109 protein-coding genes are annotated in these 101,056 nt (G+C 68.7%); 55 read left to right on the top strand and 54 right to left on the bottom strand.

Annotated elements, in window-relative coordinates:
- Nucleotides 1–70: 70 nt before the first annotated feature.
- Nucleotides 71–781: an MBL fold metallo-hydrolase gene (locus C0481_RS18085; protein ID WP_293406397.1), complete on the top strand. Its 711-nt coding sequence runs from the start codon at nucleotides 71–73 to the stop codon at nucleotides 779–781.
- Between the two features lie 31 nt (nucleotides 782–812).
- Here C0481_RS18085 and C0481_RS18080 read toward each other — a convergent pair whose 3' ends face one another.
- The 4 genes from C0481_RS18080 to C0481_RS18065 form a co-directional block, all read right to left on the bottom strand.
- Complete coding sequence (locus C0481_RS18080; RefSeq protein WP_293406395.1) at nucleotides 813–1,751, bottom strand: LysR family transcriptional regulator; 939 nt, start codon at nucleotides 1,749–1,751, stop codon at nucleotides 813–815.
- Between the two features lie 107 nt (nucleotides 1,752–1,858).
- Complete coding sequence (locus C0481_RS18075; RefSeq protein WP_293406393.1) at nucleotides 1,859–2,743, bottom strand: MBL fold metallo-hydrolase; 885 nt, start codon at nucleotides 2,741–2,743, stop codon at nucleotides 1,859–1,861.
- Nucleotides 2,744–2,862: 119 nt separating this feature from the next.
- Entirely contained in the window at nucleotides 2,863–4,506 is a 1,644-nt protein-coding gene (locus C0481_RS18070; protein WP_293406391.1) for an FAD-dependent monooxygenase, read from the bottom strand.
- A gap of 99 nt (nucleotides 4,507–4,605) precedes the next feature.
- On the bottom strand, nucleotides 4,606–5,589 hold the full coding sequence (locus C0481_RS18065; RefSeq protein ID WP_293406389.1) for a LysR family transcriptional regulator: 984 nt from the start codon (nucleotides 5,587–5,589) through the stop codon (nucleotides 4,606–4,608).
- Nucleotides 5,590–5,670: 81 nt separating this feature from the next.
- Here C0481_RS18065 and C0481_RS18060 point away from each other — a divergent pair, with 81 nt between their 5' ends.
- From C0481_RS18060 to bphC, 12 genes are all read left to right on the top strand, one after another.
- Nucleotides 5,671–6,864 (top strand): acyl-CoA dehydrogenase family protein, encoded by a 1,194-nt coding sequence (locus C0481_RS18060; protein WP_293406387.1) that lies wholly within the window; start codon nucleotides 5,671–5,673, stop codon nucleotides 6,862–6,864.
- A gap of 1 nt (nucleotide 6,865) precedes the next feature.
- On the top strand, nucleotides 6,866–7,363 hold the full coding sequence (locus C0481_RS18055; protein WP_293406385.1) for a flavin reductase family protein: 498 nt from the start codon (nucleotides 6,866–6,868) through the stop codon (nucleotides 7,361–7,363).
- A gap of 147 nt (nucleotides 7,364–7,510) precedes the next feature.
- A complete protein-coding gene (locus C0481_RS18050; RefSeq protein WP_293406383.1) occupies nucleotides 7,511–8,869 on the top strand; it encodes a Rieske 2Fe-2S domain-containing protein in 1,359 nt (452 codons plus the stop codon).
- Nucleotides 8,869–9,420, top strand: a complete 552-nt coding sequence (locus C0481_RS18045) for a 3-phenylpropionate/cinnamic acid dioxygenase subunit beta (RefSeq protein ID WP_293406381.1) — start codon at nucleotides 8,869–8,871, stop codon at nucleotides 9,418–9,420. Before C0481_RS18050 ends, C0481_RS18045 begins: the two co-directional genes overlap by 1 nt.
- 10 nt (nucleotides 9,421–9,430) lie before the next feature.
- On the top strand, nucleotides 9,431–10,267 hold the full coding sequence (hcaB, locus tag C0481_RS18040; protein ID WP_293406379.1) for a 3-(cis-5,6-dihydroxycyclohexa-1,3-dien-1-yl)propanoate dehydrogenase: 837 nt from the start codon (nucleotides 9,431–9,433) through the stop codon (nucleotides 10,265–10,267).
- Complete coding sequence (locus C0481_RS18035; protein WP_293406377.1) at nucleotides 10,264–11,190, top strand: AraC family transcriptional regulator; 927 nt, start codon at nucleotides 10,264–10,266, stop codon at nucleotides 11,188–11,190. Before hcaB ends, C0481_RS18035 begins: the two co-directional genes overlap by 4 nt.
- Nucleotides 11,180–12,019, top strand: coding sequence for an SDR family NAD(P)-dependent oxidoreductase (locus tag C0481_RS18030; protein WP_293406375.1), 840 nt, complete (start codon nucleotides 11,180–11,182; stop codon nucleotides 12,017–12,019). Before C0481_RS18035 ends, C0481_RS18030 begins: the two co-directional genes overlap by 11 nt.
- 71 nt (nucleotides 12,020–12,090) lie before the next feature.
- A complete protein-coding gene (locus C0481_RS18025) occupies nucleotides 12,091–12,876 on the top strand; it encodes a fumarylacetoacetate hydrolase family protein (RefSeq protein ID WP_293406373.1) in 786 nt (261 codons plus the stop codon).
- A complete protein-coding gene (locus tag C0481_RS18020) occupies nucleotides 12,873–13,805 on the top strand; it encodes an acetaldehyde dehydrogenase (acetylating) (protein ID WP_293406371.1) in 933 nt (310 codons plus the stop codon). The genes C0481_RS18025 and C0481_RS18020 overlap by 4 nt, the downstream gene beginning before the upstream one ends.
- Nucleotides 13,802–14,818 carry a 4-hydroxy-2-oxovalerate aldolase gene (gene dmpG, locus C0481_RS18015; protein ID WP_293406369.1) on the top strand — a complete coding sequence of 339 codons (1,017 nt, stop codon included), beginning with the start codon at nucleotides 13,802–13,804 and terminating at the stop codon, nucleotides 14,816–14,818. The genes C0481_RS18020 and dmpG overlap by 4 nt, the downstream gene beginning before the upstream one ends.
- A gap of 42 nt (nucleotides 14,819–14,860) precedes the next feature.
- Nucleotides 14,861–15,775, top strand: a complete 915-nt coding sequence (locus C0481_RS18010; protein ID WP_293406367.1) for an alpha/beta hydrolase — start codon at nucleotides 14,861–14,863, stop codon at nucleotides 15,773–15,775.
- Nucleotides 15,776–15,792: 17 nt separating this feature from the next.
- Nucleotides 15,793–16,665, top strand: coding sequence for a biphenyl-2,3-diol 1,2-dioxygenase (bphC, locus tag C0481_RS18005; protein ID WP_293406365.1), 873 nt, complete (start codon nucleotides 15,793–15,795; stop codon nucleotides 16,663–16,665).
- Between the two features lie 63 nt (nucleotides 16,666–16,728).
- Here bphC and C0481_RS18000 read toward each other — a convergent pair whose 3' ends face one another.
- The 3 genes from C0481_RS18000 to C0481_RS17990 all read right to left on the bottom strand — a co-directional run bounded on the left by C0481_RS18000 (nucleotide 16,729) and on the right by C0481_RS17990 (nucleotide 19,244).
- Nucleotides 16,729–18,039, bottom strand: a complete 1,311-nt coding sequence (locus C0481_RS18000; protein WP_293406363.1) for a lanthionine synthetase LanC family protein — start codon at nucleotides 18,037–18,039, stop codon at nucleotides 16,729–16,731.
- Nucleotides 18,040–18,082: 43 nt separating this feature from the next.
- A complete protein-coding gene (locus C0481_RS17995) occupies nucleotides 18,083–18,823 on the bottom strand; it encodes a TylF/MycF/NovP-related O-methyltransferase (protein ID WP_293406361.1) in 741 nt (246 codons plus the stop codon).
- 64 nt (nucleotides 18,824–18,887) lie between these two features.
- Entirely contained in the window at nucleotides 18,888–19,244 is a 357-nt protein-coding gene (locus C0481_RS17990) for a hypothetical protein (RefSeq protein ID WP_293406359.1), read from the bottom strand.
- Between the two features lie 242 nt (nucleotides 19,245–19,486).
- Here C0481_RS17990 and C0481_RS17985 point away from each other — a divergent pair, with 242 nt between their 5' ends.
- The gene (locus C0481_RS17985; protein ID WP_293406357.1) at nucleotides 19,487–20,164 is read left to right on the top strand and encodes a cell cycle transcriptional regulator TrcR; all 678 of its coding nucleotides are present in this window, start codon (nucleotides 19,487–19,489) and stop codon (nucleotides 20,162–20,164) included.
- Between the two features lie 175 nt (nucleotides 20,165–20,339).
- On the opposite strand, the gene C0481_RS17980 is transcribed toward C0481_RS17985, so the two are convergent.
- Complete coding sequence (locus C0481_RS17980; RefSeq protein ID WP_293406355.1) at nucleotides 20,340–20,513, bottom strand: DUF465 domain-containing protein; 174 nt, start codon at nucleotides 20,511–20,513, stop codon at nucleotides 20,340–20,342.
- Between the two features lie 132 nt (nucleotides 20,514–20,645).
- On the opposite strand from C0481_RS17980, the gene C0481_RS17975 reads away from it, so the two are divergent.
- From C0481_RS17975 to C0481_RS17965, 3 genes are read left to right on the top strand one after another with little or no spacing between them, the layout of a single operon-like run.
- A complete protein-coding gene (locus C0481_RS17975) occupies nucleotides 20,646–21,239 on the top strand; it encodes a UbiX family flavin prenyltransferase (protein WP_293406353.1) in 594 nt (197 codons plus the stop codon).
- Nucleotides 21,240–21,242: 3 nt separating this feature from the next.
- A complete protein-coding gene (locus C0481_RS17970) occupies nucleotides 21,243–21,689 on the top strand; it encodes a TIGR02444 family protein (protein WP_293406351.1) in 447 nt (148 codons plus the stop codon).
- Between the two features lie 55 nt (nucleotides 21,690–21,744).
- Nucleotides 21,745–21,963 carry a DUF465 domain-containing protein gene (locus C0481_RS17965; protein ID WP_293406349.1) on the top strand — a complete coding sequence of 73 codons (219 nt, stop codon included), beginning with the start codon at nucleotides 21,745–21,747 and terminating at the stop codon, nucleotides 21,961–21,963.
- 25 nt (nucleotides 21,964–21,988) lie between these two features.
- Here the strand turns inward: C0481_RS17965 and C0481_RS17960 are convergent, their stop codons facing one another.
- Nucleotides 21,989–22,354, bottom strand: coding sequence for a VOC family protein (locus C0481_RS17960; protein ID WP_293406347.1), 366 nt, complete (start codon nucleotides 22,352–22,354; stop codon nucleotides 21,989–21,991).
- A 78-nt stretch (nucleotides 22,355–22,432) separates the two neighbouring features.
- Nucleotides 22,433–23,161 carry a GGDEF domain-containing protein gene (locus C0481_RS17955; RefSeq protein WP_293406345.1) on the bottom strand — a complete coding sequence of 243 codons (729 nt, stop codon included), beginning with the start codon at nucleotides 23,159–23,161 and terminating at the stop codon, nucleotides 22,433–22,435.
- Nucleotides 23,162–23,288: 127 nt separating this feature from the next.
- On the opposite strand from C0481_RS17955, the gene purE reads away from it, so the two are divergent.
- Entirely contained in the window at nucleotides 23,289–23,780 is a 492-nt protein-coding gene (gene purE / locus C0481_RS17950; RefSeq protein ID WP_293406343.1) for a 5-(carboxyamino)imidazole ribonucleotide mutase, read from the top strand.
- Nucleotides 23,781–23,788: 8 nt separating this feature from the next.
- Nucleotides 23,789–24,868, top strand: a complete 1,080-nt coding sequence (locus C0481_RS17945) for a 5-(carboxyamino)imidazole ribonucleotide synthase (RefSeq protein WP_293406341.1) — start codon at nucleotides 23,789–23,791, stop codon at nucleotides 24,866–24,868.
- Nucleotides 24,869–25,004: 136 nt separating this feature from the next.
- On the opposite strand, the gene motA is transcribed toward C0481_RS17945, so the two are convergent.
- On the bottom strand, nucleotides 25,005–25,874 hold the full coding sequence (motA, locus tag C0481_RS17940) for a flagellar motor stator protein MotA (protein WP_293406339.1): 870 nt from the start codon (nucleotides 25,872–25,874) through the stop codon (nucleotides 25,005–25,007).
- A 119-nt stretch (nucleotides 25,875–25,993) separates the two neighbouring features.
- On the opposite strand from motA, the gene C0481_RS17935 reads away from it, so the two are divergent.
- Nucleotides 25,994–27,319: an MFS transporter gene (locus C0481_RS17935; protein ID WP_293406337.1), complete on the top strand. Its 1,326-nt coding sequence runs from the start codon at nucleotides 25,994–25,996 to the stop codon at nucleotides 27,317–27,319.
- A gap of 89 nt (nucleotides 27,320–27,408) precedes the next feature.
- On the opposite strand, the gene C0481_RS17930 is transcribed toward C0481_RS17935, so the two are convergent.
- Nucleotides 27,409–28,689 carry a lytic murein transglycosylase gene (locus C0481_RS17930; RefSeq protein WP_293406335.1) on the bottom strand — a complete coding sequence of 427 codons (1,281 nt, stop codon included), beginning with the start codon at nucleotides 28,687–28,689 and terminating at the stop codon, nucleotides 27,409–27,411.
- Nucleotides 28,690–28,856: 167 nt separating this feature from the next.
- Here C0481_RS17930 and ykgO point away from each other — a divergent pair, with 167 nt between their 5' ends.
- The 4 genes from ykgO to C0481_RS17910 all read left to right on the top strand — a co-directional run bounded on the left by ykgO (nucleotide 28,857) and on the right by C0481_RS17910 (nucleotide 31,592).
- Nucleotides 28,857–28,982 (top strand): type B 50S ribosomal protein L36, encoded by a 126-nt coding sequence (gene ykgO, locus C0481_RS17925; RefSeq protein ID WP_056023006.1) that lies wholly within the window; start codon nucleotides 28,857–28,859, stop codon nucleotides 28,980–28,982.
- 10 nt (nucleotides 28,983–28,992) lie between these two features.
- Nucleotides 28,993–29,598, top strand: coding sequence for an HAD family phosphatase (locus C0481_RS17920; protein WP_293406333.1), 606 nt, complete (start codon nucleotides 28,993–28,995; stop codon nucleotides 29,596–29,598).
- 106 nt (nucleotides 29,599–29,704) lie between these two features.
- Nucleotides 29,705–30,907 carry a serine hydrolase gene (locus tag C0481_RS17915; protein WP_293406331.1) on the top strand — a complete coding sequence of 401 codons (1,203 nt, stop codon included), beginning with the start codon at nucleotides 29,705–29,707 and terminating at the stop codon, nucleotides 30,905–30,907.
- A 25-nt stretch (nucleotides 30,908–30,932) separates the two neighbouring features.
- Entirely contained in the window at nucleotides 30,933–31,592 is a 660-nt protein-coding gene (locus C0481_RS17910; RefSeq protein ID WP_293406329.1) for a TetR/AcrR family transcriptional regulator, read from the top strand.
- Here C0481_RS17910 and folE read toward each other — a convergent pair.
- Nucleotides 31,579–32,163: a GTP cyclohydrolase I FolE gene (gene folE, locus C0481_RS17905; protein WP_293406327.1), complete on the bottom strand. Its 585-nt coding sequence runs from the start codon at nucleotides 32,161–32,163 to the stop codon at nucleotides 31,579–31,581. The two genes, C0481_RS17910 and folE, sit on opposite strands and share 14 nt — an antisense overlap.
- A 134-nt stretch (nucleotides 32,164–32,297) precedes the next feature.
- Here folE and C0481_RS17900 point away from each other — a divergent pair, with 134 nt between their 5' ends.
- Together C0481_RS17900 and C0481_RS17895 are read left to right on the top strand one after the other, a co-directional pair.
- Entirely contained in the window at nucleotides 32,298–32,564 is a 267-nt protein-coding gene (locus tag C0481_RS17900) for a DUF2312 domain-containing protein (protein ID WP_183776971.1), read from the top strand.
- Nucleotides 32,561–32,863, top strand: a complete 303-nt coding sequence (locus tag C0481_RS17895) for a hypothetical protein (protein ID WP_293406324.1) — start codon at nucleotides 32,561–32,563, stop codon at nucleotides 32,861–32,863. Before C0481_RS17900 ends, C0481_RS17895 begins: the two co-directional genes overlap by 4 nt.
- 131 nt (nucleotides 32,864–32,994) lie before the next feature.
- Here C0481_RS17895 and C0481_RS17890 read toward each other — a convergent pair whose 3' ends face one another.
- Nucleotides 32,995–34,488: a sigma-54 dependent transcriptional regulator gene (locus C0481_RS17890; RefSeq protein ID WP_293406322.1), complete on the bottom strand. Its 1,494-nt coding sequence runs from the start codon at nucleotides 34,486–34,488 to the stop codon at nucleotides 32,995–32,997.
- A gap of 240 nt (nucleotides 34,489–34,728) precedes the next feature.
- On the opposite strand from C0481_RS17890, the gene C0481_RS17885 reads away from it, so the two are divergent.
- The gene (locus C0481_RS17885) at nucleotides 34,729–36,933 is read left to right on the top strand and encodes a tetratricopeptide repeat protein (protein WP_293406320.1); all 2,205 of its coding nucleotides are present in this window, start codon (nucleotides 34,729–34,731) and stop codon (nucleotides 36,931–36,933) included.
- Nucleotides 36,934–36,936: 3 nt separating this feature from the next.
- Here C0481_RS17885 and C0481_RS17880 read toward each other — a convergent pair whose 3' ends face one another.
- Nucleotides 36,937–37,389: a MarR family winged helix-turn-helix transcriptional regulator gene (locus tag C0481_RS17880; RefSeq protein WP_293406318.1), complete on the bottom strand. Its 453-nt coding sequence runs from the start codon at nucleotides 37,387–37,389 to the stop codon at nucleotides 36,937–36,939.
- A 121-nt stretch (nucleotides 37,390–37,510) separates the two neighbouring features.
- On the opposite strand from C0481_RS17880, the gene C0481_RS17875 reads away from it, so the two are divergent.
- From C0481_RS17875 to C0481_RS17845, 7 genes are all read left to right on the top strand, one after another.
- Entirely contained in the window at nucleotides 37,511–38,725 is a 1,215-nt protein-coding gene (locus C0481_RS17875) for a flavin-dependent oxidoreductase (protein ID WP_293406316.1), read from the top strand.
- Nucleotides 38,722–39,171 carry a DUF3237 family protein gene (locus tag C0481_RS17870; RefSeq protein ID WP_293406314.1) on the top strand — a complete coding sequence of 150 codons (450 nt, stop codon included), beginning with the start codon at nucleotides 38,722–38,724 and terminating at the stop codon, nucleotides 39,169–39,171. Before C0481_RS17875 ends, C0481_RS17870 begins: the two co-directional genes overlap by 4 nt.
- 11 nt (nucleotides 39,172–39,182) lie before the next feature.
- Nucleotides 39,183–39,944 (top strand): alpha/beta fold hydrolase, encoded by a 762-nt coding sequence (locus C0481_RS17865; RefSeq protein WP_293406312.1) that lies wholly within the window; start codon nucleotides 39,183–39,185, stop codon nucleotides 39,942–39,944.
- Between the two features lie 93 nt (nucleotides 39,945–40,037).
- The gene (locus C0481_RS17860) at nucleotides 40,038–40,682 is read left to right on the top strand and encodes a hypothetical protein (RefSeq protein WP_293406310.1); all 645 of its coding nucleotides are present in this window, start codon (nucleotides 40,038–40,040) and stop codon (nucleotides 40,680–40,682) included.
- A gap of 78 nt (nucleotides 40,683–40,760) precedes the next feature.
- Nucleotides 40,761–42,899 (top strand): PQQ-dependent dehydrogenase, methanol/ethanol family, encoded by a 2,139-nt coding sequence (locus tag C0481_RS17855; protein WP_293406308.1) that lies wholly within the window; start codon nucleotides 40,761–40,763, stop codon nucleotides 42,897–42,899.
- An 87-nt stretch (nucleotides 42,900–42,986) separates the two neighbouring features.
- A complete protein-coding gene (locus tag C0481_RS17850; RefSeq protein ID WP_293406306.1) occupies nucleotides 42,987–44,777 on the top strand; it encodes a M3 family oligoendopeptidase in 1,791 nt (596 codons plus the stop codon).
- Between the two features lie 11 nt (nucleotides 44,778–44,788).
- On the top strand, nucleotides 44,789–45,736 hold the full coding sequence (locus C0481_RS17845) for a DUF5996 family protein (protein ID WP_293406304.1): 948 nt from the start codon (nucleotides 44,789–44,791) through the stop codon (nucleotides 45,734–45,736).
- Here C0481_RS17845 and C0481_RS17840 read toward each other — a convergent pair.
- Both C0481_RS17840 and C0481_RS17835 read right to left on the bottom strand, forming a co-directional pair.
- A complete protein-coding gene (locus C0481_RS17840; protein WP_293406302.1) occupies nucleotides 45,733–46,311 on the bottom strand; it encodes an NADPH-dependent FMN reductase in 579 nt (192 codons plus the stop codon). The two genes, C0481_RS17845 and C0481_RS17840, sit on opposite strands and share 4 nt — an antisense overlap.
- A gap of 127 nt (nucleotides 46,312–46,438) precedes the next feature.
- A complete protein-coding gene (locus C0481_RS17835; RefSeq protein WP_293406300.1) occupies nucleotides 46,439–47,674 on the bottom strand; it encodes an acyl-CoA dehydrogenase family protein in 1,236 nt (411 codons plus the stop codon).
- Nucleotides 47,675–47,790: 116 nt separating this feature from the next.
- On the opposite strand from C0481_RS17835, the gene C0481_RS17830 reads away from it, so the two are divergent.
- A complete protein-coding gene (locus C0481_RS17830) occupies nucleotides 47,791–49,485 on the top strand; it encodes a class I adenylate-forming enzyme family protein (protein ID WP_293406298.1) in 1,695 nt (564 codons plus the stop codon).
- 48 nt (nucleotides 49,486–49,533) lie between these two features.
- On the opposite strand, the gene C0481_RS17825 is transcribed toward C0481_RS17830, so the two are convergent.
- Entirely contained in the window at nucleotides 49,534–50,526 is a 993-nt protein-coding gene (locus tag C0481_RS17825; protein ID WP_293406296.1) for an aldo/keto reductase, read from the bottom strand.
- 91 nt (nucleotides 50,527–50,617) lie between these two features.
- Between C0481_RS17825 and C0481_RS17820 the strand changes: the two genes are divergently transcribed.
- A complete protein-coding gene (locus C0481_RS17820) occupies nucleotides 50,618–51,520 on the top strand; it encodes a LysR family transcriptional regulator (RefSeq protein WP_293406294.1) in 903 nt (300 codons plus the stop codon).
- A gap of 34 nt (nucleotides 51,521–51,554) precedes the next feature.
- On the opposite strand, the gene C0481_RS17815 is transcribed toward C0481_RS17820, so the two are convergent.
- The 3 genes from C0481_RS17815 to C0481_RS17805 form a co-directional block, all read right to left on the bottom strand.
- On the bottom strand, nucleotides 51,555–52,922 hold the full coding sequence (locus C0481_RS17815; RefSeq protein WP_293406292.1) for an amidohydrolase family protein: 1,368 nt from the start codon (nucleotides 52,920–52,922) through the stop codon (nucleotides 51,555–51,557).
- Complete coding sequence (locus C0481_RS17810) at nucleotides 52,922–54,361, bottom strand: amidohydrolase (RefSeq protein ID WP_293406290.1); 1,440 nt, start codon at nucleotides 54,359–54,361, stop codon at nucleotides 52,922–52,924. Before C0481_RS17810 ends, C0481_RS17815 begins: the two co-directional genes overlap by 1 nt.
- Nucleotides 54,362–54,534: 173 nt before the next feature.
- Nucleotides 54,535–55,032 carry a DUF3617 family protein gene (locus tag C0481_RS17805; RefSeq protein WP_293406288.1) on the bottom strand — a complete coding sequence of 166 codons (498 nt, stop codon included), beginning with the start codon at nucleotides 55,030–55,032 and terminating at the stop codon, nucleotides 54,535–54,537.
- Between the two features lie 149 nt (nucleotides 55,033–55,181).
- Here C0481_RS17805 and C0481_RS17800 point away from each other — a divergent pair, with 149 nt between their 5' ends.
- From C0481_RS17800 to C0481_RS17790, 3 genes are all read left to right on the top strand, one after another.
- Nucleotides 55,182–55,655 (top strand): PaaI family thioesterase, encoded by a 474-nt coding sequence (locus C0481_RS17800; RefSeq protein ID WP_293406286.1) that lies wholly within the window; start codon nucleotides 55,182–55,184, stop codon nucleotides 55,653–55,655.
- Between the two features lie 3 nt (nucleotides 55,656–55,658).
- On the top strand, nucleotides 55,659–56,720 hold the full coding sequence (locus C0481_RS17795; RefSeq protein WP_293406284.1) for an alpha/beta hydrolase: 1,062 nt from the start codon (nucleotides 55,659–55,661) through the stop codon (nucleotides 56,718–56,720).
- A gap of 90 nt (nucleotides 56,721–56,810) precedes the next feature.
- Entirely contained in the window at nucleotides 56,811–57,044 is a 234-nt protein-coding gene (locus C0481_RS17790) for an aa3-type cytochrome c oxidase subunit IV (protein ID WP_293406282.1), read from the top strand.
- Between the two features lie 63 nt (nucleotides 57,045–57,107).
- On the opposite strand, the gene C0481_RS17785 is transcribed toward C0481_RS17790, so the two are convergent.
- From C0481_RS17785 to C0481_RS17775, 3 genes are read right to left on the bottom strand one after another with little or no spacing between them, the layout of a single operon-like run.
- On the bottom strand, nucleotides 57,108–58,007 hold the full coding sequence (locus C0481_RS17785; protein WP_293406280.1) for a hypothetical protein: 900 nt from the start codon (nucleotides 58,005–58,007) through the stop codon (nucleotides 57,108–57,110).
- A gap of 2 nt (nucleotides 58,008–58,009) precedes the next feature.
- Nucleotides 58,010–58,417: a hypothetical protein gene (locus tag C0481_RS17780; RefSeq protein WP_293406278.1), complete on the bottom strand. Its 408-nt coding sequence runs from the start codon at nucleotides 58,415–58,417 to the stop codon at nucleotides 58,010–58,012.
- Nucleotides 58,414–58,602 carry a hypothetical protein gene (locus tag C0481_RS17775; protein ID WP_293406276.1) on the bottom strand — a complete coding sequence of 63 codons (189 nt, stop codon included), beginning with the start codon at nucleotides 58,600–58,602 and terminating at the stop codon, nucleotides 58,414–58,416. The genes C0481_RS17780 and C0481_RS17775 overlap by 4 nt, the downstream gene beginning before the upstream one ends.
- A 62-nt stretch (nucleotides 58,603–58,664) precedes the next feature.
- Here C0481_RS17775 and C0481_RS17770 point away from each other — a divergent pair, with 62 nt between their 5' ends.
- From C0481_RS17770 to C0481_RS17755, 4 genes are all read left to right on the top strand, one after another.
- Nucleotides 58,665–59,798 carry a Re/Si-specific NAD(P)(+) transhydrogenase subunit alpha gene (locus C0481_RS17770; protein ID WP_293406274.1) on the top strand — a complete coding sequence of 378 codons (1,134 nt, stop codon included), beginning with the start codon at nucleotides 58,665–58,667 and terminating at the stop codon, nucleotides 59,796–59,798.
- Between the two features lie 14 nt (nucleotides 59,799–59,812).
- A complete protein-coding gene (locus tag C0481_RS17765) occupies nucleotides 59,813–60,130 on the top strand; it encodes a proton-translocating transhydrogenase family protein (RefSeq protein WP_056022909.1) in 318 nt (105 codons plus the stop codon).
- 16 nt (nucleotides 60,131–60,146) lie between these two features.
- The gene (locus tag C0481_RS17760) at nucleotides 60,147–61,568 is read left to right on the top strand and encodes an NAD(P)(+) transhydrogenase (Re/Si-specific) subunit beta (RefSeq protein ID WP_293406269.1); all 1,422 of its coding nucleotides are present in this window, start codon (nucleotides 60,147–60,149) and stop codon (nucleotides 61,566–61,568) included.
- A 317-nt stretch (nucleotides 61,569–61,885) separates the two neighbouring features.
- Nucleotides 61,886–62,617, top strand: coding sequence for a M23 family metallopeptidase (locus C0481_RS17755; protein ID WP_293406404.1), 732 nt, complete (start codon nucleotides 61,886–61,888; stop codon nucleotides 62,615–62,617).
- Here C0481_RS17755 and C0481_RS17750 read toward each other — a convergent pair.
- Nucleotides 62,614–63,030 carry a hypothetical protein gene (locus tag C0481_RS17750; protein WP_293406267.1) on the bottom strand — a complete coding sequence of 139 codons (417 nt, stop codon included), beginning with the start codon at nucleotides 63,028–63,030 and terminating at the stop codon, nucleotides 62,614–62,616. The genes C0481_RS17755 and C0481_RS17750 overlap by 4 nt on opposite strands.
- A 64-nt stretch (nucleotides 63,031–63,094) precedes the next feature.
- Here C0481_RS17750 and C0481_RS17745 point away from each other — a divergent pair, with 64 nt between their 5' ends.
- A complete protein-coding gene (locus tag C0481_RS17745) occupies nucleotides 63,095–63,961 on the top strand; it encodes an alpha/beta hydrolase (protein ID WP_293406265.1) in 867 nt (288 codons plus the stop codon).
- Here the strand turns inward: C0481_RS17745 and tilS are convergent.
- The 9 genes from tilS to ilvD all read right to left on the bottom strand — a co-directional run bounded on the left by tilS (nucleotide 63,958) and on the right by ilvD (nucleotide 72,632).
- Nucleotides 63,958–65,175 (bottom strand): tRNA lysidine(34) synthetase TilS, encoded by a 1,218-nt coding sequence (gene tilS, locus C0481_RS17740; RefSeq protein ID WP_293406401.1) that lies wholly within the window; start codon nucleotides 65,173–65,175, stop codon nucleotides 63,958–63,960. The genes C0481_RS17745 and tilS overlap by 4 nt on opposite strands.
- The gene (gene ybgF / locus C0481_RS17735; RefSeq protein ID WP_293406263.1) at nucleotides 65,172–66,014 is read right to left on the bottom strand and encodes a tol-pal system protein YbgF; all 843 of its coding nucleotides are present in this window, start codon (nucleotides 66,012–66,014) and stop codon (nucleotides 65,172–65,174) included. The genes tilS and ybgF overlap by 4 nt, the downstream gene beginning before the upstream one ends.
- Before the next feature lie 122 nt (nucleotides 66,015–66,136).
- Nucleotides 66,137–66,688, bottom strand: a complete 552-nt coding sequence (gene pal, locus C0481_RS17730; RefSeq protein ID WP_293406261.1) for a peptidoglycan-associated lipoprotein Pal — start codon at nucleotides 66,686–66,688, stop codon at nucleotides 66,137–66,139.
- Nucleotides 66,689–66,818: 130 nt separating this feature from the next.
- The gene (tolB, locus tag C0481_RS17725) at nucleotides 66,819–68,141 is read right to left on the bottom strand and encodes a Tol-Pal system beta propeller repeat protein TolB (RefSeq protein ID WP_293406399.1); all 1,323 of its coding nucleotides are present in this window, start codon (nucleotides 68,139–68,141) and stop codon (nucleotides 66,819–66,821) included.
- Nucleotides 68,132–68,965 carry an energy transducer TonB gene (locus C0481_RS17720; protein WP_293406259.1) on the bottom strand — a complete coding sequence of 278 codons (834 nt, stop codon included), beginning with the start codon at nucleotides 68,963–68,965 and terminating at the stop codon, nucleotides 68,132–68,134. The genes tolB and C0481_RS17720 overlap by 10 nt, the downstream gene beginning before the upstream one ends.
- A 7-nt stretch (nucleotides 68,966–68,972) precedes the next feature.
- Complete coding sequence (locus C0481_RS17715; protein ID WP_293406257.1) at nucleotides 68,973–69,449, bottom strand: biopolymer transporter ExbD; 477 nt, start codon at nucleotides 69,447–69,449, stop codon at nucleotides 68,973–68,975.
- Between the two features lie 5 nt (nucleotides 69,450–69,454).
- Entirely contained in the window at nucleotides 69,455–70,156 is a 702-nt protein-coding gene (gene tolQ / locus C0481_RS17710; RefSeq protein WP_293406255.1) for a protein TolQ, read from the bottom strand.
- 129 nt (nucleotides 70,157–70,285) lie between these two features.
- Complete coding sequence (gene ybgC / locus C0481_RS17705) at nucleotides 70,286–70,729, bottom strand: tol-pal system-associated acyl-CoA thioesterase (RefSeq protein WP_293406253.1); 444 nt, start codon at nucleotides 70,727–70,729, stop codon at nucleotides 70,286–70,288.
- 55 nt (nucleotides 70,730–70,784) lie between these two features.
- On the bottom strand, nucleotides 70,785–72,632 hold the full coding sequence (ilvD, locus tag C0481_RS17700; protein WP_293406251.1) for a dihydroxy-acid dehydratase: 1,848 nt from the start codon (nucleotides 72,630–72,632) through the stop codon (nucleotides 70,785–70,787).
- Between the two features lie 102 nt (nucleotides 72,633–72,734).
- Between ilvD and C0481_RS17695 the strand changes: the two genes are divergently transcribed.
- On the top strand, nucleotides 72,735–73,637 hold the full coding sequence (locus tag C0481_RS17695; protein WP_293406249.1) for a LysR family transcriptional regulator: 903 nt from the start codon (nucleotides 72,735–72,737) through the stop codon (nucleotides 73,635–73,637).
- 5 nt (nucleotides 73,638–73,642) lie between these two features.
- Here C0481_RS17695 and ruvB read toward each other — a convergent pair whose 3' ends face one another.
- The 3 genes from ruvB to ruvC are packed head-to-tail and all read right to left on the bottom strand — an operon-like array spanning nucleotide 73,643 to nucleotide 75,797.
- The gene (gene ruvB, locus C0481_RS17690) at nucleotides 73,643–74,683 is read right to left on the bottom strand and encodes a Holliday junction branch migration DNA helicase RuvB (RefSeq protein WP_293406247.1); all 1,041 of its coding nucleotides are present in this window, start codon (nucleotides 74,681–74,683) and stop codon (nucleotides 73,643–73,645) included.
- Complete coding sequence (gene ruvA / locus C0481_RS17685) at nucleotides 74,680–75,297, bottom strand: Holliday junction branch migration protein RuvA (RefSeq protein ID WP_293406245.1); 618 nt, start codon at nucleotides 75,295–75,297, stop codon at nucleotides 74,680–74,682. The genes ruvB and ruvA overlap by 4 nt, the downstream gene beginning before the upstream one ends.
- Nucleotides 75,294–75,797 (bottom strand): crossover junction endodeoxyribonuclease RuvC, encoded by a 504-nt coding sequence (gene ruvC / locus C0481_RS17680; RefSeq protein WP_293406242.1) that lies wholly within the window; start codon nucleotides 75,795–75,797, stop codon nucleotides 75,294–75,296. Before ruvC ends, ruvA begins: the two co-directional genes overlap by 4 nt.
- 153 nt (nucleotides 75,798–75,950) lie before the next feature.
- On the opposite strand from ruvC, the gene C0481_RS17675 reads away from it, so the two are divergent.
- Complete coding sequence (locus C0481_RS17675) at nucleotides 75,951–76,151, top strand: hypothetical protein (protein ID WP_293406240.1); 201 nt, start codon at nucleotides 75,951–75,953, stop codon at nucleotides 76,149–76,151.
- Here the strand turns inward: C0481_RS17675 and C0481_RS17670 are convergent.
- The 3 genes from C0481_RS17670 to C0481_RS17660 are packed head-to-tail and all read right to left on the bottom strand — an operon-like array spanning nucleotide 76,148 to nucleotide 78,143.
- A complete protein-coding gene (locus tag C0481_RS17670) occupies nucleotides 76,148–76,939 on the bottom strand; it encodes a site-2 protease family protein (RefSeq protein ID WP_293406238.1) in 792 nt (263 codons plus the stop codon). The two genes, C0481_RS17675 and C0481_RS17670, sit on opposite strands and share 4 nt — an antisense overlap.
- A complete protein-coding gene (locus C0481_RS17665; protein ID WP_293406236.1) occupies nucleotides 76,936–77,637 on the bottom strand; it encodes a hypothetical protein in 702 nt (233 codons plus the stop codon). Before C0481_RS17665 ends, C0481_RS17670 begins: the two co-directional genes overlap by 4 nt.
- Nucleotides 77,638–77,663: 26 nt before the next feature.
- A complete protein-coding gene (locus tag C0481_RS17660) occupies nucleotides 77,664–78,143 on the bottom strand; it encodes a ribonuclease H (RefSeq protein WP_293406234.1) in 480 nt (159 codons plus the stop codon).
- A 61-nt stretch (nucleotides 78,144–78,204) separates the two neighbouring features.
- On the opposite strand from C0481_RS17660, the gene C0481_RS17655 reads away from it, so the two are divergent.
- Together C0481_RS17655 and C0481_RS17650 are read left to right on the top strand one after the other, a co-directional pair.
- The gene (locus tag C0481_RS17655; RefSeq protein ID WP_293406232.1) at nucleotides 78,205–78,636 is read left to right on the top strand and encodes a PaaI family thioesterase; all 432 of its coding nucleotides are present in this window, start codon (nucleotides 78,205–78,207) and stop codon (nucleotides 78,634–78,636) included.
- A gap of 2 nt (nucleotides 78,637–78,638) precedes the next feature.
- Nucleotides 78,639–79,643 (top strand): L,D-transpeptidase, encoded by a 1,005-nt coding sequence (locus C0481_RS17650; protein WP_293406230.1) that lies wholly within the window; start codon nucleotides 78,639–78,641, stop codon nucleotides 79,641–79,643.
- Here C0481_RS17650 and C0481_RS17645 read toward each other — a convergent pair.
- Both C0481_RS17645 and C0481_RS17640 read right to left on the bottom strand, forming a co-directional pair.
- Complete coding sequence (locus C0481_RS17645; protein ID WP_293406228.1) at nucleotides 79,640–81,088, bottom strand: aminotransferase class V-fold PLP-dependent enzyme; 1,449 nt, start codon at nucleotides 81,086–81,088, stop codon at nucleotides 79,640–79,642. The genes C0481_RS17650 and C0481_RS17645 overlap by 4 nt on opposite strands.
- Before the next feature lie 82 nt (nucleotides 81,089–81,170).
- Entirely contained in the window at nucleotides 81,171–81,854 is a 684-nt protein-coding gene (locus C0481_RS17640) for an MgtC/SapB family protein (protein WP_293406226.1), read from the bottom strand.
- A 142-nt stretch (nucleotides 81,855–81,996) separates the two neighbouring features.
- Here C0481_RS17640 and C0481_RS17635 point away from each other — a divergent pair, with 142 nt between their 5' ends.
- Entirely contained in the window at nucleotides 81,997–82,179 is a 183-nt protein-coding gene (locus C0481_RS17635; RefSeq protein WP_293406406.1) for a hypothetical protein, read from the top strand.
- Between the two features lie 26 nt (nucleotides 82,180–82,205).
- Here C0481_RS17635 and C0481_RS17630 read toward each other — a convergent pair whose 3' ends face one another.
- Nucleotides 82,206–82,949 carry a YebC/PmpR family DNA-binding transcriptional regulator gene (locus C0481_RS17630; protein ID WP_293406224.1) on the bottom strand — a complete coding sequence of 248 codons (744 nt, stop codon included), beginning with the start codon at nucleotides 82,947–82,949 and terminating at the stop codon, nucleotides 82,206–82,208.
- A 118-nt stretch (nucleotides 82,950–83,067) separates the two neighbouring features.
- Between C0481_RS17630 and C0481_RS17625 the strand changes: the two genes are divergently transcribed.
- Nucleotides 83,068–83,289: a hypothetical protein gene (locus C0481_RS17625; RefSeq protein WP_293406221.1), complete on the top strand. Its 222-nt coding sequence runs from the start codon at nucleotides 83,068–83,070 to the stop codon at nucleotides 83,287–83,289.
- Here the strand turns inward: C0481_RS17625 and C0481_RS17620 are convergent.
- The 5 genes from C0481_RS17620 to C0481_RS17600 form a co-directional block, all read right to left on the bottom strand.
- A complete protein-coding gene (locus C0481_RS17620; RefSeq protein ID WP_293406219.1) occupies nucleotides 83,243–83,830 on the bottom strand; it encodes a histidine phosphatase family protein in 588 nt (195 codons plus the stop codon). The two genes, C0481_RS17625 and C0481_RS17620, sit on opposite strands and share 47 nt — an antisense overlap.
- Complete coding sequence (locus C0481_RS17615) at nucleotides 83,827–84,414, bottom strand: histidine phosphatase family protein (RefSeq protein ID WP_293406217.1); 588 nt, start codon at nucleotides 84,412–84,414, stop codon at nucleotides 83,827–83,829. Before C0481_RS17615 ends, C0481_RS17620 begins: the two co-directional genes overlap by 4 nt.
- A complete protein-coding gene (locus C0481_RS17610) occupies nucleotides 84,411–85,196 on the bottom strand; it encodes an SDR family NAD(P)-dependent oxidoreductase (protein ID WP_293406215.1) in 786 nt (261 codons plus the stop codon). The genes C0481_RS17615 and C0481_RS17610 overlap by 4 nt, the downstream gene beginning before the upstream one ends.
- 23 nt (nucleotides 85,197–85,219) lie before the next feature.
- On the bottom strand, nucleotides 85,220–86,053 hold the full coding sequence (locus C0481_RS17605) for an alpha/beta hydrolase (RefSeq protein WP_293406213.1): 834 nt from the start codon (nucleotides 86,051–86,053) through the stop codon (nucleotides 85,220–85,222).
- 154 nt (nucleotides 86,054–86,207) lie between these two features.
- On the bottom strand, nucleotides 86,208–87,173 hold the full coding sequence (locus C0481_RS17600; protein WP_293406211.1) for a zinc-binding alcohol dehydrogenase family protein: 966 nt from the start codon (nucleotides 87,171–87,173) through the stop codon (nucleotides 86,208–86,210).
- Between the two features lie 213 nt (nucleotides 87,174–87,386).
- On the opposite strand from C0481_RS17600, the gene C0481_RS17595 reads away from it, so the two are divergent.
- Nucleotides 87,387–89,105 carry an alpha/beta fold hydrolase gene (locus C0481_RS17595; protein WP_293406209.1) on the top strand — a complete coding sequence of 573 codons (1,719 nt, stop codon included), beginning with the start codon at nucleotides 87,387–87,389 and terminating at the stop codon, nucleotides 89,103–89,105.
- A gap of 358 nt (nucleotides 89,106–89,463) precedes the next feature.
- Here the strand turns inward: C0481_RS17595 and C0481_RS17590 are convergent, their stop codons facing one another.
- Both C0481_RS17590 and C0481_RS17585 read right to left on the bottom strand, forming a co-directional pair.
- Nucleotides 89,464–90,627: a DegT/DnrJ/EryC1/StrS aminotransferase family protein gene (locus C0481_RS17590; protein WP_293406207.1), complete on the bottom strand. Its 1,164-nt coding sequence runs from the start codon at nucleotides 90,625–90,627 to the stop codon at nucleotides 89,464–89,466.
- Nucleotides 90,628–90,967: 340 nt separating this feature from the next.
- Nucleotides 90,968–91,708: a TorF family putative porin gene (locus C0481_RS17585; RefSeq protein WP_293406205.1), complete on the bottom strand. Its 741-nt coding sequence runs from the start codon at nucleotides 91,706–91,708 to the stop codon at nucleotides 90,968–90,970.
- 76 nt (nucleotides 91,709–91,784) lie between these two features.
- Here C0481_RS17585 and C0481_RS17580 point away from each other — a divergent pair, with 76 nt between their 5' ends.
- Nucleotides 91,785–92,696 (top strand): LysR family transcriptional regulator, encoded by a 912-nt coding sequence (locus C0481_RS17580; protein ID WP_293406203.1) that lies wholly within the window; start codon nucleotides 91,785–91,787, stop codon nucleotides 92,694–92,696.
- Here the strand turns inward: C0481_RS17580 and C0481_RS17575 are convergent.
- The 4 genes from C0481_RS17575 to C0481_RS17560 all read right to left on the bottom strand — a co-directional run bounded on the left by C0481_RS17575 (nucleotide 92,693) and on the right by C0481_RS17560 (nucleotide 96,759).
- Entirely contained in the window at nucleotides 92,693–93,475 is a 783-nt protein-coding gene (locus C0481_RS17575) for a hypothetical protein (protein WP_293406201.1), read from the bottom strand. The genes C0481_RS17580 and C0481_RS17575 overlap by 4 nt on opposite strands.
- A gap of 71 nt (nucleotides 93,476–93,546) precedes the next feature.
- On the bottom strand, nucleotides 93,547–95,130 hold the full coding sequence (locus C0481_RS17570; RefSeq protein WP_293406199.1) for an AMP-binding protein: 1,584 nt from the start codon (nucleotides 95,128–95,130) through the stop codon (nucleotides 93,547–93,549).
- A 190-nt stretch (nucleotides 95,131–95,320) separates the two neighbouring features.
- Nucleotides 95,321–95,734 carry a DUF2177 family protein gene (locus tag C0481_RS17565; RefSeq protein ID WP_293406197.1) on the bottom strand — a complete coding sequence of 138 codons (414 nt, stop codon included), beginning with the start codon at nucleotides 95,732–95,734 and terminating at the stop codon, nucleotides 95,321–95,323.
- On the bottom strand, nucleotides 95,731–96,759 hold the full coding sequence (locus C0481_RS17560; RefSeq protein ID WP_293406195.1) for a cyclopropane-fatty-acyl-phospholipid synthase family protein: 1,029 nt from the start codon (nucleotides 96,757–96,759) through the stop codon (nucleotides 95,731–95,733). Before C0481_RS17560 ends, C0481_RS17565 begins: the two co-directional genes overlap by 4 nt.
- A gap of 136 nt (nucleotides 96,760–96,895) precedes the next feature.
- Between C0481_RS17560 and C0481_RS17555 the strand changes: the two genes are divergently transcribed.
- The 3 genes from C0481_RS17555 (at nucleotide 96,896) to C0481_RS17545 (ending at nucleotide 100,968) form a co-directional block, all read left to right on the top strand.
- Nucleotides 96,896–98,215 carry an FAD-dependent oxidoreductase gene (locus C0481_RS17555; protein WP_293406193.1) on the top strand — a complete coding sequence of 440 codons (1,320 nt, stop codon included), beginning with the start codon at nucleotides 96,896–96,898 and terminating at the stop codon, nucleotides 98,213–98,215.
- On the top strand, nucleotides 98,212–98,994 hold the full coding sequence (locus tag C0481_RS17550; RefSeq protein WP_293406191.1) for a DUF1365 family protein: 783 nt from the start codon (nucleotides 98,212–98,214) through the stop codon (nucleotides 98,992–98,994). The genes C0481_RS17555 and C0481_RS17550 overlap by 4 nt, the downstream gene beginning before the upstream one ends.
- Before the next feature lie 171 nt (nucleotides 98,995–99,165).
- Complete coding sequence (locus tag C0481_RS17545) at nucleotides 99,166–100,968, top strand: ABC transporter ATP-binding protein (RefSeq protein ID WP_293406189.1); 1,803 nt, start codon at nucleotides 99,166–99,168, stop codon at nucleotides 100,966–100,968.
- Nucleotides 100,969–101,056 lie beyond the last annotated feature (88 nt).

Below are 101,056 nucleotides of genomic sequence, written 5' to 3'. Positions count from 1 at the left end.
GGCGGGCGCTGACCTTTCGTCTTGTCGCCAAACCTTTCGCCTGTAAGATTTCGCGGCAAAGGCGCGCGATATGACCGAAACGAAGACGTTCGAGATCGCTGACAACATCTACCGCTTCTCGACCGCGGTGAGCGGCGTCGGTCCCGAACCGTTCACCTTCAACCAGTTCCTGATCATGGCGGACGCGCCGATGCTGTTTCACCTGGGCCACCGGGGAATGCAGGCGTCGATCGCCGCCGCTGTCGAGCGCATAGTGCCGCTGGCGCGACTTCGATATCTGGGCTTTGGCCATGTCGAGGCCGACGAGTGCGGCGGGCTGAACGCCTGGCTGGCGGCAGCCCCCCATGCTGAGGTCGTGCACGGTCAGACCGCCTGCATGGTCTCCCTGAACGACTTGGCCGATCGCGCGCCCAGGCCGCTGGCGGATGGAGAGGTGATCGACCTTGGCGGCAAACGCCTACGCTGGATGGACACGCCCCATGTGCCGCATGGCTGGGAGGCCGGCCTCTTCTACGAGGAGACCGGCGCCACTCTGTTTTGCGGCGATTTGCTGACCCATGGCGGCGATGGACCGCCGCTCACCGAGAGCGACATCGCCGGTCCTGCGATCGCGATGGAGGACGTGTTCCACGCGATGTCCATGGCGCCCAACACTGGCGCCGTGCTTCAGCGACTGGCGGAGCTGGAGCCGACAACCCTGGCGCTGATGCATGGGTCATCGTTCCGCGGCGACGGCGCCTCGGCTCTGCGCGCGCTAGCGGCGCATTGCGCCGCCGTCTGAAGGTAGAGCGTCCGCTCGATCTGATAGTCCGTCAGGACTTGGCCAGGCTGGCGGGGAGCGGAAGATCGCGGCCAGCCGCCAGCATCAGCCCTCGAAACCAGGCGTGCGCCGGGTCGCGTTCGACGGCGCGGCCCCAGTAGGCGGTGAGACTAATGGGAGAGAGCGGGAAGGGAGCGTCGAGGATGTCGATCTCATAGCTACGTTGAAAGCGCTCGGCGAGCCGGCGCTGAACCAGGGCCAGGGTGGCTGACGCCTCGACAATGCCGGGCAGGCTGAGAAACTGCTGCACCATGACCAGGTCGTGCTGATGGACGCCGATCTGGCGAAAGTTCACGTCCTGATGCGTCGCGGTGTTCTTCGGCGACATCCGGAAGCGCGCGTGCCGACTGGCCTCGTAGATTTCGCGGGTCAAAGGACCTTCAAACGTGCGGTGCTTGCGCGAAGCGATCACCACCATGTCGTCTTCGAACAGCAGCGCCGAGGAAATGTCGCGGCTGAGGCCTGTCGCGGTGTCGGCGGGAATGGCCACGACGTCGACGGCGCCGCGGACGATCTGGGACTGCAGGTCGGTCGGTACATCGACGAAGTAGACCGAGGCGTTGGGCGCCTGCTCAGCGAGCAGTCGAGCGAGGGGCGGCCCCAGCAATACGGTCACATAGTCGGCCGTGGCCACGACGAAGCGGCGCGTCTCGGTCGCGGGATCGAACTCAGGCGGCCGCAGCAAGCTTTCTATCTCGAGGCAGGCGCGCTCGGTCTGCTCGATCAGCTGGGCGCCTTTCTCCGTCAGTTCGAGGCGGCGGCCGACCATCACCAGAAGGTCGTCGTTGTAGGTCTCGCGCAACCGCGCCAGGGCGGCGCTGACGGCCGACTGGCTGAGGCCGACGATCTCGGCGGTCTTGCCGACACTGCGCGTGCGTAGAAGCTCCCGCAGGATCGGCAGGAGGTTCAGATTGTGGCGGCGTAGCAGCAAGTCGGGTTTCCCAGGGCCAAGTCGGCCGGCGGCGCGGTCAGCTTGAGGAAGCTTGCGCCAGTTGTCGACCTTGCGCGCCGCCGGCGCCCCAACGGGGCAATTGGAGTTCAGAACACCTGCAGGTCGACGGCGAAGGTCACCTTGCCGGCATACTCCGCGCTAATCGCTTGGCGTGCGGCGGGTTCCTGATCTTGAACAATCGAGGAGTGCGTGAGGACGAGTGATTTGGCTCGCGCCTCTTGCGCCAGTCGCCCAACTTCCTGCGGCGCTAGGTGCTGCAGTCGGAAGTGCTGTTCGACCAGCTTCAAGGCGCTGGCCGGGATGTCGGGTCTGCGACGGCGCGCCTCGTCGATCGCGGCGACCGGATCCATCACCTCGGCGACCAGCAGGTCCACGTCCTTGGCCAGCGCTGCGACCCGAGGGCTCGGCCCGGTATCGCCGGTGTAGACAATGGAGCGGTCGGGCAGGTCGAACCGGAACGCGAACGAAGACGTGCTCTTGTTCTCGGTCGCATCTCCGCCGAGCGAGTAGTGTGAGTTGGTTGCAGCGGTCACCTTGATCGCGCCGATCGAGACCTGGCGGCCATCGGCGATCTCGACCACCCGCACCATGTCTTGCGGCGCCTTCGGATGGCGTGCGCGCACGTTGGTGCCTGGTTCGGTCATCGGTCCCATCGCGGCCAGCAGCCCGTCCACCGTCCGTCCGATACCTGGCGGACCGTAGATCGTGACCTCGCCAGCGTTCAGGCCCTGGTAGCGCTGGCTGAGAAACGCGAAGAGGCCGCCTGTATGGTCGAAATGAAGGTGGCTGATGAACACCGTGCGGATCTCGCCGAGCCCGACGCCGGCCTTCGCCAGTTGCCACGCGGCCCCATCGCCTGCATCGATCAGCAGAGCGTCTGGGCCATATCGCAGCACATTGGCCGGCTCGGCCCGCGCGGGATTGGGAACCGGACCAGCATTGGTTCCCAGCACGATGAACTTGGACGACAAGCCGGACTCCGCCGCGCCGGCGCTGGACGCCAGGACTGAGAACGCGACAGTCAACAGGGTGGCCCTGATCTGCGTCCGAGCCCTGGCGTCGGAGGTCCCTGCGCGTGTCGATGACCGCCTCATTCCGCCTGCCCCTGCAGTTGCGACGCGAGCGCAGCCGCATCGGCCGGAGGCTCGTCGCCGCGCCAGACGATGTGCTCGTCAAAGCGGACCAACAGCAGTTGATGGCGGAAGACTTCATCGGTCGGCCGAGTTGCTGGGATCAGCGTCAGCGGCAGGCCGGCGGCCGAGGCCGCTTGAAGCAGCGCGGTCTCATCGGCGCCGAAGCTGATCAGGGTGTAGTCCGATCCTAGGCGATCATAGATCGAGGTCCCATCGTCCAGGCGGAAGTGGGGCAGCCGGCATCCTGGCGCTGTCGAGGGGGTGAAGGAGCCCATGTCGTAGGCAGGCGGAGCCTCGCCGTCGTAGGCGATGATCGGCGAGCCCTCATAGTAGTAGCCGAAGTTCAGGCCCTCAGGCGACATCTGGGGGACGTTGATGTCGAACAGGCGCTGGCCGATGAACTGTCGGATGGCCTGGCCTTCCGGTGTGTCGGCGACCAGGGCCGGCGGGATGGATCCGCCCGAGCGCATCGCCTCGATGTTCTCCATCACCTTCTTCATCGCAAAGTGCGAGACCTGTTCGGTGATCGGCTGGCGCTCGGCCTGGTAGGCCTCGAGAATGGCTGGGTCGGCCCAGCCCTTCACGACTGCGCAAAGCAGCCACGAAAGATGGGCGGCGTCGGCTACGCCGGCGTTCATGCCGTAGCCGGCGAAGGGCACCCAGAGGTGGGCGGCGTCGCCGGCGATGAAGACGCGGCCGTCGCGGAACCGCTCAGCGACCATGCGCCGGCCGATCCAGTCCTCGTGGTTGAGCACCTCCCAGCTGAAGTCAGCGTCGACGCCCAGCACGTCGCGGATCGACTCTTCAAGCGGGACGTCTTCGAACGCTTCGCTTGAGGCGACGCCGCGGTGGACGAGCCAGACGTCTTCACCGTCGATCGCTACGACCGTGCCGCTGCGCTTGGGGTTCTGCACCCAACTCATCCAGGCCGGGCGACGATCGCCGAACAGGGCTTTGAGGCCGGGGGCGCGGATCAGACTGCTGCGGGTGCGCGAGATCTCGGCGTCGCCGACCAGACTGACACCCATCGCCTTGCGGATGGTGCTGCGGCCGCCGTCGCAGCCGGCGAGATACGTCGCGCGGATGTCGAACGCCTCGCCGCCTTCACCTTTGCAGTGGAGGGTGACGCCGGTTTCGTCCTGGTCGTAGGCTTCGACGGAGGTCCGGTTCAGGACGGTGATGTTGGGCAGCGACTTCACGCGATCATAGAGGATCGGCTCCAGATAGAGCTGGCTGACGCGAACCATCGATTCCGGCGTCGGCCAGTGGCTGTCGTGGAAACCAGGATGGGTGCGCTCGGATCGGGCCGGCATGCGGATGCGGGTCAGCTCGTGGCCGGTGATCGAGGTGCAGTAGATGGTGTCGGTCGGATAGTCGTCCGGAAGACCGGCGGCGCGGACGGCCTCCGAGACGCCGAGGCGGCGGAACGTTTCCATGGTGCGGGCCGCGACCGTGTTGCACTTGGCGCTGGGCGGTTCGCCCGCGGCGCGGGCCTCGATCAGGATGACGTCCACACCCCGAAGGGCGGCGTCGATCGCCAGGGTCATGCCGACGGGGCCGGCGCCTGCAATCGCGATCGCGGTCGAGTACTTGGGCTGCATCGCAAGATTTCCAAAAGCACGCGCACCAATGCGCATCATGCTTCACTGTCCGACTAGGGCGGCGTCAGGCCAAATCGATAAGTCGCAGCGACCTATCGATCAGACGGAAGGGTCGGCCGGCGAGAAGGCGGGCGCGCAGCGGCGCAGGGCCTCGCGCAGCCACTTGATCTCCGGGTCGGCGTCGCGGCGCTTCAGCCAGATCATCACCAGTTCGAGGTCAGGGACGGGAAGCGGCGATGGCACGGCCTGCAGCGGCAGGCTTCGGATTGCAGCGGCCGCCAGGCTTGAGGGGACCAGCGTCAGACAGTCGCTCGCTGCGGCGACCAGCGGCAGGACCGAGAAGTCCGAGGTCAGCAACCGGTCGAACTGCTCGATGCCGTTCTCGAGCAGATAGCCTTGCTCGAGGCTGGCGTGCACGTCGAGGTCCAGGAAGAAACTGGCGTGCGGCCGCGCCAGATAGGCCTCGCGCGTCAGGCCGGCGGCGAGCTCGGCGTCATCTGCGCGGCCCAGGCAGACGAACGGATCGCGCGCCAGGTCCTCATAGAGGAACTCCGCCATCACCCGCGGCGCGTCGAAAATGGCGGCCAAGATGATCTGGCGGGGCGAGATCACGATGTCGACGTTCTCGAGGCGCAAGTCCTCGGCCGACCGGCCGCGGGCGGTCACCATCTGGACGCTCATCTGCGGCGCTTCCTCGCCGAGGAGGCGCGTGAGGTTCGGGGTGAGCACGGCCGTGACGTAGTCGGCGGTGGCGATGCGATAGCGGCGGCGTGACCGCTCCGGCGAAAAGGCTTCGCCGGCGAGAACATCGGCGACGGCCGCGAGCGCCGCTTCCAAAGGGCCGACCATTCGGCGCGCCTTTTCGGTGAGGCGCAGGCCCCGTCCGTCCTTCACCAGCAGCTCATCGCCGAAGTGATCGCGCAGGCGCCTCAAACTGTTGCTCACGGCCGCCTGGGTCAGGTTCAGCTCCTCGGCGGCGCGGGTAAGGTTGCGGTGCTTGAGGATTTCCCGAAGCACCGGCAGCAGATTGAGATTGGTCTGTCGAAGTCGCCGCTCGAGGTCGTCCAAGGCGAATCCATCCATTCATGAAACTTATGGCTAAGATCAGAACAGAAAAGTTCTGGTGTCACCCCAGATCCTGCACACAGGCGGTGGGAGGACGACATGAACAAGATCGCCATCGACAAAATCCCGACCGCATCGATCCTGTTGGAGCGCGCCAAGGCCCTTGTCCCTGTGCTGGCCAAGCGAGCCCAGGCTACCGAAGACGCCCGCAGCGTGCTGCCGGAGACGGTCGCCGACTTCGAGGCCGCCGGCTTCTACCGGATCTTGCAGCCGGCGCAGTACGGAGGCTTCGAGCTGCCGCCAAAGGCGCTGTTCGATGTGGCCATTGAGCTGGCCAAAGGCTGCCCGTCCAGCGCCTGGTGCATGTGTCTCATCGCCGTCCACAACTGGGAAATCGGCCTGCTGGACCCACGCGCCGCGCAAGATATCTGGGGCGGTGATACGTCCGTCCGGCTCTCATCTTCCTACGCCCCGTTCGGCGCCGTCGAGCCCGCAGAAGGCGGTTTTCTGATCAGCGGCCGCTGGCCGTTCTCCAGCGGGTGCGATCACTGCGACTGGGCGATCCTCGGCGGGCGCGCGCCCTCTGAGCCGGGGCTGCCGCCCGACGTGCGGGCGTTCATCATTCCCCGCAGCAGCTATGTGATCGACGACACCTGGCATGTGCTCGGCCTGAAGGGGACCGGCAGCAAGGATATCGTGGTCGACAAGGCTTTCGTGCCCGAGCACCTGACGCACAAATTCTCGGACTCGTTCCTCGGAACCGATCCGGGGTTGGCGACTTTCACCGCGCCGACCTTCCGCTATCCGTTTGGCATCGTCTTTGCCTACACGCTCGCGGTCGTGACGCTCGGCATGGCCGAGGGCGCGCGCGAGGCGTTCGTCGAGCAGATGCAGGTTCGCCTCGGCGCCTACGACGGGGCCAAGGCCTCGGACGATCCTTTCGTGCGTCAACGCCTGGCCCATGCTGACGCCATGATCCGTAGCCAGAGAGCGCTCCTCGACGCCAACTTCGCCGAACTTGACGGCTACGTGCAGGCTGGCGAACTGATCCCGCTCGAGGTTCGAGTCCGGTGCAAGTGGGAGGCTCAGCACCTGTCGCGGATGGCGATGCAGGCCATCGAGCTGCTGTTCAAGGCCGGCGGCGGCCGCGGCATCCGCCAGGAAAACCCGCTGCAGCGTTACTTCCGCGATGTGCAGGCGGCGTCCAACCATGCCTATCTGAACGCCGACAAGGGTGCGCTCAACGCCGGCGGAGTCCTGCTCGGGGCCGCCAACATGGACTTCGCGCTCTAGGATGGAGGGCGACACGAGCCTTGGCGCGGCGTTTAGGCAGGCGCTGCGGCGGCTGGCCGCGACACCCTGCGTGCTCGCCGCGTTCTCGGACGCCGGCGAGCGGATCGGCATGACGGCCACGGCTGTCTCGGCGCTCAGTCTGGAGCCGGCTTCCCTGCTGGCGAGTGTGAACCGAGGGCGCAGTCTGCATCGTCTGCTTACGCCTGGCCGGCGGTTTTCGGTGAACTTGCTGGATGATGGGAACGCGGCGCTGTGCCTACCGTTCGCCGGCTCGGCCCCGCAGGGCGCCCGCTTCGATCATGGGGAGTGGCGCGACTGCGACGGCGCGCCCTGTCTCGCCGACGCAGTGAGCTTCAGCTGCGCCGTCGATGCGGCGTGGGACTACGCCACACACACGATCATCGTCGGCCGGGTGCGCGAGGTGCGCGGGGCCGGCGCCGGCGCGCCAGTGGCCTATGCCGAGGGCGGTCTCCATCGCCTTTCACCCTGGGACGCTTGAAAGGCCAGCGGGCAGTTCGGGACGAATAATCAATTTTGGCGGACGCCCGGGGATCAACCGGCGGAGAGCGAGATCCTAACCTGACTGACAACGCCGGCCGGAAAGGCCACGGGCCAGACCCGGAAAGGCGATGCAGACGGAGGAAACATGGCTGACGGCAATCAAGTCCACGCCTCATGGGACCGCGAGGCGATCCTGTCTCTCTTCGACCCGGCGTCGGGCCGCTTGGACCGGCGCATCTACGACGACGAGGGGATCTATCAGCTCGAGCTGCAGCGCATCTTCGCGCGCGGCTGGAACTTCATGTGCCACGAATCCCAGATCCCCAATTCAGGCGACTACTTCATCAACTACATCGGTGAGGACCAGGTCATCGTGGTGCGCGATGGCGAGGGGCAGGTGAACGTTCTGCTCAACACCTGTCGCCACCGCGGCAACGCGCTGTGTCGGGCCGAACAGGGCAACGCCAAGTCATTCGTCTGCAGCTACCACGGTTGGAACTACGCCCTGAATGGCGACTTGATCGGCGTTCCAGGCCTGAAGACCTACTATCGCGGCGACTTCGACAAGAGCCAGCTGGGCCTGGCCAAGGCCGCGAAGGTCGAAAGCCACCTGGGCTTCTACTTCGCCACCCTCGATCCCGCCGCCCCATCGCTGCACGACTTCCTGGGCGATGTCGGGCGCTCCGGCCTCGGCATGGTCGCGGCCTATGGGGACGTGATCGTGCTGGACGGCATCCAGAAGAACGTCATCGACTGCAACTGGAAGATCGCCGTCGACAACCTCTTCGACTGGTACCACGTGATGTACAGCCACGCCTCGGCGAACAGCACAGGCTTCGTGGACCTGGCCAAGATCCTGCAGCCCGACAACCAACTCGTGATGCTGGGCGAGTACGGACACGGCATCGGCGGGCCCGGCATCCCCGAGGCGATGCAGGCGCAACTCGACATGATCGGTGACGAGCAGCGCGCAGAGATGTCGAAGTCCACGCCGTTCCGTCTGCGTCCGGCCAGCGCCAAGGACCTGATGGGGGCGACTGGCGTGCGGAGCCTGGGCCATCCGAACATCTTTCCCAATCTCTGGATCACCCTGAACGGGATGCAATTGTGCCTGCGCCTGCCGCGGGGGGCGGGGGCGACCGAGCTGTGGTGGTTCACCGTCGTCCCTAAGGACTCGTCTCCCGAGCAGCGGCGCAACGCGGTGCGGAGCGCGACCCACCTGTTTGGTCCGGCCGGCCTGCTGGAGCAGGACGATGGCGAGAACTGGAGTCAGAGCACCCGCGCCTCGCGCGGCGTGGTCAGCCGCAGCCTCGGCCATAACCTGCAGATGGGCCTCGGCCACGATCAGGCGATCGCCGGTCCGGACGGGGGCGCCGCCATCGCCACCTGCATTAGCGAGCACGGCCAACGCTGGCTCTACCAGTCCTGGACTGAATGGCTGGCGGCCAAGGATTGGGCCGACCTGAAGGCCAATCACTCCGCGCCTCCGCAGGGGACGGTCTGATGAGCGCTCTCGATACCGCCAGACCGGCGCCAGGCGCCTCGCATCAGGACCTGATGCTGCTGCAGCATCAGGTCGAGCAGTACCTCTATGACGAGGCGGCGCTGCTCGACGCTCGCCGCTATCGCGATTGGCTCGCCCTGATCGCCGAGGACATGCACTACTGGATGCCGATCCGCCGGACGGTGACCCAAAGCGACATCGCCGCCGAGTTCACGAAGATCGGCGACATGGCCTTCTTCGACGACGACCGCGACATGCTCGAGATGCGCGTCAAGAAGCTGGAGGCGGGCTCGGCCTGGTCCGAGGACCCGCCGTCTCGTTCGCGCCACTTCGTCTCGAATGTTCGGGTGGTCGAAGTCGCCGGCGACGAGATCACCGCGGAGTGTTGCTTCTGCCTCTATCGCACGCGCCTCAACACCGAGGTCGACGCCTGGACCGGGCGGCGGATCGATGGGCTGCGCCGAACCAAGGAGGGCTTCCTTCTGACCCGCCGTCATCTGTTCCTGGATCAGACGCTGATCCGGTCCACCAACATGAGCACCTTGTTCTGAGGCCGGATCAATGACGCGATTGAAGGGAGAAGTCGTCCTGATCACCGGCGGCGCGTCGGGCCTGGGGCGCGCGCTGGTCGACCGCTTCGTCGAGGAAGGAGCCAGGGTCGCGGTGCTTGACCGATCACCCGACAAGCTCGCGGCGTTGTCGGTCGCCTTCGGTGAGGAGGTGGCGACGGTCCAGGGCGATGTCCGCTCGCTGGCGGACAACCAACGCGCCGTCGCCGTCTGCTGCTCGCGGTTCGGCAGGCTCGATTGCGCCGTCGGAAACGCAGGGATCTGGGACTATTCGGTCTCGCTGGACGCGCTGCCGGAAGAGCGGCTGGACGCCGCCTTCGACGAGATGTTCCACATCAATGTCAAAGGCTACCTGCTGCTGGCCAAGGCGGCTCTCCCGAGCCTCGCAGCGAGCGGCGGCTCGCTCATCTATACCGTCTCGAACGCCGGCTTCGACCCGGCCGGCGGCGGGCCGCTCTACACCGCCGCCAAGCATGCGGTCGTCGGGCTGATCCGCCAACTCGCCTACGAGTTCGCGCCCGTCGTCCGGGTCAACGGCGTCGCCCCCGGGCCGATCGTCACCGACCTGCGCGGCGCGGGCGCCTTGGGGCTGGCTGAACAGTCGATCGGCGGCATCGACTTGGCGGCTGTCGCGGGGCCGAACATGCCGCTGGCCATGGTGCCGACAGCTGAAGACTACACCGGAGCCTACGTCACCCTGGCCAGCCGGCGCGACAACCGCGCCGCGACCGGCGGAGTAATCAGCCTCGATGCCGGGATCGCGGTGCGCGGCATCGGCCGCCCGTCCCAGGGGGCAGGCCTGTCCGCCAAGTACGGAGCGCCGCTATGAGCGCGACGCAGGGCAGCAAGCTCGTCCAGAAGGACGTGCGCATGGACGGGGTCGAGTTCTACCGTACGACGGCCGACGGCGGGGTGCGCCGCATGTTGCCGCCGGGCCGGTACTCCTACTGCGTGCTGGTCCGGCGCGGTGAGCTAAAGCTGCAGATCGACTATCCCAAGCCCGTCACCCTGTCGCTGCGAGGCGGCGACGTCGTTGCGGTCAGCGGGCTGGCCGCGCACGCCTTCCTGCCGCCCGGCGCCGCAAGCGAGCACGCGACCTTCGTGCGGGGGGCTGCGGACGCTCCCGGCGAAAGCGAGATCTTCGTCGGCGTGGCGCCGAGCGAGGCGCTCGCCCTGGGTTCGTTGGTTCTCGGTCCCATTCTGATCCGCCCAGACGAGCATCCGGACCTCTCGCGTCAGGTATGGCGGGCCGCCGACATGCTCGAGGACGAGTATCGCACCGCGTCTTCCTCCGACCATCCGCTCGTCGTGCGCCGCCTTGCCGAGCTGATGCTGATCAACCTGACGCGCAAGGTGATGCGCGACCGCGCGGTCGAGGGCGCCGGCCCTATGGGCCACGGCGTGGAGCGCCAGATCGTAAAGGCCTTGGACGCCTTCCTCGAGGCGCCTGACCGCCACTGGGACCTGCCGGGCTTGGCGAGGGTCGCCGGTATGTCCCGCACGCGGTTTGCGGCCACCTTCAAGGCCGTGACGGGAGAGACGCCGGCTCTGGCCATCACGCGGATGAAGCTGGGTTCGATCGCGCATCGCTTGGCCAACGAGAACCTTAGCGTCGAGGCGGCCGCTGATGCGGCCGGCTACAGCTCGGCTGCGGCCTTCGTGCGCGCCTTCCGCCGCGTGCACGGCGACTCGCCGGCGCGTTGGCGTCGCCGCGCCGAACAGGTCCCGCTGGAGAGATCCCATGAAGCTTGAGACGGGCCAGACGGCCCTGGTGACCGGAGCCTCCCGCGGCCTCGGGGTCGAGATTGCGCGCCGCCTCGCGGCCGAGGGGCTAGACCTGATCCTCGTGGCCCGATCGCGGGACGCGCTGGACCAGGTGGCCGGTGATCTGCGCGCCGCCGGCGCGGGGCAGGTCAGGGTTCTCGCCGCCGACATGAGCGACCTCGGCAGCCTCCCTGATTTGGCGCAGGCCGTCGGGGCGATTGATGTGCTGGTCAACAACGCCGGCATGGAGGCCGCAGCCGCCTATGACGAGCGCAGCCCCGCGGAGATCGCCGACACCATAGCGGTGAACCTGAGCGCGCCGATGTTGCTCAGCCATGCTCTGCTGCCGGGCATGCTGGCGCGGGGCCGCGGCCACATCGTCAACATCGCCTCCGTGGCGGGCCTGATCGCGGCGCCGTTCAACGAGCCCTACAGCGCCACCAAGTTCGGCCTGGTCGGCTTCACGCGCTCCTTGCGCATGACGGCCAGGGCCTGCGGATGGCCGGCCAGCGCGTCGGTCGTCTGCCCCGGCTTCATTGACGGCGCGGGAATGTTCGAGACCCTCAAGCAGGACTTCGGCGTCGTGTCGGACGGCATGGGAACTGCGCCGCTGCACGATGTCGGTCAGGCCGTAGTCGACGCCATCGAGCAGGATTTGCCCGACGTCATCATCGCTGACGGCGACCCACGACAGATGGCGGCGATGGCCGTCGTCCAGCCGCTGGCGTTCGAGACCGCAAGCTTGGGCGCTCCCAGCACCGCAATGTTCCGCGCTGTCGCTGAGGCCCGCCGAGGGGCGAGCAATCACTCAAGGTGATGGGTGGCTTCGCGACTATCGATTTCACGGAAGGGGCCGCGGTGCGGGACAACATCGCGATGGAGAACCCTATGACGGCGACGCTTGAGGCGACAATCCGGTCGGTGGCCGACCAGCTTCTGGAGGCGCGGCGCCTCGGTACGCCGATCGCCGCCGTGCGCGGCCACCTGCCGCCAAAAGACGTGGCGGCCGCTTACGCGGTTCAGAAGATCAATATCGACCGGCTGCTGGCCGAAGGTCGCCGGCGGGTCGGCCGCAAGATCGGTCTGACCTCCGAGGCTGTTCAACGCCAACTCGGCGTCGACGCCCCAGATTTCGGCGTCCTCCTGAACCACATGGATTTCAGCGCCGGTGTGATCCCGCTCAAGGGTCTGATCGCGCCGCGGATCGAGGCCGAATTCGCCCTGCGCCTGGCGCGCGACATCACCGAGCCTGGCCTTTCGGGGGCGGCGCTCGCGTCGTTCGTCGAGGCCGTCGCCGTCTCCGCGGAGATCGTCGACAGCGCCACCAAGTGGGACATCGATATCGTCGACACCATTGCCGACAACGCTTCGAGCTGCGGCTTCGCGGTCGGCGAATGGCGCCCCTACGGGGCCGACTCCAAGCTGCCAGAGCGAACGATGCGCCTGCTGTGTGACGGCGAGGTGATCTCCCGCGGGACCGGCGCGGCGACCCTGGGCGATCCGCTGAACGCGCTGGCCTGGCTGGCCGACGCCTCCATCGAGGTCGGCGAGCCGTTGCGGGCCGGCGAGATCATTCTGTCAGGCGCGCTCGGCCCGATGGTCAGCCTGACGGCGGCTGAGTACCGCGTGGAGATCGACGGCTTTGATCCGCTTGTATTGAGGGCCGTCGCATGAAGACCAAGGTCGCCATCATCGGTTCGGGCAACATCGGCACCGACCTGATGATCAAGATCATGCGGCTCTCCGATGTGCTGGAAATGGGCGCATTCGTCGGCGTCGATCCGAACTCCGACGGGCTGAAGCGAGCCGACCGACTCGGCGTGCCGATCACGTCCGACGGCATCGACGGCCTGGTGGCGATGCCGAGCTTCAAGGACATCGAGATCGTGTTCGACGCCACCTCGGCCGGCGCGCATGCGCGCCATGACGAGATCCTGCGCGCACACGGCAAGAAGATCATCGACCTGACCCCGGCGGCGATCGGCCCCTATACGATCCCGCCCGTCAACGGCCTGGCCAATCTCGACCAGCCGAACGTCAACATGGTCACCTGCGGGGGGCAGGCGACGATCCCAATCGTCGCGGCGGTCAATCGGGTCAGCCCGGTGATCTACGGCGAGATCGTCGCTTCCATCGCCTCCAAGTCGGCGGGGCCCGGCACGCGGGCCAATATCGACGAGTTCACCGAGACCACCTCCAAGGCCATCGAAGTGGTCGGCGGCGCTCGCCGCGGCAAGGCGGTGATCGTGCTCAATCCGGCTGAGCCGCCGCTGATCATGCGCGACACCGTCTACTGCCTTTGCGAGGGCGGCGACGAGAACGCCATCCGCGCCTCGATCCTTGAGATGGTGGCCGAGGTCCAGAGTTACGTGCCCGGCTACCGCCTCAAGCAGGAGGTCCAGTTCGAGAAGATCACCGACAACGAGCGGTTGCTGATCCCCGAGATGGGCGAGGCGTTCGCGGGCCTGAAGGTCTCGGTGTTCCTCGAAGTCGAGGGCGCGGCCCACTACCTGCCGGCCTATGCCGGCAACCTCGACATCATGACCTCCGCGGCGCTGAAGACCGCCGAGCGGATGGTCCAGCGCCAGGGCGTGGCGGCATGAGCAAGCTCTACATCCAGGACGTCACGCTACGCGACGGCATGCACGCCATCCGTCACAAGTACTCGCTGGGCGACGTGCAGGCGATCGCCAAGGCGCTGGACGACGCCAAGGTCGACGCCATCGAGGTCGCGCACGGCGACGGATTGTCGGGCTCGTCCTTCAACTATGGCTTCGGCGCCCACACCGATTGGGAGTGGATCACGGCGGTGGCCGAGGTGATCAGCCACGCCAAGCTCACGACCCTGTTGCTGCCGGGGATCGGCACGATCCACGACCTGAAGCACGCCTACGACCTGGGCGTCCGCTCGGTCCGTGTCGCCACCCATTGCACAGAAGCCGACATCGCCAAGCAGCACATCGAGGCGGCCCGCAAGCTGGACATGGACGTTTCGGGCTTCCTGATGATGAGCCACATGAGCCCGCCTGAGCCCCTGGCCCAGCAGGCGCTGCTGATGGAGAGCTACGGGGCCCACTGCGTCTACGTCACCGATAGCGGCGGAGCGATGACCATGGATGACGTGGCCGCGCGGCTGCAGGCCTATGACCGGGTTCTCAAGCCCGAGACCGAGCGCGGCATCCATGCGCACCACAACCTTTCCCTCGGCGTCGCGAACTCGATCGCCGCGGTTCAGAACGGTGCGATCCGCGTCGACGCCTCGCTGGCCGGGATGGGGGCCGGGGCGGGCAACGCGCCGCTGGAGGTCTTTGTCGCCGCGGCCGACGTCTACGGCTGGGAACACGGTACCGACCTCTTCGCCCTGATGGACGCGGCCGAGGATTTGGTCCGGCCGCTGCAGGACCGCCCAGTCCGCGTCGACCGCGAGACCCTCAGCCTCGGTTACGCCGGCGTCTATTCCAGCTTCCTGCGCCATGCCGAGAAGGCCGCCGAGACCTATGGCCTCGATGTCCGCAGCATCCTGCTCGAGCTCGGCCGTCGCCGCATGGTCGGCGGCCAGGAAGACATGATCGTCGACGTCGCCCTCGACCTGAAGAACCGACAGCCGGCCGCCTGATCCGGCGCGCCCCGCCAACAGCAAGAATTCCGGAGGAAACCCATGTCCGTCGTCGAGGCGCTCGCGCCGTTCACCGAAGAGTCCACCAGCCGCTTCGTCCAGACCAAGCGCTGGAAGCTGCACTACAACGAGGTCGGCAAGGGGCATCCAATTATTCTGCTGCACGGCACCGGCCCTGGCGCGACCGGCTGGAGCAACTTTCACCAGAACATGGCCGTGTTGTCGGCGAGCCATCGGGTGATCGCGCTCGACAGCCCAGGTTGGGGCGGCTCGGAGCTGTTCGAGTGCAGCGGCGAGCCGCGCAACGCCGCCAACGCCGAGGCCGTGAAGCTGCTGATGGACGAGCTGGGCATCGAAAAGGCCGCGCTGGTCGGCAACTCGATGGGCGGGGCCGCGACGCTGGAATTCATGGCGCGCTATCCAGACCGCATCAGCCACGCGATCACCATGGGCTCGGGCCTGTTCGGAGTGCCGAACATGTTCACGCCGGGCGGCCCGTCGCAGGGCATCCGGGTGATCTTCGAAACCTATATGAACCCCACCCCGGAGAACTTCCGCCGGCTGGTGGAGATCATGGTCTACGACGCCTCCTACGTGACCGACGAGCTGACCCAGCAGCGCTCGGCCGGCGCGCTGGCCCAGCGCGAGCACCTGACGAACTGGCTGAAGGGCGGCCCGCTCGGCAAGGGTGGTCCGTTCGCCGGCGTCGAGGAATTGATGGGCAAGCTGGCTATCAGCCAGGTCCCGACGCTGATGATCCACGGCCGGGACGACAAGACCGTGCCCATGGAGGTGACGCTGAAGACCGCCAGCCTAATCCCGAACAGCCGCGCGGTGATCCTGAACCGCTGCGGCCACTGGGCTCAGGTCGAACACGCCGACGAGTTCAACGGCCTGGTGCTGGGCTTCGTCGATCGCAAGCCGGCCTCGCCCTCCAAGGGCGGCTTCGGCGGCTGAGTAGGGGAGAAACGCAGATGACCATCGGATCGCTCGGCTATGTGGGCTTCAAGGCGGACGACATGGAGGCCTGGGCCAAGTTCGGGACCGAAATCCTCGGCATGATGCCGGTCGAGGCGCCGGACGGGACCCTGCGGTTCCGGATCGACGCCCAGGGCTGGCGCGTGTGCGTCGAGCCTGGCCCGGAGAACGACATCGGCTTCGTTGGCTTCGAGGTGGCCGGCCCGGCCGAACTCGCCGCCTTGCAGGGGCGATTGATCGCCGCTGGCGTCACCGTGAGCCAACCTTCGCCCGAGCACCTGAAGCTGCGCGGCGTGATGGGCATGATCGCCTGCCATGATCCGCAGGGGCTGCTGGTCGAAATCTACTACGGAGCGACCGAGCGCCGCGAAGTTCCGTTCGTTTCACCGGCCGGCGTGAGCGGCTTCGTAACCGGCGACCAGGGCCTGGGCCACGTGGTGCTGTCCGCGGCCGATATCGGCGCGGCGCGGGCCTTCTACAGCGATGTCCTCGGCTTCCGCCTGTCGGACATCATCCGGATGCAGATCACCGAAGAGTTCGGGATGGATCTGGAATTCTACCACTGCAACCCGCGCCATCACACGCTGGCGCTGGTCCCGCTGCCCGTGCCGCGGCGGCTGAACCACTTTATGCTGCAGGTCGAGAGCCTCGACGACGTGGGCTTCGCGCTGGACCGCGTCGCGGCGGCCAAGATCCCGTTGATGAACACGCTGGGCAAGCACACCAACGACCACATGGTGTCGTTCTACGCCCAGACACCGTCGGGCTTCGAGATCGAGTACGGTTGGGGCGCGCGGGACATCGACGAGAACTGGCGGGTCGTGCGCCACGACAAGACCAGCATCTGGGGCCATAAGCGCCAGCACTGACCGCGAAGGCGCGCGCTTGCGATGGCGCCTCCGCGTTGAGCGTTGTGCCGTGCCTCTGACCGGTCAGGAGGCGTCCATGGCCGGCCAGTCGGGCATGGCGATCTTCACCGGCCGGCCCGCCAGCACCCCGTCCAGATGCTGCAGGAAGCTGGCGATTCCCGCCGCGCCCTGCATGTAGCCGGTCTGGGCCTGGATGAAGTCGGGCCGGTCGCGATGCTCGGCCTGCCGCCAGAGCCGCCGATCCGCCTCCGTCTCGCTGGCGTCGAGGATCACCTCGGCGCAGCGCCGGGCAAGCCCCAGATAGTCGCTTCGGCCAGTCCGGCGGGCGAGCAGCAGGGCGAACTCGCCGATCCCGGCATCGCCGCAGCACTGACCGTGGTTGTTCCAGAATCCTGCCGAGCGGGCTTCCGGCGCCCCGGCGCCCTCAATCCCGGCGACGAGCTGATCGAGCGCATCGGCCCACTGGTTGTCACCCGTCACGGCGTGCAGCTCAAGCAGCAGCCGGCCCGTGCCGGCCGGTCCGTGGCAGGCGCCCAGGTAGAAGATCGGTTTGCGGGTGTCCTCGTTGTGGCAGACCAACCGCCCGCCCCGATCGCCGACGGGATGGCTGCGGCTCATGACATAGCGGGCGGCGGACTGGGCGGCCTCCAGGTAACGGGCCTCGCCGGTGGCGCGGTGCAACTGCAGCAGGGCGTAACCGACGCCGGCCCCGCCATGGGCGAAGTTCGGCGCCGTGAACTGGAACGGCATGTCGGCCATCATCAGCCAGCGCAGTCCGTCCGGCGTCGGCTCGCCGACTTCCAGCAGCCGCTCGGCCGCGGCCTTGGCCAGGTCGAGGGCCGCAGCATCCAGTCCCTCGCGGTCGGCGTAGAGCAAGGTCAGGATCACGCCGGCCGACCCGACCGACTGGTCGTAGACCTCACGTAGGTCGGAAAAGCCGGTAATGTCGGCGAACGGGGCCGGCTCGATCCAGCCGACGCCGGCGCCGAGCGGCTGGGCGAGGTCGCGGATCTGCTGCAGGCAGAACGCGGCCGCCTCGCGAAAGCGCGCCTGACCGGTGACGCGAGCCAGTTCGCCGAGCACGAAGACGTAGCCGCCCCAGCCCGTCGAGGCGTTGACGGAGAGATTTTCGAAGGTCGGCAGCTGCGCGAGGATCTCGTCTCCGGCCGCCAGCGCCTTCTCCATCAGCTGCGGCTCGTGGGACTGGGCGTGCAGTTCGAGCAACAGCAGGATCACGCCGCCGGCGCCATGATAGAGGCTGTGGGCCGGGCGGGCCTTGGGATGATCGTTGGTGCGCCAGACCGCGCTGCCCGGCGCCCGTTGCGACTCGATGAAGTTCAGCGCTTCGCGCGCCGCTTGTCCGTACCCGGTCATTTCCGCCCGTCCTTGTTTTGCGCAAGGCTAGCGGCGCGTCGCGCTAGAGGCCAGCGCGGAACACCCAGTGCGGCCAGACCTGTTCGGAGTGCAGCTTACGCTTCATGACCAGCTCTTCGACCGCTTCGGTGGCGCCGATGCAGGAGGGGGTGTCGGCGTCGTCGTAGACGACATACCCGCCGCGGGCCATCAACGGCCAGACAGCAGCCTGTGCGAATTTCACGCCCGAATAGATGTCGCAGTCGATGTGTGCGAGGCCGAACTGCGGCTGCTCGTGGGCGATCGCGGGGAAGGTGTCTTGGAACAGTCCTTTGACGACCACGAGGTTGGTTAGACCGAGGGCGTCGCGGCGCTCGACCAGCGCATCATAGGAGCTGTCGCCGAAGTCGCCCGGTCCGTGCAGGTCGCGGGCTGCGTCGGTCTGCGGCATGCCGGCATAGGTGTCGCAGGCATAGACCTTGGCGCCCGGCGCGACGTCCCAGAGAACCCGGGCCATGAACAGCGCGTTGCCGCCGCGATAGGAGCCGAACTCGATGACGTCCTTGCCGTCGAGATCGGCATAGAACGAGGTCAGGATCAGGAAGAGGTTCATCCGCTTGGCGTCGACCATCACCGACCAGTGGGCGGAGGCCTCCAGCCCGGCCTGGTAGAGCGGGTGATGGGCGACGAGATCAGCGACCCCGGCATGCATCAGGCCCCAGCCGCGCTGATAGCCGTCATGGGCGGAGCGGCCGCGGACGATGGTTCGCGGTGTGCCGATCTCTGGTAGCGAAATGGGGCTCATGCGCCCATTGCTAGGGGGCTTTCCGCCATTCGACAATCGTCGTTCGGCAATCGACGTTTGGCGGCTAGGCCGTGGCGGTGTCGTAGCCGCGCCAGGCGCTTTCGCAGCGCTTGGCGCGTGAGGCGCGGCGCAGGTCGTCCAGGCGGGCCTCAAGCTTGGCCGACGCCGCTGGGGCGGCCGCGCCGAGCGAGGCGGGGAAGAGGTAGGCCTGGGCGGTTTCGCCCTCGCGCGTCAATCGCTGGCGACGCGTGCTGGACACCACGGCGCGCTCGGTGAGCGCCAGTTGGGCGGCGATCTCGCGACAGGACAGGTGGCTGAAGTCGGTGCGGGGGGCGTTCATCGCCACGGTCCGCTGCGTATCAGTCGTCGAGCAGGCCGACAGCAATGCCGCCGCTGCGATCGGCAGGACCGCGCCTTTCATCCCTGGAGCCCTCCCTGAAGGGTCGTTGTTACAAAGACTTTGGCACGGCGTACGCAAATGTCTTCAGGGAACGTGCGCGAGGCGGGCGACTTCACGGAATTGCGCACGCTGGAGGCCGCCGTTACCCCCGGTAACCGTCAAGGATTGTCGTTTTCTTGAGCGCGGAACGGGCCTATATGTGGCGTTGCTTGATTGCACCGCCCGGCCGAAAGGCCGGGCGCCGTCATTTTGGAAAGACAGTCATGACCGAGATTCTGATGCCGAAGGCGACCGCTGTCTGGCTGGTCGACAATACCTCGCTGACCTTCGATCAGATCGCCGACTTCTGCGGCCTGCACCCGCTGGAAGTAAAGGGCATCGCCGACGGTGAAGTGGCGCGCGATATCCGCGGCGCCGACCCGATCGCCAACGGCCAGCTGTCGCGTGAAGAGTTGGACAAGGCCCAAGCCAACGACAAGTACCGCATGAAGGCGCAGAAGAGCCGCCATGCCGAGCTGCTGAAGCCGGTGAAGAAGGCTCCGCGCTACACCCCGGTCTCGCGCCGCCAGGACCGCCCGGACGCTATCGCCTGGTTCATCCGCAACCACCCGGAAGTGGCCGACAGCCAGATCGCCCGCCTGCTGGGCACCACCAAGGCGACGATCGACCAGGTCCGCAACCGCAGCCACTGGAACTCGGCCAACATCAAGCCGGTCGACCCGGTGACCCTCGGCCTGGCCACCCAGATGGAACTGGACGCCGTGGTCAGGAAGGCGGCCGACAAGAAGGCCAAGGACGACGCCCGTCGCGGCATCGTCGACGGCCCGACCCTGGAACCGGCCTCGGAGACCGGCGCCTTCGGCGGCGTCGCCGAGCCGGACGACCAGCCCTATGCGGCAGAGCCGCCGCACTTCGACGACGAGGACGGCGAAGAGGATTGAGGTTCGGGAGAGGGGCGGCGCTGACCGCCCCTTTTCAGTTCGCGGCGCGCGATCCGATCTGGATCTGACACGCGCAGACGACCCTGCCGATCGCCTCCGGGGACCCGTGGAAACGATCGATCAGGGTCGACTGGCGTCCGTCCCCCGCCCGCACGGACGAAGAAGAGCCTCGGCCCTAGTGCGCTTGCGCGCCTAGCGCCTCGATCTCTTCCTTGAGCTTCAGCTTCTTGAGCTTCATCTCCTTCAACTTGGTGGCGTCGGCGGCCGGCCTGTTCGTCTCCTCCTCGATCATCCGCTCCAAATTCTGGTGGCGGGAACCAAGTTCACGGATACGGGCTTCGACGGCCATGACGTGTCATCTCCTTGTCGAACTACTGTCACAGGGAGTGAACACCCGCTGGTCTGGCCTGTCAGATCACATATGTTTGCAGTGGGCTGGACCTCGCCCACGCCTTGAAACTGGCGTCGGAGATACATGGGCATGAGCACACCTGCGCGCCTGGTGGTGGGCGTTTCGGGCGCCAGCGGCGTCGTCTATGGCCTGCGCGCGCTCGATGCCTGTCGCGAGCTGGGCGTCGAAAGCCACCTGGTTTTTTCCAAGGCCGCCGCCCTGACCTTGTCGCAGGAAACCGCGCTCAGCCTGGCGGAGGTCCATGCGCGGGCCGACATGGTGCACAAGGTGGGCGATATCGGCGCGGCGATCTCGTCGGGCTCGTTCCCGACCCTGGGCATGATCATCGCGCCCTGTTCGGTCCGTACGATGAGCGAGATCGCCACCGGGGTGACCTCTTCGCTGCTGACCCGCGCCGCCGACGTCACCCTCAAGGAGCGCCGCCCGCTGGTGCTGATGGTGCGCGAGACGCCGCTGCACCTTGGCCACCTGCGCACCATGGTCAGGCTGGCCGAAATGGGCGCGGTGATCGCCCCCCCGCTGCCGGCCTTCTACGCCAAGCCAACGAGCCTGGAGGAGATGGTCGACCAGTCGGTCGGTCGCGCGCTCGATCTGTTTGGTCTGTCCTGGAAACCAGTGAAGCGCTGGGGCCTGGATCTCAAGCCGCTGTCGGGGGAGGCTTAAGTCATGTCGCTGTGGGGTTGGACGCTCGAGGCCTATGCGCGCCCGGGTGTGCCGGAGGTCTGCCTGGAGCTGCAGGACGCGCATGGTCAGAACACGTCGTACTTGCTGTGGGCGGTTTGGGCCGAAGGCGCTGACCCTGCGATGCTACAGTCCGCGGCCAAGGCCGGCCGAGCCTGGGACGAGGCGGTGCTCAAGCCGGTGCGCGCCGTGCGCCGCACGCTGAAGGCGCAGTTCGAGGCCGTCGCCGACGGCGCGCGCGAGGGGCTACGTGAGGACGTGAAGGCCGCCGAGCTGCGGGCCGAGCGGGTGCTGATGGAGGCCCTCGAGGCGCTCAGCGAACACCGGCGCGGCGGTCAGCCGGCCTTGGCGGCGTTGCAAGCCGCTTCGCGCGCCTGGGGAGCGCCGGCCCCGGACGAGACCCTGGCCCGCCTGGCGCGCGCCCTGGGCTAGGTCGTTAACCGCCGCCATGGCATAGGAACGCTCCGTGACGTGGGGCGGCTAGCGTATGAACGACGACGACAGGAACGATCCCGAGGCGCGGCTGGCCGAGCGCCTGCACTTGCTGGGCCAGGAACACGCCGACCTGGGCGTGGCGGTCGAGGCCATCGCCCAGGCGCCGGTGCCCGATATGATGGTCATCGCCCGCCTGAAGCGGAAGAAGCTGGCCCTGAAGGACGAAATCGAGCGTCTGAAGGACCAACAGACGCCCGACATCATCGCCTAGGCCCGCGGACGCGAGCCGGCGCTCGTCAGCCCATCTTGAAGGCGCAGAACTTGTTGCCGTCGAGGTCGCGGAAGTAGGCGCCGTAGAAGGTCGGCAGGCGCTTGCCCGGTTCGCCGTCGCATGCGCCGCCGGCGGCCAGCGCCGCGGCGTGGACCTGGTCGACCACCTCATGCGAGGGGCAAGCCAGGGCGACCATCATGCCGTTGCCGATGGTGGCCTTTTCGCCGTCATAAGGCTTGCAGACCGCCAGCGCCCCGGCGCCCGGCGCACCATAGAACTGGATGCGGTCCATGCCGAACGAGCGCGCAACGCCTAGCGGCGCCAGGACGGCGTCGAAGAACGCCTTGGACTTCTCAAAATCGTTCGCGCCGACGGTGGTGTAGCCGATCATGGTGTTTCCCCTTTGGTAGCTTTCGCTGGCCGCTTCATAGCAAGCTGACGCGCGCGTCACCGAAGGGGAAATCGGGCCTCAGCGCTGGGGGAAGCCGCGCGCTTCACGTTTGCGGATGAACATCGCAGCATCGGCCTCGGCGACCAGCGCCTCGGCGTCCAGCTCGGGCGAGATTTCGCGCACGCCGAACGAAATGTGCAGCGGGGCGGTCCATTCGCCGAACCGGATCGGGGTGGCCTCAATGGCGTCGGCCAGCGACCGGGCTTTCGCCTCGGCGGTCTGGCGGTCGGCCTGCACCAGGATGACCGCGAACTCGTCGCCGCCCATGCGGCCGACCACGTCGCTGTCGCGGACGTTGGCGGCCAGCCGTTCGGCCACCGCGCACAGGCAGGCGTCGCCCGCGGCGTGGCCATAGCGGTCGTTGACCGCCTTGAAGCCGTCGAGGTCGAAATAGACCAGGCTGGCGGGCGAGCCGTAGCGCTGAGCGAAGGTGCGGATGCGGCCCAGCTCGCGCACGAAGGCGCGGCGGTTCAGCAACGGCGTCAGCGCGTCGCGGTCGGCCAGGCCCTCGACTTCACGCAGCTTGGCCTTGAGACGCGACACCTCGCCGCGCAGGTCGTCGATCTCGGTCAGCAAGGTGGCCAGCGCGCTCTGCACGGCGGGGGTCAGGTCGCCTTCGCCCAGTCCCAGGAACGCGGTCTTGTCGATCGGTCCGGCCGTGGTCGCCGTCGCCTGCGCGCCGGCGTGGAGCAACGCTCGCTTACGGATCGCCGAAAAGGGTTCGGTGCGTGCGCCGGTGATCTTCATACAGCCTCTCGCCCACCCTCAGAATCGGCAGGGAACCCTAAGCGTCGAGAATCCTGAACGTCCTTGGTTGCGGGCGCAAGGGCGGCGCCTATACTCCGCGCCTTTCCGAGACAAGGGGCACGTCGGAATGAGCGCAGGCAAGGCGCAAGTCGCCATCATCATGGGCAGCCGGTCGGACTGGCCGACGATGAAGGCCGCGGCCGACAGTCTCGACGCGCTGGGCGTCGCCTACGAGGCCAAGGTGGTCTCCGCCCACCGCACGCCCGACCGGATGTACGAGTTCGCCAAGGGCGCCAAGGCCGCGGGCTTCAAGGTGATCATCGCCGGGGCCGGCGGCGCGGCCCACCTGCCGGGCATGACCGCCTCGCTGACCGAACTGCCGGTGTTGGGCGTGCCGGTGGAATCCAAGGCGCTGAAGGGCATGGATTCGCTGCTGTCGATCGTGCAGATGCCGGGCGGCATTCCGGTCGCCACCCTGGCGATTGGCGAGCCCGGCGCGAAGAACGCCGGCCTTCTTGCCGCCCAGATCCTGGCGCTCTCCGATGAGGCGCTGGCTCAACGCCTGGCTGACTTCCGCGCCCGCAACACCGCCGGCGTCGCTGAAACCGTCGAAGACTGAGAACTCACATGACCGCTTCTCCTCTGCCCCCCGGCTCGACGATCGGGATTCTCGGCGGAGGGCAGCTCGGCCGCATGCTGGCGCTGGCCGCTGGCCGTCTGGGCTTCGACGTCGCCATCCTGGACCCGGAGCCGAACGGCCCGGCCAGCCGCGTGGCGGCGCACACCATCGTCGGGGCCTATGACGATCCGGCCGCGCTGGCGGAGCTGGCCAAGCTGGCCGACGTGGTCACCTACGAGTTCGAGAACGTGCCGGCGCTCGCCGTTGAGCAACTGACCGCGCTCGGCGTGCTGGTCGCGCCCGGCGCCCGCGCCCTGGCCGTCGCCCAGGACCGGGTCGAGGAGAAGACTTTCCTCAATGGGGCGGGCGCGCCGACGGTCGCCTTCGTCGCCGCCGATAACGGCGAGGCCGCCCGCGAGGCGGTCGCCGCGCTCGGCGCCCCGGCGCTGATGAAGACCCGGCGGGAGGGTTACGACGGCAAGGGCCAGATGTGGGTCGAGCACGCCGCCGATGCGCCCGCGGCGTTCAAGAAGGTTGGCGGCAAGCCGGTGATCCTCGAAGCGCCGGCCGACTTCGTGCGCGAGCTGTCAGTGATCGCCGCTCGCGGCCGCGACGGCGAGATCGCTGTCTATCCGATGGCCGAGAACCACCACGAGAAGGGCGTGCTGCGCCGCTCGTTCGCACCGGCCGCGGTCAGCAAGGAGACTGCCGGCCAGGCCGAGCGCATCGCCGCCCAGGTGCTGACCGCGCTCGACTATGTCGGCGTCATCGGCATCGAGCTGTTCGAGCTGAAGGACGGCAAGCTGCTGGTCAACGAGATCGCCCCGCGGGTGCACAACACCGGCCACTGGACCATGGACGGCTGCGAGGTCGATCAGTTCGAACAGCACATCCGCGCCGTGGCCGGCTGGCCGTTGGGGCCCACCCACGCCCACGCCAAGGTCGAGATGCTGAACCTGCTGGGCAAGGAGGCCGACGGCTGGGCCAAGCTGGCCGGCGAGCCGGAGACCCGCGTGCATCTCTATGGCAAGCGGGACGCCAAGCCGGGCCGCAAGATGGGCCACGTGAACCGGCTGAAGCCGCTGTAGCGAGGAACAATTCCTCCCCTTTTGGGGGAGGTGGCTCGATGCGGAGCATCGAGACGGAGAGGGGCTGCTGACTCAGCAAGCCCCCTCAGTCAGCCATGCGGCTGACAGTTCCCCCAGAGGGGGAGCAATTTTGGGGTTACGCTTCGGCCGGGATCGCCGAGAGGGCTTCTTCCAGTTCCAGGAAGCTCGGCTGCGCGCCCGAGGGCACGCTGCCGCGGCCGATTTCGACCGAGATCTGCGCGGCGTTGCCGTGCAGGTGGGCGACCAGCACCGACTGGATGATCTTATAGAAGGAGCCTTCCTCCTCGATGATTTCCTTCAGCCGGGCCGCGAACGGACCGACCAGGCCGTAGGCCAGGAACACGCCGAGGAAGGTGCCGACCAGGGCGCCGCCGATCATGCCGCCCAGCACTTCCGGCGGCTCGGTGATCGAGCCCATGGTCTTGATGACCCCGAGAACGGCCGCGACGATGCCCAGGGCGGGCAGGGCGTCGGCCAAGTTCTGCAGCGCGCCGGCCGGGGCCAGAGCTTCGTGGTGGTGCTTCTCCAGCTGCTTTTCCATGGCGTCTTCGACCTGGTGCGGGTCTTCGAGGTTCATGGTCATCATCCGCAGGGTGTCGCAGATGAAGTCGATGGCGAAGTGGTCCTTCATGATCTTCGGGAAGCGCGCGAAGATCGTGCTCTCCTTCGGATTTTCGATGTGGCTTTCCAGGGCGATCACGCCCTTGGACTTCATCGTCTTGGTCAGCAGGAACAGCAGCGACAGCAGGTCGCGGTAGTCCGAGGCCTTCCACTTCGGGCCGGCGAACACCTTGCCGAAGCCGCCCAGCGACGCCTTGATCACCGGCACCGAGTTCGAGATCAGGAAGGCCGCGACGCCGGCGCCGCCGATAGCCATCATTTCATGGGGCAGGGCGTGCATGATCACGCCCATGTTGCCGCCCGAGATGATGTAGCTGCCGAACACCAGCGCAAAGAGCAGCACGATGCCGATAATCTGAAACATAGGAAGACGCCGTCCCCGCGGAATTCACGGCGGAGCATGGCGGTTAATGCTTAATGCCCGGTGTCCCTTGTGCGCTTTGAGGTTTGCGCATCCCGACGGCGCGGCTTAACAGCCCTTCCATGCCCAAGTCCGCCGAAGAGCAGGAAGGCCTGCCCAAGAAGACGTTCGCCATCATTTTCGGCGTGTCGCTGGTGACCGCCATGGGAAACACCGGGATGATCTCGGTGCTCCCGGCGATCGGACGATCGATCGGCATCCCCGATCCGATGGTGGCGGCGATCTTCTCGCTTTCGGCGTTGCTCTGGGCGTTCTCGTCGCCCTGGTGGGCGCGGGCCTCCGATCGCCACGGCCGCAAGCCGTTGATGCTGATCGGGCTCTCCGGCTTCATGTTCTCGATGATCGCCTGCGCCCTGGTGGTGATGGCCGGCCTGCACAAGCTGGCGGCGCCGATGGTGATCTTTGTCTGCTTCCTGTTCGCACGGGCGCTGTTCGGCCTCTTCGGCGCGGCGTCCAATCCGGCGACCCAGGCCTATGTGGCCGAACACACGCCCCCCGAAAAGCGCACCCAGTCGATGTCGAGCCTGGCCGGCGCGTTCGGTCTGGGCACGGTCATCGGGCCGTTCGTCGCGCCGCTGTTCGTGCTGCCGCTGATCGGCCTGTCGGGGCCCATGTTCGGGTTCGCCCTGCTGGCGGGCGTCATGCTCTTCGTGGTCTGGAGGTTCCTGCCGGAAAGCAAGCACATGCCGGTCGCGCCCGTGAAGGCCCAGGTCGCCAAGGACGCGACCGGCGGCGACGCGACCAAGGAAAAGCCGATGTGGCGTGATCCGCGGGTCACGCCGTTCCTGATCTATGGGTTCATCGTCGCGGTTTGCCAGACGGCCCAGGGCCAGACCCTCGGCTTCCTGATCATCGACAAGCTCCAACTGTCGCCGCTGCAGGCGCAGGGCTTCATCGCCATCGCCATGATGTTCGGCGCCATGGCCGGATTGCTTGCCCAGTGGGGCATCATCCGGATGTTCGAGATGACCCCGCGGCAGTTGCTGCGCTGGGGCGTGGCCGTCGCCGCGCTCGGCAACGTCATCGTCGCTTTCCAGCCCACTTACGGCGCGGTCGTGGCCGGATACGCGATTTCCAGCCTCGGCTTTGGTCTGGCGCGGCCGGGCTTTACGGCCGGTTCCTCGCTGGCGGTCGGCATGCACGAACAGGCGCGCGTCGCGGGGGCCATTGCGGCCGTGAACGGCGTCAACGTCGTGCTCGCCCCGTTCTTCGTCTGGCTCTACGAGCGGATCGCCCCGGCGCCGTTCATCCTCTGCGGGGGGCTGATGGTGCTGATGCTGATCTACGCCTTCCGGAACGAGCAGCTGCGCAACGCCCATCCGCAGCCGGCCACCCGCGCCGACGCGGCGATGGCGACCCTGGAAAAGAGCGACGAGGGCGGGGTCTAAGGATCCTCCCCTCTTGGGGGACTGAAGAGCCAAAGTCCCCCTCCGTCAGCTGCGCTGACAGCTCCCCCAGCAGGGGAGCATCTCGTCGTTCAGTTCGGCAGCGCGCCGGCTTCGACGTTGAGCCGCCGCACCATCTCCATGGACAGGTAGCCGTCGGCGATCAGGCCGCGCGACTTCTGCCAGGCGCGCAGCGCCGTGCGAGTGTTGACCCCGATCACGCCGTCCGGAGATCCCGGATTGAAGCCCAGCTTGGCCAGGGCGGTCTGCGCCCCGATGCGGTCGCTGATCGCCAGCGGCGTTTCCACCGGCCAGGGCTTCACCAGCGGCGCGCCCCCGGCGAAGGCGTCGGCCAGCAGCCCGATGCCCAGCGCGTAGGCCGTGGAGTTGTTGTACTTGCGGATCGCGAAGTGGTTCGGGAACAGCAGGAAGATCGGGCCGCTCGCGCCGGCCGGGGCCACCAGCATCGCCGGCGCCTGCTCGGCAGGCGTCCAAGGGCGAGCGTCGGCTGGTTTGACGCCCAGAGCCTCCCAGTAGGGCGGCGCCTCCTTGGGGCCCTCGGTCAGGCTGTAGTCGAAGCCGTCGGGCAGGGTGACCTCGCGGGCCCAGGCCTGGCCGCGCGTCCAGCCGCCCTTCGCCAACAGGTTGGCGGCCGAGGCCAGGGCGTCGTTGGGCGAGCCCCAGATGTCGCGGCGGCCGTCGCCGTCGGCGTCGACGGCGGTCGAGAGGTAGTTGGACGGCAGGAACTGGGTCTGGCCCATGGCCCCCGCCCAGGAGCCCTTGAGCTGGGCGCGGCTGTCCTCGCCTGACTGAATGATCTTCAGGGCCGCGATCAGCTCCCCCTCGGCCCAGGCGCGTCGGCGGCCGTGATAGGCCAGGCTGGCCATCGAGCGGACCACGTCGAAGTCACCCTGCACCGCGCCGAAGGCGCTCTCCATGGCCCAGACGGCGATGAGGATGTCGCGCGGCACGCCGAAGCGCTGCTCGATCGACGGCAAGAACGGCAGCTCGTTGCGGTAGCGCTGGCCGCGGGCGATGCGATCGGCGCTGATCACGCCCTTTACATAGTCGCCGATCGGCTTGGAGAACTCCGGCTGGGCGGAATCCAGGCTGATCACGCGCGGATTGGGGGTCAGGCCCGCCAGCTCTCGGTCGACCAGTGCGCCGGGCAGTCCGGCGGCGATCGCGCGGCCGCGGAAGTCGCTGCGCCAAGCGTCGAAGCCGGCGTCGCCTGACGTGGTCGGCGGGACCAGCGCGGCCGGCGCGGGCGTGGGCGCGGGGGGCGGCCCGGGCAGGGGCGTATGCGTCGGCGGCGGCGGGGTGGGACCGGCGCAGCCGGCGAGGAGCAAGACAAGAAACAGGCGACGGTCCATAAGGAGCAACCTAGCCGTGCCCCGGGCGAGCCTCAATCACAAGGCCGCGAGTGGGCCGCGACCATCTCGCCGCGGCTGCAGCGTTGACTCTTGGAGCCCCGGCCCGTATACGCGCCCGCTCTGTAGATAACCCCGCCGGACCCGGTCCGGAGCCTTGAGATAGGTCCATGAAGGTCAGAAGCTCGCTTAAGTCGCTCAAGACTCGCCACCGCGACTGCAAGCTCGTGCGTCGCAAGGGCGTGGTCTACGTCATCAACAAGACCGACCCCCGCTTCAAAGCCAAGCAAGGCTGAGGCGACGAGGATGGCTCCTAAGGCCGTCCTCTGGGACATCGGTAATGTGATCGTGCGATGGAATCCGCGCACGCTTTACCAAGAGATTTTCAAGGAACCGGCCGATTGCGACCGGTTCCTTTCTCATGTCTGCAACATGACATGGCATGTCGCCCACGACCTCGGGGTGACGTTCGCGGACAACCGCGCGCCGCTGCTCGAGCGGTTTCCTGAATATGCCGACGCCATCCACGCCTGGGAGACCCGGTGGTGGGACATGTTTTCAGGGCCGATCCCTGAGACCGAGGCGGCGATCGAGGCGTTACACGCCGCGGGCGTGCCGCAGTACGGCGTGACCAACATGTCGCACGAGACGTTTCCGGGGACCGTGGCCATGAGCCCGGCCTTCGCGCGCCTCGCCGATTATGTGGTTTCGGCCCATGTCGGCCTGCTGAAGCCGGATCCGGCGTTCTATGCGCGGGCCTGCGATCAATTCGGCCTAGCGCCGGCCGACGTGCTGTTCTTCGACGACTCGGCGGCCAACATCGCCAGCGCGCGCGAGTTCGGCTTCGACGTCCATCACTTCACCGACCCGGCCGACGTCCGCCCGGCCCTGGAGGCCCGCGGCCTCCTATAGCGGTCAGCGCAGGCCTCCGCCGCGTCCTCTTGCCAAATATACGAATATTAATTCACATTTGTATAAAGCGAGGCCGGCAGGGCCTCGGAGGCAATTGGGGAAGGCGATGAGCAGGATGTTTGCGGCGATGACGCTGGCCTTGATGGCGGCCGGTGGGGCTGGCGCGCAGGATCGTGTCGGGGTGCGCGGAACCTGGGGTGCGCCGGCCAATGCGCCGGGCGCCTTCCACAACATGGAGGAGCTGTTCCCCTCGCGGCGGATCGCGCCGGCCGCGACGCCCATGGCGCTCAAGGAGCCGACCGGGCCGCTGGCCTTCACCTATACCTACCAGGGCAAGACCAAGACCCTGGAGGACTTCGCCGCCGCCACTCGCACCAGCGGCCTGCTGGTCCTGCACGGCGACCAGATCCTGCACGAGCGCTATTATATGGGCGCCTCGCCCGACAGTCGGTTCGTCTCGTTCTCGGTCGGTAAGTCGTTCGTCTCGACCCTGATCGGCATCGCCCTGGCCGAGGGCAAGATCCGCAGTCTCGACGACCGCATGATCGACTACCTGCCCGACCTCAAGGGCGGGGCCTATGAGAAGACCACCATCAAGGACGTGCTGGAGATGTCGTCGGGCACCGAGTTCGACGAGGAGTACACGAGCGCCAAGTCGGGGATCGCCGGGTTCCTGGGCCGGTTCGACGCCAACCAGGGCGGGCTCTACGACTACTCACGCCAGTTCAAGTCGGCCCATGCGCCGGGCGCCAAGTTCAACTACGCCAGCGCCGACACCGAGATCCTCGGCGCGCTGCTGACCAAGGCCACCGGCGCGCGGCCCGCGGACTACATGACCGACAAGCTCTGGAAGCCGATGGGCGCGGAGGCCGAAGCCCGCTGGATCCTCGACCAGCCCGGCGACGCCGGGCGCGAGGTCGCCGCCGGGGGGCTGCTGATCCGGCTGCGCGACTACGCCCGTTTCGGCTATCTCGCCGCCCATGATGGCGCGGTCGGCGGCCGCCAGGTGCTGCCCAAGGGCTGGATCGCGCTGGCCACCCAGCCGCAGCGCGCGCAGGTGCAGTACGGCAAGCTGGGCGACGGGCCACTGGGTTATGGCTACCAGTGGTGGCTGATCCCAGGCCAGGACCGCGCCTTCACGGGCGAGGGCATCTACGGCCAGTTCCTGATGGTCAATCCGGAGCTCGACCTAGTGGTGGTGAAGACCAGCGCCTGGACCGCGGCCTGGGACGATCCGATGGCGCTGGAGACCTTCGCCATGTTCGACGCGCTCAGCGCCAGCATGCGGGCTCAGTCCCAGACGCAGTGAGCGGCGGCGTGCTAGGAGAGGGGCGATGAGCACGACTCTCACCCCTCGCAAGCTGCCCACCCAGGCGCGGGCCAAGGCCAAGATCCAGCAGGTGCTGGACGCCACCCAGGCGATCCTCAACCGCGACGGGCCGGCGGCCTTGACCACCCCGGCGATCGCCGCGGAGTCGGGGGTCTCGGTCGGCTCGATCTATCAGTACTTCCCGAACAAGGAGACGATCGTCCTGGCGCTCTACGAGGCCCGTCTCGCCGAGATTCGGAATGTCGCCGCCGGGGCGCAGGACGACGGCGAAGCCGACTGGCGGACCTTCTTCCGCAAGTGGATCTCGGCCATCAAGGCGCGCGAGGAGGCGGTCGGTTACGGCCTCTCGATGAGCGCGGCCTTTGATCACTTCCCGAAGCTGGCCGAGGTCGAGCCGGTCCACGCCGAGCAGATGGCCGAGCGCGTGGTCGCCCAGCTCAAGCGGTTCGGCTCGACCTGGCCGGACGAGGCGCTCTTCGACCTGGCGATCTACGCCTACTATTTGGACTCCACGACCTGGCGGTACTGGACGGTGGCGCAAGCCCGCCTGCCGCAGGGCGTCGAGCGGCTGGTCGAGACGGTGATCGCGCTGCTGGCCCCGGCGCTGGAGGGCGGAACGCCGCCGCCGCCACCCTATGCCTCGAGGCGTCTCAACCGTTCCTGACGAACTCCAGGAACTCCTGGCGGGTGCGGGGGTCGTCGCGGATCACCCCGGTCAGGCTGCTGGTGGTCAGGCGCGAGCCAGGGGTGTTCACCCCGCGCATGGTCATGCAGCTGTGTTCGGAGACAATCACCACACCGACCCCCTTGGGCTGCAGGATGTCGTGGATCGCGCCGGCGATCTCCGAGGTCAGCTTCTCCTGGATCTGCAGGCGCCGGGCGAAGCCCTGCACCACCCGCGCCAGCTTGGAGATCCCGACGACCCGGTCGGACGGCAGGTAGCCGACATGCGCCTTGCCCAGGAACGGCAGCATGTGGTGCTCGCAGAAGCTGACCACCCGAATGTCGCGCAGCACCACCAGTTCGTCATAGCCGGCGACCTCCTCGAAGGTGCGCTCCAGGTACTCGCGCGGGTCGCTCTCGTAGCCGGCGAACAGCTCCTCATAGGCGCGGATCACGCGGCCAGGAGTGTCGAGCAGGCCCTCGCGGTCGGGATCGTCGCCGGCCCATTCGATCAGGGTGCGGACCGCGGCCTCGGCCTCGCTGCGGCTCGGACGGGTGCGTGAATGGGCCATGGCGATAACTCCGCGTCGATCCGTCTCAACGGTCGGCCAAGGCGAAGGTTCAGCAGGGCGGATGACAGGGGCCGGTCTCGCCGCTAGTTTCCGCCGCCTTTCCGCAATCCTCGAGCTGTGAGACGCTTAAGCCTATGTCCGACGACAATTCCCACGGCGACATCCTGAACCAGGCCGCCCAGGGCCAGCTCAAGAGCATCATCGAGCGCATCGAGCGCCTCGAGCAGGAGAAGACCGAGATCGCCGAGCAGATCAAAGAGGTCTTCGCCGAGGCCAAGGGCAACGGCTTCGACGTCAAGGTGCTGCGCAAGGTGGTCCGCATCCGCAAGCAGGACCGCGCCAAGCGGCTGGAGGAAGAGGCGATCCTCGACCTCTACCTTTCCGCCATCGGAGAGATTTGAAGCGGTCCCCGCCAGATCGGAAGGCGCAGGCCAAGCGGGCTGCGCTCAGCGCCCTCAAGCGCGTTCGCCGCCAGGCCGAACGCGCGGAGGTCGAGCTTTCCGACTGGGAGGGGGAGTTCCTCGGCTCGGTCGAGGACCGCGTGAAGACCTACGGCCGCGCCTTCGGAGACCCCGAAAAGGGCGGCGCGGGCGAGGCGCTCTCGGTCATGCAGACCGTGAAGCTGAAAGAGATCGCCGCCAAGGCGAAGGGCGAGAAGAAGCCCTTCCGGCGGCGACCCAAACCGTACTCGGAAGACTAGTTCCTTAGTTGCTCCCCTTCTGGGGGAGCTGTCAGCCGAATGGCTGACGGAGGGGGATTGCTGCCTCAGCAGGCCCCCTCCGTCGCGCTTCGCGCGCCACCTCCCCCAAGGGGGGAGGAATGGAGCCGCCCTTAAGCCACCGCGCTCGCGTCGTCCTCGCCGCTCGCGCCTTTGACGGCGTCTTCCAGGCCCTGTTCGCGGACCTTGCGATAGAGGGTCGAGCGGCCGATGCCGAGGCGGCGGGCCACCTCGCTCATGTGGCCGGCATAGATCTCGATGGCCAGCGCGATCAGGTCGCGCTCGATTTCTTCCAGCGTCCGCAGGTGGCCGCGGTGGTCGAGGATGCGCACCGGCGCGTCGGCCGGCATCTCGGCGACCAGCTGTTCGGCGGTCGGCAGGCTGACCGGCCGCTGGCTGGCGACCGGTTCGATCGCCTCCGGCGGCGGGGCCGCGACGCCCGAAATCGCCGGGAAGTCGAACGGCTGCAGATAGGGGGCGTCGGCCAGCACGATGGCGCGATAGACCGCGTTCTCCAGCTGGCGCACGTTGCCGGGCCAGTCGTAGCCGGTCAGGAACGCCAGGGTCTCCGTCGAGGCGCCGACCACGGTCTTGCCCTCCTCGACATTGAAGCGGCGGATGAAGTGGTCGACCAGGGCCGGGATGTCTTCGCGCCGCTCACGCAGGGCCGGGGCCTCGATCGGGAAGACGTTGAGGCGGTAGAACAGGTCCTCGCGGAACAGCCCTTCCTTTACGGCCTGGGCCGGATCGCGATTGGTCGCCGAGACGATCCGCACGTCGACCTTGATCGAACGCTTGGAGCCGATCGGGTCGATCTCGCTCTCCTGCAGGGCGCGCAGCAGTTTGACCTGCATGTCCAGCGGCAGTTCGCCGACCTCGTCGAGGAACAGGGTGCCGCCGTTGGCCTCCTGGAACTTTCCCAGGTGCTTGTCGGTGGCGCCGGTGAAGCTGCCCTTTTCGTGGCCGAACAGGATGCTCTCGACCAGGTTTTCGGGCAGGGCGCCGCAGTTGACCGCCACGAACGGCTTGCCGGCGCGCTCGGACGAGCCGTGCACCGCGCGCGCGATCACTTCCTTGCCGACCCCGCTCTCGCCGGTGATCAGGATCGGGATCGACGACTTCGCCGCCCGCTCGCCCATGCGCTTGACCATGGTCATGGCCGGCGAGTCGCCGACCATGTCGGCGAAGCTGGTGCGCCCGGTGGCGTGCTTCTTCAGCCGGTCGACCTCGCCCTTCAGCGCGCCCATCGACAGCGCGTTGCGGATCGAGACGATGATCCGCTCGGGGCTCGCCGGCTTGATGAAGAAGTCGCTGGCTCCGGCCTGCATGGCCTGGACCACGGTGTCGATGCCGCCGGTGGCGGTCAGCACGATCACCGGCTGGGCGAAGTTGCGCGCGCGCATCTCCTTCAGCGTGTCCTGGCCGCTCATGCCGGGCATGACGAGATCGAGCAGGACGATGTCGGTCGAGGCGCCCGATTGCAGGCGCGCGATCGCCGCGTCGCCATTCTCGGCGTGAGCCACCGCGAAGCCTTCGCGTTCCAGCACGGCCTGGATGAGCCGGCGTTGCGTCGGGTCGTCATCGACGACGAGGACCGTCTTGGTCATTTGAAACACCCACACCTGGAATCGGACGCTCGTTTCGCCGATGGCTTGGTCGAACGAGGCTCTTGTTGGTCCGGATTGATACATGGGCGGGGTAAAGGCCGGGTTTCGGAGTCCTGAGTCGGGGGTTAACGCGCGGCGACCCGGTCTCTACCTCGTCACTTCCGAATACCCACGTTCTGTGTTCAGCTTCTTCAGGCGCTCGTCTGACGCGTACTCGTGAAGGGTAGGGAGTGGGCTGAGTTGAACCTGCGGCGCTTCCTGAACGAACTGAAGACCCGCAACGTCGTGCGCGTGGCCGGCGTCTACACAGTCACCGCCTGGGGTGTATTCCAGGTCGCCAAGACGGTCTTCGATACGTTTGAGATGCCTAAGTGGCTGCCGGTCATCACGCTGATGCTGTTGGCCATCGGTCTGCCGCTGACCCTGCTGCTGACCTGGGCGTTCGAGCTGGCGCCGGACGGAACCATCCGCCGCACCCGCGTGGTCGGCGACGACGCACCCAAGCGCATGAACTGGATGGACTGGACCGCGCTGGCCGCGATCGGGGCCGGCGTGGTGATCTTCGTCGCCAGCGCCGTCGGGCTGGCCGGGTCGCTGCGCGGCGATGCGCCCAGCCTGACCGCCGCGCCCAGCAAGTCGGTGGCGGTGTTGCCGTTCGCCAATTTCAGCGCGGCCAAGGATTCCGAGTATTTCGCTGATGGCCTGACCGAAGAGGTCACCAACAGCCTGGCGCAGGTGCCCGACCTGAAGGTCGCCGGCCGCACCTCGGCCTTCTACTTCAAGGGCAAGAACGAGGACATCCGCGAGATCGGCAAGAAGCTCAATGTCGCCCACGTGGTCGAGGGCAGCGTGCGGCGGTCCGGCGACCGCCTGCGGGTCACCTGTCAGCTGGTCAGCGTCAAGAACGGCTTCCACCTGTGGTCCGAGACCTACGACCGGCCGATGAACGACGCCTTCGCGATCCAGAGCGAGATCGCCGACGGCGTGGCCAGCGCGCTGAAGGTCGAGTTGCGCGCCGGCGGCGGGCAGGTGGTCGCTCGGCAAGCGCAGCGCGATCCGGAAGCCTACCGCCTGGAGGTGGTCGCCAAGGGGCAACTGCGTCGCCGCGGCAAGGACCACGTGATGGCCGCGCAGGCGATCTATCGGCGGCTGATCGACATGGAGCCGGGCAACGCCGACGTTCGCGCCGCCTACGCCTACACCACCGCCTACCTGGCCCAGAACCATCTGGAAGGCGACTTCATGCCGGCCGTGCGCAGCGCCGAGGAGCAGATATCCAAGGCGCTGGAGATCGATCCGCAATCGTCCGCCGCCTATGTCGCCAAGGGCATGGTCGCGGCGATCCGCTTCGTCCGAGAGGGCTCGGCCCAGGCCGAGGTCGACGCCGAAGCCGCCTACAAGCGCGCCGTCGACCTGGCGCCGCGCGACCCGGAGGCGCTCAGTCTCTATGGCGACTATCTGGCCGCCCGCCGGCCGAAGGAGGCGGTGACCTATCTGCGCCGGGCGCTGGAGATCGACCCCCTCGACCGCATCGCCAACAACGCCCTGGCTGGTTCGCTGGCGGCCACGGGCCATTTGGACGAGGCCGAGCAGCGCCTGCGGGCCAATATCGAGTTGTTCCCCGAGTTCGTCGACGCCAAGGAACAGCTCGGCGAGGTGCTGATCGAGCAGGGACGCCTGGACCAGGCGGTGGTCTGGTACCGGATGGCCGCCGAGCCGCAGACCGATCCGGCCTCGTCGATCCAGCTCGCCAACCTCTATTACAATCTCGGCCTGCCGGCGGAAGCCGACCGCGCGTTGACCCCGTGGACCGATCATCCGGTGGTCGGGCCGGTAGCCCAGGCCGTGCGCCTGATCATCGCCAGCGACTTCAACGGGCTGGCCACTCTGTCGCGGACCAAGCTGGCCGAGCCCGAGGCCGATCCGCTGTGGCACAGCGGGCTGGCGCTCGCCTCCTCGCAACTCGGCCAGTACGATCAGGCGCGGGCTGAGTGGCTGGTGATGTCGCCTGAGTTGTTCGCGCCCTCGCCCAAGGTCTCCACGCGCCTAGCCAACGAGGCGGTCGACGCGGCCTACGTGATCGACCGGACCGGCGACAGGGGCCAGGCCCGGCGCATCCTGCTGGCGATGCTGGCCGCCACCGAACCCAAGCCAGGTCTGCGCCAGCCGAACGGGCGGCGGATTGCGCGGGTGAAGGCCTATGTGATGCTGGAGGACCGCGACCGCGCCCTGGCCGAACTGAGGGCCGCCATCGATAGCGGCTACCGAACGCTCTACGATCTCGACCTGTTCACCCGACTGGACGCCTATCCGATGATGGCGCCGATCCGCGGCGATCCACGCTTCCGGGCGATGATCCGCGAGGTCGAGGCCGACAACCGAGATATGCGGGCGGCTTTGCAATCCAGCGCCCCGCCGGCCGGACCGCCGCCGCGGCGTTCGTGACCCTCAGGTACGGATGCGCTCCAGCAGGGCGCGCAGGGTGGCGAGTTCGTCCGCGCTGAAGCCTTCGGTCAGGTCGCGGTCGTGCGCGCGCACCAGCTTCACGATCTGCGGCATCCGCGAGCGGCCATGGTCTGTCAGATGTAGGGCCTGTGCGCGGCCGTCGCCCGGCGCTGGCCGGCGCTCGATCAGGTCCTGTGCGGCCAGGGCGTCGACGATCGCTAGGGCGCCGGAACGGGCGATGCCCATGATCGCGGCCAGTTCGGTCTGCTTGAGCCCCGGATTGGCGTCGATCAGCACCAGGGCCGAGAACCGCTGGGTGGTGATCCCTTCCGCGCCCAGCCGCGCGTCGAAGGCCTCGGTCATGCGGATCTGCGCACGGCGCAGGGCGTAGCCGGCCAGTTCATCCAGCACGCCGTAGTCAACCCCCGGTCGCTGCGGCTCGAACCGTTCGCTCATCGCATCGCCTCCACGCCCCCGCGTTCATCGCCGTTCGCGACGGCCCATTGAAGTCCAAATCTAGATTGTTATGGTGCATAACAATATGCGCGGGCGGAACGCGCGCGCCAGGGAGGCGACGATGAAAGCGATCATTGCCGGCGCCGGCATCGGCGGTCTGGCCGCCGCCCTGGCGCTCCACGCCGATGGGCATGACGTCACCGTCCTCGAGGCTGTCGCCGAGGTTCTGCCGCTGGGTGTCGGCATCAATCTTCTGCCTCACGCCGGCGAAGTGCTCGCCGAACTCGGCTTGATGGACGCGCTGGCGGCCCAGGCGGTGGCGACGCGCGAACTGGTCTATTTCAATCGCCTCGGCCAGCGCATCTGGGGCGAGCCTCGCGGCCGCTTCGCCGGCCATGCGACGCCACAGCTCTCGCTGCCGCGCGGCGTTCTGCAGTCGGTTCTATTGGAAGCCGCGCGTGAGCGCCTGGGACCAGAGCGGGTCATCTGTGACCGGCGACTGGCGCGCTTCACCCAGAACGGCGCGGCGACATTCGTCTCGGCCGCGGGCGAGGAGTTCACCACGCAGGGCGACGTGCTGATCGCCGCCGACGGCATCCATTCAGCCGCGCGCGCGGCGCTCTTTCCGGGCGAAGGGCCGCCAGTCTATTCGGGCCGTACGCTTTGGCGCGCTACGACCCTGGTGGAGCCGTTCCTGACCGGCGCGACCATGATCATGGCCGGCTGGCAGGATCAGAAGTTCGTCGCCTATCCGATCAGCCCGGTACAGGCCGACGGCCGCCAGCTGATCAACTGGATCGCCGAGCTCAGCCTGCCCGAGCGTCTGCGCCGCGAGGACTGGAACCGCCGCGGCGCGCTGGAGGATTTCCTGCCGCGCTTCGCGGACTGGCGCTTCGACTGGCTGGACGTGCCCGGCCTGATCACCGGCGCGCAGACGGTCTACGAGTATCCGATGGTCGACCGCGATCCGCTGCCGCGCTGGACGCACGGCGCGGTCACTCTGCTCGGCGACGCCGCCCATCCGATGTATCCGATCGGCTCGAACGGGGCGAGCCAGGCGATCCTCGACGCCCGCGCCCTGGCTCGGGCGCTGGCCGCCGCGCCCGACGCTGCGAGCGGCTTGGCCGCCTACGAGCAGGCGCGCCTGGCCCCGACCGCCGCCATCGTGGTCGCCAATCGCGGCAATGGCCCTGAGCAGTGCATGCAGCTGGCCCACGAGCGCGCGCCGCAGGGCTTCGACCGCGTCGAGGACGTGTTCGAGACCGGTGAGCTGGAGACCATCGCCGCCCGCTACAAGGTGCTGACCGGACTGCGCCCGAAGGAGACGCAAGCATGACGCCGGAACTTTCGCCGTTGATGACGCTGGAGGTGCTGGTCGGGTCGCCGGTGTCGGTCGACGCCGCGCCGCACGGCCGGCGCTTCATCCCGATCATCGGTGGGATCATCACAGGCGGGCTGGATGGCGTGGTGTTGCCGGGCGGCGGCGACTGGCAGACCCTGTGGCCGGACGGGCGCATGGACATCGCCGCCCACTACGTCCTCGACATCGCCGGGCAGGGGACCGTCGAGGTCCGCTCGGAGGGCCTGCGCCACGGCCCGCCGGAAGTGCTGGCGGCGCTGGCGCGGGGCGAGGCTGTGGATCCGACCAGCTACTACTTCCGCACTGCTGTGCGGCTGCGCACCGCCGCGCCCGGATTGGAGCGGCTGAACCGACTGCTGGCGCTGGCGGTCGGCGAGCGGGCCGCCGACCGGGTGCGGCTGCGCGTCTACGAAATCGGATAGGGGACAGGAAGATGGGTAAGCGTTTCGTGACTTCCGACGGCGTCGGGATCGTCTGGCACGAATGGGGCGTGGAACTTCCGGGGCCGCCGGTGGTGCTGCATCACGGCTTCGGGGCCAACGCCAAGCTCAACTGGCTGGGGGCCGGCGTCATCGCCGCCCTGACCGCGGCCGGGCGCCGGGTGATCGCCATCGATGCGCGCGGCCACGGCGAGTCCGATAAGCCGCATGATCCGGCCTTCTATGGCGAGGACCGGATGGCGCGCGACGTCTCCGAACTGATCGACGACCTCGGCTTTTCCGAGTTCGACCTCGTCGGCTACTCGATGGGCGCCATCGTCTCGCTGATCGCCGGAACGCGCGAACCGCGCATCCGCCGGCTGGTCATCGGCGGGGTCGGCGACGGCATCCTGGCGCAGGGCGGGGTCGACACCCGCGTGGTCGATAACCAGGACATCGTCAAAGCCTTGCTGGCCGACGATCCGGCCGACATCCCACCGTCGGCCCGCGGCTTCCGCCAACTGGCCGACGCCACCGGGGCCGACCGCAAGGCGTTGGCGGCCCAGGCCCAAGTGGTCCACGCCAGCCGCATCCCGCTAGAGGACATCAAGGCGCAGACCCTGGTGCTGGCCGGCGATAACGACCCGCTGGCCGCACGGCCCGAGCGCTTGGCCGCCGCGATCTCCGGCGCGCAGGTGCGGATCGCGCCCGGCGACCACCGGAGCGTCGTGGCCGCGCCGCAGTTCGCCGCCGCCCTGGTGGAGTTCCTCGCCTAGCCGTTTTCGAATGGCTGGGGTTCGGATTTGCGTAGTTGCACGATCGGCCGCCAAGCTCGACCTTGGCGGCCTGGTCCACCGGAGCCACGCGCCATGTTCGTCGGCCACTACGCCGCCTCCCTCGCCGCCAAGGCCATCGAGCCGCGCGCCCCGCTGTGGACCTACGTGATCGCCGCCCAGGCCATCGACATCGGCTGGGGCGCGCTGGTCATGGCCGGCGTCGAGAAGGTGCGCATCGATCCCAGCCTGCCGGGCAGCGCCCTCGACCTCTACCACATGCCCTTCACCCACAGCCTGCCTGCGGTGGTGCTGTGGTCGCTGGCCGGTCTGCTGCTGGCGCGCGCCGCAAAGCTGCCCTGGGGCGCGGCGATCGCCATCGCCCTCGTGGTCTTCTCGCACTGGCTGACCGACCTGCTGGTGCACCGGCCCGACCTCGAACTCTGGTTCGGCGGGACCAAGGTCGGCTTCGGCCTTTGGAACTATCCTGTCCCCGAGCAGGCGGTCGAGATCGGCCTGCTGGGCCTCGGCGCGGCGGCCTGGGCCTTCGTGCGCGGCCGCCAGGGCCGCACGCTGTGGCCGGTGCTGTTTTTCGTGACCATTCTGCTGGCCGTGCAGATCATCGCCATGGTCATGCCGGGCGGCGGCGACGCGGCCGGATTGGGCGGCACGGCGCTGGCCGTCTACCTGGTCGTTGGGCTAATCGCCTTCGCGCTGGATCGGCCGAGCAAGCTGACCTAGCGGCGCCCTTGCCCCTCGAAATCATCGGCGCATAGTCCCGCTAACGGCCGCGTGATGACGGCTGCTGGGAGGCGACCTATGAAAAGCTTGAAGCTGGCGGCGGTTCTCGCCGTGGCGGCGGTCTTGGCCGCATGCAGTCAGAAGGCCGAGACGGCGAAGTCGGGCAATGTCGACGGCGATCGGATCGCCGCGGCGGCCGGCAACGGCGAGTGGCTGTCCTACGGCCGGACCTATGACGAGCAGCGCCACAGCCCGCTCGACAAGATCAACGCCAGCAACGTCGGCCAGCTGGGCCTGGCCTGGATGTACGAGTTCGACACCGATCGCGGCCAGGAGGCGACGCCGATCGTCGTCGACGGCACGCTCTACACCACCACCTCCTGGTCCAAGGTCTTTGCGTTCGACGCCAAGACCGGGGCGCTGAAGTGGTCGTTCGATCCCAAGGTCGATGGCAAGAAGGGCTTCGACGCCTGCTGCGACGTGGTCAACCGCGGCGTCGCGGTCTGGAAGGGCAGGGTCTATGTCGGCGCGCTCGACGGGCGGCTGATCGCCCTCGATGCGGCGACCGGCAAGCAGGTCTGGTCGGTGCAGACCACCGATACCTCGCGTCCCTATACGATCACCGGCGCGCCGCGAGTCATCAAGGACAAGGTGCTGATCGGCAACGGCGGCGGCGAGTACGGCGTGCGCGGCTACCTGTCGGCCTACGACGTCAAAGACGGCAAGCTGGTCTGGCGCTTCTTCACGACGCCCAATCCCAATGGTCAGCCGGACAACGCCGCCTCCGACAAGGTCATGAAGGAGAAGGGCGCGGCCACCTGGTTCGGCGAGGGCTGGAAGGCCACTGGCGGCGGCGGCACCGTCTGGGACGCCATGGCCTATGATCCGGAACTCGACATCCTCTATGCAGGGGTCGGGAACGGCTCGCCCTGGAACCATGTGAAGCGCTCGGACGGCAAGGGCGACAACCTTTTCCTGTCTTCGATCCTGGCGCTGAAGCCTGACACCGGCGAGTACGTCTGGCACTACCAGACCACGCCGGGCGAGAGCTGGGACTACACCGCCACCCAGCACATCATCCTGGCTGACATGAATGTGGGAGGTACGCCGCGAAAGGTGCTGATGCAGGCGCCGAAGAACGGCTTCTTCTACGTCCTTGACCGCACCAACGGCCAGCTGATCTCGGCCAAGCCCTACGTGCCGATCACCTGGGCCAAGGGCGTGGATCCGGCCACCGGCCGCCCGATCGAGAACCCCGGCGTGCGCTACGAGAACGCGCCTTCGCTGCAGGTGCCCGCGCCGTTCGGCGCCCACAACTGGCACCCGATGGCCTTCAATCCCAAGGAAAACCTGGTCTACATCCCGGCTCAGGTGATCCCCTTCGCCTATACCCCGGACAAGGGCTACACCTATCGCGCCGGCGGCTGGAACGTCGGCACCGACTTTCTCGCCAACGCCCTGCCCACCGACAAGGCCCAGATCGCCGCCCTCAAGGCGATGGTGAAGGGCGAGCTGATCGCCTGGGACCCGGTGGCCCAGAAGGCGCGCTTCACGATCCAGCACCCCTATTTCTGGAACGCCGGCGTGCTGTCGACCGGCGGCGGCCTGATCTTCCAGGGCGCGGCCCAGGGCGAGTTCGCCGCCTACAGCGCCAGCGACGGCAAGAAGCTTTGGTCCTACCAGACCGACAACGGCGTCATCGCCGCGCCGATGACCTACGAGATTGACGGCGAACAGTACGTCGCCCAGATGGTCGGCTACGGCGGGGCCGGCGCGCTGTCGGCGCCCTTTGTCCTGCCCGACCGCCCGCGCCTGCCGGGCCGACTGATGGTCTTCAAGCTGGGCGGCAAGGCGACGGCGCCGGCCTATGTGCGGCCTGAAAAGTTCGAGATCGACCTGACGGGCGTGACCTCGACCGGCGACGCCAAGCGCGGCTTCGCCCTGTTCCACCAGAACTGCCAGGTCTGCCACGGCCCCAACGCCACCGGGACCTATCTGCCCGACCTGCGCCGCTCGCAGATGCTGCTGTCGTCCGATAGCTGGAAGTCGGTGCTGATCGACGGGGCGCTGGCCGAACGCGGCATGGCCAGCTTTAGCCGCTTCATCGACGCCAAGGGCGCGGAGGACCTGCGGGCCTACGTGCTGACCGAGGCCCGCGCCGTGCAGGCCGAGGCGAAGGCGGGTCCGGCCAAGGGCGGCCCGGCCCCGAAGAGCTAAGAGCCTGTCGCCGCCCATCCCGGTCTCGGTCGGGATGGGCGGTCGCCGCGCTGGCGACCGCGCCGCCGAGAGGCTATCTCTGAGCGCATGAACGCTCCTGTGAAATTGGACACCCTCCCCGAGTGGAACCTCGCTGACCTCTATGCGGGGCGCGAGGATCCGAAGATCGAGGCCGACCTCGCCGCGGCCAAGGCGGCCAACGATGAGCTGGTCAAGCTGAAGGGGCGCTTCACCGCCCTGCGCACCGATCCGTTGCGGTTGGGCGAGGTGCTCGACCACGGGATCGGCCTCTATGAGCAGGCGACCAACGGCCTCTGGGGCGTCGGCGCCTACGCGGCGCTGTCGGCGTCGGTGGCGCGCGACGACGCGGCCTGGGCCAAGTTCGAGGCCGATCTGCGGGCTCGCTCGTCGCAGATCGCCGCCGACAGCCTGTTCTTCACCCTTGAGCTCAACCAGCTCGAGGACAGCGAGATCGAGATGGCCTTCAAGGCCCATCCGCCCGCCGCCCGCTGGCGGCCGTGGATGCGCCGGGTGCGGCTGTCGCGTCCGCACGAGCTGACCGCCGACCTGGAGCGGCTGCTGATCGACCGGGGACCGGCGGTCGCCAACTGGACGCGGCTGTTCGACGAGACCCTGGCCCGACTGACCGCCAAGGTCGGACGCGAGAACCTGACCCTGTTCGAGGCGCTGAACCGACTGTCCGACCCGGACGGCGCGCGCCGCAAGCAGGCGGCCCAAGGCTTGGCCAAGGCGCTGGAGGAACGCACGCCGGTCCTGGCGCTGTCGATGAACACCCTGGCCTTCGAAAAGCAGGTCGAGGATCGTTGGCGCAAGTATCCGACCCCGGCCGCCTCCCGCCATCTCGCCAACGAGGTCGACGCGGACGCGGTCCAGGCGCTGGAGGACGCGGTGGTCGAGGCCTATCCCTCGGTCAGCCATCGCTACTATGCGCTGAAGGCCAAGGTCATGGGCCGCAAGACCCTCGACTACTGGGACCGCAACGCCCCGCTCGACACCGCCGCGCCGCGAACCTACGGCTGGGACGAGGCGCGCGGCATGGTGCTGGAGAGCTTCGCCGACCTGGCGCCGAAGTTCGCCGATACGGCCCAGACCTTCTTCACCCACCCATGGATCGACGCGCGGCCGCGCCCGGGCAAGCAGTCGGGCGCCTATTCGCACCCCGTGACCGCCGACCGGCACCCCTATGTGTTCATGAACTACATGGGCGAGCGTCGAGACGTTTTGACCCTGGCCCACGAGCTGGGCCACGCCGTGCACCAGACCCTCTGCGCGCCGTTGGGCACGCTGCTGGCCGACACCCCGCTGACCCTGGCCGAGACCGCCTCGATCTTCGGCGAAGGCCTGGTGTTCGAGCGGCTGCTGGCCGGCGCCTCCAAGCAGGAACGCCTGGGCCTGCTGGCCGGCAAGATCGAGGACGGCCTCAACACGGTGGTGCGCCAGATCGCGTTCCATCGCTTCGAGACCGGTTTCCACGCGATGCGCCAGGAGGGCGAGCTGGCGCCGGAAGACATCAGCGCCCTGTGGCTTGAGGTCATGGCCGAGAGCCTGGGTCCGGCGGTGAAGCTCAATCCCGGCTACGAGCACTACTGGGCCTATGTCAGCCACTTCGTGCACGCGCCGTTCTACGTCTACGCCTACGCCTTCGGCGACCTCTTGGTGCGTGCACTGATGGAGAAGCGCCGCGAGGATCCGAAGGCCTTCGCCCCGCTCTATGAAGACCTGCTCGCCGCGGGTGGAACCCGGACCTATGTCGAGGCGCTAAAGCCGTTCGGGCTGAACCCGCGCGAGAAAGCCTTCTGGGCCGCGGGCATGAGCCAGCTGGAGCGGTTGGTCGACGAGTTCGACGACCTGGTGTGAGGAAGCGGGCCATGGCCGAGGCGACGTCGAACCCTTGGCCCGCCCTCGACTACGCGAAGGACCGCGCGACCTTCGAGACCTTGCACTTGATGAGCCAGATCGCCGGCAAGGCGCGCACTGCCTGCGCGCCCTGGGTCAATCACGGCTGGCAGGTGGCGCTCTATGTCTCGCCACGCGGGCTCACCACCTCGCCGGTCCCCAACGCCGCCGGGCTGTTCGACCTGGAGTTCGATTTCGTCGAGCACCTGCTGCGCTGCCGAGCCAGCAACGGTTTTCTCGGCGAGATCCCACTCGCCGGCCAGAGCATCGCTCATGTCTATCGGGCCGTGGAGGAGATGCTCACGCGCACCGGCGCGCCTGTGCGCATTCATGGGGTTCCCAACGAGATTCCCGATCCGATCCCCTTTCTTCAAGACGCCGCGATCCGTGTCTACGACGCCGACGCGGCTTGGCGGCTGTGGCAGGCGATGATCCAGATCGAACGGGTGTTCCAGGAGTTCCGCACCGGCTACCTCGGCAAGGTCAGCCCGGTGCACCTGTTCTGGGGCTCTTTCGATCTAGCGGTGACGCGGTTCTCCGGCCGCACCGCCCCGCCGCATCCGGGCGGCGTTCCGCACCTGCCCGACAGCGTCACGCGCGAGGCCTACTCGCACGAGGTCTCCAGCGCCGGCTTTTGGCCCGGCGGCGGCCTGATCGAGTATCCCGCCTTCTACGCCTACGCCTATCCCGAGCCGAAAGGGTTCCGCGAGGCCAAGGTGCGGCCGATCCAAGCTGCGTTCCACGAGGGGCTGCGCGAGTTCGTCCTGCCCTACGAAGCCGTGCGGTCCGCGCCGGATCCCGACGCCGCCCTGGCCGAATTCCTGTTCTCGACCTACGTCGCGGCCGCCGACGCGGGAAGCTGGCCGCGCGCCGAACTGGAATGCGATTTCGGCGCGCCGGGCGTGCCGCGGACCTGCTAGGCGCGGCCCGTCTTCACTTCGCGCACGAAGGCGCCGAAGCCGGCGACGTAGCTCTTCAGCGCCGCTTCGATCGCAGGGTCGAGGATCGCGCCGGACTCGTCGAATACCTTGTGAGCTCGCGAGACCATCAGCCGGCCGCCGAACCAGGGCTGGGTTCCCAGGGTGCGCAGCACCGGCAGCCAGGCCTCCTGGCTGAGGATGGTGCCGAAGCCGCCGGGTGAGGCGCCGATGAAGGCCACCGGCTTGCCGCCGAACACTTTGGGAATGTCGCTCGCCGGCCGGGTCAGCCAGTCGATGGCGTTCTTGAACACGCCGGGGATCGAGTTGTTGTACTCGGGCGTCACCAGGAACAGGGCGTCTGCCGCAGCGATCTTGTCCTTCAGTTCCACGACACGGGTCGGCAGGCCTTCGGCCGCCTCGACGTCGCCGTCGTAGAGCGGCACGCCGCGGATGCTCTCGACCTCGATTTCCATGCCCGCCGGCGCAGCCCGCGCGGCCGCCCGCAGCAGATGGGCGTTGAACGAGCCGGAGCGGAGGCTTCCGGACAGTCCGACGATGCGGATCGGCTGGGTCATTGGACGGTTCCCTGCAGGAGTGCGTGAGCCGTTCGCTTATCCCCGATTTGCCGCGGCTTGACGACCGCTCGGCCGCGGTCAGATGCGGTCCGATTGATCGGTCGCATCTGACGGGGCTCCACGTGCCTTAGAGCAGGTCGCCGCCGGCCGCCGAGGCGGTGGTGCCGAACTGCTGATAGGCCTTGATCACATTGCGGCCCACCGTCCAGCGGTGCACCTCGTCCGGTCCGTCCACCAGGCGCTGGGAGCGGATGTGGGTGTACCAGCTGGCCAGCGGCGTATCCTGGCTGTAGCCGAGCGCGCCATGCAGCTGGATGGCGGTGTCGACCACCTTGTGCACCATGTGGGCGAGGAAGACTTTGGCGATGGAGTTCTCCTGCCGCAGGTCCATGCCGCGCTCGGCCTTGTAGGCGATGTGCAGCAGCATCAGGCGGGCCATGTAGAGTTCGCTGGCGCACTCGGCGAGCATGAACTGCACGGCCTGGCGCTCGGCCAGCGGCTTGCCGAACGTCGTGCGCTGGGTGACGTGGGCGGTGGCCATGTCGAGCGCGCGCTGGGCCATGGCGACGTTGTGCATGCCATGCCGTAGGCGGCCGTAGGCCAGCCGGTGCTGGCCCATGTTGAAGCCCTGGCCCTCGCCGCCGAGCAGGTTCTCGGCCGGGATCACCAGGTCCTTGATCTCGATCTCGGAGTGGCCGCCGCCCATGATGTGCGACAGCGGTCCCTCGACCGCCATGGTCTTGATGTCGCGCTTGATGACGTAGCCGGGATTGGGCAGCTCGACGATGAAAGTCGAGAACTGCTGGTGGCGCGGGGCGTCCGGGTCGGTGCGGGCCATGACCACGGCGAGGTCGGCGGCGCTGGCGGCCGACGAGAACCACTTCTCGCCGTTGAGCACGTAGTTTTCGTTGCCGTCCTTGACCGCGGTGGTGCGCATGCCGGTGGCGTCGGCGCCGGAGGCCTTTTCCGTCATCGAGTAGCAGACGCGCTTGTCGCCGTTCAGCAGCGGCTTGAGGAACTTCTCCTTCTGATGCTCGGTGCCGTGCGCCAGCAGGGTCAGCATGGTGGCGTCGTCGGGCCCCTGGCTGTTCATCGACAGCGCGCCGAGATGGCTGCGGCCCAGCTCCATCTGCACCAGGGCGTTGGCCAGCGGGCCCAGGCCCATACCGCCGTACTCCTTGGGGATGAAGGGCAGCCACAGACCCTGTGCGCGGGCCTTGGCGCGCAGCTCGGCCAGGACGGTCTTGAACGTCTCCTTGTCCTTCAGCCGCGCCTCGGCGGGGATGCATTCGGTCTCGACCCATTCGCGCACCCGAGCGCGTACGGCCTTTGCGTCTTCCGGAATCTCGAAATCGATCGCCACGGCGCCTATCTCCCTGTTTTGTCCTTGCGTTCCGCAGCGTCGGCGCTTGTCGTGTCGTAAGGCAAGTCCCGCTGTCCGCCTCGACGCGGCCGGCGATCAAACAATGGGGGAGGTCCATGCACTATCGCGAACTGAAGCAGGCCTGGTCGGAACTGACGGCGCCCGGCGCCCCGTTCGAGGTCGACGAGATCCCGGTGCGCGGGAACATGATCCGGATGTACAAGAACGCGCCGCCGTCGGTGCGTGAGCTCTGGCTCTCCACCGCCGCCTACGGCGACCGCGATTACCTCGTCTACGAGAACGACCGCCTGACCTACGCCCAGGCCCACGCCCAGGTGAACGCCATCGCCGCGTGGCTGTTCGCGCAGGGGGTGCAGCCGGGCGACCGCGTGGCCATCGCCATGCGCAACTATCCCGAATGGATGCTGGTCTATTGGGCCTGCCTGTCGGTCGGCGTCGCCGCCGTCGGCGTCAACGCCTGGTGGGTCACCGACGAGCTGGAATACGCGCTCAAGGATTCCGCGCCGAAGGTGGTGTTCGCCGACGCCGAGCGCCTGGCCCGGATCCAAGAGCGGCCGGCCATGGCCGAGGGGATCAAGCTGGTGGCGGTGCGCACCGACGCCCCTGCTGGCGTCATTCCCTACGCCGACGTGATCGCCGGCGGCGGGGCGATGCCGCAGGTCAGCGTCGATCCGGACGCCGACGCCTGCATCTTCTACACCTCGGGCACGACGGGCTTCCCGAAGGGCGCGCAGCTGACCCATCGCGGCTGCATCGCCAACCTGATGAACATGGGCTTCTCCGGCCAGGTCCAGGCGCTGGCCGTAGCCAAGGCCACCGGCGTGATCCCGAACCCCGAAGACGCCCCGATCCCAGCGGCGCTGATCACCACGCCGCTGTTCCACGTCACCGCCAACAATTGCGGCGCCTACGCCATCACCGCCGGCGGCGGCAAGCTGGTGCTGATGTACCGCTGGGACGCTGGCGAGGCCCTGCGCCTGATCGCCAAGGAGAAGATCACCGCCATGAGCGGCGTGCCGACCATGGCGCGCGAGGTGATCAATCACCCCGACTTCGCGACCACCGACACCTCCAGCCTGCTGACCCTTGGCGGCGGCGGCGCGCAGCTGCCGCCCGACCTCGTCGCCAAGATCGACGGGGCGGTGAAGACTGCGCGGCCGAATACCGGCTACGGCATGACCGAGACCTGCGGGATCATCACCGCGGTGTCGGCCGACTTCTTCATCGACAAGCCCGACAGCTGCGGCCCAGCCATGCCGGCCTTCGAGGCCAAGTGCGTCGACGACGACGGCAACGCTGTGCCGGCCGGCCAGGTCGGCGAGCTGTGGGTCAAGGGCGCCCCGGTCATCAAGGGCTACATCAACCGCCCCGAAGCCACGGCCGAGTCGATCACCAACGGCTGGCTGCACACCGGCGACGTCGCACGGATCGACGAGGACGGCTTCATCTTCATCGTCGACCGCAAGAAGGACATGGTCCTGCGCGGCGGCGAGAACGTCTATTGCGCCGAGGTCGAGGCCGGGATCTTCCGTCACCCGGCGGTGGCGGAGGTCACCGTCTTCGGCGTGCCGGACGAGCGGCTGGGCGAGGAGGTCGGGGCCGCCGTGCTGCTGCGGCCGGGCGCGTTTGTCTCGCCCGAGGAACTGCGCGAGCACCTGGCCGGCCTCATGGCCAAGCACAAGGTGCCCCGCTATCTGTGGTTCATGAACGACCCGCTGCCGCGCAACGCCAGCGGAAAGTTCCTCAAGCGCCAGCTGCGCGAGACGCTGAATCCCGAAAAGGCGCTCTAGGTCTCTTCCTCCCCCGCTGGTCGGGGGAGGAATGCCAATGCCTGCCGATCACCCTCGCTCGCTGTCGAGCATGACCATCTGCTGCGGGGCGTAGCGGTCGCCGGCCGCCGAGCCCTTGGGGACGATCTGCTCCAGTTCGGCGAGGTCGGCGGCGGTCAGTAGCAGGTCCACCGCGCCGAGGGCTTCGGCCAACCGCTCGGGACGGCGCGCGCCGATCAGCGGCACGATGTCGTCGCCCTGGGCCGCGACCCAGGCGATGGCGACCTGGGCCGGGGTGACGTTCCGCGCGGCGGCGAAGGCGCGCAAGCCTTCGACGAGGCTGAGATTGTGCGCCAGCGCATCGCCCTGGAAGCGCGGGCTGTGGCTGCGGAAGTCGGTAGGGCCCGAGCCCGTCGACCAGTGGCCGCTGATCAGCCCGCGCGAGAGCACGCCGTAGGCGGTGATCCCGATGCCGAGCTCGCGGCAGGTCTGCAGCACCCCGTCCTCGATGCCGCGCGAGATCAGCGAGTATTCGATCTGCAGATCGGCGATCGGGTGCACGGCGGCGGCGCGCCGTAGAGTTTCGGAGCCGACCTCGGAGAGGCCGATGTGGCGGACGTAGCCGGCCTGGACCAGCTCAGCGATGGCGCCGATGGTGTCCTCGATCGGCACGTTGGGGTCGAGGCGGGCCGGGCGATAGATGTCGACATAGTCGGTCCGCAACCGCTTGAGGCTGTAGGCCAGGGCGCACTTCACCGCGACGGGCCGGGCGTCATAGCCGAGCCAGCCGCCGTCAGGGCCGCGCTGGGCGCCGAACTTGACGCTGACGATGGCCTGGTCACGGAGCACCTGGGCCAAGGCCTCGGCGACCAGCATCTCGTTGTGGCCCATGCCGTAGAAGTCGCCGGTGTCGAGCAGGGTGATCCCCGCGGCGCGGGCGCCTGCAAAGGTGGCCAGGGCCTGATCGCGATCGGCCGGGCCGTAGAGGTCGGACATGCCCATGCAGCCGAGGCCGAGGGCGGAAGAGACGGGGCCGGTGCGGCCGAGCTGACGGGTCTGCATGTGGGGCTCCTTTGGTTGACCCCAGATTAGGTCCGCGCCATTCATCCGATAATCCGCTCATACCCTCACGAGCTGTTCGGAAATCAGCACAATGCGCCATCTGAACCTCGCCGATCTCGACGCCTTCGCCGCGGTGGCGCGCGAGCGGAGTTTTCGGCGCGCGGCGATCCTGCGCGGGGTGTCGGCCTCGACCCTGAGCCAGGCGGTGCGCGACTTGGAGAGCGAGCTGGGATTGCGGCTGCTGAACCGCAGCACTCGCAGCGTCTCGCCCACCGAGGCCGGACAGCGGCTGCTGGAGCGTCTAGGGCCGGCCCTGGGCGAGATCGCCTCCGCAGTCGAGAGCGTTCATGAGAGCGCCGGGACCGTGGCCGGGCTGCTGCGGATCAACGCGCCGGAGCCGGCCGTCGAGTTGGTGATGGCGCCGCTGGTGGCTCGCTTCCTCGAGCAGCATCCGCGCGTGCGCCTGGAGATCGTCGGCCAGTCGAGCCGCATCGACATCGTCGCTGAGGGGTTCGACGCCGGCGTCCGCTGGGAGGAGCACCTGGACCAGGACATGGTCGCGGTGCCGTTCGGCGGCCGGCAGCGCTACGTGCTGGTGGCGGCGCCCGAGTTGATCGCGGCGCACGGCCGCCCCCAGACGCCGCAGGACCTGATGGGTTTGCCGGCGATCCGCCAGCGCTTCACCAGCGGCGTGATGTTTCCCTGGGAGTTCGAGAAGGACGGTCAGGTGGTGCGGATCGATCCGCCGTCGCGGCTGGTCTCGACCCAGGTCGCGTTACAGCGGCGCGCGGCGATCGACGGGGTCGGGTTCTGGACGACGTTCGAGGGCTATGTCCGCGAGGACATAGCGGCGGGCCGGCTGGCCAGCCTGCTGGAGGACTGGCTGCCGAGCTTCCCGGGGCCGTCGCTCTACTATCCGAGCCGACGCCACGTCCCGCCGCCGCTGCGGGCGTTCATCGACTTCATTCAGGCCGAGCGGGGGCGGGCGGAGTAGATCCTCCCCGCATAGGGGAGGATCTACTCTTGGATCAGCGCGAATAGGCCGGCGGGTACGGCCCCGAGAGGTCCTTGTAGCGGTCGCGCAGTTCGATCTGGCGGGAGGTCAGCGGCTGGGCCTGGCCGCGGATGAAGATCGCCGTCGGCTGGCTCAGCGGTTCGAACGGATCGGCGGTCCAGACCACGACATCGGCGTCCTTGCCCGGCTCCAGCGAGCCGACCTGAGCGTCGACGCCGAACACCTTGGCCGGGTTGATGGTCATCGCCGCCAGGGCCGCCTGGTAGGGCATGCCGTAGGCGACCGCGTTGCCCGCGTTGTAGCGCAGCTCGCGGATGCGGTGGGCGCCGCCGCTCCCCTGTAGCACGACGGTGACCCCGGCCGCATGCAGCTTGCCGGCGTTCTCAAGGCTGGAGCCGAGGGTCTGGAAGGTCTCGGGTCGGTCCGACAGCGGGTCAATGATCACCGGGACGCCGGCGGCGGCGATCTCGCGGGCCGCCATCCAGCCTTCCTCGGCGCCGGAGAGGATCACCTTGACCTTCTCTTCGCGGGCGAACTTCAGCACTGCGCGGATGTCCGAGGCCTTATGGACCACGGCGATGATCGGCATCCGACCCTCGACCACCGGGATCAGGGCTTCGAGGTCGGCTTTGGACAGCGCCAGGTCACGGACGCCGGCGCGGTCGTAGGCGACCTTGTTGCGCATGTAGTCGCGCACGTCGCGGAAGGCGGTCTGCAGGGCGACGATCTCGGCCCCGCGCGCGCCGCCGGCGACATTGGCCCCGCCGTCGCCGAATGGCACCACCATGCCGACCTTGGGTTTGACCAGGATCTCGGTCGCCTCGCCCAGGTGGATGACGGCGGCCTGGCCTGCGAACAGCGCCGCGGACTTCGTGCCGCCGCCGCCGCCCGCGGTCATCAGCTCCTCGCCGTCGTCGGCGTGGAAGTCGGCGCCGCCGCCTCCGCCGCCGGCCGAGATCGGCGTGACGATGGCTCGGGTGATACCGGCCATGCGCGCGACCGGGATCAGGGTCGAGGCCGGGTTCAACGCGTACTGCACGTCGAACGCCGCGCCGATGTCGGGGTTGTTGACCACCAGGTCGTCGCCGAGCGAGCGGACCTCGACGGCGCCGAGCAGGGCGTTGGGGGCGATGAAGCCGGGGGTGACGACGCCGCCCTGGGCGTCGATCACCTGCGTGCCAGGCGCGAACGCCAAGCGGACCGTGGTCTGGTCGAGGACGGCGGTGATCTTGCCCTTGTCGATCATCACCAGGCCGTGCGCGATCTCGCCGGCCGGACCGGCGGTGAGGACGCGGGCGTTGGTGATGACCACGGACTGCGCGAGCGCAGGGCCGGCGAGGGCGGCGGCCAGCGCCGCCAGGCTAACGACAAGCTTGCGCATCAGCGGCCCGCTCCCTGGCCGAGTTCAAAGTCCGACTTGGGCTGGTAGCGGCGGTCGTGACGGTCATAGGCGATGGCGCCGTCCAGATAGACGCGCTCGGCCTTGGCGTAGATCGAGAAGGGGTTCTTGTCCCACAGCACCACGTCGGCGCGCTTGCCCGGCTCGAGACTGCCGGTCTGCTTGTCGACGCCGATGGCCTTGGCCGGGTTGAGGGTGATCCACTTCATCGCCTCGCCCTCGGTGATCTGATAGCCGGCGGCGCGGCCGGCCGAGAGCGCCTCGGCGGCTTCCTGGTTCAGGCGCTGGATCACGTCGGGGTCGTCGGACTTGATGATCGCGCAGCCGCCCGCCGCGTGGATCATCGGGGCGTTGGCCTCAACCGCGTCCCAGGCTTCCAGCTTGGAGCCCCACCAGTTCGCCCAAGTGGCGACGCAGATGTCCTCCTTGGCCAGGATGTCGGCGATTTTGTAGGCCTCCAGCGCGTGGTGGAAGGCGGTGATCTTGTAGCCGAACTCGTGGGCGATCCCGATCATCTGGACCATCTCGTCGGCCCGGTAGCAGTGGTTCTCGACCAGAATCTCGCCGCTCAGCACGCCGGCCAGGGTCTCGAGCTGCAGGTCACGCTTGGGCGGGTCCGCCTTTTCGCCGCGGTCGGCCTTGGCGCGGTAGTCGTCCCACTTGCGGGCGTAGTCGGCGGCGTTGATCCAGGCGGTGCGATAGCCGGCGACGTTGCCCATACGGGTCGAAGGGGCGCGGTTGCGACTGCCGTAGACGCGCTTGGGGTTCTCGCCGCAGGCCATCTTCAGGCCGTAGGGCGCGCCCGGGAACTTCATGTCCTGGACGGTGCGGGCGGGCACGTTGCGCAGGGTGACCGAGCGGCCGCCGATCAGGTTGCCGGAGCCGGGCAGCACCAACAGTGTGGTGACGCCGCCGGCGCGGGCCAGGTTGAAGCCGGGATCCTGCGGCCAGACCGAGTGCTCGGCCCAGACGCCGGCGGTGTTGGGGTCGGTCAGTTCGTTGCCGTCGGAGTGGGCGGGCACGGCCGGCGACGGATAGACGCCAAGGTGCGAGTGCGCGTCGATCAAGCCGGGGGTGACGTACTTGCCGTCCGCGTCGACCATGTCGTAGCTGGCCGGGGGCACGATCTGTGCGCCGACCGCTTCGATCTTGCCGTCGCGGATCAGAACCACGCCGCGCTCGATCTTCTCTCCGGTCCCGGTGAAGATGGTCGCGTCGACCAGCGCGGTGGGACGGCTGGGCAGCGGGCGGTAGGTCGAGGCGTAGGCGTCTTCGCCGCGCCCGGAGTCGAGCCCCTTAGGCAGCGGCTTGGCCTTGGCGCTGTCGCCGGCGGCTGGCTTGCTGGTGGTCGCCGCCGTGCTGGCGCAACCGCTGAGGGCCGCGGCCGCGCACACCGCGACCGCCGTCGTCAGAACTCTCATCGTCGGAAAACTTCCCCTGCGAACTGGCCGGAACGATAGGCCGGAACCTGCGCCGTGGGGAAGGCTGAGCGGACAGCTTTGCGACCAATCGGGGTCAGAAGGGGTTGGTTTTTCCCCCGCCTTGATCGTCATCGCCAGGCTTGTCCCGGCGATGACGATCGGCGAGGCGGGACTCAGCAGTCGCCGATGCGCTCGGCGGTGATCTTCATGGTGGTTTCCTTCATGGCCGGGGTCGGGGCCGGGTCCATGACGGTCTTGGCTTCGACCGTGTAGCGGCTGGTGAAGTCGCCCGAGATGCGGCTGTCGGTGATCACCTTCATGCCGCCCTGGATCGTGCAGACGCTGTGGCCGACGATGTCAGCGCCTTCGCGGCGGTAGGATTGCTCGGAGCAGGTCATGCCGGCCTTCTGCTTGGCCGCGTCCATGTCCTTGAAGCTGGTCTTGGCGACGCAGGTCTCGGCGGTGATCGGCTTGGGCGCGGCCGACAGGGTGGTGGTCATCTTCCACTTGCCGGGCTTGGGACCTTCCAGGTCGGCGGCGGCGACGGCGGGCCCGGCCGGGGCGACGGGCGCGGCCGGGGCCGCGACCTCGGGCGCCTTGGCGGCTTCCTCTTTCTTGGAACAGGCGGCGGCCAGGACGGCGACCAGAGCCAGGCTGAGTGCGATACGCATGCGTTCCTCCGATGTTGGTCCGACCACCTCAGGGCGTATCGGCCAAGCCACAACGCACGAAGCGCGACCATGGCGCCAAGGAATGTGCGGGCCGCTGGGGTGTTTCGGCGCTTGCCATTTTTCAAACGCCCGTTCATCAGCAACGCACGATGTCCGACGATCTGACCGAAGTGCAGGCCGCCGTCGTTCCCGACGGCTTTGTCATCAACCTCTGGCAGCGCGGCTTTGGCCGCACGGTCGGCCCGTTCTATTCCAAGCGCGACCCCGTCACGAACGACGAGATCATGGCGTTCCGGGTCGAGGAGCACCACGCCAACGGCATGGGCAACTGTCACGGCGGCATGCTGATGAGCTTCGCCGACATGGCCTGGGGGCGGGTGATCTCCAACCAGCGCGAGATCGGCTGGGTGACGGTGCGCCTGACGACCGACTTCCTCTCCGGCGCCCACATGGGCGAGTGGATCGAGGGCTCCAGCGAGATCATCGCCGAGCAGGACGACGTGTTCACCGTCCGCGGCCGGATCTGGTGCGCCGAGCGCACGCTGATGACCGGCACCGGCGTCTACAAGGGTATCCGCTCCATCCAGCGCAAGCCGGGCGAGCGGGAAAAGAGGGGCGCGTAAGCCATGGCCATGGATCCTGCGATCAAGGAAGGCGCGCCGGTCGGCTATTACGACGACGACCGCCCGGTCCCGAGCCCGGGCGGCTTGCCGCCCGAGGTCCAGGCGCCGCTGCTGCCGTTCCGCGGCCGCGAGCCCGATGCGCCGGCCTGGTTCCTCGACGCCATCGCCCAGGAGCCGGAGCGCAGCTTCGTGACCTCGAAGGGCACGCAGATCGAACTGCTGACCTGGGGCGAGGTCGGCAAGCCGGGTCTGCTGCTGGTGCACGGCAATTCGGCCCACGCTGACTGGTGGAGCTTCATCGCGCCCTATCTGGCCGAGAACTACCGGGTCGCCTCGATGTCGCTGGCCGGCATGGGCGCCTCGGACTGGCGCGAGACCTACGCCTTCCAGGATTTCGCCGAGGACGCCGAGGCCTGCGCCCAGGCGGCCGGGCTCTATGCGGCCGGCAAGCCGATCTACATCGGCCACTCGTTCGGCGGGTCGCAGGTGTTCTTCGCCGCTGCGGCGCATCCCGAGCGGATGAAGGCGGCTATCATGGTCGACGTCGGCTTCGGCGGCCCGCCGCCGGACAGCCCCGAAGGCAAGCGCATGCTGGAGGAGCAGGCCAAGCGGGTCGCCAATATCCCGACCCCAGACCGCGCCCAGAAGGTCTATCCGACCATCGAGGCGGCGCTGGCCCGCTTCCGCTTCATGCCGCCGCAGGTGGCTGGCAACCTCTTCATCGCCGACTTCATCGCCCGCCGCTCGCTGAAGCGCGCGCCGATGGAGGACGGCTCGGGCGAGGGCTGGACCTGGCGGTTCGACCCCAACATGTGGAACAAGCTCGACCGCACGGCGATGAACCAGATGATGGTCGGCGGAAAGCCCAAGGTCGATGTGCCGCTGGCGCACATCTTCGGCGACCGCTCGGTGATCATCACCCGCCGGACCGAGGGTCAGACGACGCCGCTGCCCGACGACATCCTGGAGATCGCGATCCCTGACTCCGCCCACCACGTCATGGTCGACCAGCCGCTGGCCCTGGTGGCGGCGCTGCGTTCGCTGCTGGCCGTGTGGCCGGCTTAAGACAAGCGGCGCCAGGAACCCTTGAGGCCGGCCTGCGGTTCGTGTAGGTCCGGCGGCAACAGAATTTTCGAAGAGAGAGACGGCTCCGCCATGGCTTCCGAATACCACCGCGGCGACATGGACATCCACGAGCAGACCTCGACCTACCACCTGTTCGTCATGCTGACGAAGTGGGGCTCGCTGGCGCTCGCCGCCCTGCTGGTCTTCCTGGTGCTGGCGTTCTGCACCCCGACGAGCTTCCTCGGCAGCCTGGCGGTTGGCGTGATCATGGCGGTCGGCGGCTACTTCGTGCTGCGCGAGCACGGCGGCGACGACGCCCACTAAGGGCGATCGCGTTCCAAGCATTCGAAGGGCGGGCGCCGGCGACGGCGCCCGCCTTTTTGCGTTCTAGTCCAGCAGCGCCTGGATCGAGGCCAGGTCGAGCTCGGAGGCGGCGGCCTTGAGCTTGGGCTCCAGGATCTTGTGGCCGTGGCCGCCGGGGATCGGCGTGGAGATCGCCACCAGCTGGATCGCGCCCTTTCGCGCGCCCTTGTCGAAGTAGTCCGGGTTGAGGCGGACGAGCTGGGCCGCGCCTGCGGCGCAGTCGCCGAACAGCTCGCGCAGACGCGAGCTGGCGCAGGCCGGCGCGGCGAGCTGCTGCCCGGTCAACGCCGCCCGGGTCGGCGTCAGGCGCACGTCGCTCGGGATCTCCTTGGCCAGCCAGTCGAGGTACTCGCCCTTGGTCATCGGCCGGTAGGGCTGGCGGCCCGGCTTGGTGATCAGGATCACCTGGCGGATGCCGACCTGGAAGACGGGGAAGCCCCCGATTGGGGTCATCGTCAGCGGCAGGTCGCGCGGCTGGTCGAGGCGCTCGCCGTTGTCGTTGGGGTAGAGCGCCGCCAGGTTGTTGAACCGGATCTGGAGGGGCGGGCCCTCCAGGCGGCCCATATAGGCGCCGGCGGCGTCGGGTTTGGCGCCGGCCTCCAGGTCGATCATCTGGGGGATCATGGTCGCGCGGCCAAGGAACGGCTGGCCTTGCGGCTGGTCGCTGGGCGGGCTGTCGATGGTCAGGGAGCGGGTGATCGAGAAGCCGCGCGGCTGGTGCAGGGCCGGCGTGGCCAGCACCTTGTCGATGATCGTCCCAGCCTTGGCGGTGAAGGCTTTCGCCTCGGCCGGCGGCAGGGAGCCGATCACCTGGACGCTGAGCGGAGTGATGCGGCCTTTGGCGGCGGCCGAGGCTGGGCTCTGCTCGGCGAACGCCGGACTGGCCGCGGCGAGCGTGGCGAGGATTATGAGGGGCAAGCGCATGGTCAGCAGCTCTTCTCGGTCATCAGGGTCCTGACACGTTCGAGGCGGCGCGCCTGCGGCCCGGCTGGGGGCGGGGCGGCGCCCTGGGCGGCGGTGGCCGAGGCCTGTGAGCCGACGGACCGCATCATCTGCTGGGCAAGAATGGTCCCCTCTCCGGCATCGGCGCGGGCGATCATGCCGGGGCCGGCGGAGGCTAGCGCCGAGCCTGCGAAGCCCATGAATTTGCGGCCGGTTTCGGCCCGCTGGGCCCGGCGGACCTCGGCGTCCTCCAGCTTGCCGGCTTCGGCGGAAAGCGCCTCGCAGGTCAGGGTGTCGTCGCCGTGGCGGATGGCGCCGTCGGCCAGGGCGGGTGGGGCGAGGATAGCCGCGAGCGAGAGCGCGGCGGACAGGACAAGTGCAGTTCTTTTCACAGGTCACCGACTTTTTCTGGATTGAGCGGCGAACCGGTGACGCGGATGAGGGGCGCGGTCAGCCGCGCTTCGACCGGCGTGGACTGGCGTTCGACCAGGGGCGACGGGCCATCGACAAACCCTGAGCGCCAAAGGGGTTGATCGTCAAACATTTGTTTGAATGTTGCGCTGCGGTCGCTGGACAACGGCTGGCGGCGGCCTCTATGGTCGCCGTCAGGTAGGGAACGAGTAGGGGGATAAGGGGCGCATGACGACGATCGCCGTCACCAAGGAACGCCGCGCGGGGGAGACGCGCGTGGCCGCGACCCCAGAGACCGTCAAGAAACTCATAGCCGCCGGCTTTGCGGTGACCGTGGAAGCCGGGGCGGGAACCACCGCCAGCTATGTCGACGCCGACTATGAGGCGGCCGGCGCGACCCTGGCCAAGACCGCCAAGGACGCTATCGGCAAGGCCGACATCCTGTTCAAGGTGCGCGCGCCGGTGGACGAGGAGATCGCGGCGCTGAAGAGCGGCGCCGTCGTCGTCGCGACTCTCAATCCGTACGTTGAGAAGGACGCGCTGAAGGCGCTGGCCGCCAAGGGCGCGACCGCCTTCGCCATGGAGTTCGTGCCGCGGATCACCCGCGCTCAGGTCATGGACGTGCTGTCCTCGCAGGCCAACCTCGCCGGCTATCGCGCCGTGATCGAAGGCGCTGAGGCCTACGGCAAGGCGCTGCCGATGATGATGACCGCGGCCGGCACGGTCGCCGCCGCCAAGGTGTTCGTGATGGGGGTCGGCGTCGCGGGCTTGCAGGCGATCGCCACGGCGCGCCGCCTGGGCGCGGTGGTCACCGCCACCGACGTGCGCCCAGCCACCAAGGAGCAGGTCGAGAGCCTGGGCGCCAAGTTCCTGGCCGTCGAGGACGAAGAGTTCAAGAACGCCCAGACCGCTGGCGGCTACGCCAAGGAAATGAGCGCCGAGTACCAGGCCAAGCAGGCGGAGCTGGTCTCCAGCCACATCGCCAAGCAGGACATCGTCATCACCACGGCGCTGATCCCCGGCCGGCCGGCCCCCAAGCTTGTCAGCGCCGCGCAGGTCGCGTCGATGAAGCCGGGCTCGGTGCTGGTCGACCTGGCCATAGAGCAAGGCGGCAACGTCGAGGGGGCAAAGCTGGACGAGGTCGCGGTGACCGCCAACGGCGCGAAGATCCTCGGCAAGTCGAACCTGCCGGGCCGCATCGCCGCCGACGCCAGCGCGCTCTACGCCCGCAACCTGTTCGCCTTCTCCGGGCTGTTCCTCGACAAGGAGGGCAAGTTCGCCCCCGACTTCGAAGACGAGATCCTGAAGGCCGCGCTCGTCACCCAGGGCGGCGCGATCGTCCATCCCAACCTGACCGCCTGACCGGAGCCGCACCGATGGAAGCCGTCGATCCAACAGTCTTCCGCCTGGCGATCTTCGTCCTGGCGATCTTCGTGGGCTACTACGTCGTCTGGAGCGTGACGCCCGCGCTGCATACCCCGCTGATGGCGGTGACCAACGCCATCTCGTCCGTGATCATCGTCGGCGCGCTGCTGGCCGCCGCGGCGAGCGGAACGGACGGCGAGTTGACCCAGAACGTGCTGATCTCCAAGGGAGCCGGCGCCGTCGCCGCAGCCTTCGCGGCGGTCAACATCTTCGGCGGGTTCCTCGTCACCCAGCGCATGCTGGCCATGTACAAGAAAAAGCAAAAGTAAGGGGAGCGGGGGGAACATGAACGCTAATCTCGCCGCCATCGCCTACATCGTCTCGGGCGTCCTATTCATCCTGGCCCTGCGGGGCCTCTCGTCGCCGACCACCAGCCAGGCGGGCAACCGCAACGGCATGATCGGCATGGCCATCGCGGTCGGCACGGCGCTGCTGACGCTGTTCAGCCAGGGCAAGCTCGACCCGTTGACCCTGGGCCTGATCCTGGGCGGCATCGCCATCGGCGGCGCGGTCGGGGCGGTCATCGCCCGCAAGGTCGCGATGACCTCGATGCCGCAGCTGGTCGCCGCCTTCCACAGCCTGGTCGGCATGGCCGCCTGTCTGGTGGCGGTCGCCGCCATCCACACGCCGCAGGCCTATGGCATCGCCACGCCGGACGGCCTGGTGCACACGACCTCGCTGATCGAGCTGTCGCTGGGCCTGGCCATCGGCGCCATCACCTTCACCGGTTCGGTGATCGCGTTCGCCAAGCTGAACGGCAACATGTCGGGCGCGCCGATCCTGCTGCCGGCCCGCCACCTGCTGAACATCCTCATCGCCCTGGCCATCGTCGGCTTGGTGGTGGTGCTGGTGATGAGCGGCGGCCAGGCGATCTGGGCGTTCTGGGCCATCTTCGCCCTGGCGCTGCTGATCGGCGTCACCCTGATCATCCCGATCGGCGGCGCGGACATGCCGGTCGTGGTGTCCATGCTGAACAGCTATTCCGGCTGGGCGGCGGCGGCGCTGGGCTTCACGCTCGAGAACGTCACCCTGATCATCACCGGCGCGCTGGTTGGTTCGTCCGGCGCGATCCTCAGCTACATCATGTGCAAGGGGATGAACCGCAGCTTCATCTCGGTGATCCTCGGCGGCTTTGGCGCCGACGACAGCGCCGCGGCTGGCGCCGGCGGCAAGGTCGAGACCCGTCCGGTCAAGCAAGGCTCCGCCGACGACGCCGCCTTCATCATGAAGAACGCCAGCAAGGTGATCATCGTCCCGGGCTACGGCATGGCGGTCAGCCAGGCGCAGCACGCCCTGCGCGAAATGGCCGACAAGCTGAAGGAAGAGGGCGTCGACGTGAAGTACGCCATCCACCCGGTCGCCGGGCGGATGCCGGGCCACATGAACGTCCTGCTGGCCGAAGCCAACGTGCCTTACGACGAGGTCTTCGAACTGGAGGATATCAACGCCGAGTTCCCGACCGCCGACGTGGCGTTCGTGATCGGGGCCAACGACGTCACCAATCCGGCGGCGAAGACCGATCCGACCTCGGCGATCTACGGCATGCCGATCCTGGACGTCGAAAAGGCGCGGACCGTCCTCTTCGTGAAGCGCGGCATGTCCTCGGGCTACGCCGGGGTCGAGAACGAACTCTTCTTCCGTGACAACACGATGATGCTGTTCGGGGACGCCAAGAAGATGGTCGAGGGGATCCTCAAGGGCCTCTGATCGTCGAGCATCACAGGTCACTGCGGAGGGGGCGCGTCCAGGGCTGGGCGCGCCCTTTTCGTTGGCTGCCAGGTGGCGAAACAGTCAAGCTGAGTATATTTCTTAGCAACGCCTATGCGTGCGGAAGAAGTCCGCACAAGGTTCCGTGGCGCGACAATGTGTGTCACATGAAGTGCGCCTATGTGGCGGGTTTTGGGATACAAGAGCGGTCAATCAGCTTCCCCGCAGAGCGGGGCGTCGTCGCGGCTAGACCACATAACCTCTAGTGGTCGCTTGTATAGCTCGACTGTACTGGAAGAGGTCGGTTCTTGAATTCGATGACTTTGGCCGCGCACGCCGGCATGCGTCACTTTTGGGTCGAAGGCCTGCTCGCGGTCGCCTTGACCCTGAGCGTCGTCACCGCCGCCTTTGCGACCACGGCGATCGCGCCGCGCGCGCCCGAGCCGGCCCCGGTCTACGCCAAGGTGGTCGCCGAAGTCCCGCCCGCGCCGCCGCCGCCCGAGCCGGACTTCGCGTTCGGCGAGCCGGTCGCCGGACATAGCGTCAACTCGCCGTTCGGCCTGCGCCGCATGCCGTGGGAGAGCCATGGGCGGCTGCATCGCGGGGTCGACATCGCCGCGCCGTCGGGGACGCCGGTGACCGCCGTCGAGGACGGGGTGATCGTGCGGGCCGGGACCAGCCCGTCCTACGGCCGCTTCGTCGAGGTCAAGCACGACGGCGGGCTGACCAGCTTCTACGCCCACCTGGGGCGGATCGAGCGCGGGGCCAAGGCTGGCGCGACTGTGACCGGCGGGACCGTGATCGGCCGCATCGGTTCGAGCGGGATCTCGACCGGACCGCACCTGCACTTCGAGATGCGTCGCGGCGACACGCCGCTCAATCCCACGGCCTTCATGGGCCGCGAGTTCGCCACTGCAGAGCAGCTGCCGATGCAGACGGCGGCCTACTATCCGAAGAAGGTGCGGGTGGCGCAGGCCTCGGGCGGGCGCAAGCATCGCAAGGCCGCCGGCGGCGAGCGGGTGATGGCGCGCCTGGACGTCGCCAGCTAGCGCGGTCGCGGCTGGCCGAAGGCGCGGTCGGCCACGAAGCCGCCGAACAGGATCAGGACGACGGCGCTGACCGCCATCCAGGCCGGGTGCGGAATGTCGGACATGTTGAAGATCGACAGCGCCAGGACGAGCAGCGTGACGATGCGCCCGGCCCAGGGGCGGCGGCCGGCGATCAGATTGCCGACCGCGGCCCCGCCCAGCGTGCCGAGGAACCAGGCCAGCAGCACGCCGAACTTGGCCGGGGTCGGGATCTTGGCCATGACGGTGGCGAGCTGGGCCGGGTCGGTCAGGTTAACGCCCGGCGGCGGCGGGAAGATCGTGTGGCCGACGCCTTCGACCGCCAGGATGATCAGCAGGCCGACGAGCAGGCCCAGCACCACGCCCAGGGCCGTTCGCAAGATCGTCCGCAACATTCCCACCGACTCCTAGTTTCGCCGGCAACCTCGACTAGATTGGGGTGATGCTCAAGATATGCAGATGACGGCCCAGCGTTTTCACCCCTCCCGAGGCCAGATGGTGGACATCGGCGGGCGGCGGATCCGGGCCACCTCGACCGGACCGCAGAGCGAGCGTCCCCTGATCGTCCTGGAGTGCGGCTCGTTCGGCTGCGCCGCCGACTGGGCGGTGGTGCAGGAGCGTCTCGCCGCCCGTGGCCTACGCAGTCTGGCCTATGACCGGGCGGGCCTGGGCTATTCGGATCCGAGCCCCGAGCCGCGCGACGGTCGGGCGATCGCCGCCGACCTGGAGGCGCTGCTGGCGCGGCTGGGGGAGAATGGGCCGATCGTCTACACCGGCCACTCGATGGCCGGGCTGATGGCGCGGGTGTTCGTGCCGCGCAACCGCGAGCGGGTGCTGGGCGTGGTGCTGGTCGACGCGGTGACGCCGGAGATGCTTGACGAGCGCCGCACGGCCCTGGGGATCCACGCCTATCGCGGCGCGATGAAGCTGGTCGGCGCCTGGTCGGACGCGGGCTTCATGCGGCCGGTGTCGCTGGTGATCGGCGACCTGATCGGGCTGGAGGGCGAGGCGCGAAAGGAAAAGCGTCGGGTCTACGGCTCGGCCAGCCACGCCCGTTGGGCGGCCGAAGAGGTGCTGAACTGGCCGCGAACCTCCGGCCAGGGCCGCGAGGCGGGCCGCTTCGCCCCGGAGCTGCCGGTGGCGGTGGTGACGGCCGGCGATGCGGCGACCCGGCTGAAGGCGCTGCAGGTCGCACCGGCCGAGCTGTCCGAGCACGGCTATGTCGAGCATGTGAAGGGCGCCAACCACGCCAATCTGCTCGGCAAGGCCTTCGCCGACCCGATCCTCAAGGGCATCGAGCACGTGCTGCGGAGCGCTGCGCGCTAGGGCTCGCGTTCCACCGCGCCGCTGGCGGCGAGCAACCGCTCGTGCACCAGGTTGCGAATGGCGAGGCCTGGCGTCTGCGCGAGCAACGGACAGGAGGCCTCGTCGCCGTCGAGCACCACCGGGAGGGCGGCCCGGGCGCGGGCGGGGATCTCCCGCAGGGCCGCGCGCTGGTCGCGCGGCAGCTGGGCGGCGTGGCCGGCCAGCGGGGCGATTACGGCCACCCGCTCGGCGGCGATCTCGAAGCGGCCGTCCCACACCACCTGCTCTCCAGGGGCCATCATCTGGTCGGCGAGGCCGGTGCGCAGCAGTTCGCCCGGCTCGCGCATGAACAGGGCGCGCCCGGCCTTGGCCTGGATCCGTGCGCCCGACAGGGTGGCGATGAACGGCTCGTCGAGCGCCAGATGTTCCATGACCCGCGCCAGCCGGTCGGCGCGTGGCGGGCGGTTGGTTCCGGCCGCGCAGAGGGCGGCCGCAGCGACCAAGCGCGGCGGCAGGCCGGCGCGCGGCAACGCCACGACGCCGGCGGCGTCGACCTGGGCGGCGGCGGCCAGAGCGGCCAGCTCCGGCCCCAGCGGCGCCAGCGGCTCGGCCGCGTCGGGGCCGGCGAGGCGAGCCCGGGCGCGGGCGAAGCGCAGATCGTCATTGGCCGGATCGTCGATCCAGGTCTCGCCCTGGGCGGCCAACCAGTCGCGGATTTGCGCGCGGCTGGCGGTCAGCATCGGTCGCAGCAGGAACACCCCACGCCCTTCCGGCCAGGCGGGCGAGGGGGCCCATTCGCGCGGCGAGGGGGTGGTCGAGCCCGCCGCGCGCATGGCGGCGGCCTCGGCCAGGTCGCTGGCGGTATGACCGAGCAGGACGACGCGAGCGCCAATCCGCCGGGCGGCGTCGGCCAGCAGTCGGTGGCGGGCGGCGCGGGCGGCGGCGGGCAGGCCGTGGGCAGGCTTCTCGCCGGTCCAGGCCAGGGGGTGAAAAGCAGCGCCCAGCCGCAGGGCGAGCGCCGCGCAAGCGCCGCTCCACGCTGCACTGTCGGGGCTGAGCCCGTGGTCGACGGTCAGAATCGCCAGCTGCCGGCCGTGGGCCTGGGCCCAGTCGGCGGCGAGCAGCGCCAGCGCGCGGGAATCGCCTCCACCGGAAAGCGCGACGGCGATCGGCGCGCCCGAGCCGGCGGCGAGCCGGCGGTCGAGGACGGCGCGGACGCCGTCGCTCAGGCTCAGGCCGAGCACTTGGCCTGGGTGCGAGCCTGGGCCGCGCGGGTCTGCACGGTGGTCGAGGCTTTCGGATAGCGTTTGGCCAGTTCGGCCAGGGTCTGGCAGGCGTCGGCCGGCTTCTTGAGCGCGATCAGCGAGCGCGAGAGCTCCAGCACCGCATCGGGCGCCCAGGTGGTGGCGGGCCAGCCGCGGATGGCGGCGATGTAGGATCCGGCGGCGTCGGCGTGGGCGCCGCGGGCGGTCAGGGTCTTGCCCAGCCAGTAGCGGGCCTCCGGCGCCTTGGCGTTGTCGCTATAGGCCGAGAGGTAGTCGCGGAAGCCGGCCTCGGCGACGGCGTAGTCACCAGCCAGCATCGCCTGGCGCGACTGGCTGAAAGCTTCGTTGGCCGACAGGCCGGCCGTGGCCGGGGCGGGGCCGCCGGCCAGGCCGCCGTCAGCGGCTGGCCCAGTTCCGGTCGCGGCCAGGGCCCCGCTTTCAAGGTTGGCGATGCGGTCGGACAGCGATCGGTTCTCGCCGCGTAGTGCGTCGGCCTCGCGCTTGGCGAGCTCGGCCTGGCGATTGGCGTTTTCCAGGTCGCCGGTCATCCGGGTCATGGTCTGTTCCATGTCGGCCAGCCGGCGGCTGACCTCCTGGAGCTGGTAGTCGGTCTCGGCCGGCTGCACGACGACCGGCTTGCCGGAGTCGCGGCCCTGGAAGACGATGGCGCGCAGTTCACGCATCACCTGTTCCATGCGGTCCAGGCGTCGCGCGTCGCGAGCGTCGAGCGGGTCCATCGGCACCTGGGCCACCGCAGTCGAGGCGATCAGGGCGAGGGCGAGCGGCAGGGCGAGGCGGGCAAGCTTCATATCGGCATCATCTGCAGGAACGAGCGGCCAAAATGGGGCTGTTCGGTCGGGAACGTAAAGTAGAGCGCAAATGCAAAGAGGGGACCTGAAGGCCCCCTCCCGCAATACTTCAGCAACGTCGCTTACTGAGCTCCGGAGGTGATCGCCGTGTGGGCGTTCCGGTTGCGCTGGTAGGCTTCATCGTTGGCGCCGCCATCGATCGGCCTTTCCTTGCCGTAGGACACCGTCGAGATCCGCGACGGCTGCACGCCGCGCTGGACCAGGTACTCGCGCACCGAATTGGCGCGGCGCGAACCGAGGGCGAGGTTGTACTCACGGGTGCCGCGTTCGTCGGCGTTGCCTTCGATGCGGATCTGGACGTTCGGATAACGCACCAGCCAGGCGGCTTGCGCATCGAGCAGCGGGCCGGCGTCGGCGCGGACGCTGTAGCTGTCGAGATCGAAATAGACGCGGTCGCCGACGTTGACCGTGAAGTCCTGCATCGAACCCGGGATCACCGACGAGGTGAGCGGCGGCGGCGCGGGGGCCGGTTCCGGGGCGGGCGCAGGGGCCGGCGCGGGCGTCGGTTCCGGCGCGGGGGCCGGCTTCGGGCGAGAGGCGCAGGCCGTGACCGAAAGGGCGGCGGCTGCGACCAGGCCCAGTCGAAGGGCGTGCTTGATACTGAAGCGTTGCACGTTTGCTTCTCCAATTAATAAGTTACGACGACGGCGGTCCCCACAGCCAGTTCCTTGTTCTACCCGGCTTTGCCGTGGCCGGACATTTCAAAAGACCGTCTGAGGGGAAAATTGCACCTGAAAAGACTGGTTAATTCAGCAGCGGCGACCAGGCCGGGTCGGATCCGGAGCCCGGATAGGGCGCGGCGCGCTCGATCCGGCCGGTGACGTCGACGGTCCACAGCCGCGGAGCGCCGCCGGGCGTTTCGCGGCTGAACATTAGCACCCGGCCGTTGGGGGCCCAGGTCGGGCCCTCGTCCAGATAGCTGCTGGTCAGGATGCGTTCCTCGGAGCCATCGGGCTTCATGATGCCGATGTGGAACTGGCCACCCTCCTGCTTGGTGAAGGCGATGTACTCGCCGGTCGGGCTCCAGACCGGGGTGGTGTAGCGTCCAGATCCGAAGGAGATGCGGCGCGCGCCGCCGCCGTTGGCGTCCATGACGTAGAGCTGGGCGCTGCCGCCGCGGTCGGAGTTGTAGGCGATGCGCGCGCCGTCCGGCGAGAACGACGGCGAGGTCTCGATCGACGGGTCGGACGTCAGGCGGTTGCTCGCGCGGCTGCGCAGATCCATCACGTAGATGTCGGTGTTGCCGGCCCGCTCGACCGAGAAGGCCACACGGCTGCCGTCGGGCGAGAAGCGCGGAGCGAAGACCATGCCTGGGAAGTTGCCGAGCGTCTCGCGACGGCCGCTCTCAAGGTTGAACAGGTAGATCGACGAGCCCTCCGGCCGCAGGGCCATATAGGTGATCTCCTGGCTGGTCGAGGAGAAGCGCGGGGTCATGACGATGTAGGAGCCGTCGGTCAGGTACGATGGGTTGGCACCGTCCTGGTCCATGATCGCCAGCTGCTTGCGGCGGTTCAGGCGATCGCCGCTCTCGGACACGAACACCACGCGGGTGTCGAAGTAGCCCTTCTCGCCGGTCAGCCGCTCATAGACCGCGTCGGAAATCTTGTGCGCCACGCGCCGCCAGTTGTCGGGCGTCGAGGTGAACTGCAGGCCCAGCAACTGCTGTTCGGAATAGACGTCCCAGAGGCGGAAGTTGACGGTCAGGCGGCCGCCCTCGACCGTGACCTGGCCGTTTACCAGCGCCTGGGCATTGAGCACCTTCCAGTCGGGGAAGCGCGGCTGGACGTTGACGTCGAGGGTCTTCTCGATGTGCGCGGCCGGTGGGATCGGCGCGAATAGGCCCGAGCGCTCCAGGTTGCCAGTGATGACCTGGGCGATCTCGGCGCCCTGCTGGCCGCCGAAGGCCGGGATGGCGACGGGCAGCGGCTTGACGTCGCCGCGGTTGATGTCGACCTCGATCTGGGCGCGGGCCGGCGCGGTGATCGCCGCCGATGAAAGGAGCGCGGCGACGAGCGCCAGGGCCAGGGTCCTCAGGCGCATAGGGCGGTTCTCCTTGTTCACGAACAGGCCTCACTGGTCTTGAAGTTCAGGTCGAAGCGCTGACCGTAGAGCGAGCGGGGCAGCCGGGTGAACGGCGCGGCTGCATAGACCGCTCGGATCGCCCGTTCGGCCGCAGCCCTGACCACCGGGTCGGGGGAGTTTTCAGCGCCGTTCGCACTGACCTGGCCGACCTGGCCGCCGCCGCCGAGGGTCAGCGACACCTTCAGCCGTACGTTGCGGCCGCCCTCGACGTTGCAGTTGGGGTTCCAGCGCTTCTGGATCTCGTCGCTCATGCCGGCGATCGCCGCGGCCGCCTGGCCCGATCCGAGGTCGGGGCGCGCCTCGGGCGCAGTGGCCTGGCGGGCGGGGCCCTTGGCGGCGGACGAGCGCTGGGCGCCCGGTAGGCTGGCGGCCAGGGCGTCGAGGTCGAGGCCCTTCTCGGCCTTGGGCGCCGGTTTGGCGGGCGCGGCGGGCTTGGCCGGGGCCGGCTTGGGCGTCGGGGCCGGCGCAGGCTTTGGCGTCGGCGCGGGGGTCGGTTTAGGCGCCGGGGCCGGCGTCGGCGCGGGTTTGGGCGGCGTCGGGACCGGCTTGGGCGTCGGCGCGGGCGCGGCCGGCGGGGCGGGGGCCTCGGGGATAGGCTCCTCGGTCTGGGCGGGCAGCTCTTCTGGCCCCTGCTCGGCGGGGGCGAGATCGGTCACCGGCGCATTGGCGACGATATTGATCGGCACCGCCGAGCCGAGCGGCAGCTGCCGGGCCCACGGCCAGGAGATCAGGGCGGCCGCAATCACCCCTGCGTGCAGCAGGGTCGATGCGAGCATCGCGCCGGAGAATTCGGACCGTTCCCGGGCCATCGGCGCCTCAGCGCGGCTCGCCGCCCGAAGACGGTCCGCCGGTGTCAGTGATGAGGTTGATGCTGGTGAAGCCGGAGGTCGACAGCGCGGCCATCACCTGGGCGACGATTTGGTAGGAGGCGCGCCCGTCGGCGCGCACGTAGATCGGCTTGGCCTGGTCGTCGCCCGCCATGGCCCGCAGGCGCGGGGCCAGGCTGGAGAATGGCACCGCGTCTTCCTGGATGAACACCGTGCCGTCCTGGCGGATGGAGACGGTCAGCGGCTCCTTGGGGTCCTCCATGGCGCCGGCCTCGGTCTTCGGCAGCTCGACCTCGACGCCGCTGGTCAGCAGCGGGGCGGAGACCATGAAGATGATCAGCAGCACGAGCATCACGTCGACCAGCGGGGTGACGTTGATCTCGGACAGCGCCCCGCGCGAGCGGCGGCCGCGACGGCGGCGCGAACCGCCGGGGGCGGAGAAGGCGTCGTGGGAGGAAAGCGCCATGACCCTTAGCCCCGCTCGGCCAGGCGGCGCTGGATGGCGGTGGAGAGGTCGTCGGCGAAGCCTTCGAGCCGGCCGGCGTACTTGCCTGCGTCGGTCGAGAACTTGTTGTAGGCGATGTAGGCCGGGATCGCGGCGATCAGGCCGATGGCGGTGGCGAACAGCGCCTCGGCGATCGAGGGGGCGACGACGGCCAGGTTGGTCGACTTCTCGACGGCGATCGCCTGGAAGGCCTTCATGATCCCCCAGACGGTGCCGAACAGGCCGACGAACGGCGAGGCGGTGGCGACGATGGCCAGCGAGCCAAGGCCGTTCTCAACGCGCGCGCTTTCGCGGGCGATGGTGGTGTCGAGGGCGCGATCGATACGCTGGATCAGGAAGGCGGTCTGGCTCTCGGAAACTAGGCCGCGGGAACGGGCGTCGCGCCACTCCTTCAGCGCGCCCTGCAGCATGCGCGGCAGCGCCTGGGTCGGGCGCTCGCCGTGTTCGGCGGCGATGTCTTCGAGCGAGCGGCCCGACGAGACCTGGTCCTCGAAGTCGCTGGCCTGCTTGTTGAGTTTGGTCAGGCGGACGGACTTGTCGATGATCACTGTCCAGGACCACAGCGAGGCCAGGATCAATCCGACCATGACCGCCTTCACGACCCAATCGGCGCGAATGAACAGATTGATGAAGCTGAAGCTGTCGGCGGTGATCGCAGCGGGGTCCATGCGCTCGTAGGGCTCCGTAAGAATGGCAGGCGCACGACTTCAAGCCGCCCGCGGTGGCGAACTTAAGGCCATGCCTTCTGGTTAACCGACCTCTAACGCCGAAATGGTGAAGGCGGTTTTACGAAAACCTTACGCGAAGAGCGGGCGCAGGGTTTCGAGCATGCCGGCGGGCGGTTTGCGAGGGCGGCCGGCCAGGTCGATGCAGGCGGCCTCGACCTGGGCGGCGCAGATCAGCTCCTCGCCGCGGGTGATCCTTTGGCTGATGAAGAGCCGCGGGCCGCGGGCGGAGTCGTAGGTGGTGCGCACGGCCAGGGCGTCGTCGATCCGTGCTGCGCGCTTGAAGTCCAGTTCCATACGCACGATGGCGAAGGCGGCCGGATCGTCACGGTCGAGCAATTCGGCGTGATGAACGCCCGCCACGCGCAGGAAGTCGGACCGGCCGCGCTCGAAATAGCGGACGTAGTTGGCGTGATAGACCACCCCGGTGAAGTCGGTGTCCTCGTAGTACACGCGGACGGGCAGGACATGCTCGCGGCCGTCGATGACGCCGGCGGTGGGGATCGGGGTCTGCATAGTCCTTAGGTTTAGGGACGCGGCGCTGTCTTGAACAGCGCCGCGCCGGAATAGGCTACTCGACCTGGCTGACGTCGCGGACCGCGCCGCGGGCGGCGTTGGTGGTCATGGCGGCATAGGCGCGCAGGGCCGGAGAGACGACGCGCTTGCGCTCGGCGGGCTTCCAGGCCGCAGCGCCCTTGGCCTGCATAGCCGCGCGGCGCTGCGCCAGCACGGCGTCCGAGACGTCGAGCTGGATGGTCCGGCCGGGAATGTCGATGACGATGCGGTCGCCGTCCTCGACCAGGCCGATGAGCCCGCCCTCGGCCGCTTCGGGCGAGACGTGGCCGATCGACAGACCTGAGGTGCCGCCGGAGAAGCGGCCGTCGGTGATCAGGGCGCAGGCTTTGCCCAGGCCCTTCGATTTCAGGTAGCTGGTCGGGTAGAGCATCTCCTGCATGCCCGGGCCGCCCTTGGGGCCTTCGTAGCGGATCACCACGACGTCGCCGGCGACGATCTTGCCGGTCAGGATGGCGCTGACCGACTCGTCCTGGCTCTCGAAGACGCGGGCCGTGCCGGTGAACTTCAGGATCTCCTCGTCGACCCCGGCGGTCTTCACGATGCAGCCGTCCTCGGCGAGATTGCCCGACAGCACGGCCAGGCCGCCGTCCTGCGAGAAGGCGTGCTTGGCTTCGCGGATGACGCCGCCCTGGCGGTCGAGGTCGAGTTCCTTCCAGCGGCGGTCCTGGCTGAACGCCGTCTGGGTCGGCACGCCGCCGGGCGCGGCGCGGAAGAAGGTCTGCACCGCCTCGCTGTTGGTGCGGCTGATGTCCCAGCGCTCGAGCGCCTCGCCCATCGACTTGGAGTGGACCGTGGGCAGGTCGGTGTGCAGCAGGCCGGCGCGTTCGAGCTGGCCGAGGATGGCCATGATGCCGCCGGCGCGGTGGACGTCCTCCATGTGCACGTCGGCCTTGGCCGGCGCGACCTTGGAGAGGCAGGGCACCTTGCGCGACAGGCGGTCGATGTCGGTCATTGTGAAATCGACGCCGGCCTCGTGGGCGGCGGCCAGCAGGTGCAGCACGGTGTTGGTCGAGCCGCCCATGGCGATGTCCAGGCTCATGGCGTTCTCGAACGCCTTGAACGAGGCGACCGAGCGCGGCAGCACCGAGGCGTCGTCCTGCTCGTAGTAGCGGCGGGTGATGTCGACGATCAGGTGGCCGGCTTCGAGGAACAGGCGCTCGCGGTCGGCGTGGGTGGCCAGCACCGAGCCGTTGCCGGGCAGCGACAGACCGAGCGCCTCGGTCAGGCAGTTCATCGAGTTGGCGGTGAACATCCCCGAGCACGAGCCGCAGGTCGGGCAGGCCGAGCGCTCGATGGCGGCGACTTCCTCGTCCGAGATCTTGTCGTCGGCCGCGGCGACCATGGCGTCGACTAGGTCGAGGGCGACTTCCTTGCCCTTCAGGATCACCTTGCCGGCTTCCATCGGACCGCCGGACACGAACACCGTCGGGATGTTGATGCGCAGCGAGGCCATCAGCATGCCGGGGGTGATCTTGTCGCAGTTCGAGATGCAGACCATGGCGTCGGCGCAGTGGGCGTTGACCATGTACTCGACGCTGTCGGCGATCAGCTCGCGCGAGGGCAGGCTGTAGAGCATGCCGTCGTGGCCCATGGCGATGCCGTCGTCGACCGCGATGGTGTTGAATTCCTTGGCCACGCCGCCGGCGCGCTCGATCTCGCGCGCGACCAGCTGGCCGAGGTCCTTCAGGTGCACGTGGCCCGGCACGAACTGGGTGAACGAGTTGACCACCGCGATGATCGGCTTGCCGAAGTCTGAGTCCTTCATGCCGGTGGCGCGCCAGAGGCCGCGGGCGCCGGCCATGTTGCGGCCGTGGGTGGTCGTGCGTGAACGATAGGTCGGCATCGGATCGGTCCTGACGGAGATTGCGCCCTCACCCGTAGCCAATCGCGTCTCGTTGGTGAAATATATTAAGCAGCGCCTATTAGGTCGTTCGAGATATTACAGATGGACACGCGCCAGCTTCGGCACTTCCGGGCGGTGGCCGAGACGCTGCACTTCGGCCGCGCGGCGGAGCAGCTCGGCATGACCCAGCCGCCGCTCAGCCAGTCGATCCTCGCGCTGGAGCGCGAGCTCGGCGCGCCGCTGTTCGTGCGCACCAAGCGGCAAGTGGCGCTGACCCCGTTTGGCGAGCAATGGCTGGCGCACGTGAAGACGGCGCTGGAGGAGCTGGAGGGACTGCCGGAGATCGCCCGTCAACTGCGCGACGGGCAGACCGGACGGCTGGAGCTGTCGTTCGTCAGCACCGCCGACTACAGCATCCTGCCGACCCTGGTGCGGCGTTATTCGGCCCTGCATCCCGAGGTCGAGATCGCGCTCAGCGAAGCGACCAGCGACTTGCAGATCGCTGCGCTGCTGGAAGGCCACGGCCACGCCGGGATCGTCATCCCGCCGCCGGGCGGACTGCCGGACCGGCTCAGCTATCGCCGGCTGCTGCTCGAACCGCTGGTGGCGGCGGCGCCGCAGAGCTGGGTCGACGAGGGAAGGCTGGCGCATGCGGACGGGCGGCTGGCGCCGGGCGCCCTGGTCGGGGCGCCGGGCGTGATCTTCCCGCGGCGCGTGGCGCCGGCCTTCTACGACCTGGCGATCGAGACGCTGAAGTCGCTGACCGGCGGCGCGCGGATCGTGCAGGAGGCGATCCAGATGCAGACCATCATCAGCTTGGTCTCAGCCGGGATCGGGGTGGCGCTGGTCCCCGCCTCGCTGCGCCACCTGGCGCGGACGGGGGTGTGCTATCTGGGCTTGCCGGGGGACGGCCCGTATTTGGAGAGCGGCCTGGTCTGGCGCGCCGACGACGCCACCCCGACGCTGCGCCGGTTCCTGGACGTGGCGCTGCAGCCGTTGGCGTGAGCCGCCTACTCGTCGAACAGGGTCGGCTGGCCGGCGCCGGGCGGTTGCGGCGGCGGCGTCAGGCCGAGGTGGGCATAGGCCTTGGCGCAGGCGATGCGGCCGCGCGGCGTGCGCTGGATAAAGCCCTGCTGCATCAGGAACGGCTCGATGACGTCTTCGACCGCATCGCGGGCCTCGGCGATGGCGTAGGCGATGGTCTCGACCCCGACCGGACCGCCCCCGTAGTTGTCGATCATCGCCTGGAGGTAGCGGCGGTCGAGGGCGTCGAGCCCGGCCTGGTCGACGTCGAGCCGGGCCAGCGCCCGCGCAGCGGCCTTGCCGTCGATCACTTCGACCCCGTCGGCGGCGGCGAAATCGCGGACCCGGCGCAGCAGCCGGCCGGCGACGCGAGGCGTGCCGCGCGAACGGGCGGCGATCTCGCCGGCTCCATCGGGGGCGAGTGAGAGGCTCATCTTGGCGGCGGCGCCCGCCAGCACCTTGGAGAGCTCGGCGTGAGTATAGAACTCCAGCCGCAGCGGGATCCCGAACCTGTCGCGCAGCGGCGTCGCCAGCAGGCCGGCGCGGGTGGTGGCGGCGACCAGGGTGAAGGGCGCCAGGTCGATGCGGATCGAACGCGCCGACGGCCCGTCGCCGATCACCAGGTCAAGGACGTGGTCCTCCATGGCCGGGTAGAGGATCTCCTCGACATTGGTCGGCAGCCGATGGATCTCGTCGATGAACAGGACGTCGCGCGGTTCGAGGTTGGTCAGGATCGCGGCGAGATCGCCGGCCTTGGCCAGCACTGGGCCGGAGGTGGCGCGGAAATTCACGCCCAGCTCGCGGGCGACGATCTGGGCGAGCGTGGTCTTGCCCAGGCCCGGAGGCCCGAACAGCAGCACGTGGTCAAGGGCCTCCTCGCGGGCCTTGGCGGCCTCGATGAAGACCTTGAGGTTGCCCTTGGCCTGCTCCTGACCGACGAACTCGGCCAGGGTCTGGGGACGCAGGGCCTTGTCGTGAACGACGCCGCCCTCGAACGGCTGGGCGTCGGGCGAGACGATGCGGGTCACCGGCCCAGCTCCTGAAGGCCGGCCTTGATCAGGGCGGGGATGTCGGCGTCTTCGCCCAGGCGCAGGGCGGCCTGTTCGACGACGCGGCGGGCGTTGACTTCGGCGACGCCGAGGCCGAGCAGGGCGGCGACCGCCTCGCCCACCGCGCTGGGCGGCGGCGGCGCGGCCGGGGCGTGGATCTGGGCGTGGAAGGCGGCGACCGGGCCCTCGGTGAGCTGCTTGCCCTTGAGCTCGGTGATCAGCCGTACCGCGAGCTTGGGCCCGACCCCGTTGGCGCGGCCAAGCGCGGCCTTGTCGTCGCGAGCGACGGCGGCGACGAGGTCCGGCGGCGCCAGCACGTCGAGCACGGCCAGGGCGGCCTTGGGGCCAACGCCCTGGATGGCCAGCATGGTCACGAAGGCGCGGCGTTCGTCGCGGCCGAGGAAGCCGTAGAGCTTCATGCCGTTGGATTCCGACCAGATGCTCTCGACGTGCAGCACGGTCTCCTCGCCGAGCGCCGGCAGGTGGCCGAGCGTGCGCGAGCCGCAGCGCACGACATAGCCGACCCCGGCCACGTCGATCAGGGCCTCTTCCTCGCCGACCTCGGCGACCAGTCCGCGCAGGCGCCCGATCATGCGGCGGCTCCGATGCGGCGAAGCTTGCGATGGTGGGCGTGGGCGATGGCCACGGCCAGGGCGTCGGCGGCGTCGGCGGTGGTCTTACCGGCGGTCGGCAGCAGGCGGGCGATCATGAAGCCGACCTGATCCTTTTCGGCCGCGCCGGTGCCGACAACGGATTTCTTGACCACGGTGGCGGCGTACTCGGCGACCGGCAGGCCGGCGCGGGCCGGCACGATCATCGCCATGGCGCGGGCGTGGCCGAGCTTCAGGGCCGAGGCGGCGTTGTTGTTCATGAAGGTCTCCTCGACCGCAGCCTCGTGCGGGGCATGGGCGTCGACGACCTCGCTGATCGCTTCGAACAGCACCAGCAGCCGCTCGGAGAACGGCAGCGATTCCTTGGGGGCGATCACCCCATGGGCGACATGAGCTAGGCGCGCGCCGTCGACCGTGATCACGCCCCAGCCGGTGCGGCGCAGGCCGGGATCAAGGCCAAGGATACGCAAGGGAGCGGGCATGGGAATCGGCGCGTTCGTCATCTGTTCCAACGAGGGATACAGGACGTCGCCAGGGTTAAGCAAACGTTGAGGGAGGCGCCGGAGGCGCCGAGAGTTGAAGGAACCCCAACTTGGCCCAGGGGGTTCGATTCCGCGTGCATGGAAGGACGCGCGATGGACTATCGACTCTTTGTGCTGAACTCCGCCGGCAAGTTCGCTGACGTCGAGGAGTGGGACTGCGCCTCTGATGAGGAGGCGCTCGAAAAGGCGGCCCATAACCGCCACGCCTTCGGGGCTGAGCTTTGGCAAGGCAAACGCCACCTGAGCACCTTCGCCGGGCCGATCACGGCCGGGGCGGGGGACCGAGCGGCTTAGGAGCGCCAGAAGCGGAAGGCGTCCCAACCGGCCTGGATCAATTCGCGGGGCAGGCCGGCGACGTCGGTGAGCATCAGGGCGGGCGCGAAGATGATCGCCGAGGCGCCGGGTACCAGGAAGATCAGCAGGAACAGCCCGACCATGGCCAGGCCTTCGAACTTGCGCAGGCCCTGGCGGATTGAGTCCGGCAGGAACGGGCGGATCACGCCGTAGCCGTCGAGGCCGGGGATCGGCAGCAGATTGAGCACGAAGGCGGTCGCCTGCAGGAAGGCCAGGAAGGCCAGGGCGTCGCAGAGCATCCGCGTGCCGGGCGTGGCCAGCGGCGAGAGCGCCACCGCCCAGATCGCGGCCACCAGTACGATCATCACCAGCAGTGTGCCGAGCGGGCCGGCCAGCGAGGCCAGCGCCCGCCACCAGCGATTACGCATCAGGTCCTCGCGCAGATAGACCGCGCCGCCGGGAAAGCCGATGCCGCCGAGCACCACGGCCAGGATCGGGATGACGATCGAAACGCCGACATCGACGTACTTGAGCGGGTCGAGCGACAGATAGCCCTTGGCCCGGATGGTGTGGTCGCCGGCCTTGTGGGCGATGAAGGCGTGGCCGAACTCGTGGGCCATGACCGCCAGGATCCAGCCGAGGATCACGAAGGCGAAAGTCGCCAGCCGCGCGGCCAGCTCACTCGGCGCGTAGACCAGGAAGGCGCCGGAGGCCAGCCAGGCGGCCAGCAGGATCAGGGCGTTGGGGCTGACGCCGGGGCGTGGTTCGAACGTCTGGTCCTGGGTCAAGGACGGCTCACCGAAGCAATGGAATGGTCGGGCGCCTTGGCGACCACGAGGTCGGCGCGGGCGCGGGCGTGGATGATGTGGTCGTGCAGGTTCTTGAGGTTCACGTCGCGCCAGACCATGCGCGCCAGTCCGTCGGTCTGCTCGCGGGTCATATGCCGGAAGCGGGCGTAGAACGAGGTGGCGTCGTGCTCGGCCGCCTCCCAGAGCTTGAGGAAGCGGGCGACGTACCAGCGCTCGAGATCGGCTTCGGCGGCGTCCAGATAGATCAGGGCGTCGAGCAGGCCGGCCGGCCCGGTGTCGGGATGGCGCAGGGTCAGCCCCTCGATGATCAGCACGTCGGGCGGCGCGAGGGTCCGCGTCAGGGCCGGATCGATGTCGTAGACGATGTGGGAATAGGCCGGGAACTGCGCCGGACCGCTGCGGATTGCGCTCAGCGCCGCGCGCAGGGCGGCATGGTCGTAGGTGTCGGGTGCGCCCTTGGCGCCGAGCAGGCCGCGGGCTTCGAGCACGGCGTTGGGGTGCAGGAAGCCGTCGGTGCAGGCGATCTCGATGCGCGCGCCGTCGGACGCGAGCTGGGCGGCCAGCGCTTGAGCGAAGGTGCTCTTGCCGGCCGCCACCGACCCGGTGACGCCGACGATGAAGGGACCGGCCGCCGGACGCAGCGGGGCCAGCAAGTCGATGATGTGCGGCAGGCTCACGGGCGGCTCGCGAATGTGGAGCGCGACTATAGGGGCAGGCCCGCGACCTTGGCGAGATTGGGCCTGGGAATGGCCGAGACGAAGGCGCCCTGGGCGTTGGCCTTGTCACGGGCGAGTTCGGCCCAGGCGGCGGCGAAGCCGGTAGGGCTGGCCTTGCTGGCCGCGGCGATGGCGAACGCGGGCTGGCGGCCGGCCAGGGCGGCGGTCAGCGCGGCCCAGAGGTCGAGGTTCTCGGTCGGGGCCTTATCGCCCTCCGGCGGTCGGCCGGCGGCGATCAGCGCGGCGGTGCGTGCGACCGCGGCGTTGTCGATCTGGATGGAAACCGCGCCCTTCGGCAGGTCCTTCAGCGCCGCCAGCAGCGCGGCCAGAGCCATGCGCTCGGGGCTGGTGTAGCGCTCGCCGCCGGCCTGGCCGGACGCGGCCTTGTCATGGCTGCGGACATAGGCCCAGCCGCCGCACTTGAAGGCGTCGTGATAGCTGGTCTGGATCCAGATGGCGGTGCTCATCGCGGCGATCTAGCAGTTTGCGCAAACGCATGCATGATCGCTCGCCAAAAGAGAGTGTCTCATGCCCGCCACCACCAATCACACCAGCGTCGAGAAACTAAACCAAGCCAACGAAGGCAAGCTGCCGGGGCATCTGGGCCTGGTCATCACCGAGGTCGCCGACGGCAAGGTCGTCGGGCGGTTGAAGGTGCGCCAGGACCTGGTCGCCCACACCGGCTACCTGCTGGCCGGGGCGGTGCTGTCGGTGGCCGACATCCTTTGCGCCTATGGGGTATCGACCGCCTGGCCGGAGGGCGCCAACGGCTTCACCACCGCCGAGGTGAAGGCCAATTTCGTCGGCACCCTGCGCGACGGCGAGGCGATCTGCACCGCCAGCCTGCTGCACGGCGGGCGCACTACCCAGGTGTGGGACGCCAAGGTCGAGGACGCGGCCTCGGGCAAGCTGATGGCGGCTTTCCGCTGCACCCAGATCATCCTCTACCCGCGGACCTAGCCATGCGTTTGTGCGTCGTCGCGGCGTTGGCCTGCGCCGCCCTGGCCGGTCCGGCGCTGGCCCAAGGTTCGAAGGTCAGTTCGGCGGTGGAACTGGCGCGGCAGGCCGAGAGCCTGAAGCCCGGCCAATGGGTGTGGGCGCCGCAGGTCGCGCCGGTCGGTCCGATCATCGTCTATGTCGATCTCGACCGGCAACTGGCCACCGTCTACCGCAACGGCCTGCGCATCGGGGTCAGCACCATCTCGTCCGGCAAGGAAGGACACGAGACCCCGACCGGGGTGTTCACGATCCTGCAGAAGGACAAAAACCACCACTCCAGCACCTACAATAACGCCCCGATGCCCTATCAGGAGCGGCTGACCTGGGACGGGGTGGCGCTGCACGCCGGGGGGCTGCCCGGGTATCCGGAGAGCCATGGCTGCATCCACCTGCCCTACGAATTCTCCAAGCTGCTGTTCGGGGTGACGCAGATGGGCGGGACGGTGGTGATCGCCGGCCGCCACGGCGAGCCGGTGACCGCCCGCGAGGCCGGAGTGTTGGCGCCGTTCGCCGCGGGCGGCGTGGCCGAGGCGCATGTCCCGTTGAGCGGCGGCGAGGCCTATCGCTGGACGCCGGAGGCTTCGCCCAGCGGACCGGTCTCGATCATCATCTCAAAGGCCGATCAGCGCGCGGTGGTGCTGCGCAACGGCGTGGAGATCGGCCGCTCGCACGCCGAGATCGACAAGGACGCGGTCTCCACCCACGTCGCGACCCTGGCCAAGGGCGCGGATGGCAAAGCGGTGTGGCTACGGGTCGGGGCGCCGGGCCATGACGATGAGGCGGGCCAGCCGATCGATGCGGCGACCTTCGAGAAGATCCGCGCGCCCAAGGCATTTCTCGATCAGGTGGCGCAGGTGATGACCGTGGGGACCACGGTGCTGGTCACGGCCTCTCCGGTCGGGGCCGACAACAGCGGCGCGCGTCTGACCGTGCTGAGCGCTGTGAAGGGCGACCAGGTTACGCCCTAGCCCAGGGCGGCGATCGCCTTGAGGGCGAAGGCGATGTCGTCGGGCGTATTGCGGATGCTGGGCGTCAGCCGCGCGTGGGAGACGCCATAGGGCGCGGCCGACCCAATGATCCGCCATTGTCGCAGCCGCGAGACGACTCCGCGGGCCGACATGCCGGCGACATCGAAGCTGACGATCCCGGCCGACATCGTGGGACTGATCGGGGTGCGCACCCGCACGTGCGGCATCGCCGCCAGGCCGCTCTTCAGCTGGCCGGCCAGGTCGTGGGTGCGCCGGGCCACGTGCTCCTTGCCGACCGATTGATGGAACTGAAAGGCGTCGGCCAACGCCCAGACGTGCTCAAAGGCCTTGAAGCCCCCAGGGGTCATGCGCGCGGCGGTGGTCGGCCCCGGATCGTAGCCGCCGATCCAGGCCGAATAGGCGTTCGACGCCAGGAAGCTGGGGATCACCGGCGAGAGCCTTTGCAGGGCCTGGGGCGAGAAGAACACCACGCCGGTGCCGCGCGGTCCGAACAGCCACTTGTGGCAGCTGGCGACCAGCACGTCGCAGCCGAGCTCCGGCAGGGTGGTGTTCTCGACCCCGAAGCCGTGCACGCCGTCGACGCAGAAGATGATCTGGTCGGCTGGCTGGCGACCGGCGTTGATCGGCCTCAGGGCGTCGGCGATGGCGCGGATCGGCAGCTTCAGCCCGGTCGATGAGTGCACCCAGGTCAGGGCCAGCACCCGTGTGGCCGGGGTGATCGCGCGGGTGATGCGCGAGACGATGTCGATGGTCGAGGCGGTTTCGGCCCCGTCGTGCAGGGTGATCTTGCGGACCGTGAAGCCGTTGCGCTGGGCCGACAGGCGCAGCGACTCGTGGGTGACGTAGTAGTCGTGGACGCTGGTCAGCACCTCCTGGCCGTAGCGCAGGGTCAGGCCGCCATAGAGCAGGCCGATCCCGGCGGTGGTGCTCTCGCAGAGCGCGACATGGTCCGTCGGCACGCCGAAATAGGCGCCGGCGGCGGCGCGCGAGAGGTTCTGGCCGCGCTTGTTGTTGTGCTCCAGGTAGGTGATCGGGTTGCGGTCGAGCGCCATGCGGTGGCGGGTGATAGCCTCGCGCACCGGCCGCGGATTGGCGGCGAACAGCATCGCTGCGAGATCGACCTCGCTCCAGTCCAGATCCCATTGCGCGCGCAGCCGGCCCCAGTCCGGCGGCGGGAGCGTGCCCGGCGCGGGTGCCGGGGCGGCTTGCGGCAGCGGCGGCTCGTCGTCGAACTCGGCCGACGGCGCCTCGGGCGCGGGGGCGGTGGTCGCCGCGGGGGGCGGCGGCGGCGGCGGGGTCTTGGGCTTGCGCCGGGGCCAGGCGGCGGCGGCCTCGCTGGCGGCGCCCGCGACCGGGGCGGCTACGAGACCGAGCGCCAGCAGATGACGTCGGTTCAGTTTCGGCGCGTCGCCGGCCTGTCGCATGCAGCCCTCCACAACTCTCTGGAAGACAATGCGCAGCTTGTCGCCGAAGTTTCGGCCATCGGGTGAAACCCGCGGGGCGCAGCTATTCGTGACGGGGGGCCAGCTCGAAAGCCACGACGCGCGGATCGGCGTGCAACGCGGTGGCGATAGCCTGGCTTGGGATGGAGCCGCGCCGCCGGAAGGTGGCGGCGAACTCAAAGCCCTGGCCGCTCACCAGGCGATGGGTGATCACGTCGGGCTTTAGGCCGTGACGGCCGAGCAGGGAGACCAGCTCGCCCTCGGTCGCGAACTCCGAACCATAGCGCACGGTCAGGTCGACGTGGTGGTATTGCGGCAGACGGACCTCGAGCAGGCGAAAGCCCACCAGCACCAGCAGGGTGGCCACGGCGCCGCCGATAGCCAGGCTGAAGAAGCTGATGCCGAAGAGCACGCCGAGCGCGGCGGTGGTCCACAGCGAGGCGGCGCTGGTCAGGCCGCGGACCGAGAACCCTTCCTTGAAGATCACCCCGCCGCAGAGGAACCCGATGCCGGTCAGGATGCCATGCGCCATGCGTACCGGGTCGATGCGGATGACGTCGTGCGGGGTGTCGAACATCCAGCGGACCTGGTGCACGGCCGCCAGCATCAGCAGGGCCGAGGCCAGGCATAGCAGGATGTGGGTGCGCACACCTGCCGGGCGGCCGCGATACTCGCGTTCGAAACCGATCAGTCCACCGGTGAGGATGGCCCCCGCGAGGGGGGCGAGATATTCGATCACCCAATCCATGAGCTCACAACGCGCGAACTGCGGTTAAGCTTCGCAGGGGGTGCAGGCGGCGCCGCAAATCAGACAACATCCTGTTATCGAAGGGCAATAGTCGCGGCAGGCGGCGCCGTTGGGCGCCACGCGACGGGGGATTGGAGAAATCGTGCGCAGGATCGTCTTGGTTCTTACCGTCGCCGGCATGGCGCTGGGGCTCGCCGCGTGCGGGCACAATGTCGAGCAGCGGGCCGCCACCGGCGCGGCCGCCGGACTGATCGTCGGCGGGCCGGTGGGCGCGGCGGTCGGCGCCGGGGTCGGCGTGGTGGTGAGCAAGGCCGCGGACAACTAGCGCTGTCCGCGGCGGAGGGGTTCGGCTTAGCCGAACTTCTCCATGTCCTCGTCGGAGATGTCGTAGTCGCCGTAGACGTTCTGGACGTCGTCGTCGTCGTCCAGGGCGTCGATCAGCTTGAGCAAGGTCGGGACCGCCTCGGCGTCGACATTGACGTAGGTCTTCGGCCGCCAGACGATCTTGCTGGTCTTGGCTTCGCCCAGCACGCCTTCCAGCGCCGCGGCGACTTCAGCGAAGTCCTCGAAGGCGGTGTAGACGATATGGCTTTCTTCGTCGGATTCGACGTCCTGGGCCCCGGCCTCGATGGCCGCTTCCATGACCTTGTCTTCCGAGCCGACGCTGGCCGGGTAGGTCAGCTCGCCGAGGCGGTCGAACTGGAAGGTCACCGAACCTGAGGCGCCGAGGTTGCCGCCGTTCTTCGAGAAGATCGTGCGGATGTTCGAGGCGGCGCGGTTGCGGTTGTCGGTCAGGCCTTCGACGATGATGTTGACGCCGCCCGGGCCGAAGCCTTCGTAGCGCACTTCCTCGTAGTTCTCTCCGTCGCCGCCTGCGCCCTTCTTGATGGCGCGCTCGATGTTGTCCTTGGGCATGGACTCGGCGCGCGCGTTGGTCACGGCGAGCCGCAGGCGGGGGTTCATCGCCGGGTCGGGCATGCCCGACTTGGCGGCGACAGTGATTTCGCGTGACAGCTTGGAGAACAGCTTGGACCGCGCCGCGTCTGCGCGGCCTTTGCGGTGCATGATGTTCTTGAACTTGGAATGTCCGGCCATGTGTCTCTCTGAAAGGTCAGTGGGCGGCTTCTAACCTCAGAGGCGTTTCAACGCCAGCGGGGCCGGAACCTGCTAGCCGCACAGGGGTTAGGCCTGCGCAGACACCGGAGCCTAGCCGATGACCGACTACTTCGACGACGTGCTTGACGAAGAGCCCACCGGATCCCTGGTGCGCTGGATGGACCGCCCGCCGATACAGGTCGGGGCGGCGACGCTGTCCGGCGCTGTCGCAGGAGCCTTCCTGCTTGGCGCGGTCGCGGCGCTCGGATTGGTGATGCTGAGCCGCCGGACGACTATTGAGCCGCGGCTTCGCAATCAATTCTCTCGACTGCTCCACTAGCCAGCCGGAACACCGCGTCCTGGGGCACGTCCTGCGCCCAGGTCTCAGCGCGTGACAGGCCGAGATAGGCGCCGCGGACCACGCGGCCGGAGCCGCCGTGGCTGACGACGATCACCTTGCGCTCCGGTTCCGGCGGCAGGCTGGCCAGCCAGTCGCCGACGCGGGCCTCGACGCCCTCATAGCTCTCGCCGCCCGGGGCGGCGAACTGCCAGCCGCCCAGCCCGAAGGTGTCGGGATGCTCGGCCGCCAGCTCGTCGCGCAGCCGCCCGTCCCACTGGCCGAACGACACTTCGATCACCCGGCGGTCGGTCTCGACCGGCAGGCCGAGCGCCTCGCCGATCAGGCCGGCGGTCGCCTGGGCGCGGCCGAGCGGGCTGGAAATCAGCCGCCAACCGTCAGGTTTCGCGATCAGGTCTCGCAGCAATCGGCCGATAGCCGCGCCTTGCGCGCGGCCGAGCGCCGTCAGCGGGGAGTCGAGATGCCCCTGCATCCGGCGCTCGGCGTTGAACGCGGTCTCCCCGTGGCGGACCAGGTAGATCATGCCGCGATCGGTTCGCAGGCCAGGCGTTCGACCTCGCCGCCCCAGAGGCGGAAGAGCGCGTCCTGGGGCGTGTCCTGCTCCATCGTCGCCTCGCGCGAGAGGCCCTGATAGGCGCCGCGCATCAGCACCCCGGCAATGCCGTGGCTGACGGCGATGACCTTGCGCTCGGGCTCGGGCGGCAGGTTCGCGAGCCAGGGGCGGACCCGGGCGTCGACGTCCTCGAACCGTTCGCCGTCCGGACTGCCGAACACCCACTCCCGACTGGCGAAAGTCTCCGGATGCTCGACCCGCAGGTCGGCGTACATGCGGTTCTCCCACGAGCCGCAGCCGACCTCGATCAGGGCCGGATCGATCTCTACCGGCAGGCGCAGCGTGCGCGAGACGATAGCGGCCGACTGGCGGGTGCGGCGCAGCGGGCTGGCGAGAATGCGCCAGCCCTCCAGGTCGCCGATCTGGTCGGCCAGCACGTTGGCCATGGCCTGGACCTGGGCCATCCCCAGCGAGGTCAGCTGGGAGTCGGTCTGGCCTTGCAGCCGGCCGTCGCGGTTGTAGTCGGTCTGGCCGTGACGCAGCAGGTAGATCATTTTTTGCGACGCACGACCGGATGCGAGGACGACAGGCCGCCGTCGACGACGATCGCCTGGCCGTTGACGTAGGAGCTTTCGTCCGACGCCAGGAACAGGGCGGCGTTGGCGATCTCGATGGGCACGCCGCCGCGGGTCATCGGGTTCAGCTGGCCGATCTTGTCCTCGTTGCCGCGGGCGCGGGCGCCGTCGAAGATCGCCTGGGTCATGCCGGTCTCGATCAGGCCCGGGCAGATGGCGTTGACGCGCACGCCGGTGCCGTAGAACTCGTTGGCCGAGGTCTGGGCGAGGTTGATCACCCCGGCCTTGGAGGCCGAGTACGGCGAGCCGCCGGCGCCCGAGCGGATGCCCGCGACCGAGGCGGTGCAGATGATCGAGCCCTTGCCGGTCGGGATCATCACCCGCGAGGCGTGCTTCACCAGCAGGAAGGCCCCGATCAGGTTGACGCGCAGGATTTCGGCCCAGAAGGCGCCGTCCTGCTCGTCGAAGCCGGTCCAGCCGCCCGAGATGCCGGCGTTGGCCCAGGCCACGTCGAGGCCGCCGTATTCGGCCACGGCCTTGGCGACCAGGCTCTCGACGAAGGCTTCGTCGCCGGCGTCGCCGGTCAGGGCGAGGGCCTTGCCGCCGGCCTCAGCCACCAGGCGGGCGGTCTCGACCGCGCCGTCGGTCTTGTCGGCGATGACCAGGCTGGCGCCCTCGGCCGCGAACAGCAGCGAGGCGGCGCGGCCGATGCCGGAGCCGGCGCCGGTGATGACGGCGGACTTGCCGGAGAGACGTCCCATGGGGTGTTCCTTGTACTTGAAGATCAGGCGCGCGCGGCGGCGGCGAGGATGGCGTCGATGAAGGTGTCGTAGAGCCCGGGGGGCACGTTGTGGCCCATGCCCTCGACGATGCGCAACTCGGCGCCCGGAATGGCCTTGGCCGTGGCTTCGCCGCCGATGACCTGGATCAGCGGGTCGTCGGCGCCGTGCAGCACGACGGTGGGGACGCTCAGCTTCGACAGCCGCTCGGTGCGGTCGCCGTCGCCGCGGATGGCGCCCATCTGGCGCTGGCTGGCGGTGGGCGTATAGGCGCGTTCGTACTCGTCGATCACCCGCTTGCGCAGGGCCGCGTCGTCCCAGGGATAGCCGGGGCTGTCGATGATGCGGGCGTTTTCCATGGCATGGGCGACGAAGGCCTCGAAGTCGACCTTGGGGTCGGGCGCGGGGGCGGTGAGGACTGCGCCGGCGCTGGGGGCCGGATCCATGGTGCCGGCCGCGCCGGTCGCGGACATGATCGAGGTCAGCGACAGCACCCGATCCGGATGCTCGATGGCGACCAGTTGGGAGATCATGCCGCCCATGGAGACGCCGGCGATGTGGGCCTTGGCGACGCCCGCGGCGTCGAGCACCGCGATGGCGTCCGCCGCCATGTCGGACAGCGAATAGCGGTCGCCCGGCTGGAACCAGGTCGACTTGCCGACGTCGCGGTTGTCGAAGCGGATGACGCGGAAGCCGTGCGCCGCGAGCTTCTCGCAGAACACGTGCGGCCAGCGGGTCATCTGCGAGCCGAGGCCGTTGATCAGCAGGATGGCCGGCGCGTCGGCGGCGCCGAAGGATTCGTACTCGAGTTCGACCTGACCGTTCTTCGCGCGGGGCATGCGGGCTTCTCCCAATCAGTTCCTCCCCTCTTGGGGGAGGTGGCGTTCGGCGCGAAGCGACGAAAGACGGAGGGGGCCTGCGGCCGATGGGCCGAAAGCCCCCTCAGTCAGCTTCGCTGACAGCTCCCCCAGAGGGGGCGCAATTGGCGATGCCTTACGGCACCATCACCACGCGGCCGACGGCGGCGCGGCTTTCGATGTAAGCGTGGGCGCCGGCGGCGTCCGACAACGGAAAGACCTTGTCGATCAGCACTTCCAGCTCGCCCTTGGCGGCGTCTTCGATCAGCTGCTGGATGTTGTCGTGGACCCGATCGGTGCCGATTTCGGCGCCCAGGAACACGCCCGACAGGGTGCGGTTGCCGCCCATCATCGAGCCGACATCGGCGACCATCGGTTCGCGGCCGGCGGCGCCGACCATCGAGACCCGGCCGCGATAGGCCAGGGCGTTGATCGAGCCTTGCAGGGTCGGGCCGCCGACCGAGTCGACGATCACGTTCGCGCCCTTGTTGTCGGTCAGGCGCATGACCTCCTTCACCACGTCCTCGCGGGCGTAGTTGATGCCGTGATCGAGGCCGAGCGGCTTCAGGCGCTCCAGCCGCTCGTCCGACGACGCGGTGGCCAGGATCAGGCCTGCGCCGGCGCGCTTGGCGAGCTGGATGGCGGCGACGCCCACGCCCGAGGCGCCGGCCTGGATCAGGACGGTCTCGCCGGGCTGCATGCGGCCGAATTCGAACAGGCAGTCATGGGCGGTGCCGAAGGTGACCGGAATGGCGGCGGCCTTCTGCATGTCGTAGCCGTCCGGCACGACCCAGCAATTGCGAGCGGGAACGGCGCGCAGGGCGGCGTGGCTGCCCCAGCTGTTCAGGGTGGCGACCTTTTGGCCGACCTTCAAATGGGTGACTTCGGAGCCGACCTCGATGATCTCGCCCGAGGCCTGGTAGCCGACCACGTGCGGGTTGGTCATCAGCCTGCCGCCGAAGCGGCTGAGGACGTCGCCGCCTTCGATGGCGATGGCTTCGACCTTGATGATCACGCCCTTGGGGTGGCACTGCGGATCCGGGATTTCCTCGTATTTCAGGACTTCCGGACCGCCCGTCTCGTAATAAACCGCAGCCTTCATGTGGTTCCTCCTAATGACTTAAACAATTGTTTGAGGACGCTAGCCAAGACCAGGGGGGCGACGCAAGGGAAAGCGTGGCCACCCAATAGGCATCCCCGCCATCACACGAGGCTGTGACGGGCGCATGGCGGTGCAGCGCTTGCAGAGCTTGCCCGAACGCCGTTTTTCTGTACCAGAACGGCACACCTTCGTTCGGCTCGCGGCGTTAACCTAATGGCTCTGCTCGACAGTCAGGAAGTCGCGAACGATCCGCCATCGCCTGACGCCGTGCGGCTGGTGATCGAGACCATGTACCAGGTGGCCGCCAATCCCGAGGCCTGGGAGCGGCTGATCGACGTGCTCGACGAGGACGGGCTGGGCCGCGATCCCGATCCCGAGATTCTGCGCGGTCTGGCGCTGAGCGAGAACATCGCCCGGCTGGCCAGCCGGCCCGACGAGGGTTCTGCGACGAGCGGGCGCCCCGACATCGGCTGGCTGCTGCTGAACCCGCGGGGCAAGGTGATCGCCCACAATGGCGCGGTGCTTGCGGCCCTGGGAGGGGCGGTGTCGCGGTTGGAGATCGGCCGGCCGGTCGCCTTTCACGACCCCGACAACGCCGAAGCGCTGGTCGCCGCATTGGCCCGAGCACGGGGACAACAGCGTGGCCAGATCATCTTGAAGCTGGAGCGCGGCAGTGACGATGGCCCGGGCTTCGCCTATGTCGTCCCGGCCCGCTCGCTGCCAGGCTTGGCCGACCTGCCGGTGCTGGCCGCCGAAGACGAGAGCTTTGCGGTGGTGTTTCCCGCCGCGGCGGAGGCCGGCCAGCTGTGGAGTTCGCTGTCGGAAAGCTTCGGCCTGACGCCGGCCGAGGTGCGACTGGCGCGCAAGCTGCGAGACGGCCGCTCGTTGCAGGACGCCGCCGACGAGCTGTCGGTCAGCGTCAACACCGTGCGCAACCAGCTGCGCGCCGTGTTCGACAAGATGGGGTTGAAGCGGCAGAGCGACCTGATCAAGGCCCTGACCGAGCTGTCGGCCCTGGCCGGGATGATCGAGGCGGACGATCCGGTCCGCGCCCAGGAGGAGGCGATCGCCCAGGCTCCGCCGCTGCGTTTCGTCACTCTGTCCGATGGTCGGCGGCTGGCCTATCGCGAGTACGGTCATCCGGGCGGCCGGGCGGTGCTGACCTTCCATGAGGGGCTCGGCTCCAGCCTGCTGCCGCCGGAGACCGACGCCGTGGGGCGGCGGCTGGGCCTGCGCGTGGTCAGCGCCGAGCGGCCGGGCTTTGGTCAATCCGACCCGCGGCCCGACTACAGCTTCGACGGGGTCGCCCAGGATATGGTCGAGCTGTGCGACCAGATCGGCCTGGAGCGGCTGCAGATCGCCGCTGCGCTGTCCGGCACGCCCTCGGCCATCCAGACCGCCATCGCCTTGGGCGAGCGAGCCGAGCGGGTGCTGATCTGTTCCGGCCGCCCGCCCCGCGGCCTGCCCGACCCAACGCGCAACCCGCTGACCCTGATGCGCAGCCGCATCGAGGCCAATCCGTGGTTGGTGGAGACCTTCCTGGCGGTGCTGCGGCTACGGCTGTCGCCGGCGATGATGATCCGGGTGATGCAGCGCTCGAGCGCTCAGTCGCCCGGCGACCAGGCCTACCTGGCCGCTCATCCGGAAGCCGCGACCTATGTCGCAGCTTACATGACCGAGGCCCTCGCCCGTTCCAGTCGCGGGCCCGCGGACGAACTGCGGGCCTTCCGGCGGGGGCGCAATATGAGCGTGAACGGGCTGAAGGCGCCGTTGATCGTCTGGCACGGCGAGCAGGATCGGCTGACGCCGCTGCCACAGCTGCTGGCGTTTCTGGGCGAGCATGCCAGCGAGGTGCATGTGCGGCCGGGCGTCGGGCACTTCCTCGTCTTGCGGCACTGGGACGAGATCCTGCGCGAGCTGGCCGCGGCCTAGTGCATTTGGGTCATGCGAGCCGCGGGCGACGCAGGCTCTGCTGAAGGTGCGGCGGGCTAGAGCTGCAGAGAGCCCGCTAGCGACATTCTTGGGATTCGACGGCGGCGGTCTGGCGCCGGCGCCGTCGAGGGCCCGCCGCCTTGGCTCCACCCAGCCTTCGCGGCGGGTCCGCCCTTCGCCAGGGACCATCGTCCCGGATCCTGGCGTGACCACGGTCGACGACCGTGGACGAGAGCGAGGTCGTCAGGGTGTTTAGGCCCCCCGGCGCACCCTGACCGGCTTCGGGGGAGGTCGGTCAGGCCTCCGAGGCGGCGGACACGGTCCCAAGGGGCCGTGTCCGCCATCTCACTTCGGGCGATCAGTCGTTGCGCTTCACATAGGCGCGGATCGCGGCGATGACGCGGTCCTGGTCGTCCTGAGTCAGGTAGGGGTGCATCGGCAGGCTCATCACCACCTTGGCCTTGGCGTCGGTGACCGGCAGGCCGCCCGGCGCCGGATAGACCGAATAGACGTCCTGGCGATGAATCGGGATCGGGTAATAGACGGCGGTCGGCACGTCCTGGCCCTTCAGGTGGGCGATCAGGCCGTCGCGGTCGTCGGTCTCGATGGTGTACTGGGCCCAGACGCTGACGCCGCCCTCGATGACCTTCGGGACCTTGACGACGTCGGAGAGGCCGGCGGCGTAGCGCTCGGCGACGCGGTTCCGGGCGGCGATCTCATCGGCGAAGATGGTCAGCTTCTGCAACAGCACCGCGGCCTGGATGGTGTCCATGCGGCTGTTCATGCCGATGCGCAGGTTCAGGTACTTGGGATCATGGTCGAAGGTCTTGCCCTCGAGGTCGGACTTCACCGCCTGGCCGTGGACGCGCAGGCTGACCAGCAGGTCGTGCAGGCGCTCGTCCTTGCATAGCACCGCCCCGCCGTCGCCGTAGCAGCCGAGCGGCTTGGCCGGGAAGAAGCTGGTGGTGGTGACGTCGGCCCAGTGGATCGGGTGCTGGCCGTTCAGGGTGCAGCCGAAGCCCTGAGCGCTGTCGGAGATCAGCTTCAGGCCGTGCTTCTTGGCCACCGCCGAGATCGCCGGATAGTCGGCCGGCTGGCCGAACAGGTCGACCGCGATCACCGCCTTGGGGGTCAGCTTGCCTTCGGCCTTCACCGCTTCGATGGCGGCGTCGAGGGCGACTGGGTCGAGGTTGTAGGTGTCGGCCAGGACGTCGACGAACACCGGCGAGGCGCCGACCAGCGGCATGACCTCGGCGGTCGCGGCGAAGGTGAATGAGGGGCAGAACACCGCGTCGCCAGGGCCCACGCCCCAGGCCATCAGCGGCAACTGCAGCGCCTCGGTGCCCGAGCCGCAGGAAAGCACGTAGGGCGCGTCGCCAAAGGCGCCGAGCTCCTTCTCGAACTGGGTGATCTCTGGGCCCATGATGTAGGCGCCGGACCGCACGACCTTAAGGATCGCGTCCTCGAGCGGCTGGCCTAGGCGCGCGCGTTGGGCTTGCAGGTCGATGAAGGGGATCGGCATGTCGGCATCTCGCATAACGAAGCGGCGCGCTTCATGGCACGGGTCGGTAGCCTAGGCCAAACACGCTTGTTTTCGGAACGTTTCGCCCGAAACGAAATGGTCCCGGGGCGCCCCCCGACGCCACCGGGACCGGGCCCCTCCACGCCCGGCTGGCGCGCCTGGGCGGTTGAGGGACCCATTCGAACGAGACGCCACGTGGCGGCTGTGGAAGCCGAGGGAACGGCGCGGTCATTCCGTCAATCGTGGAGCAACGTCTAAATGTTCGCGAAGTCACGATGGGGGAAATGTTCTCCGCAAATTGCGGAATTTGCGGCGTTTCAAGATTATATAACCGTGTAATCTAAGTAATCGGGGGCAGGGGGAGGCGCAGGGCGCCGATCAGGGCGGCGTCGCAGCGGTCGCTGAAGCCGCATTTGGCCCGGCCAAGGTCGGTGTCCTCGTAGCGCAGTTCGAAGGTGACCTGCTTCCAGGTCGCAGCCCCGCCCAGGGTCCAATAGGTGCGGTCCTGGCCGCGTTCGACCCAGCGGCGGCCGAGCCCGGCGTTCAGCGTCAGTCCGGGGCGAACGGCGTAGGCGGCCTCGCCCTCCAATCGCCAGGCTTGGCCCGCGCCATAGGAAGCCTCCGGCACGAAACTGGTCGTCGCCGCCAGCGTCCAGGGCCCGTCGGTCCGACGCGCGGCGGCCTTGAGCTGCACGAAATTGTAGGTCGGGCCCCAGACGTGCTCGTCGGGGAAGGCGGTGAACATCGCTTCCACCGTCAGGCGGGTCTTGCCGTCCTTCAGATCGAGGTGCTTGCCGCCATAGAGGTCGAGTTCGTAGGTCGGGCCGCCTGAGCCGTCGTCGAAATCGACCTGGGTTGCGAACAGCCCGGCATAGAGCCCGTCGCGCCGCTGCCAGTGGACATAGCCCTGTAGCGCCGGGCCGTCGGAGTTGCTGACCCCCTGGTAGCGGTAGTCGCTGGTCAAGGTGAGCGCAGAGAAAATCCCGCCCCAGTCGGACTGGGCCAGCGCGCCGGTCGGGAGAAGACCGGCCGCCAGGGCGGTGAGCAGCCCGCACGGGGGAGCAAGCGATCGCAGTTTCATTTCGACCTCGCTCTCTGAAGTTCTGAGGAGGTCAGGGGTACCGGGCGTGGGATATCAATGTTACTGAAATCGCTGCATGAGTGATTTCGATATCAATCAAGTCAGGCGGCTGGACGGCGGGCTGCTGCTGGTGTTCCGCGAGCTGGTGCGGCGGCGAAAGGCGCAGGAGGCGGCGCAGGCGCTGGGCCTCAGCCCCTCGGCGGTCAGCCATGCGCTGGGCCGGCTGCGCGACCTGTTCGGCGACCCGCTGTTCGTGCGCAAGCCGCACGGGCTGGTCCCGACTCGGCGGGCGCTGGAACTGGAGCCGCAGGTCGAGGCGCTGCTGGCTCTGGCTCAGGGCGCGCTGGGCGGCCGAGAGGCCTTCGACCCGGCCGCCAGCACGCGGGTGTTCCGGATGTCGGCGCCGGAATTCGTCACCGACCTGATCGGCGGGCGTTTGCTGAACCTGCTGGCGCAGCGAGCCCCGGGCGTGGTGTTCACCATCGAGCACCTGGCGCAGGACCGGGCGCTGGAGTCGCTGCGCCGCGGGGAGATCGACGTGGCGGTCGGCCGTTTCGCCGCCGGCTTTGGCGGCGTCCGGACCGAGGTGCTGTACGAGGACCGCTACTGTGTGGCGGCGCGGCGCGGCCATCCGCGGATCGACGGGCGCATTGACCTTTCGACCTATGCCGAGGTCGGGCACGTCTACGCCATGGCGGGCAGCGAGACGGCGGGCGACGAGGCGCTGCCCGCGGCGTTCGAGATCCCGATCGTGGCGCGGGCCGGCGCCCCGCACTGGCTGACCGTGCTGATGATGGTCGCCGCCGGCGACGCCATCGCCACCTGTCCGCGGCGGCTGGCCGAGCGCCACGCCGACATGCTGGGTCTGCAGGTGCTGGATCCGCCGTTCGAACCGATGCGGTTGACGGTGGAGGCGGTCCGCCGCGGCGATACCGACGATCCGGGCGTCGCCTGGTTCCTCGATCAGGTCCGGGCCGCAGCCAGCTAGATCGCGAGGTCGAGTTCGCGGCGCAGGTGTTCACGCGTGGCGGCCTCGAAGGCCTCTGGCCAGGCGAGGCCGAGGCGGTCCGCCAGCGGGCGGGCGTGGGCGAGAAACAACCGGGCGATCTCGCCCTGAGCCGCCAGTAGGGCCGCGCGCTCGGCGGCCGGGGCGGGCAAGGCCTCGAGCGCGGCGCGTTGATCTTCACGCAGGAAGCCCTTCAGGCGTTTGGCGCCGCGGGCCGAGCGGGGCACGCCGTTCGCCTCCAGCATCAGTTCGACCAGCATGCCGCGCAGCAGCTCGACGCCCTGCTGGCCGACCAGCCACTCCTCGCGGCCGATACAGACCGGCGAGAGGCCGAGCACGCGCAGGAATTCGTGGACGAGGCGCGAGACGCGGCCGGCGGCGTCGGGATCCGGGCTGGCGGGACGCGGCGGCGGAGCGTCGGCAGCGCCCGTCAGGTGGACGAGTCCAGCGCCGTCCTGAAGGGCGAATTCGGCTGGGGTCAGGAAGGCGAGGTCGAAGCGGGCCCAGGCGGGCGTGACGCCCGAGAAGATGCGGCCGTGAACGAGGCGCGAGAACACCGTGGCGGGGAGCTCGATCACGCCGGCGGCGCAGTCGCGCAGGCAGGCGGCGGGCTCATCCGCCACCAGCGTCAGGTCGACGTCGCTCCAGGCGTCGCCGTCGCCCTTGCCGAAACTGCCCGACAGCCAGGCCGAGCGGATGCGCGGGTCGGCGGCGAGCGCAGCGAGGAGTTGGTCGAGAAGAGCCTGCTGATCCTCGGTCATGAGCGGCAGGCTGGAGGGGCAGGCAGGCGGCGGCAAACGATTTTGCCGCCGCCTGTCCGTGAGCTTTGGGCTCAGATCTGGCGCGTGCGGCCTTCCCAGTAGGGGGCGCGGACCTTGTTGCGCTGGATCTTGCCGGCTTCGGAGCGCGGCAGGTCGTGGACGAAGTCGAGGCTGCGCGGGACCTTGAAGGCCGGCAGGGCCTTGCGGCCGAAGTCCAGGATCTCCTGGGCCAGTTCCTCGGAGGGCTGGTAGCCCGGGTTCAGCAGGATCACCGCCTTGACCTGCTCGCCCCACTCGTCGTGCGGCACGCCGACCGTGGCGCTGTCGGCGACGGCGTCATGCTTGATGAGCTCGTTGTCGACTTCCTGCGGGTAGATGTTCACGCCGCCGGAGATGATGGTCTCTGCGTTGCGGCCGGTAAGGAACAGATAGTCGTCCTCGTCGAAGAAGCCGACGTCGCCCATGGTGAAGAAGTCGCCGACGCGGTTGGCGGCGGTCTTGCCCGGGTCCTTGTAGTACTGGAACCCGCCGCCGGGCGGCAGTTGGTGGTAGATGCCGCCGGGCACGCCGGGGGCGCAGTCGTTGCCTTCCTCGTCGAGGATACGGACCTGCAGCAGGGCCGGGCGCTTGCCGACGCTGCCCGGCTTCTTCAGCCATTCCTCGGACGAGATGGTGAAGCCCGCGCCGCCTTCCGAGCCGGCGTAGTACTCGCTGAGCACCGGGCCGAACCACTCGATCATCGCTTGTTTGACCTCGGGCGGGCAGGGGGCCGCGCCGTGGACGATGTACTTCACGTGGTCGACAGGGTAGCGGGCCTTGACCTCGTCGGGCAGCGACAGCAGCCGCTGGAACATGATCGGCACCAGGTGCAGGTGGGTGATCTTCTGTTCCGAGATCGTGCGCAGGACCAGCTCGGAGTCCCACTTGTCGATGAAGTGCAGCGGGGCGCCGGCGCCCATGGCCGCGCGGATGTCGAAGGCCAGCGGAGCGGCGTGATAAGCCGGGCCGGCGCAGAGCTGGATGGAGTCGTCGTCGTAGCCGCGCATGCCGTACATCGCCTGCGGGGTGATGGTCGGGGCCTCGCGGAACACGCCCTTCGGGCGGCCGGTGGTGCCCGAGGTGTACATCATCTGGTTGCCGAGCACCGGATCGTCGATGTCCGAGCCGTCCAGCGCGGCGATGGCGTCGTCATAGCTCTGGAAGCCGGGGATCTCGCCGCCGACCGCCAGCTTGAGGACCACGTTGGGGCATTGCTCGGCGGCCGGAGCGACCGAAGCGACGCGCGCCTCGCCGACCAGCACCTTCGCTTCGCAGTCGTTGATGATGTAGGCGATCTCGTCGGTGGTCAGGTGCCAGTTGACCGGGGTGATGCGCAGGCCCGAGCGCAGGGTCGCAGCCTGGACCTCGATGAATTCGGCGCGGTTGGAGCAGACGATCGCCAGGGCGTCGCCGGCCTTCAGGCCATGCTGACGGAAGAGGCGGGTCAGTTTGTTGGCCGCGGCGTTCACCTGAGCGAAGGTCCGCGCGCTGCCGTCAGGATTGACCACTGCGACCTTGTCCGGCTGCAGCCCAGCCCAGACGGCGGTGGTCATGCCGGTCGCCGCCGCTGCGTTCAGGGCGTCTTCCAGGCTCATGCGCTCTTTCAAATCTTCCATCAAATTCCTCCCGTCGCCGACGGCCGGTGAGGTCCGCGCAGCGATCTTTTCTATGATCCGAGACGGCGTTTCCCCGGCGGCCGCCACGCGAAATATGCGTTGCGGGATGGGCCGCTTCCGTTTCGGAAACCTACAATCACACGGCTGAGGGCCGCCGACAACGGCGTGCGGCATCCGAACATGGGCCGGATCAAAGACGGGCGCTCGCCCAGCGCCAGGCGGCGTAGCCGGCGGTCGCGGCGCAGGCGGTGAGGAAAGTTCCCCAGGCGATGTCGGCGAGGGTGATCGTCCAGGACCAGGTCTTCAGCGTCGCCTGGTTGGTCAGGTCGTAGGTGGCGTAGGCGACGAAGCCGAGCATCGCCCCGTTCAACGCCGCCCGCGGCAGGCCCGCGCCCTCTCGCGCCGCCGGCAGCACCGCCAGGGCGAGGATCCCGGCGATGTAGACCAAGTAGAAGACGACCGCGGCAGGCAGGTCGAAGCGCTCGGCCAGCACGGCGTCGAGGGCCGGGCGATAGAGGCGCGGCCCGATCTGAGTGAGCCAGACCGCGTCGATCACAGCGAAGGCGACCCCGGCGGCGAGATAGGCGGCGGCCAGGGCGATCATGCCGGCGCCATCAGATAGTGGCTGACGCCCCACTCGGCGCCGCCGCGATGACCGAACAGGCCGGCGGTCGCCAGGAAGAACAAGCGCCAGCGCCGGCCCCAGAGGATGGAGTCGTCGCCATAGGTCTGGACCAGCAGTCCTTTGATCGCGTCATGGCGGCGATCGTAGTTGGCCAGCCAGTCGTGGGCGGTGCGGGCGTAGTGAGTTCCGCTCCAGCGCCAGTCAGCCTCGACCCGGAACTCGTCCGGAAACTGGCGGGCCAGGTCGTGGCTGGGCATCACCCCGCCGGTGAAGAAGTGGTGGGCGATCCAGTCGGCCTCATCATCGACGTCGAACCGGTAGGGCGTCGTGCGATGGGTGAAGACGTGCAGGAACAGGCGGCCGTCGGGCTTCAGCCATGTCCGGGCCCGGCTGAGCAGGGCGCGCCAGTTGGCCATGTGCTCGAACATCTCGACCGAGACGATGCGGTCGAAGTCGGTATGCGGCGGGACGAAGTCGTTCATGTCGGCGGTGAGCACAGACAGGTTGGTCAGGCCGCGTTCGGCGGCGCGGGCGCGGATGAAGGCGCCCTGGCTGGCGGAGTTGGAGACCGCGACGATGCGGGCGGCGGGAAACGCGCGGGCCATCCACAACGACAGCGAACCCCAGCCGCAGCCGAGCTCGAGGATCGCCTGGCCGTCGTGGAGCACGGCGTGGGCCGCGGTCTCCGACAGTGCGGCCTCCTCCGCCTCGGCCAAGGTGCGGACACCGGGCGGATAGTAGGCGGACGAGTACTTGAGCTGCGGGCCGAGCACGGCCTGGAAGAAGGCGGCGGGCAGTTCGTAGTGCTGGGCGTTGGCGGCCTGGACGTGCTCGGCGATCGGCCGGGCGTCCATTTCGCGGGCGAAGTCGGCGGCGCTCCGCGGCGGCTCCGTGGTCAGGTTGCGACGCGCCCCGGCCACCAACAGGCCGATAGCCGCCCGCCGCGCCGCGTCCGGCAGCGGCGCGCCTTCGAAGGCGTGGATCGTCGAAGCAAGCAGCCGCATGGGCGCCTCCGGAATGATTCCGCACCCAACAGGTACGGCGCAGATCGGGGCTTGGATGCGGCGCTGCATCCGCGGGCGGGGCGCGGTCGTAACTCCCAAGACCGGCCGCTGGCCGCAGCGAGCATGGGAGCACGACGTGACCTGGGAGCCGCCATTGAAGGTCGCCGTGATCGGCGGGGGCGTCGCGGGGTTGTCCGCCGCCTGGCTGCTGAGCCAGCGCCATGCGGTGACGCTGTACGAAGACGAGGCCCGGCTGGGCGGCCACGCCAACACGGTCGAGGTCCGGGGCGCCGGCGGGCCGATCGCGGTCGACACCGGCTTCATCGTCTACAACGAGCCCAACTATCCGAACTTCACCGCCCTGCTGAACCACTTCGGAGTCGAAAGCCGGGCGGCGGACATGGCGCTGAGCGTCTCGCTGGACGACGGCGATTTCGAATACTCGTCCGGGGCGCTGTTCGCCCAGGCCAGCAATCTGTTCAGCCCGCGCTACTGGGCGATGCTGCGCGACGTGACCCGGTTCTATCGCCAGGGGCCCAAGGACCTGGCCCAGCTCGAGGCGCCGCTGACCTCGCTGGACGATTATCTGGCGCAGCGCGGCTACTGCCGGGCGTTCTGCGACGATCACCTGCTGCCGCAGGCTGCGGCGATCTGGTCGACGCCGCTGCGCACCATCGGCGAGTATCCGGCCGCCGCCCTGATCCGGTTTTTCCAGAACCACGGCATGATGAGCGTGTTCGGGCGCGGCGCCTGGCGCACGGTGTGCGGCGGCAGCCAAGCCTATGTCGGCAAGCTGGCGGCGGCGATCGAAGGAACTGTGCGGCTGTCGCGGCCAGTGCAGGCGGTGCGCCGCGACCTGCTGGGCGTCGAGGTGCGCGAGGCGAGCGGCGCCGTCGAGCGGTTCGACCAGGTGGTGATCGCCGCCCATGCCGACACGGCTCTGGCGATGCTGCACGATCCCGATCCGTTGGAGCGCGAGCTGCTGGGCGCCTTCCGCTACAGCCAGAACCTGGCGGTGCTGCACACCGATGCGCGGCTGATGCCGGTGCGCCGGGCGGCCTGGACAAGCTGGAACCACATCGGCCGGCGCGAGGAGCCCGGAGAGGGCTGCGTCACCTACTGGATGAACCGGCTGCAGTCGCTGAACTATCCGCAGGACCTGTTCGTGACCCTGAACCCGACCCGCGAGATCGAACTGGAGAGCATTCTCTGGGCCGACGCCTATGCCCATCCGCAATTCGACGCCGCGGCCATCGCTGCCCAACGCCAGTTGTGGGCGCTGCAGGGACGGCGGCGGACCTGGTTCTGCGGCTCGTACTTCGGGCATGGCTTCCATGAGGACGCGCTGCAATCGGGGCTGGCGACCGCCGAGGCGCTGGGCGGCGCGCCGCGGCCCTGGCGCGTGGCCGACGAGTCCAGCCGCATCCACCTGCCGCCCGAGCGGCGGGCCGGATGAGCGCGCCGGCCAGCGGCCTCTATGCCGGCCGGGTCACCCACCTGCGCCGCCGCCCACGCCGCCACCGGCTGACCTATCGAATCTTCATGCTGCTGCTGGATCTCGACGAGATCGAGCCGCTGGCTCGCCGGTTGAGGCTGTTCGGCCAGGGGCGACGCGCGCTGGCCAGTTTTCATCCGGCCGACCACCTGCATGGCGACGGTCGACCGCTGAAGGCGCAGGTCGAGCAGATTCTGGCGGATGCGGGATTGAGCGGCGGCGGGCCGGTGCGGGTGCTGTGCATGCCGCGGCTGCTGGGCGGAGCGGGGTTCAATCCGCTCAGCGTCTGGTTCTGTCATCGCCGCGACGGCGCGCTGAGCGCTGTGCTCTATGAGGTGAACAACACCTTCGGCGAGCGCCACCTCTACCTGGTCGCGGCGCCGAGCGACGGCGGGCCGATCCGCCAGCTTTGCGACAAGCAGTTCTACGTCTCGCCGTTCATGGACATGGGCCTGACCTACCGGTTCAAGGTCTTGCCGCCAGGTGATTCGGTCGCCGTGGCGATCGAGGTCGAGGACGACGCTGGGCCGGTGCTGTCGGCGGCGTTTCATGCGCAGCGGCGTGAGCTGGCCGACGCGGCCTTAGCGCGGGCCTGGGCCGCGCATCCGCTGATGAGTCTCGGCGTGCTGTGGGCGATCCGCTGGGAAGCCTTGTGGTTGTGGGCCAAGGGCGAACCGCTGCGCCCGCGGCCGGCGCCGCCGCTGCGGCTGGTGACCATCGGCGCGCACACCGGCTGCTAGAAGCGGCCGTGTCACACAACCTGCAAAATCTGCGATAACGTCAAAACAAGTCTGGCGCGCAGCAGACGTGCGCGTCAGAATGCGCCGCACACTTCAAGATGGAAACTTGCCATGAGCGAGTCACGCCCCTCCCAGCGGGGCGCGCGCAGCTCTGACTCCACCGTAGCGCGTGTGGACGTCAGCAAAATGCCGCGCGTGCTGCAACGGATCACGGCCCGGGCCCTGCACTATCCGGGGCGGATGGCGCTGGCGATCGGCTGCTCGCTGGGCGCGGCGGTGGCCAGCCTGACCCTGCCGCGGCTGTTCGGCCAGGGGGTCGATCAGGCCGGCGCGCTGCTCAAGGCTGGGGCGGCTCATGCCGGCGAGGCGCAGGGCGCGCTGGTCGCCACGGCGCTGCTGGTCATCGCCGCCACGGTGATCCGCGGCGTGCTGACCATGATGACCGGCTACCAGTCGGAATATGTCAGCCAGCGGGTCGGCTATGACCTGCGCCTGGAGTACTTCCAGCAGCTGCAGCGGCTGAGCTTCGGTTTTCACGACCGCATCCATTCCGGCGACCTGGTCACCCGCGGCATGCTCGACCTCGAGGGCGCGCGGGTGTTCATCCAGAACGGGGTGATGCAGCTGGTCTCGCTGCTGCTGCTGCTCGGTTTCGCCTCCTACATGATGCTGAGCACCGATCTGGTGATGGGGCTGATCGGCCTGGCCTTCGTCCCGATCGCCGGCTTTGCGCTGGGGCGGATGGGCTTCCTGCTGCGGGTCACCTGGCTGCGGGTGCAGGAGCTGATGGCGGTGCTGACCCTGACCATGGAGGAGAACCTCCAGGGCATCCGGGTGGTCCGAGCCTTCGCCGGCAAGCGCTTCGAGATGGGCAAGTTCGACGCCGCCTCGAAGGACGCCCTCGACTACTCCTACAAGCGCATCACCCTGCGGTTCCGGGCGGTGGCGGTGATGACCGTGTCGTTCTACGGCTCGATGGGGGTGCTGCTCTGGTACGGCGGCCACAAAGTGGTCGGCGGGCAGATGAGCGTCGGCAAGCTCACTGAGTTCCTGACCTACATGACGCTGCTGCAGACGCCGATCCGGCAGATCGCGATGATCTTCAACGCCGCGGCGCGGGCGACCTCGTCCGGGGCGCGGCTGTTCGAGGTGCTGGACCTGGAGCCGGAGATCGCCGACGCGCCGGGGGCCAAGCCGCTGGCGCCGAGCGCCGGCACGCTGCGCTTCGAGCACGTCGACTTCGCCTTCGATCCGGACGGCAAGCAGATCCTGCGCGACGTTTCCTTCGAGGTCCGCGCCGGCCAGACGTTGGGCATCGTGGGCCCGCCCGGCAGCGGCAAGTCGACCATCGCCAACCTGATCCCGCGTTTCTACGACGTGACCGGCGGGGCGATCACCCTCGATGGCCAGGACATCCGCGACGTGACCCTGGCGTCGCTGCGCGAGTATGTCGGGCTGGTGCAGCAGGAGTCGTTCCTGTTCGACGCCTCGATCGGCCACAACGTCGCCTACGCCGATCCGTGGGCGGACGATGCGCGCATCGAAGGCGCGGCGCGCACCGCCCAGATTCACGACCACGTCGCCGGCCTGCCCGAGGGCTACGAGACGCGGGTCGGGGAGCGCGGCGTGGCGCTGTCAGGCGGCCAACGCCAGCGCCTGAGCATCGCGCGCGGCGTGGTGCCAGGCCCAGGCGTGATGATCTTCGACGACTCCACCGCCGCCATCGACGCGGTGACCGAGCGACGGGTGCGCGACGCCCTGGCGGAGGCCACCGCGACCAAGGCCACGATCATCATCGCCCACCGGCTGTCGTCGCTGATGCACGCCGACCATATCGTGGTGCTGGACGACGGACGGGTGGCCGAACGCGGAACCCACGCCGAATTGGTCAAGGCCGGCGGGGTCTACGCCGATCTCTACGAGCTGCAGACACGGTCCGACGCCGAGGCCGTGCTGGACGAGGACGCCGCATGAGCCAGGATCAGGTCAGAAAGCCCCGCGCCTCGCTCGGCTCGTCCGAGGGCGAGGACATCTTCGGAACCTTCGACGCCGGGGTGGCCAA

This window comes from Phenylobacterium sp. (assembly GCF_013822795.1).
GTDB lineage: Bacteria > Pseudomonadota > Alphaproteobacteria > Caulobacterales > Caulobacteraceae > Phenylobacterium.
This window is presented reverse-complemented; position numbering and strand designations above follow the sequence as displayed.

What these genes read in the sequence shown, in the direction of transcription:
- C0481_RS17990 (WP_293406359.1), bottom strand. Translation starts at nt 19,244, where the DNA reads ATGAAAGGCGCGGTCCTGCCGATCGCAGCGGCGGCATTGCTGTCGGCC.
- C0481_RS17875 (WP_293406316.1), top strand. Translation starts at nt 37,511, where the DNA reads ATGAAAGCGATCATTGCCGGCGCCGGCATCGGCGGTCTGGCCGCCGCC.
- C0481_RS17980 (WP_293406355.1), bottom strand. Translation starts at nt 20,513, where the DNA reads ATGGCCGTCGAAGCCCGTATCCGTGAACTTGGTTCCCGCCACCAGAAT.
- C0481_RS17695 (WP_293406249.1), top strand. Translation starts at nt 72,735, where the DNA reads ATGGACACGCGCCAGCTTCGGCACTTCCGGGCGGTGGCCGAGACGCTG.
- C0481_RS17765 (WP_056022909.1), top strand. Translation starts at nt 59,813, where the DNA reads ATGGAAGCCGTCGATCCAACAGTCTTCCGCCTGGCGATCTTCGTCCTG.
- C0481_RS17570 (WP_293406199.1), bottom strand. Translation starts at nt 95,130, where the DNA reads ATGGAAGATTTGAAAGAGCGCATGAGCCTGGAAGACGCCCTGAACGCA.
- C0481_RS18070 (WP_293406391.1), bottom strand. Translation starts at nt 4,506, where the DNA reads ATGCAGCCCAAGTACTCGACCGCGATCGCGATTGCAGGCGCCGGCCCC.
- purE (WP_293406343.1), top strand. Translation starts at nt 23,289, where the DNA reads ATGAGCGCAGGCAAGGCGCAAGTCGCCATCATCATGGGCAGCCGGTCG.
- C0481_RS18010 (WP_293406367.1), top strand. Translation starts at nt 14,861, where the DNA reads ATGTCCGTCGTCGAGGCGCTCGCGCCGTTCACCGAAGAGTCCACCAGC.
- C0481_RS17920 (WP_293406333.1), top strand. Translation starts at nt 28,993, where the DNA reads ATGGCTCCTAAGGCCGTCCTCTGGGACATCGGTAATGTGATCGTGCGA.
- C0481_RS17960 (WP_293406347.1), bottom strand. Translation starts at nt 22,354, where the DNA reads ATGATCGGCTACACCACCGTCGGCGCGAACGATTTTGAGAAGTCCAAG.
- C0481_RS17970 (WP_293406351.1), top strand. Translation starts at nt 21,243, where the DNA reads ATGTCGCTGTGGGGTTGGACGCTCGAGGCCTATGCGCGCCCGGGTGTG.
- C0481_RS17975 (WP_293406353.1), top strand. Translation starts at nt 20,646, where the DNA reads ATGAGCACACCTGCGCGCCTGGTGGTGGGCGTTTCGGGCGCCAGCGGC.
- C0481_RS17745 (WP_293406265.1), top strand. Translation starts at nt 63,095, where the DNA reads ATGACGGCCCAGCGTTTTCACCCCTCCCGAGGCCAGATGGTGGACATC.
- C0481_RS18045 (WP_293406381.1), top strand. Translation starts at nt 8,869, where the DNA reads ATGAGCGCTCTCGATACCGCCAGACCGGCGCCAGGCGCCTCGCATCAG.
- C0481_RS17785 (WP_293406280.1), bottom strand. Translation starts at nt 58,007, where the DNA reads ATGCGCTTGCCCCTCATAATCCTCGCCACGCTCGCCGCGGCCAGTCCG.
- C0481_RS17830 (WP_293406298.1), top strand. Translation starts at nt 47,791, where the DNA reads ATGCACTATCGCGAACTGAAGCAGGCCTGGTCGGAACTGACGGCGCCC.
- C0481_RS17850 (WP_293406306.1), top strand. Translation starts at nt 42,987, where the DNA reads ATGAACGCTCCTGTGAAATTGGACACCCTCCCCGAGTGGAACCTCGCT.
- dmpG (WP_293406369.1), top strand. Translation starts at nt 13,802, where the DNA reads ATGAGCAAGCTCTACATCCAGGACGTCACGCTACGCGACGGCATGCAC.
- C0481_RS17825 (WP_293406296.1), bottom strand. Translation starts at nt 50,526, where the DNA reads ATGCAGACCCGTCAGCTCGGCCGCACCGGCCCCGTCTCTTCCGCCCTC.
- C0481_RS17795 (WP_293406284.1), top strand. Translation starts at nt 55,659, where the DNA reads ATGGCCATGGATCCTGCGATCAAGGAAGGCGCGCCGGTCGGCTATTAC.
- C0481_RS17945 (WP_293406341.1), top strand. Translation starts at nt 23,789, where the DNA reads ATGACCGCTTCTCCTCTGCCCCCCGGCTCGACGATCGGGATTCTCGGC.
- ilvD (WP_293406251.1), bottom strand. Translation starts at nt 72,632, where the DNA reads ATGCCGACCTATCGTTCACGCACGACCACCCACGGCCGCAACATGGCC.
- C0481_RS18050 (WP_293406383.1), top strand. Translation starts at nt 7,511, where the DNA reads ATGGCTGACGGCAATCAAGTCCACGCCTCATGGGACCGCGAGGCGATC.
- C0481_RS17855 (WP_293406308.1), top strand. Translation starts at nt 40,761, where the DNA reads ATGAAAAGCTTGAAGCTGGCGGCGGTTCTCGCCGTGGCGGCGGTCTTG.
- C0481_RS17615 (WP_293406217.1), bottom strand. Translation starts at nt 84,414, where the DNA reads ATGATCTACCTGCTGCGTCACGGCCAGACCGACTACAACCGCGACGGC.
- C0481_RS17660 (WP_293406234.1), bottom strand. Translation starts at nt 78,143, where the DNA reads ATGAGCACCGCCATCTGGATCCAGACCAGCTATCACGACGCCTTCAAG.
- C0481_RS17870 (WP_293406314.1), top strand. Translation starts at nt 38,722, where the DNA reads ATGACGCCGGAACTTTCGCCGTTGATGACGCTGGAGGTGCTGGTCGGG.
- C0481_RS18030 (WP_293406375.1), top strand. Translation starts at nt 11,180, where the DNA reads ATGAAGCTTGAGACGGGCCAGACGGCCCTGGTGACCGGAGCCTCCCGC.
- ybgC (WP_293406253.1), bottom strand. Translation starts at nt 70,729, where the DNA reads ATGCAGACCCCGATCCCCACCGCCGGCGTCATCGACGGCCGCGAGCAT.
- ruvC (WP_293406242.1), bottom strand. Translation starts at nt 75,797, where the DNA reads ATGCCCGCTCCCTTGCGTATCCTTGGCCTTGATCCCGGCCTGCGCCGC.
- C0481_RS17790 (WP_293406282.1), top strand. Translation starts at nt 56,811, where the DNA reads ATGGCTTCCGAATACCACCGCGGCGACATGGACATCCACGAGCAGACC.
- C0481_RS17575 (WP_293406201.1), bottom strand. Translation starts at nt 93,475, where the DNA reads ATGACCGAGGATCAGCAGGCTCTTCTCGACCAACTCCTCGCTGCGCTC.
- C0481_RS17985 (WP_293406357.1), top strand. Translation starts at nt 19,487, where the DNA reads ATGACCGAGATTCTGATGCCGAAGGCGACCGCTGTCTGGCTGGTCGAC.
- C0481_RS18035 (WP_293406377.1), top strand. Translation starts at nt 10,264, where the DNA reads ATGAGCGCGACGCAGGGCAGCAAGCTCGTCCAGAAGGACGTGCGCATG.
- C0481_RS17655 (WP_293406232.1), top strand. Translation starts at nt 78,205, where the DNA reads ATGCCCGCCACCACCAATCACACCAGCGTCGAGAAACTAAACCAAGCC.
- C0481_RS17965 (WP_293406349.1), top strand. Translation starts at nt 21,745, where the DNA reads ATGAACGACGACGACAGGAACGATCCCGAGGCGCGGCTGGCCGAGCGC.
- C0481_RS17995 (WP_293406361.1), bottom strand. Translation starts at nt 18,823, where the DNA reads ATGAGCCCCATTTCGCTACCAGAGATCGGCACACCGCGAACCATCGTC.
- ruvA (WP_293406245.1), bottom strand. Translation starts at nt 75,297, where the DNA reads ATGATCGGGCGCCTGCGCGGACTGGTCGCCGAGGTCGGCGAGGAAGAG.
- C0481_RS17675 (WP_293406240.1), top strand. Translation starts at nt 75,951, where the DNA reads ATGGACTATCGACTCTTTGTGCTGAACTCCGCCGGCAAGTTCGCTGAC.
- C0481_RS17955 (WP_293406345.1), bottom strand. Translation starts at nt 23,161, where the DNA reads ATGAAGATCACCGGCGCACGCACCGAACCCTTTTCGGCGATCCGTAAG.
- ybgF (WP_293406263.1), bottom strand. Translation starts at nt 66,014, where the DNA reads ATGAAGCTTGCCCGCCTCGCCCTGCCGCTCGCCCTCGCCCTGATCGCC.
- C0481_RS18020 (WP_293406371.1), top strand. Translation starts at nt 12,873, where the DNA reads ATGAAGACCAAGGTCGCCATCATCGGTTCGGGCAACATCGGCACCGAC.
- tolQ (WP_293406255.1), bottom strand. Translation starts at nt 70,156, where the DNA reads ATGGACCCCGCTGCGATCACCGCCGACAGCTTCAGCTTCATCAATCTG.
- C0481_RS17860 (WP_293406310.1), top strand. Translation starts at nt 40,038, where the DNA reads ATGTTCGTCGGCCACTACGCCGCCTCCCTCGCCGCCAAGGCCATCGAG.
- C0481_RS17565 (WP_293406197.1), bottom strand. Translation starts at nt 95,734, where the DNA reads ATGATCGCCCTGGCCGCCGCCTATCTCGCCGCCGGGGTCGCCTTCGCT.
- C0481_RS17590 (WP_293406207.1), bottom strand. Translation starts at nt 90,627, where the DNA reads ATGCCGATCCCCTTCATCGACCTGCAAGCCCAACGCGCGCGCCTAGGC.
- C0481_RS17640 (WP_293406226.1), bottom strand. Translation starts at nt 81,854, where the DNA reads ATGGATTGGGTGATCGAATATCTCGCCCCCCTCGCGGGGGCCATCCTC.
- C0481_RS17715 (WP_293406257.1), bottom strand. Translation starts at nt 69,449, where the DNA reads ATGGCGCTTTCCTCCCACGACGCCTTCTCCGCCCCCGGCGGTTCGCGC.
- C0481_RS17910 (WP_293406329.1), top strand. Translation starts at nt 30,933, where the DNA reads ATGAGCACGACTCTCACCCCTCGCAAGCTGCCCACCCAGGCGCGGGCC.
- C0481_RS18055 (WP_293406385.1), top strand. Translation starts at nt 6,866, where the DNA reads ATGGAGGGCGACACGAGCCTTGGCGCGGCGTTTAGGCAGGCGCTGCGG.
- C0481_RS17600 (WP_293406211.1), bottom strand. Translation starts at nt 87,173, where the DNA reads ATGAAGGCTGCGGTTTATTACGAGACGGGCGGTCCGGAAGTCCTGAAA.
- C0481_RS17865 (WP_293406312.1), top strand. Translation starts at nt 39,183, where the DNA reads ATGGGTAAGCGTTTCGTGACTTCCGACGGCGTCGGGATCGTCTGGCAC.
- C0481_RS18065 (WP_293406389.1), bottom strand. Translation starts at nt 5,589, where the DNA reads ATGGATGGATTCGCCTTGGACGACCTCGAGCGGCGACTTCGACAGACC.
- C0481_RS17750 (WP_293406267.1), bottom strand. Translation starts at nt 63,030, where the DNA reads ATGTTGCGGACGATCTTGCGAACGGCCCTGGGCGTGGTGCTGGGCCTG.
- C0481_RS17760 (WP_293406269.1), top strand. Translation starts at nt 60,147, where the DNA reads ATGAACGCTAATCTCGCCGCCATCGCCTACATCGTCTCGGGCGTCCTA.
- C0481_RS18085 (WP_293406397.1), top strand. Translation starts at nt 71, where the DNA reads ATGACCGAAACGAAGACGTTCGAGATCGCTGACAACATCTACCGCTTC.
- ykgO (WP_056023006.1), top strand. Translation starts at nt 28,857, where the DNA reads ATGAAGGTCAGAAGCTCGCTTAAGTCGCTCAAGACTCGCCACCGCGAC.
- C0481_RS17720 (WP_293406259.1), bottom strand. Translation starts at nt 68,965, where the DNA reads ATGGCCCGGGAACGGTCCGAATTCTCCGGCGCGATGCTCGCATCGACC.
- C0481_RS17820 (WP_293406294.1), top strand. Translation starts at nt 50,618, where the DNA reads ATGCGCCATCTGAACCTCGCCGATCTCGACGCCTTCGCCGCGGTGGCG.
- C0481_RS17930 (WP_293406335.1), bottom strand. Translation starts at nt 28,689, where the DNA reads ATGGACCGTCGCCTGTTTCTTGTCTTGCTCCTCGCCGGCTGCGCCGGT.
- folE (WP_293406327.1), bottom strand. Translation starts at nt 32,163, where the DNA reads ATGGCCCATTCACGCACCCGTCCGAGCCGCAGCGAGGCCGAGGCCGCG.
- C0481_RS17645 (WP_293406228.1), bottom strand. Translation starts at nt 81,088, where the DNA reads ATGCGACAGGCCGGCGACGCGCCGAAACTGAACCGACGTCATCTGCTG.
- C0481_RS17800 (WP_293406286.1), top strand. Translation starts at nt 55,182, where the DNA reads ATGTCCGACGATCTGACCGAAGTGCAGGCCGCCGTCGTTCCCGACGGC.
- C0481_RS17610 (WP_293406215.1), bottom strand. Translation starts at nt 85,196, where the DNA reads ATGGGACGTCTCTCCGGCAAGTCCGCCGTCATCACCGGCGCCGGCTCC.
- C0481_RS17580 (WP_293406203.1), top strand. Translation starts at nt 91,785, where the DNA reads ATGAGTGATTTCGATATCAATCAAGTCAGGCGGCTGGACGGCGGGCTG.
- C0481_RS17605 (WP_293406213.1), bottom strand. Translation starts at nt 86,053, where the DNA reads ATGCCCCGCGCGAAGAACGGTCAGGTCGAACTCGAGTACGAATCCTTC.
- C0481_RS18060 (WP_293406387.1), top strand. Translation starts at nt 5,671, where the DNA reads ATGAACAAGATCGCCATCGACAAAATCCCGACCGCATCGATCCTGTTG.
- C0481_RS17770 (WP_293406274.1), top strand. Translation starts at nt 58,665, where the DNA reads ATGACGACGATCGCCGTCACCAAGGAACGCCGCGCGGGGGAGACGCGC.
- C0481_RS18000 (WP_293406363.1), bottom strand. Translation starts at nt 18,039, where the DNA reads ATGACCGGGTACGGACAAGCGGCGCGCGAAGCGCTGAACTTCATCGAG.
- C0481_RS17585 (WP_293406205.1), bottom strand. Translation starts at nt 91,708, where the DNA reads ATGAAACTGCGATCGCTTGCTCCCCCGTGCGGGCTGCTCACCGCCCTG.
- C0481_RS17935 (WP_293406337.1), top strand. Translation starts at nt 25,994, where the DNA reads ATGCCCAAGTCCGCCGAAGAGCAGGAAGGCCTGCCCAAGAAGACGTTC.
- C0481_RS17550 (WP_293406191.1), top strand. Translation starts at nt 98,212, where the DNA reads ATGAGCGCGCCGGCCAGCGGCCTCTATGCCGGCCGGGTCACCCACCTG.
- C0481_RS17900 (WP_183776971.1), top strand. Translation starts at nt 32,298, where the DNA reads ATGTCCGACGACAATTCCCACGGCGACATCCTGAACCAGGCCGCCCAG.
- C0481_RS17620 (WP_293406219.1), bottom strand. Translation starts at nt 83,830, where the DNA reads ATGATCTACCTGGTCCGCCACGGGGAGACCGCGTTCAACGCCGAGCGC.
- C0481_RS17595 (WP_293406209.1), top strand. Translation starts at nt 87,387, where the DNA reads ATGGCTCTGCTCGACAGTCAGGAAGTCGCGAACGATCCGCCATCGCCT.
- bphC (WP_293406365.1), top strand. Translation starts at nt 15,793, where the DNA reads ATGACCATCGGATCGCTCGGCTATGTGGGCTTCAAGGCGGACGACATG.
- C0481_RS17625 (WP_293406221.1), top strand. Translation starts at nt 83,068, where the DNA reads ATGACCGACTACTTCGACGACGTGCTTGACGAAGAGCCCACCGGATCC.
- motA (WP_293406339.1), bottom strand. Translation starts at nt 25,874, where the DNA reads ATGTTTCAGATTATCGGCATCGTGCTGCTCTTTGCGCTGGTGTTCGGC.
- C0481_RS17845 (WP_293406304.1), top strand. Translation starts at nt 44,789, where the DNA reads ATGGCCGAGGCGACGTCGAACCCTTGGCCCGCCCTCGACTACGCGAAG.
- C0481_RS17650 (WP_293406230.1), top strand. Translation starts at nt 78,639, where the DNA reads ATGCGTTTGTGCGTCGTCGCGGCGTTGGCCTGCGCCGCCCTGGCCGGT.
- C0481_RS17890 (WP_293406322.1), bottom strand. Translation starts at nt 34,488, where the DNA reads ATGACCAAGACGGTCCTCGTCGTCGATGACGACCCGACGCAACGCCGG.
- C0481_RS17840 (WP_293406302.1), bottom strand. Translation starts at nt 46,311, where the DNA reads ATGACCCAGCCGATCCGCATCGTCGGACTGTCCGGAAGCCTCCGCTCC.
- C0481_RS17630 (WP_293406224.1), bottom strand. Translation starts at nt 82,949, where the DNA reads ATGGCCGGACATTCCAAGTTCAAGAACATCATGCACCGCAAAGGCCGC.
- C0481_RS17810 (WP_293406290.1), bottom strand. Translation starts at nt 54,361, where the DNA reads ATGAGAGTTCTGACGACGGCGGTCGCGGTGTGCGCGGCCGCGGCCCTC.
- C0481_RS17560 (WP_293406195.1), bottom strand. Translation starts at nt 96,759, where the DNA reads ATGCGGCTGCTTGCTTCGACGATCCACGCCTTCGAAGGCGCGCCGCTG.
- C0481_RS17915 (WP_293406331.1), top strand. Translation starts at nt 29,705, where the DNA reads ATGAGCAGGATGTTTGCGGCGATGACGCTGGCCTTGATGGCGGCCGGT.
- C0481_RS17815 (WP_293406292.1), bottom strand. Translation starts at nt 52,922, where the DNA reads ATGCGCAAGCTTGTCGTTAGCCTGGCGGCGCTGGCCGCCGCCCTCGCC.
- hcaB (WP_293406379.1), top strand. Translation starts at nt 9,431, where the DNA reads ATGACGCGATTGAAGGGAGAAGTCGTCCTGATCACCGGCGGCGCGTCG.
- C0481_RS17880 (WP_293406318.1), bottom strand. Translation starts at nt 37,389, where the DNA reads ATGAGCGAACGGTTCGAGCCGCAGCGACCGGGGGTTGACTACGGCGTG.
- C0481_RS18025 (WP_293406373.1), top strand. Translation starts at nt 12,091, where the DNA reads ATGACGGCGACGCTTGAGGCGACAATCCGGTCGGTGGCCGACCAGCTT.
- C0481_RS17755 (WP_293406404.1), top strand. Translation starts at nt 61,886, where the DNA reads ATGACTTTGGCCGCGCACGCCGGCATGCGTCACTTTTGGGTCGAAGGC.
- C0481_RS17805 (WP_293406288.1), bottom strand. Translation starts at nt 55,032, where the DNA reads ATGCGTATCGCACTCAGCCTGGCTCTGGTCGCCGTCCTGGCCGCCGCC.